109 protein-coding genes, 1 tRNA gene, 1 other RNA gene and 1 pseudogene (2 of these 112 only partly in view) are annotated in these 112,636 nt (G+C 58.0%); 61 read left to right on the forward strand and 51 right to left on the reverse strand.

Features of this window, described 5'->3' with window-relative positions; translation table 11 throughout:
* On the forward strand, positions 1 to 425 hold the 3' end of the coding sequence (parE, locus tag ACLH1I_RS17345) for a DNA topoisomerase IV subunit B (protein ID WP_004205235.1). The gene continues 1,471 nt to the left of window position 1, outside the view; only the last 425 of its 1,896 coding nucleotides appear in the window; its start codon lies off the left edge, out of view; its stop codon occupies positions 423 to 425.
* A 73-nt stretch (positions 426 to 498) separates the two neighbouring features.
* Here parE and ACLH1I_RS17350 read toward each other — a convergent pair whose 3' ends face one another.
* The 4 genes from ACLH1I_RS17350 to qseB form a co-directional block, all read right to left on the reverse strand.
* Positions 499 to 813: a putative quinol monooxygenase gene (locus ACLH1I_RS17350; protein WP_004205233.1), complete on the reverse strand. Its 315-nt coding sequence runs from the start codon at positions 811 to 813 to the stop codon at positions 499 to 501.
* Between the two features lie 81 nt (positions 814 to 894).
* A complete protein-coding gene (locus tag ACLH1I_RS17355; RefSeq protein WP_198079822.1) occupies positions 895 to 1,476 on the reverse strand; it encodes an NAD(P)H-dependent oxidoreductase in 582 nt (193 codons plus the stop codon).
* Between the two features lie 106 nt (positions 1,477 to 1,582).
* The gene (gene qseC / locus ACLH1I_RS17360) at positions 1,583 to 2,932 is read right to left on the reverse strand and encodes a quorum sensing histidine kinase QseC (protein ID WP_049115642.1); all 1,350 of its coding nucleotides are present in this window, start codon (positions 2,930 to 2,932) and stop codon (positions 1,583 to 1,585) included.
* A complete protein-coding gene (gene qseB, locus ACLH1I_RS17365) occupies positions 2,929 to 3,588 on the reverse strand; it encodes a quorum sensing response regulator transcription factor QseB (protein WP_023319162.1) in 660 nt (219 codons plus the stop codon). The genes qseC and qseB overlap by 4 nt, the downstream gene beginning before the upstream one ends.
* Positions 3,589 to 3,737: 149 nt before the next feature.
* Here qseB and ACLH1I_RS17370 point away from each other — a divergent pair, with 149 nt between their 5' ends.
* The 6 genes from ACLH1I_RS17370 (at position 3,738) to ACLH1I_RS17395 (ending at position 12,203) form a co-directional block, all read left to right on the forward strand.
* Complete coding sequence (locus ACLH1I_RS17370) at positions 3,738 to 4,145, forward strand: YgiW/YdeI family stress tolerance OB fold protein (RefSeq protein ID WP_023319161.1); 408 nt, start codon at positions 3,738 to 3,740, stop codon at positions 4,143 to 4,145.
* A gap of 77 nt (positions 4,146 to 4,222) precedes the next feature.
* A complete protein-coding gene (locus ACLH1I_RS17375) occupies positions 4,223 to 5,092 on the forward strand; it encodes a GyrI-like domain-containing protein (RefSeq protein WP_043520949.1) in 870 nt (289 codons plus the stop codon).
* Positions 5,093 to 5,212: 120 nt separating this feature from the next.
* Positions 5,213 to 7,471, forward strand: a complete 2,259-nt coding sequence (gene parC / locus ACLH1I_RS17380) for a DNA topoisomerase IV subunit A (protein ID WP_004205224.1) — start codon at positions 5,213 to 5,215, stop codon at positions 7,469 to 7,471.
* Positions 7,472 to 7,662: 191 nt separating this feature from the next.
* Entirely contained in the window at positions 7,663 to 8,400 is a 738-nt protein-coding gene (plsC, locus tag ACLH1I_RS17385; RefSeq protein WP_004205223.1) for a 1-acylglycerol-3-phosphate O-acyltransferase, read from the forward strand.
* Between the two features lie 83 nt (positions 8,401 to 8,483).
* Complete coding sequence (gene ftsP, locus ACLH1I_RS17390) at positions 8,484 to 9,896, forward strand: cell division protein FtsP (RefSeq protein ID WP_004205222.1); 1,413 nt, start codon at positions 8,484 to 8,486, stop codon at positions 9,894 to 9,896.
* A gap of 33 nt (positions 9,897 to 9,929) precedes the next feature.
* Positions 9,930 to 12,203, forward strand: coding sequence for a YgiQ family radical SAM protein (locus ACLH1I_RS17395; RefSeq protein ID WP_072140373.1), 2,274 nt, complete (start codon positions 9,930 to 9,932; stop codon positions 12,201 to 12,203).
* Between the two features lie 86 nt (positions 12,204 to 12,289).
* Here ACLH1I_RS17395 and dkgA read toward each other — a convergent pair whose 3' ends face one another.
* Together dkgA and yqhD are read right to left on the reverse strand one after the other, a co-directional pair.
* Positions 12,290 to 13,117 (reverse strand): 2,5-didehydrogluconate reductase DkgA, encoded by an 828-nt coding sequence (dkgA, locus tag ACLH1I_RS17400; RefSeq protein ID WP_048325746.1) that lies wholly within the window; start codon positions 13,115 to 13,117, stop codon positions 12,290 to 12,292.
* 144 nt (positions 13,118 to 13,261) lie between these two features.
* Positions 13,262 to 14,425 carry an alcohol dehydrogenase gene (yqhD, locus tag ACLH1I_RS17405; protein ID WP_023319157.1) on the reverse strand — a complete coding sequence of 388 codons (1,164 nt, stop codon included), beginning with the start codon at positions 14,423 to 14,425 and terminating at the stop codon, positions 13,262 to 13,264.
* 196 nt (positions 14,426 to 14,621) lie between these two features.
* Between yqhD and ACLH1I_RS17410 the strand changes: the two genes are divergently transcribed.
* Entirely contained in the window at positions 14,622 to 15,521 is a 900-nt protein-coding gene (locus ACLH1I_RS17410; protein ID WP_023319156.1) for an AraC family transcriptional regulator, read from the forward strand.
* 51 nt (positions 15,522 to 15,572) lie between these two features.
* Here ACLH1I_RS17410 and yghB read toward each other — a convergent pair whose 3' ends face one another.
* The gene (gene yghB / locus ACLH1I_RS17415) at positions 15,573 to 16,232 is read right to left on the reverse strand and encodes a DedA family general envelope maintenance protein YghB (protein WP_004205217.1); all 660 of its coding nucleotides are present in this window, start codon (positions 16,230 to 16,232) and stop codon (positions 15,573 to 15,575) included.
* 131 nt (positions 16,233 to 16,363) lie between these two features.
* A complete protein-coding gene (gene metC, locus ACLH1I_RS17420) occupies positions 16,364 to 17,551 on the reverse strand; it encodes a cystathionine beta-lyase (RefSeq protein ID WP_004205213.1) in 1,188 nt (395 codons plus the stop codon).
* A 250-nt stretch (positions 17,552 to 17,801) separates the two neighbouring features.
* On the opposite strand from metC, the gene exbB reads away from it, so the two are divergent.
* From exbB to ACLH1I_RS17455, 7 genes are all read left to right on the forward strand, one after another.
* Positions 17,802 to 18,533, forward strand: coding sequence for a tol-pal system-associated acyl-CoA thioesterase (gene exbB / locus ACLH1I_RS17425; protein ID WP_004174395.1), 732 nt, complete (start codon positions 17,802 to 17,804; stop codon positions 18,531 to 18,533).
* Positions 18,534 to 18,539: 6 nt separating this feature from the next.
* Complete coding sequence (exbD, locus tag ACLH1I_RS17430; RefSeq protein WP_002916785.1) at positions 18,540 to 18,965, forward strand: TonB system transport protein ExbD; 426 nt, start codon at positions 18,540 to 18,542, stop codon at positions 18,963 to 18,965.
* A 204-nt stretch (positions 18,966 to 19,169) separates the two neighbouring features.
* A complete protein-coding gene (locus tag ACLH1I_RS17435; RefSeq protein WP_049092246.1) occupies positions 19,170 to 20,588 on the forward strand; it encodes a glycoside-pentoside-hexuronide (GPH):cation symporter in 1,419 nt (472 codons plus the stop codon).
* Positions 20,589 to 20,601: 13 nt separating this feature from the next.
* Positions 20,602 to 22,125 carry a glycoside hydrolase 43 family protein gene (locus ACLH1I_RS17440; RefSeq protein WP_151628982.1) on the forward strand — a complete coding sequence of 508 codons (1,524 nt, stop codon included), beginning with the start codon at positions 20,602 to 20,604 and terminating at the stop codon, positions 22,123 to 22,125.
* A 106-nt stretch (positions 22,126 to 22,231) separates the two neighbouring features.
* Positions 22,232 to 22,726: a TIGR00645 family protein gene (locus ACLH1I_RS17445; protein ID WP_004105804.1), complete on the forward strand. Its 495-nt coding sequence runs from the start codon at positions 22,232 to 22,234 to the stop codon at positions 22,724 to 22,726.
* Between the two features lie 121 nt (positions 22,727 to 22,847).
* The gene (yghX, locus tag ACLH1I_RS17450; protein WP_043520944.1) at positions 22,848 to 23,735 is read left to right on the forward strand and encodes a YghX family hydrolase; all 888 of its coding nucleotides are present in this window, start codon (positions 22,848 to 22,850) and stop codon (positions 23,733 to 23,735) included.
* A gap of 78 nt (positions 23,736 to 23,813) precedes the next feature.
* Complete coding sequence (locus tag ACLH1I_RS17455) at positions 23,814 to 24,101, forward strand: DUF2623 family protein (RefSeq protein ID WP_004205207.1); 288 nt, start codon at positions 23,814 to 23,816, stop codon at positions 24,099 to 24,101.
* Between the two features lie 35 nt (positions 24,102 to 24,136).
* Here the strand turns inward: ACLH1I_RS17455 and yghU are convergent, their stop codons facing one another.
* Together yghU and ACLH1I_RS17465 are read right to left on the reverse strand one after the other, a co-directional pair.
* Positions 24,137 to 25,003, reverse strand: coding sequence for a glutathione-dependent disulfide-bond oxidoreductase (gene yghU / locus ACLH1I_RS17460; protein ID WP_002916742.1), 867 nt, complete (start codon positions 25,001 to 25,003; stop codon positions 24,137 to 24,139).
* Between the two features lie 47 nt (positions 25,004 to 25,050).
* Entirely contained in the window at positions 25,051 to 25,611 is a 561-nt protein-coding gene (locus tag ACLH1I_RS17465; RefSeq protein WP_004150918.1) for a DsbA family protein, read from the reverse strand.
* Between the two features lie 34 nt (positions 25,612 to 25,645).
* Here ACLH1I_RS17465 and ACLH1I_RS17470 point away from each other — a divergent pair, with 34 nt between their 5' ends.
* The 3 genes from ACLH1I_RS17470 (at position 25,646) to ACLH1I_RS17480 (ending at position 29,027) form a co-directional block, all read left to right on the forward strand.
* Positions 25,646 to 25,753, forward strand: coding sequence for a hypothetical protein (locus ACLH1I_RS17470; protein ID WP_032426103.1), 108 nt, complete (start codon positions 25,646 to 25,648; stop codon positions 25,751 to 25,753).
* A 76-nt stretch (positions 25,754 to 25,829) separates the two neighbouring features.
* Positions 25,830 to 27,695 carry a bifunctional glutathionylspermidine amidase/synthase gene (gene gss / locus ACLH1I_RS17475; protein WP_004205206.1) on the forward strand — a complete coding sequence of 622 codons (1,866 nt, stop codon included), beginning with the start codon at positions 25,830 to 25,832 and terminating at the stop codon, positions 27,693 to 27,695.
* Between the two features lie 150 nt (positions 27,696 to 27,845).
* On the forward strand, positions 27,846 to 29,027 hold the full coding sequence (locus tag ACLH1I_RS17480; RefSeq protein ID WP_004205205.1) for a PLP-dependent aminotransferase family protein: 1,182 nt from the start codon (positions 27,846 to 27,848) through the stop codon (positions 29,025 to 29,027).
* A 195-nt stretch (positions 29,028 to 29,222) separates the two neighbouring features.
* Here the strand turns inward: ACLH1I_RS17480 and ACLH1I_RS17485 are convergent, their stop codons facing one another.
* The 3 genes from ACLH1I_RS17485 to ACLH1I_RS17495 form a co-directional block, all read right to left on the reverse strand.
* Positions 29,223 to 29,411, reverse strand: a complete 189-nt coding sequence (locus tag ACLH1I_RS17485) for a hypothetical protein (protein ID WP_004205204.1) — start codon at positions 29,409 to 29,411, stop codon at positions 29,223 to 29,225.
* A 205-nt stretch (positions 29,412 to 29,616) separates the two neighbouring features.
* Positions 29,617 to 29,955, reverse strand: a complete 339-nt coding sequence (locus ACLH1I_RS17490) for a hypothetical protein (protein WP_025999196.1) — start codon at positions 29,953 to 29,955, stop codon at positions 29,617 to 29,619.
* A gap of 86 nt (positions 29,956 to 30,041) precedes the next feature.
* Positions 30,042 to 30,644 carry a short chain dehydrogenase gene (locus ACLH1I_RS17495; RefSeq protein WP_198079821.1) on the reverse strand — a complete coding sequence of 201 codons (603 nt, stop codon included), beginning with the start codon at positions 30,642 to 30,644 and terminating at the stop codon, positions 30,042 to 30,044.
* A gap of 97 nt (positions 30,645 to 30,741) precedes the next feature.
* On the opposite strand from ACLH1I_RS17495, the gene ACLH1I_RS17500 reads away from it, so the two are divergent.
* Positions 30,742 to 31,653 (forward strand): LysR family transcriptional regulator, encoded by a 912-nt coding sequence (locus tag ACLH1I_RS17500; RefSeq protein ID WP_032456620.1) that lies wholly within the window; start codon positions 30,742 to 30,744, stop codon positions 31,651 to 31,653.
* On the opposite strand, the gene ACLH1I_RS17505 is transcribed toward ACLH1I_RS17500, so the two are convergent.
* The 4 genes from ACLH1I_RS17505 to ACLH1I_RS17520 form a co-directional block, all read right to left on the reverse strand.
* The gene (locus ACLH1I_RS17505) at positions 31,654 to 32,802 is read right to left on the reverse strand and encodes a trans-sulfuration enzyme family protein (RefSeq protein WP_004205199.1); all 1,149 of its coding nucleotides are present in this window, start codon (positions 32,800 to 32,802) and stop codon (positions 31,654 to 31,656) included. It lies immediately after the preceding gene.
* Positions 32,803 to 32,812: 10 nt separating this feature from the next.
* Positions 32,813 to 34,189, reverse strand: a complete 1,377-nt coding sequence (locus ACLH1I_RS17510; protein ID WP_162544117.1) for a pyridoxal-phosphate dependent enzyme — start codon at positions 34,187 to 34,189, stop codon at positions 32,813 to 32,815.
* Between the two features lie 559 nt (positions 34,190 to 34,748).
* Positions 34,749 to 34,824: transfer RNA gene (locus ACLH1I_RS17515), tRNA-Phe, on the reverse strand.
* A gap of 105 nt (positions 34,825 to 34,929) precedes the next feature.
* Positions 34,930 to 35,643, reverse strand: a complete 714-nt coding sequence (locus tag ACLH1I_RS17520) for a DUF554 domain-containing protein (RefSeq protein ID WP_004205197.1) — start codon at positions 35,641 to 35,643, stop codon at positions 34,930 to 34,932.
* Between the two features lie 419 nt (positions 35,644 to 36,062).
* On the opposite strand from ACLH1I_RS17520, the gene ACLH1I_RS17525 reads away from it, so the two are divergent.
* On the forward strand, positions 36,063 to 38,201 hold the full coding sequence (locus ACLH1I_RS17525; protein WP_017899763.1) for an ornithine decarboxylase: 2,139 nt from the start codon (positions 36,063 to 36,065) through the stop codon (positions 38,199 to 38,201).
* 42 nt (positions 38,202 to 38,243) lie between these two features.
* On the opposite strand, the gene ACLH1I_RS17530 is transcribed toward ACLH1I_RS17525, so the two are convergent.
* From ACLH1I_RS17530 to mutY, 4 genes are all read right to left on the reverse strand, one after another.
* Complete coding sequence (locus tag ACLH1I_RS17530) at positions 38,244 to 39,497, reverse strand: nucleoside permease (RefSeq protein ID WP_023319141.1); 1,254 nt, start codon at positions 39,495 to 39,497, stop codon at positions 38,244 to 38,246.
* 190 nt (positions 39,498 to 39,687) lie between these two features.
* A complete protein-coding gene (gene mltC / locus ACLH1I_RS17535) occupies positions 39,688 to 40,770 on the reverse strand; it encodes a membrane-bound lytic murein transglycosylase MltC (protein ID WP_002916629.1) in 1,083 nt (360 codons plus the stop codon).
* Between the two features lie 48 nt (positions 40,771 to 40,818).
* On the reverse strand, positions 40,819 to 41,094 hold the full coding sequence (locus ACLH1I_RS17540) for an oxidative damage protection protein (RefSeq protein WP_004105744.1): 276 nt from the start codon (positions 41,092 to 41,094) through the stop codon (positions 40,819 to 40,821).
* Between the two features lie 27 nt (positions 41,095 to 41,121).
* Entirely contained in the window at positions 41,122 to 42,180 is a 1,059-nt protein-coding gene (gene mutY, locus ACLH1I_RS17545; RefSeq protein WP_048325734.1) for an A/G-specific adenine glycosylase, read from the reverse strand.
* Between the two features lie 136 nt (positions 42,181 to 42,316).
* Here mutY and trmB point away from each other — a divergent pair, with 136 nt between their 5' ends.
* The 3 genes from trmB to ACLH1I_RS17560 are packed head-to-tail and all read left to right on the forward strand — an operon-like array spanning position 42,317 to position 44,132.
* Positions 42,317 to 43,036, forward strand: coding sequence for a tRNA (guanosine(46)-N7)-methyltransferase TrmB (gene trmB / locus ACLH1I_RS17550; RefSeq protein ID WP_004205192.1), 720 nt, complete (start codon positions 42,317 to 42,319; stop codon positions 43,034 to 43,036).
* Positions 43,036 to 43,362: a YggL family protein gene (locus ACLH1I_RS17555; protein ID WP_002916620.1), complete on the forward strand. Its 327-nt coding sequence runs from the start codon at positions 43,036 to 43,038 to the stop codon at positions 43,360 to 43,362. Before trmB ends, ACLH1I_RS17555 begins: the two co-directional genes overlap by 1 nt.
* A 50-nt stretch (positions 43,363 to 43,412) precedes the next feature.
* Complete coding sequence (locus ACLH1I_RS17560) at positions 43,413 to 44,132, forward strand: DUF2884 domain-containing protein (protein WP_004205190.1); 720 nt, start codon at positions 43,413 to 43,415, stop codon at positions 44,130 to 44,132.
* A 47-nt stretch (positions 44,133 to 44,179) separates the two neighbouring features.
* On the opposite strand, the gene ACLH1I_RS17565 is transcribed toward ACLH1I_RS17560, so the two are convergent.
* The 8 genes and pseudogenes from ACLH1I_RS17565 to ACLH1I_RS17600 all read right to left on the reverse strand — a co-directional run bounded on the left by ACLH1I_RS17565 (position 44,180) and on the right by ACLH1I_RS17600 (position 50,639).
* On the reverse strand, positions 44,180 to 45,481 hold the full coding sequence (locus tag ACLH1I_RS17565) for a TRAP transporter large permease (protein WP_151628987.1): 1,302 nt from the start codon (positions 45,479 to 45,481) through the stop codon (positions 44,180 to 44,182).
* Positions 45,474 to 45,983, reverse strand: a complete 510-nt coding sequence (locus ACLH1I_RS17570; protein WP_004205188.1) for a TRAP transporter small permease — start codon at positions 45,981 to 45,983, stop codon at positions 45,474 to 45,476. Before ACLH1I_RS17570 ends, ACLH1I_RS17565 begins: the two co-directional genes overlap by 8 nt.
* A 46-nt stretch (positions 45,984 to 46,029) precedes the next feature.
* Positions 46,030 to 47,024: pseudogene (locus tag ACLH1I_RS17575) on the reverse strand (TRAP transporter substrate-binding protein).
* 304 nt (positions 47,025 to 47,328) lie between these two features.
* Positions 47,329 to 48,465 (reverse strand): radical SAM family heme chaperone HemW, encoded by a 1,137-nt coding sequence (gene hemW / locus ACLH1I_RS17580; RefSeq protein ID WP_062914444.1) that lies wholly within the window; start codon positions 48,463 to 48,465, stop codon positions 47,329 to 47,331.
* On the reverse strand, positions 48,458 to 49,051 hold the full coding sequence (locus tag ACLH1I_RS17585) for an XTP/dITP diphosphatase (protein WP_004205185.1): 594 nt from the start codon (positions 49,049 to 49,051) through the stop codon (positions 48,458 to 48,460). Before ACLH1I_RS17585 ends, hemW begins: the two co-directional genes overlap by 8 nt.
* Before the next feature lie 12 nt (positions 49,052 to 49,063).
* A complete protein-coding gene (gene yggU, locus ACLH1I_RS17590; protein WP_023319134.1) occupies positions 49,064 to 49,354 on the reverse strand; it encodes a DUF167 family protein YggU in 291 nt (96 codons plus the stop codon).
* Entirely contained in the window at positions 49,351 to 49,917 is a 567-nt protein-coding gene (locus ACLH1I_RS17595; RefSeq protein ID WP_004205182.1) for a YggT family protein, read from the reverse strand. The genes yggU and ACLH1I_RS17595 overlap by 4 nt, the downstream gene beginning before the upstream one ends.
* 20 nt (positions 49,918 to 49,937) lie before the next feature.
* Complete coding sequence (locus ACLH1I_RS17600) at positions 49,938 to 50,639, reverse strand: YggS family pyridoxal phosphate-dependent enzyme (protein ID WP_151628991.1); 702 nt, start codon at positions 50,637 to 50,639, stop codon at positions 49,938 to 49,940.
* Positions 50,640 to 50,655: 16 nt separating this feature from the next.
* Between ACLH1I_RS17600 and ACLH1I_RS17605 the strand changes: the two genes are divergently transcribed.
* Together ACLH1I_RS17605 and ACLH1I_RS17610 are read left to right on the forward strand one after the other, a co-directional pair.
* Complete coding sequence (locus ACLH1I_RS17605; protein ID WP_017899769.1) at positions 50,656 to 51,636, forward strand: type IV pilus twitching motility protein PilT; 981 nt, start codon at positions 50,656 to 50,658, stop codon at positions 51,634 to 51,636.
* Between the two features lie 349 nt (positions 51,637 to 51,985).
* Complete coding sequence (locus tag ACLH1I_RS17610; protein ID WP_004205179.1) at positions 51,986 to 52,639, forward strand: LuxR family transcriptional regulator; 654 nt, start codon at positions 51,986 to 51,988, stop codon at positions 52,637 to 52,639.
* Positions 52,640 to 52,691: 52 nt separating this feature from the next.
* Here ACLH1I_RS17610 and ruvX read toward each other — a convergent pair whose 3' ends face one another.
* The 8 genes from ruvX to metK form a co-directional block, all read right to left on the reverse strand.
* Positions 52,692 to 53,108 (reverse strand): Holliday junction resolvase RuvX, encoded by a 417-nt coding sequence (gene ruvX / locus ACLH1I_RS17615; RefSeq protein ID WP_004205178.1) that lies wholly within the window; start codon positions 53,106 to 53,108, stop codon positions 52,692 to 52,694.
* Positions 53,108 to 53,671, reverse strand: coding sequence for a YqgE/AlgH family protein (locus ACLH1I_RS17620; protein WP_002916603.1), 564 nt, complete (start codon positions 53,669 to 53,671; stop codon positions 53,108 to 53,110). Before ACLH1I_RS17620 ends, ruvX begins: the two co-directional genes overlap by 1 nt.
* Before the next feature lie 174 nt (positions 53,672 to 53,845).
* Positions 53,846 to 54,796 (reverse strand): glutathione synthase, encoded by a 951-nt coding sequence (gene gshB / locus ACLH1I_RS17625; protein WP_004205176.1) that lies wholly within the window; start codon positions 54,794 to 54,796, stop codon positions 53,846 to 53,848.
* A 20-nt stretch (positions 54,797 to 54,816) separates the two neighbouring features.
* Positions 54,817 to 55,548, reverse strand: a complete 732-nt coding sequence (gene rsmE, locus ACLH1I_RS17630; protein WP_017899770.1) for a 16S rRNA (uracil(1498)-N(3))-methyltransferase — start codon at positions 55,546 to 55,548, stop codon at positions 54,817 to 54,819.
* A 91-nt stretch (positions 55,549 to 55,639) separates the two neighbouring features.
* Positions 55,640 to 56,347 carry a deoxyribonuclease I gene (endA, locus tag ACLH1I_RS17635; protein WP_004205174.1) on the reverse strand — a complete coding sequence of 236 codons (708 nt, stop codon included), beginning with the start codon at positions 56,345 to 56,347 and terminating at the stop codon, positions 55,640 to 55,642.
* A gap of 94 nt (positions 56,348 to 56,441) precedes the next feature.
* Positions 56,442 to 56,942 carry a SprT family zinc-dependent metalloprotease gene (locus ACLH1I_RS17640; RefSeq protein WP_151628997.1) on the reverse strand — a complete coding sequence of 167 codons (501 nt, stop codon included), beginning with the start codon at positions 56,940 to 56,942 and terminating at the stop codon, positions 56,442 to 56,444.
* A 77-nt stretch (positions 56,943 to 57,019) separates the two neighbouring features.
* Complete coding sequence (locus ACLH1I_RS17645; RefSeq protein ID WP_004205171.1) at positions 57,020 to 58,414, reverse strand: sugar porter family MFS transporter; 1,395 nt, start codon at positions 58,412 to 58,414, stop codon at positions 57,020 to 57,022.
* Positions 58,415 to 58,794: 380 nt separating this feature from the next.
* Positions 58,795 to 59,949, reverse strand: coding sequence for a methionine adenosyltransferase (metK, locus tag ACLH1I_RS17650; protein ID WP_004205170.1), 1,155 nt, complete (start codon positions 59,947 to 59,949; stop codon positions 58,795 to 58,797).
* A gap of 701 nt (positions 59,950 to 60,650) precedes the next feature.
* Between metK and yqgB the strand changes: the two genes are divergently transcribed.
* The 3 genes from yqgB (at position 60,651) to speB (ending at position 63,921) form a co-directional block, all read left to right on the forward strand.
* The gene (gene yqgB / locus ACLH1I_RS17655; RefSeq protein WP_002916578.1) at positions 60,651 to 60,782 is read left to right on the forward strand and encodes an acid stress response protein YqgB; all 132 of its coding nucleotides are present in this window, start codon (positions 60,651 to 60,653) and stop codon (positions 60,780 to 60,782) included.
* 8 nt (positions 60,783 to 60,790) lie between these two features.
* A complete protein-coding gene (gene speA / locus ACLH1I_RS17660; protein WP_004205167.1) occupies positions 60,791 to 62,767 on the forward strand; it encodes a biosynthetic arginine decarboxylase in 1,977 nt (658 codons plus the stop codon).
* Positions 62,768 to 63,000: 233 nt separating this feature from the next.
* A complete protein-coding gene (speB, locus tag ACLH1I_RS17665; protein ID WP_004205166.1) occupies positions 63,001 to 63,921 on the forward strand; it encodes an agmatinase in 921 nt (306 codons plus the stop codon).
* 127 nt (positions 63,922 to 64,048) lie between these two features.
* Here speB and ACLH1I_RS17670 read toward each other — a convergent pair whose 3' ends face one another.
* Positions 64,049 to 65,269: an MFS transporter gene (locus ACLH1I_RS17670; protein ID WP_032456613.1), complete on the reverse strand. Its 1,221-nt coding sequence runs from the start codon at positions 65,267 to 65,269 to the stop codon at positions 64,049 to 64,051.
* A gap of 427 nt (positions 65,270 to 65,696) precedes the next feature.
* Between ACLH1I_RS17670 and ACLH1I_RS17675 the strand changes: the two genes are divergently transcribed.
* The 14 genes from ACLH1I_RS17675 to ACLH1I_RS17740 all read left to right on the forward strand — a co-directional run bounded on the left by ACLH1I_RS17675 (position 65,697) and on the right by ACLH1I_RS17740 (position 78,412).
* The gene (locus tag ACLH1I_RS17675) at positions 65,697 to 66,020 is read left to right on the forward strand and encodes a Rieske (2Fe-2S) protein (RefSeq protein WP_135683206.1); all 324 of its coding nucleotides are present in this window, start codon (positions 65,697 to 65,699) and stop codon (positions 66,018 to 66,020) included.
* Complete coding sequence (locus ACLH1I_RS17680) at positions 66,017 to 66,325, forward strand: recombinase-like helix-turn-helix domain-containing protein (protein WP_004144765.1); 309 nt, start codon at positions 66,017 to 66,019, stop codon at positions 66,323 to 66,325. The genes ACLH1I_RS17675 and ACLH1I_RS17680 overlap by 4 nt, the downstream gene beginning before the upstream one ends.
* A gap of 10 nt (positions 66,326 to 66,335) precedes the next feature.
* The gene (locus ACLH1I_RS17685; RefSeq protein WP_004205160.1) at positions 66,336 to 67,358 is read left to right on the forward strand and encodes an aromatic ring-hydroxylating oxygenase subunit alpha; all 1,023 of its coding nucleotides are present in this window, start codon (positions 66,336 to 66,338) and stop codon (positions 67,356 to 67,358) included.
* Positions 67,358 to 68,107, forward strand: a complete 750-nt coding sequence (locus ACLH1I_RS17690; RefSeq protein ID WP_049116098.1) for an SDR family oxidoreductase — start codon at positions 67,358 to 67,360, stop codon at positions 68,105 to 68,107. Before ACLH1I_RS17685 ends, ACLH1I_RS17690 begins: the two co-directional genes overlap by 1 nt.
* 13 nt (positions 68,108 to 68,120) lie before the next feature.
* Positions 68,121 to 68,909 (forward strand): IclR family transcriptional regulator, encoded by a 789-nt coding sequence (locus tag ACLH1I_RS17695; RefSeq protein ID WP_004205158.1) that lies wholly within the window; start codon positions 68,121 to 68,123, stop codon positions 68,907 to 68,909.
* A gap of 88 nt (positions 68,910 to 68,997) precedes the next feature.
* Positions 68,998 to 69,924 carry a VOC family protein gene (locus ACLH1I_RS17700; protein ID WP_064178210.1) on the forward strand — a complete coding sequence of 309 codons (927 nt, stop codon included), beginning with the start codon at positions 68,998 to 69,000 and terminating at the stop codon, positions 69,922 to 69,924.
* Positions 69,921 to 71,117, forward strand: a complete 1,197-nt coding sequence (locus ACLH1I_RS17705; RefSeq protein WP_198079819.1) for an NAD(P)/FAD-dependent oxidoreductase — start codon at positions 69,921 to 69,923, stop codon at positions 71,115 to 71,117. The genes ACLH1I_RS17700 and ACLH1I_RS17705 overlap by 4 nt, the downstream gene beginning before the upstream one ends.
* Before the next feature lie 26 nt (positions 71,118 to 71,143).
* Positions 71,144 to 72,400 (forward strand): MFS transporter, encoded by a 1,257-nt coding sequence (locus ACLH1I_RS17710; protein WP_004205154.1) that lies wholly within the window; start codon positions 71,144 to 71,146, stop codon positions 72,398 to 72,400.
* Positions 72,401 to 72,410: 10 nt separating this feature from the next.
* Positions 72,411 to 72,941 carry a cupin domain-containing protein gene (locus ACLH1I_RS17715; RefSeq protein ID WP_025999198.1) on the forward strand — a complete coding sequence of 177 codons (531 nt, stop codon included), beginning with the start codon at positions 72,411 to 72,413 and terminating at the stop codon, positions 72,939 to 72,941.
* Between the two features lie 9 nt (positions 72,942 to 72,950).
* Complete coding sequence (locus tag ACLH1I_RS17720; protein WP_064150872.1) at positions 72,951 to 73,721, forward strand: alpha/beta fold hydrolase; 771 nt, start codon at positions 72,951 to 72,953, stop codon at positions 73,719 to 73,721.
* Entirely contained in the window at positions 73,705 to 74,499 is a 795-nt protein-coding gene (locus ACLH1I_RS17725) for an SDR family oxidoreductase (RefSeq protein WP_017899777.1), read from the forward strand. Before ACLH1I_RS17720 ends, ACLH1I_RS17725 begins: the two co-directional genes overlap by 17 nt.
* 9 nt (positions 74,500 to 74,508) lie before the next feature.
* Positions 74,509 to 75,273 (forward strand): aspartate dehydrogenase, encoded by a 765-nt coding sequence (locus tag ACLH1I_RS17730; protein ID WP_017899778.1) that lies wholly within the window; start codon positions 74,509 to 74,511, stop codon positions 75,271 to 75,273.
* A gap of 15 nt (positions 75,274 to 75,288) precedes the next feature.
* Positions 75,289 to 76,758: an aldehyde dehydrogenase gene (locus tag ACLH1I_RS17735; RefSeq protein WP_151629003.1), complete on the forward strand. Its 1,470-nt coding sequence runs from the start codon at positions 75,289 to 75,291 to the stop codon at positions 76,756 to 76,758.
* 13 nt (positions 76,759 to 76,771) lie between these two features.
* Positions 76,772 to 78,412: a thiamine pyrophosphate-binding protein gene (locus tag ACLH1I_RS17740; protein WP_060656467.1), complete on the forward strand. Its 1,641-nt coding sequence runs from the start codon at positions 76,772 to 76,774 to the stop codon at positions 78,410 to 78,412.
* Positions 78,413 to 78,548: 136 nt separating this feature from the next.
* On the opposite strand, the gene ACLH1I_RS17745 is transcribed toward ACLH1I_RS17740, so the two are convergent.
* On the reverse strand, positions 78,549 to 79,817 hold the full coding sequence (locus ACLH1I_RS17745; RefSeq protein WP_004205146.1) for an OprD family outer membrane porin: 1,269 nt from the start codon (positions 79,815 to 79,817) through the stop codon (positions 78,549 to 78,551).
* Positions 79,818 to 80,194: 377 nt separating this feature from the next.
* The gene (locus ACLH1I_RS17750; protein ID WP_017899781.1) at positions 80,195 to 80,953 is read right to left on the reverse strand and encodes a M48 family metallopeptidase; all 759 of its coding nucleotides are present in this window, start codon (positions 80,951 to 80,953) and stop codon (positions 80,195 to 80,197) included.
* Positions 80,954 to 81,232: 279 nt separating this feature from the next.
* Here ACLH1I_RS17750 and tkt point away from each other — a divergent pair, with 279 nt between their 5' ends.
* The 7 genes from tkt to ACLH1I_RS17785 all read left to right on the forward strand — a co-directional run bounded on the left by tkt (position 81,233) and on the right by ACLH1I_RS17785 (position 89,711).
* Positions 81,233 to 83,224, forward strand: a complete 1,992-nt coding sequence (gene tkt, locus ACLH1I_RS17755) for a transketolase (protein ID WP_017899782.1) — start codon at positions 81,233 to 81,235, stop codon at positions 83,222 to 83,224.
* A 386-nt stretch (positions 83,225 to 83,610) separates the two neighbouring features.
* Positions 83,611 to 84,639, forward strand: coding sequence for an erythrose-4-phosphate dehydrogenase (gene epd / locus ACLH1I_RS17760; RefSeq protein ID WP_004205289.1), 1,029 nt, complete (start codon positions 83,611 to 83,613; stop codon positions 84,637 to 84,639).
* A gap of 39 nt (positions 84,640 to 84,678) precedes the next feature.
* A complete protein-coding gene (gene pgk / locus ACLH1I_RS17765) occupies positions 84,679 to 85,842 on the forward strand; it encodes a phosphoglycerate kinase (protein ID WP_004205291.1) in 1,164 nt (387 codons plus the stop codon).
* A gap of 97 nt (positions 85,843 to 85,939) precedes the next feature.
* Entirely contained in the window at positions 85,940 to 87,019 is a 1,080-nt protein-coding gene (gene fbaA, locus ACLH1I_RS17770; RefSeq protein ID WP_004205292.1) for a class II fructose-bisphosphate aldolase, read from the forward strand.
* Positions 87,020 to 87,209: 190 nt separating this feature from the next.
* Entirely contained in the window at positions 87,210 to 88,067 is an 858-nt protein-coding gene (locus ACLH1I_RS17775; protein ID WP_017899785.1) for a small-conductance mechanosensitive channel MscS, read from the forward strand.
* A gap of 151 nt (positions 88,068 to 88,218) precedes the next feature.
* Complete coding sequence (gene argO / locus ACLH1I_RS17780; RefSeq protein WP_004205294.1) at positions 88,219 to 88,854, forward strand: arginine exporter ArgO; 636 nt, start codon at positions 88,219 to 88,221, stop codon at positions 88,852 to 88,854.
* Positions 88,855 to 88,943: 89 nt separating this feature from the next.
* Positions 88,944 to 89,711 (forward strand): oxidative stress defense protein, encoded by a 768-nt coding sequence (locus ACLH1I_RS17785; protein ID WP_004205295.1) that lies wholly within the window; start codon positions 88,944 to 88,946, stop codon positions 89,709 to 89,711.
* Between the two features lie 54 nt (positions 89,712 to 89,765).
* Here the strand turns inward: ACLH1I_RS17785 and argP are convergent, their stop codons facing one another.
* Entirely contained in the window at positions 89,766 to 90,659 is an 894-nt protein-coding gene (argP, locus tag ACLH1I_RS17790; RefSeq protein ID WP_002916497.1) for a DNA-binding transcriptional regulator ArgP, read from the reverse strand.
* Between the two features lie 167 nt (positions 90,660 to 90,826).
* On the opposite strand from argP, the gene rpiA reads away from it, so the two are divergent.
* Positions 90,827 to 91,486 (forward strand): ribose-5-phosphate isomerase RpiA, encoded by a 660-nt coding sequence (gene rpiA / locus ACLH1I_RS17795; RefSeq protein WP_002916495.1) that lies wholly within the window; start codon positions 90,827 to 90,829, stop codon positions 91,484 to 91,486.
* A gap of 269 nt (positions 91,487 to 91,755) precedes the next feature.
* The gene (gene serA, locus ACLH1I_RS17800; protein WP_043520934.1) at positions 91,756 to 92,988 is read left to right on the forward strand and encodes a phosphoglycerate dehydrogenase; all 1,233 of its coding nucleotides are present in this window, start codon (positions 91,756 to 91,758) and stop codon (positions 92,986 to 92,988) included.
* Positions 92,989 to 93,071: 83 nt separating this feature from the next.
* Here the strand turns inward: serA and ACLH1I_RS17805 are convergent, their stop codons facing one another.
* The 3 genes from ACLH1I_RS17805 to zapA all read right to left on the reverse strand — a co-directional run bounded on the left by ACLH1I_RS17805 (position 93,072) and on the right by zapA (position 94,322).
* A complete protein-coding gene (locus ACLH1I_RS17805; RefSeq protein ID WP_064150867.1) occupies positions 93,072 to 93,668 on the reverse strand; it encodes a 5-formyltetrahydrofolate cyclo-ligase in 597 nt (198 codons plus the stop codon).
* A 99-nt stretch (positions 93,669 to 93,767) separates the two neighbouring features.
* Positions 93,768 to 93,951, reverse strand: a non-coding RNA gene (ssrS, locus tag ACLH1I_RS17810) — 6S RNA.
* A gap of 41 nt (positions 93,952 to 93,992) precedes the next feature.
* Positions 93,993 to 94,322, reverse strand: coding sequence for a cell division protein ZapA (gene zapA / locus ACLH1I_RS17815; RefSeq protein ID WP_004205298.1), 330 nt, complete (start codon positions 94,320 to 94,322; stop codon positions 93,993 to 93,995).
* A gap of 166 nt (positions 94,323 to 94,488) precedes the next feature.
* Here zapA and ACLH1I_RS17820 point away from each other — a divergent pair, with 166 nt between their 5' ends.
* The 8 genes from ACLH1I_RS17820 to ACLH1I_RS17855 all read left to right on the forward strand — a co-directional run bounded on the left by ACLH1I_RS17820 (position 94,489) and on the right by ACLH1I_RS17855 (position 104,551).
* Positions 94,489 to 95,067, forward strand: coding sequence for a YecA family protein (locus tag ACLH1I_RS17820; protein WP_087833531.1), 579 nt, complete (start codon positions 94,489 to 94,491; stop codon positions 95,065 to 95,067).
* 23 nt (positions 95,068 to 95,090) lie between these two features.
* Entirely contained in the window at positions 95,091 to 96,407 is a 1,317-nt protein-coding gene (pepP, locus tag ACLH1I_RS17825; RefSeq protein WP_004205299.1) for a Xaa-Pro aminopeptidase, read from the forward strand.
* The gene (gene ubiH, locus ACLH1I_RS17830) at positions 96,404 to 97,582 is read left to right on the forward strand and encodes a 2-octaprenyl-6-methoxyphenyl hydroxylase (RefSeq protein WP_198079818.1); all 1,179 of its coding nucleotides are present in this window, start codon (positions 96,404 to 96,406) and stop codon (positions 97,580 to 97,582) included. Before pepP ends, ubiH begins: the two co-directional genes overlap by 4 nt.
* 10 nt (positions 97,583 to 97,592) lie before the next feature.
* Complete coding sequence (gene ubiI, locus ACLH1I_RS17835; protein ID WP_032456601.1) at positions 97,593 to 98,795, forward strand: FAD-dependent 2-octaprenylphenol hydroxylase; 1,203 nt, start codon at positions 97,593 to 97,595, stop codon at positions 98,793 to 98,795.
* Between the two features lie 423 nt (positions 98,796 to 99,218).
* A complete protein-coding gene (gcvT, locus tag ACLH1I_RS17840; RefSeq protein WP_151629007.1) occupies positions 99,219 to 100,313 on the forward strand; it encodes a glycine cleavage system aminomethyltransferase GcvT in 1,095 nt (364 codons plus the stop codon).
* Positions 100,314 to 100,337: 24 nt separating this feature from the next.
* Positions 100,338 to 100,727 (forward strand): glycine cleavage system protein GcvH, encoded by a 390-nt coding sequence (gene gcvH / locus ACLH1I_RS17845; RefSeq protein WP_002916479.1) that lies wholly within the window; start codon positions 100,338 to 100,340, stop codon positions 100,725 to 100,727.
* Between the two features lie 145 nt (positions 100,728 to 100,872).
* Complete coding sequence (gcvP, locus tag ACLH1I_RS17850; protein WP_048295577.1) at positions 100,873 to 103,746, forward strand: aminomethyl-transferring glycine dehydrogenase; 2,874 nt, start codon at positions 100,873 to 100,875, stop codon at positions 103,744 to 103,746.
* A gap of 61 nt (positions 103,747 to 103,807) precedes the next feature.
* Positions 103,808 to 104,551, forward strand: a complete 744-nt coding sequence (locus ACLH1I_RS17855) for an SDR family oxidoreductase (RefSeq protein WP_043520930.1) — start codon at positions 103,808 to 103,810, stop codon at positions 104,549 to 104,551.
* 194 nt (positions 104,552 to 104,745) lie between these two features.
* On the opposite strand, the gene ACLH1I_RS17860 is transcribed toward ACLH1I_RS17855, so the two are convergent.
* The 6 genes from ACLH1I_RS17860 to ACLH1I_RS17885 all read right to left on the reverse strand — a co-directional run bounded on the left by ACLH1I_RS17860 (position 104,746) and on the right by ACLH1I_RS17885 (position 110,666).
* A complete protein-coding gene (locus ACLH1I_RS17860) occupies positions 104,746 to 105,249 on the reverse strand; it encodes a protein disulfide oxidoreductase (protein ID WP_004205308.1) in 504 nt (167 codons plus the stop codon).
* Positions 105,239 to 105,850 carry a DsbA family protein gene (locus tag ACLH1I_RS17865; RefSeq protein WP_017899795.1) on the reverse strand — a complete coding sequence of 204 codons (612 nt, stop codon included), beginning with the start codon at positions 105,848 to 105,850 and terminating at the stop codon, positions 105,239 to 105,241. Before ACLH1I_RS17865 ends, ACLH1I_RS17860 begins: the two co-directional genes overlap by 11 nt.
* Position 105,851: 1 nt before the next feature.
* Positions 105,852 to 107,852: a protein-disulfide reductase DsbD family protein gene (locus ACLH1I_RS17870; RefSeq protein ID WP_198079816.1), complete on the reverse strand. Its 2,001-nt coding sequence runs from the start codon at positions 107,850 to 107,852 to the stop codon at positions 105,852 to 105,854.
* Between the two features lie 49 nt (positions 107,853 to 107,901).
* The gene (locus ACLH1I_RS17875) at positions 107,902 to 108,261 is read right to left on the reverse strand and encodes a hypothetical protein (RefSeq protein ID WP_017899797.1); all 360 of its coding nucleotides are present in this window, start codon (positions 108,259 to 108,261) and stop codon (positions 107,902 to 107,904) included.
* A gap of 124 nt (positions 108,262 to 108,385) precedes the next feature.
* Entirely contained in the window at positions 108,386 to 109,819 is a 1,434-nt protein-coding gene (gene bglA / locus ACLH1I_RS17880) for a 6-phospho-beta-glucosidase BglA (protein ID WP_004205314.1), read from the reverse strand.
* A gap of 118 nt (positions 109,820 to 109,937) precedes the next feature.
* Positions 109,938 to 110,666 (reverse strand): MurR/RpiR family transcriptional regulator, encoded by a 729-nt coding sequence (locus ACLH1I_RS17885; RefSeq protein WP_004205316.1) that lies wholly within the window; start codon positions 110,664 to 110,666, stop codon positions 109,938 to 109,940.
* Positions 110,667 to 110,716: 50 nt separating this feature from the next.
* Between ACLH1I_RS17885 and yqfB the strand changes: the two genes are divergently transcribed.
* Both yqfB and trhA read left to right on the forward strand, forming a co-directional pair.
* The gene (gene yqfB, locus ACLH1I_RS17890) at positions 110,717 to 111,028 is read left to right on the forward strand and encodes a N(4)-acetylcytidine aminohydrolase (protein WP_004144734.1); all 312 of its coding nucleotides are present in this window, start codon (positions 110,717 to 110,719) and stop codon (positions 111,026 to 111,028) included.
* A gap of 162 nt (positions 111,029 to 111,190) precedes the next feature.
* Positions 111,191 to 111,850 carry a PAQR family membrane homeostasis protein TrhA gene (trhA, locus tag ACLH1I_RS17895; protein WP_004205319.1) on the forward strand — a complete coding sequence of 220 codons (660 nt, stop codon included), beginning with the start codon at positions 111,191 to 111,193 and terminating at the stop codon, positions 111,848 to 111,850.
* A 104-nt stretch (positions 111,851 to 111,954) separates the two neighbouring features.
* Here the strand turns inward: trhA and ygfZ are convergent, their stop codons facing one another.
* Positions 111,955 to 112,636: the 3' portion of a tRNA-modifying protein YgfZ gene (gene ygfZ / locus ACLH1I_RS17900; RefSeq protein WP_198079814.1), read on the reverse strand. It continues 302 nt past the right edge of the window; only the last 682 of its 984 coding nucleotides appear in the window; its start codon lies beyond the right edge, outside the window — the gene reads right to left on this strand; it ends in the stop codon at positions 111,955 to 111,957.

Here is a 112,636-nt window from a genome sequence, read left to right on the forward strand (position 1 = left end):
ATGCGGACTCCGATGGCCTGCACATTGCCACGCTGCTGTGCGCGCTGTTCGTGAGACACTTCCGTACTCTGGTGAAAGAGGGGCACGTCTACGTGGCGCTGCCGCCGCTGTACCGTATCGACCTCGGCAAAGAGGTTTACTACGCGCTAACGGAAGAAGAAAAAACCGGCGTGCTGGAGCAGCTGAAGCGCAAGAAAGGCAAGCCAAACGTCCAGCGCTTTAAAGGTCTCGGCGAGATGAACCCGATGCAGCTGCGGGAAACCACCCTAGACCCAAATACCCGCCGCCTGGTGCAGCTGGTGATCAGCGATGAGGATGAGCAGCAGACCACGGCGATGATGGATATGCTGTTGGCCAAGAAGCGTTCTGAAGACCGTCGCAACTGGCTGCAGGAGAAGGGCGATATGGCGGACCTGGAAGTGTAAGACCGCACGCTGCGCCAGACGTAAAAGGGAGCCTCAGGCTCCCTTTTCTTATTCCGTTTCAGCGTCGGCGGGCTTAGACGCCGGCCTGCAGGATACGGATGGTGGTCTCCAGCACATCGCCTTTGACCGCTTCCGACCAGGCTTTCATGTGCGGGGTCTGCAGGTGCGCTTCAAGATGCGCGACGCTTTCCCACTGCTCCACCATGACGATAGAGTCAGGAGCGGTGGTCTGGAAGCTGACGCCAGCGGCATGATCCACCATAGGCGCATAGCCGTGGCAGCCGGCTTCCTGCAAAACGGTCGGAATAATTTTCGCGAACTGATCGAGAACCGCCTGGCGGTGGTGCTGGCCCGGACGGGTACGGATTTCTGCAATCACTGTTAACATGGTTAACTCAACTCCTTCTGTGTGGATCTTGTCATACTCCAGGTTCCAATAACTCGAAATATGTAGAGCATAGACCCCTAGTTAACCAAAAATTTCCGCCAGATGCTTGCGATATTCTGCGATATACCGTGGGACATCAGGCATTTTTATCACGTCGTTGGCGATAAAGGTTGGCAGCGCCTCCATACCCAGGAACTGGTTGGCTTTATGGAACGGCAGGTAAACGCCGTCAACGCCAACGCCGTGGAAGAACTGCTCTTTGTCGGTGAAGGCCTCCATTGGCGCGTTCCAGGTCAGGGAGAGCATATATTTTTTCCCCTGCACCAGGCCGCCGGAGCCATATTTTTTGCTGGCGTCGGAGCGGGTACGGCCGTCGCTGGCGTACAGCGAACCGTGGCCTTCGGTAAAGACGTCATCTATATATTTTTTCACCGTCCACGGGGCGCCCATCCACCAGCCCGGCATCTGCCAGATCACCACATCGGCCCAGAGGAAATTCTGCACTTCGGCTTTTACGTCGTACTCGCTTTCGGCGCGAACGCTTTTAACATCGTGCCCGGCGTCGCGCAGATAACTCTCCGCGACCTCGGTCAGGGTGTCGTTCAGTTGGCCATTCGAGTGGGCGAATTTTTTTGCGCCATTGATAATCAGGATGTTGCTCATTAGTTGTCCTCAATCTTGAAAATTTGCCGACGATCTTACCCCGCGAAGCGGGGCAGTAAAATGAGCAAAATGTGCAAAGTCTTTTGCTAAATGAGCAATAATCCCGCTACCAGCCAACGCGGGCTTCGAAGCCCCCGTCGCGGGCGTTGGCAAACTCGACGCGCATGCCATGCAGCGAGGCGATGCGCCGGACGATAGACAAGCCCAGGCCGCTGCCCGGAGCATCCTGACCAGGCGGGCGGTAAAAACGTTCGCCGACGCGCGCCAGCGCCTGCGGGCTGATGCCGGGGCCGTTATCGCGGACCCGAAACTCGCGGGCGTTGAGGGTGATATCGACCTGGCTGCCGCGCGGGCTGTAGCGCACCGCGTTATCCAGCAGATTGCGCACCAGCAGGCTGAGGAGCAGCGGCTGGCCGGTGCGGGAGATGCCAGAGGCATTAAGATGCAGGCGCAGCTCAATCCCGGACTGCTGCGCCGGGTGGTACATCTCCATTACCGCCGACTGCAGCAGGTCGTCGAGGGCGACCGGCTGCAGGTCGTCCAGCTGGGCGAGCGAGTCCAGCCGCGACAGCGTCAGCAGCTGATCCACCAGACGGGTGGCGCGATCGATCCCCTGATGGAGCTGAGCCAGGGCTTTCTCCCGCCCTTGTGGATCGTCCAGAGAGAGCTGGGCGACTTCAGTCTGCACCTTCAGCGCCGCCAACGGGCTGCGCAGCTCGTGGGCGGCATCAGAGGTAAACCGACGCTCGCGCAGCATGACGTCGTGGGTGCGCTGGAACAGCTGATTCAGCGCTTCGACCAGTGGGCGGACTTCAGGGGGGATCTTCTCCACGCTGAGCGATTCCGCCGAGTCCGGCGCGCGCAGACGCAGCGTGCGCGCCAGATGTTTCAACGGCGCCAGTTCGCGGCTTAACAGCACGATGAGTAGCACGAACATCAGCGGCAGGGCGACCATCCACGGAGTGAGCTGCGAGGTGACAATGTCCATCGCCATTTCGCGGCGATAATCCCACTCCTGGCCGACGGCGATGCGGTGGCGGCCATCGGCGGTGGTTAACCACAGGAAGCGCCACTCGTCATCATCGCCGCGCAGGTAGCCATCGCTAAAGCCCTCACGCTGCGAGTGCCACTGTATATCCTCTCCGTTCTCGCCGTCGTTAAGCACCATTTTGCCGTCGCGGGTGAAGATGGCGAACGCCAGCGCATCGTCGTCGATATGCCCGTGGCGCACCTTTTTCTTTTCCCCGAGCGATACCGGCGGGGCGCGCAGTTCATCGAAATGCATGGCGCTCAGGCGGCGGGCGAACAGCAGCTGCTGGGTATCAAACAGCTTATCCAGCTTTTTACTGGTCTGCTGCCAGGCGATCACGCTGGCCACGCCCCAGGCGGCGGCGGTCAGCACGGCAAACAGCAGCGTCAGGCGCAGGCGCAGGCTCAGGCGGGCAAGTCGTTTCATGCGTCACCCAGGGTATAGCCGATGCCGTGGACGGTGCGGATAAATTCACTGCCGAGTTTGCGCCGCAGATGGTGGACGTGAACTTCCACGGCGTTGCTGGAGACCTCGTCGTCCCAGTTGTAGAGCTTTTCTTCAATAAGCTTACGCGGCAGCACGCGCCCGGCGTTACGCAGCAGCAGTTCCAGCAGGGCGAACTCCTTCGGCTTCAGCGTCAGGCTTTCGCCGTCGAGGCTGGCGGTTAAGCGGTTCGGGTCAAGGCGTACCTTGCCGTGGCGCAACTCGCTGCTGCTCTGGCCGTGGGCACGGCGGATCAATGCTTCGAGGCGGGCCGCTACCTCAATCAGGGCGAAAGGTTTGCACAGATAATCATCGGCGCCCAGGCGCAGCCCCTCCACCCGCTGGCTGAGCGCATCGCGGGCGGTGAGGATCAGCACCGGTTCATGGCGGCCTTTGTCGCGCCACTCGCGCAGAATATCGAGGCCATCAACGCCAGGAAGAGTGAGATCAAGAATTGCCGCGTCGTAGGGGGCGCTGTATAGGGCGTTTTTGCCCTCCAGCCCGGCGGTAAACCAGTCGATGCTGAAGCCCATTTTGCTTAGCCCGGCCTTGATGCCATCGCCGATTAACTTGTCATCTTCCACCAATAATATGCGCATGTTTCCCTCTGACGATCCTGATTCTTTGCGCAGTAAACCGCGTTGAAGCGGGTGATGTACAGCATTAAAATTTCTTTTTTCCCCTTAAGAAGTCGTTAAGTTTTGTCGGGCGTAATAGGAGCCATATCAACACGAAGGGAGAACACATCATGAAGAAAATTGCTGCGATGACCGCGATCGTTGCCCTGGTTTCCATGCCGGTGCTGGCTGCCGGACAGGGCGGGTATACCGGTCCTTCTGCGACCACGCCGGCAAGTTCAACCACCCAGGGCGGCGGCTTCACCGGCCCGAGCGGCGCGGTCACCACCGTCACCAATGTCAAATCGCTGCGGGACGATACCTGGGTGACCCTGCGCGGCAAAATCACCGAGCGCGTTTCCGACGATCTGTATAAGTTCCAGGATGCTACCGGAGTGATCAATGTCGATATCGACCACAAACGCTGGAACGGCGTCACCGTCGGCCCACAGGACACGGTAGAAATTCAGGGGGAAGTCGATAAGGACTGGAACTCGGTGGAAATCGACGTTAAACAGATCCGTAAAATCGCGCCATAAGTCTCCGTCGGATAAGCGCAAGATCGGTCAGGCATCGCTATCCTCGCTCTGTCAGAGTATGTCGCGAGGAGGAGACGATGAACGATATTAAGGCCAGCCCGGCGTATGTCGGGCGCTTTCAGCGCGTCTGTAGGTACATTGCGCACCATCTTGATGAGCCGCTGTCGCTGGAGATGCTGAGCGCGATAGCGCACAGTTCGCCTTACCATTTTCACCGGCAATTTAGCGCTTATACCGGCATTCCCTTGTACCGGTATATTCAGTGGTTGCGTCTGCGACGCGCCTGTTGGCGCCTGGCGTTCAACCCCCGCGATAAAGTCATCGATATTGCCCTTGATGCCGGATTTCAGAATGCGGAGTCGTTCAGTCGTGCCTTCCGTACCGCGTTTGACCAAAGCCCGACCCAGTTCCGTCAGCAACCGGACTGGGCCGAGTGGCATCGACGCGTACCGAAACATACGCTACAGGAGCAAACGTCGATGGACGTCAACATTATTTCGTTCCCCACCACCCGGATAGCCGTACTGCAACATCGCGGCAGCCCGGACCTTGTCAACGCCACCGCCGCGCGTTTTATCGCCTGGCGTAAAACGAGCGGATTATCGCCCATCGCCACCTGCGATACCTGGGGGATCGCCTGGGACGATCCGCAGACCACCCCGCAGGGGGAATTTCGTTTTGACATCTGCGGTACGGTCGCACGGCCGGTCGGTGAAAACGCCTTTGGCGTGATTAACGGCGAAATCCCCGGCGGACGCTGCGCCGTCGTGCGCCATCACGGCTCGCTGGACACGCTGGCGAACAGCGTTTGGTTTCTCTATCGCGACTGGTTACCCGCTTCAGGCGAGACGTTACGGGATTTTCCGGTGTACTTCCGTTACCTCAATTTTGTCCATGAGGTGGCTGAGCATGAGCTGCAAACCGATATTTATCTGCCGCTGGCCTGATTAAGGTGACGGAATCCTCAACCGATCTCACGGCCTGTGACTCAGGGCGTGAGATCGGGTATTATCGCGGGTAGTTTTGCCGTCCGAACGGTCGGTACCCAGATTGAGGATCCACGATTAATGAGCGATATGGCAGAGCGCCTTGCGCTGCATGAATTTACGGAAAATGCTTACCTGAACTACTCCATGTACGTGATCATGGACAGGGCATTACCGTTTATTGGCGATGGCTTAAAACCGGTCCAGCGTCGCATCGTCTATGCGATGTCCGAACTGGGGCTGAACGCCAGCGCCAAATTCAAAAAGTCCGCCCGCACCGTCGGCGACGTGCTGGGTAAATATCACCCGCACGGCGACAGCGCCTGCTATGAAGCGATGGTGCTGATGGCGCAACCCTTCTCCTATCGCTATCCGCTGGTGGATGGCCAGGGGAACTGGGGGGCGCCGGACGATCCGAAATCCTTCGCCGCCATGCGTTACACCGAATCCCGCCTGTCGAAGTATGCCGAGCTGCTGCTCAGCGAGCTGGGGCAGGGGACGGTCGACTGGGTGCCAAACTTTGACGGCACGCTGCAGGAGCCGAAAATGCTGCCGGCGCGCCTGCCAAACATCCTGCTCAACGGCACCACCGGCATCGCGGTGGGCATGGCGACCGATATTCCGCCGCACAACCTGCGTGAAGTAGCGAAAGCGGCGATTACGCTGATTGAGCAGCCGAAAACGACCCTCGACGAACTGCTGGATATTGTCCAGGGGCCGGATTTCCCGACCGAGGCGGAGATCATCACTTCGCGGGCGGAAATTCGCAAAATCTACCAGAACGGACGCGGCTCTGTGCGCATGCGCGCGGTGTGGAGCAAAGAGGACGGCGCGGTAGTGATCAGCGCGCTGCCGCACCAGGTCTCCGGCGCCAAAGTTCTGGAGCAAATTGCGGCGCAGATGCGCAATAAAAAGCTGCCGATGGTGGATGACCTGCGCGACGAATCGGACCACGAAAATCCGACCCGTCTGGTGATCGTCCCGCGCTCCAACCGGGTGGATATGGAGCAGGTGATGAACCATCTGTTCGCCACCACCGATCTGGAGAAGAGCTACCGCATCAACCTCAATATGATCGGTCTCGACGGCCGCCCGGCGGTAAAAAACCTGCTGGAGATCCTCAGCGAATGGCTGGTGTTCCGTCGTGATACCGTACGTCGCCGTCTGAACCACCGGTTAGAGAAGGTCCTTAAGCGCCTGCATATCCTCGAAGGTTTGCTGGTGGCGTTCCTTAATATCGATGAAGTCATTGAGATCATCCGCACGGAAGATGAGCCGAAGCCAGCTCTGATGTCGCGCTTTGCCATCAGCGAAACCCAGGCGGAAGCGATTCTGGAACTGAAGCTGCGCCATCTCGCCAAACTGGAAGAGATGAAGATCCGCGGCGAGCAGAACGAGCTGGAAAAAGAGCGCGATCAGCTGCAGGCGATTCTGGCCTCTGAACGTAAGATGAACAATCTGCTGAAGAAAGAGCTGCAGGCCGATGCCGATGCTTTCGGCGACGATCGCCGCTCGCCGCTTCACGAGCGTGAAGAAGCGAAAGCGATGAGCGAGCATGACATGCTGCCGTCTGAGCCGGTGACTATCGTTCTGTCGCAGATGGGCTGGGTGCGCAGCGCCAAAGGGCACGACATTGACGCCCAGGGCTTAAGCTATAAGGCGGGCGACAGCTGGAAAGCCTCGGCGAAGGGCAAGAGCAACCAGCCGGTGGTGTTTATCGATACCACCGGGCGCAGCTATGCCATTGATCCGATTACTCTGCCCTCGGCGCGTGGCCAGGGTGAGCCGCTGACCGGTAAGCTCACGCTGCCGCCGGGCGCGACCGTGGAACATATGCTGATGGAAGGCGACGATCAGAAACTGCTGATGGCCTCCGACGCCGGCTACGGTTTTGTCTGCACCTTTAACGATCTGGTGGCGCGCAACCGCGCCGGTAAAGCGTTGATCACCCTGCCTGACAACGCGCATGTGATGCCGCCGCTGGTCATTGAGGACGAGTCCGATATGCTGCTGGCCATCACCGCCGCCGGGCGGATGCTGATGTTCCCGGTCAGCGATCTGCCGCAGCTGTCGAAAGGCAAGGGCAACAAAATCATCAACATTCCCGCGGCGGAAGCCGCCGCCGGACAGGACGGTCTCGCACATCTGTTTGTCCTGCCGCCGCAGAGTACGCTGACCATTCACGTCGGCAAACGGAAGATCAAACTGCGTCCGGAAGAGCTGCAAAAAGTCACCGGCGAGCGCGGCCGCCGCGGTTCGCTGATGCGCGGGCTGCAGAAAATAGACCGTGTTGAAATTGACTCGCCGCGCCGCGCCGCGGCAGGCGATAGCGAAGAGTAAGCGCTTCTCCTCCCGTCTTTGACGGGAGGAGGCGAAAAAATGCCGCAAAATCGTTGTTTATTCAGGCGTTGCGATTAACAATGTCCATCATCAGGGACCCAGGAAGAACGGTCCCGGCCTGCGCAGAACTCGTGAGCCTGCCTTCTGCCAGCAGCGAATAATTCTAAGAGGTTTGGGTTTTAGAGGTAGCTATGCTATTCATTTTTCGAGTAATTTTCGTGGTCATTTATTGCATCGTGGTGTGCATACTTGGCTGTCTGTACTGCTTGTTCAGCCCGCGTAATCCAAAACACGTTGCCACTTTCGGCCATCTGTTTGGCCGCTTATCCCCGGTGTTTGGCCTCAAGGTGGAGCTGCGCAAACCTGCCGACGCGGAAAGCTATGGCAACGCGATCTACATCGCTAACCACCAGAACAACTATGATATGGTGACGGCGTCTAACATCGTGCAGGCCCCGACGGTTACCGTGGGGAAAAAGAGCCTGCTGTGGATCCCGTTCTTTGGCCAGCTGTACTGGCTGACCGGTAATCTGCTGATTGACCGTAATAATCGAACCAAAGCGCACGGCACCATTGCCGAGGTCGTTAACGCCTTTAAAAAGCGTAAAATTTCGTTCTGGATGTTCCCGGAAGGGACCCGCAGCCGCGGCCGCGGTCTGCTGCCGTTTAAAACCGGCGCCTTCCACGCGGCTATTGCCGCCGGCGTGCCGATTATTCCGGTGTGTGTCTCGAATACATCGAATAAAATAAAGCTCAATCGCTGGAACAACGGTCTGGTGATTGTGGAAATGCTGCCGCCGGTGGATACCAGCCAGTTCGGTAAAGACAACGTGCGCGCGCTGGCGACGCATTGCCGCGAGCTGATGGCCGCCAAAATCGCTGAGCTGGACAACGAAGTGGCCGAGCGCGAAGCGGCCGGCAAGCAATAAGACAGGAAACGCCGCCACCGCGCGCGTATTGCTGGCGGGAAACGAATTCCCTTTTTCATTTGTCAGTATGTCATGGAGTTAATATGTCACTCAGTCGGCGTCAGTTTATTAAGGCTTCCGGCGTAGCGCTGTGCGCTGGCGCCGCGCCGCTGAAGGCCCATGCCGCCGGCCAGCAGCCTGCGCTGCCGGTTCCGCCGCTGCTGGAATCCCGTCGCGGTCAGCCGCTGTTTCTGACGCTGCAGCGTTCGCACTGGTCGTTTACGCCAGGCACCCGCGCCCCCGTCTGGGGGATCAATGGCCGCTATATGGGGCCGACGATCCGCGTCTGGAGCGGAGACGACGTCAAGCTTATCTACAGCAACCGTCTGACAGAGAACGTCGCGATGACCATCCGCGGCCTGCAGGTGCCGGGCCCGCTGATCGGCGGCGCGGCGCGCATGATGTCGCCGAACGCCGACTGGGCGCCGGTGCTGCCGATCCGCCAGAGTGCGGCGACGCTGTGGTACCAGGCCAATACGCCGAACCGGATGGCGAAGCAGGTCTATAACGGTCTGGCCGGCATGTGGCTGGTGGAGGATGAGGTGAGCAAGAACCTGCCGATCCCTAACCACTATGGCGTCGATGACTTCCCGGTGATAATTCAGGATAAACGGCTGGATAACTTCGGCACGCCGGAATATAGCGAACCGGGCAGCGGCGGCTTCGTCGGCGACACGCTGCTGGTCAATGGCGTGCAGAGCCCCTATGTCGAAGTGTCGCGCGGCTGGGTGCGACTGCGCCTGCTGAACGCCTCCAACTCCCGGCGCTATCAGCTACAGATGAGCGATGGCCGACTGCTGCATGTCATTTCCGGCGACCAGGGGTTCCTGCCGGCGCCGGTTTCGCTCAAGCAGCTGTCGCTGGCGCCGGGGGAACGGCGTGAAATCCTGGTCGATATGACCAACGGCGATGAAGTGTCCATTACCTGCGGCGAAGCGGCGAGCATTGTCGACCGTATCCGCGGCTTTTTTGAACCGTCCAGCATTCTGGTCTCCACGCTGGTGCTGACCTTGCGCCCGACCGGGCTGCTGCCGCTGGTCACCGACAGTCTGCCGGTGCGTCTGCTGCCGACCGAGCTGCTCTCCGGTACGCCGATCCGCAGCCGGGATATCACCCTCGGCGACGATCCAGGGATTAACGGCCAGCTATGGGATCCGCAGCGTATTGATATTACGGCGCAGCAGGGGACCTGGGAGCGCTGGACAGTGCGCGCCGACCGCCCGCAGTCGTTCCATATTGAAGGGGTGATGTTCCAGATCCGTAACGTCAACGGTTCGACCCCTTTCCCGGAAGACCGCGGCTGGAAGGACACCGTGTGGGTCGACGGGCAGGTCGAACTGCTGGTCTACTACGCCCAGCCGTCGTGGCCGCACTTCCCGTTCCAGTATCTGAGCCAGACGCTGGAGCTGGCCGACCGCGGTTCGATTGGCCAGATGCTGGTGAATCCTGCGCCATAATCTCTTCGACCCTGGCCGGCATACGGTCAGGGTTTGAGAAAATCCTCCTTCATTTCCACTATCATTCCGGCTTATAATCCACGCCCTTTTGGTTATTTTTTTATCATTTTCCCCGGAAGCAATATGAGCGCAATATCCCTGATCCAACCGGATCGTGACCTTTTTTCCTGGCCGCAATACTGGGCTGCCTGTTTCGGCCCTGCGCCATTTTTACCGATGTCGCGTGAAGAGATGGATCAACTTGGCTGGGATAGCTGCGACATTATTCTGGTGACCGGCGACGCCTACGTCGACCACCCGAGCTTCGGGATGGCCATCTGCGGCCGTATGCTGGAAGCGCAGGGGTTCCGCGTGGGGATCATCTCCCAGCCGGACTGGAACACCAAAGACGACTTCATGCGTCTGGGCAAACCGAACCTGTTCTTCGGCGTGACCGCCGGCAACATGGACTCGATGATCAACCGCTACACCGCCGACCGTAAGCTGCGTCATGATGACGCTTACACCGCCGGCAACGTGGCGGGCAAGCGTCCGGACCGCGCCACCCTGGTCTACACCCAGCGCTGTAAAGAGGCGTGGAAAGATGTGCCCGTGATCCTCGGCGGCATCGAAGCCAGCCTGCGCCGTACCGCCCACTATGATTACTGGTCCGATACCGTGCGCCGCTCGGTGCTGGTGGACTCCAAGGCCGATATGCTGATGTTCGGCAACGGCGAGCGTCCGCTGGTGGAAGTGGCTCATCGCCTGGCGATGGGCGAAACCATCGATCAGATCCGCGATGTGCGCAATACCGCCATCATGGTGAAAGAGGCCCTCCCGGGCTGGAGCGGCGTTGACTCCACCCGTCTGGATACCCCGGGCAAAATCGACCCCATCCCGCACCCGTATGGTGAAGATCTGCCGTGTGCAGACAACAAACCGGTGGCCCCGAAAAAAGCCGAGGCTAAAGCCGTTGTCGTGCAGCCGCCGCGGCCAAAACCGTGGGAAAAGACCTATGTGCTGCTGCCCTCCTTCGAGAAGGTGAAAGGCGATAAGGTCCTGTACGCTCACGCCTCGCGCATTCTGCACCATGAAACCAACCCCGGCTGCGCCCGGGCGCTGATGCAAAAGCACGGCGAGCGCTACATCTGGATCAACCCGCCGGCAATCCCGCTCTCCACCGAAGAGATGGACAGCGTTTTCGCGCTGCCCTACAAGCGCGTGCCGCATCCTTCCTATGGCGATGCGCGCATCCCGGCGTATGAGATGATCCGCTTCTCTATCAACATCATGCGCGGCTGCTTCGGCGGCTGTTCGTTCTGCTCGATCACCGAGCACGAAGGACGCATTATCCAGAGCCGTTCTGAGGATTCGATCATCAATGAGATCGAAGCCATTCGCGACACGGTGCCGGGCTTTACCGGCGTGATCTCCGATCTCGGCGGACCCACCGCCAACATGTATATGCTGCGCTGCAAATCGCCACGAGCCGAGCAGACCTGTCGCCGTCTCTCCTGCGTCTACCCGGATATCTGCCCGCACATGGATACCAACCATGAGCCGACGATCAACCTTTACCGTCGCGCCCGCGAGCTGAAGGGCATCAAGAAGATCCTTATCGCCTCCGGGGTACGCTATGACATCGCGGTCGAAGATCCGCGCTATATTAAAGAGCTGGCGACCCACCACGTCGGCGGCTATCTGAAGATCGCGCCGGAGCATACCGAAGAGGGCCCGCTGTCGAAGATGATGAAGCCGGGAATGGGCAGCTACGACCGCTTTAAAGAGCTGTTCGACACCTATTCGAAGCAGGCGGGTAAAGAGCAGTATCTGATCCCGTACTTTATCTCCGCCCACCCGGGGACCCGTGATGAAGACATGGTGAACCTGGCGCTGTGGCTGAAGAAGCACCGCTTCCGTCTCGACCAGGTGCAGAACTTCTATCCGTCGCCGCTGGCGAACTCGACCACCATGTATTACACCGGCAAAAACCCGCTGGGCAAGATCGGCTATAAGAGTGAAGAGGTGGTGGTGCCGAAGGGCGATAAACAACGCCGTCTGCACAAAGCGCTGCTGCGCTACCACGATCCGGCCAACTGGCCGCTGATCCGTCAGGCGCTGGAGGCGATGGGCAAGAAACACCTGATTGGCTCTCGTCGCGACTGCCTGGTGCCGGCGCCGACCCTGGATGAGATGCGCGAAGCGCGTCGCCAGAACCGTCATACCCGCCCGGCGCTGACCAAGCACACGCCGATTGCGCATCAGCGTTCTAACGGTGGCGCAACGGCGAAAAAGCCCGTCAAACGGGGTAAAGTCGCCGGGCGTTAAGCCTGACTTTGCGCCCGGCTGCGTTTCGCTGGCCGGGTGGTTTCTCAAGCCGGGCACGCATCAGCGCAGCCCGGCTTTTTTACCTGTTATCCGCCGAACTGATCCGGGTCAGGACCCAGACGCTTGCCCTGATCCAGCTTCGCAATCTCACCCAGCTCCTCTTTATCCAGGCGAAAATCCCAGACGTTAAAGTTTTCAGCGATGCGCGACGGCGTGACGGATTTCGGGATCACCACCAGACCGCTGTCTAGATGCCAGCGGATGACAATCTGCGCCGGCGTTTTACCATATTTATCAGCCAGCTGATGGATGACTTTCTGATCGAAGACGCCCTTACCGCCCTGGGCCAGCGGGCTCCAGGATTCGGTCTGGATCTTGTGGGTGGCGTTCCAGGCGTGCAGCTGCCGCTGCTGAAGCAGCGGATGCAGCTCTATCTGGTTGATCACCGGCGCGACGCCGGTTTCATCAATCAGCTTCTGCAGATGCGGCACCTGGAAATTACACACGCCGATGCTCTTCGCCAGCCCCTGCTGCTGCAGCTCAATCAGCGCCTGCCAGGCCTCGACGTAATGGCCGATAGCCGGCACCGGCCAGTGGATTAAATAGAGATCCACATAGTCCAGTTTCAGCTTGCTGAGACTCTCTTTCAGCGCCTCGTGCGGCCGTTTTTGATCGTCGTTCCATAGCTTGGTGGTGATGAACAGCTCATTGCGATTGACGCCAGCGCTTTGCAGCGCGTTACCGACGCCAGCCTCATTTTGGTACGCGGCGGCGGTGTCAAAAGAGCGATAACCGACTTCCAGCGCCTTATGAATGGCGGAGACGACTTCCTCGTTGCCAGCTTTCCACACGCCGAGACCCAGCTGCGGCATCAGGTTGCCGTCGTGTAGTTTTATAACGGTTGGATGTGTCATGCCTTCCTCCTGTTAATGAACTCGGCGAAGCAGGATCCGCCGAGGGGTAGCATTAAGTCTGGACGAAATAGCTAAAAACGGTAGTAAAAACACCCCTCCCCGACGTTTGTTTAACGTAAGGAGAGGTGAATCAGGCGGGGTAACTTAGCGGGCAGCCTCGTAGATACGGCGGCTGACGTCAAGGGTGATATCCTGATGCTCGCCCAGTTTGGTCATGCCGTGCTCTTCCAGTTTCGCCAGCAGCGCCGGGATGGAGCTCCCGTCGAGACCGTAATCGGAAAGGCGGGTCGGCACGCCCATCTGCTCGAAGAACTGGCGCGTCGCGGCGATGGCGGCATCGATACGCTGGTCGTCGGAGCCCTCGGTGATATGCCACACGCGCTCAGCATATTGCAGCAGCTTGTCGCGCTTGGTATCGCGCTTCTCATTCCACAGCGCCGGCAGAACGATAGCCAGCGTCTGGGCGTGATCGAGACCATGCATCGCCGTCAGTTCGTGGCCAAGCATATGCGTTGCCCAGTCCTGCGGCACGCCAGCGCCGATCAGGCCGTTCAGCGCCTGGGTCGCGGCCCACATAATGTTGGCGCGCACGTTATAATTTTCCGGCTCCTGCAGCGCTTTCGGGCCATCCTCGATCAGGGTCAGGAGAATGCCTTCGGCGAAGCGGTCCTGAATTTTGCCGTCAACCGGGTAGGTGACGTACTGTTCGACGGTATGGACGAAGGCGTCAACCACGCCGTTGGCGACCTGGCGCGGCGGCAGGGTATAGGTGTAGACCGGGTCGAGGATCGCGAACTGCGGCTGAACGTGCGAAGACATAAACGCGCGTTTGTCACCGGTAGTTTTCCGCGAAATCACCGCCCCTTTGTTTGATTCAGAACCGGTCGCCGGCAGAGTGAGAACCGAGCCCATTGGAATGGCGCTGGCGATCTTACTGCCATAGGTTTCCAGAATTTCCCACGGATCAATGTTGGCGTCATAGTGGGCTGCTGCCGCGATAAATTTGGTGCCATCCAGCACCGAACCGCCGCCGACCGCCAGCAGGAAAGTGACCTTCTCTTCGCGGGCGAGCTTCACCGCATTCATCAGGGTTTCGTAAGACGGGTTCGGCTCGATGCCGCCAAATTCAAGGACGTCCAGGCCATTCAGGGCGGTCAGTACCTGATCCAGGACGCCCGTTTTTTTCACGCTGCCGCCGCCGTAGGTGATCAGTACGCGAGCTTCCGCCGGGATCTGTTCACGCAGCTTTTCAATCGCGCCTTTGCCAAACAGAATGCGGGTTGGGGTATGCAGGTCAAAATTATTCATTGCTTGGGTCCTCCAAAGAGTAAAACTGCCGACAGGGACGATACCGCTGCCCGATGACGGTTATTGTGGTCCTCGCGCCGTTGCCCCTCAATGCACATTTCTGCCTATGTCTTGCCTATTTCTCCATATGGCTGGAGAATCCGCGGCGACCTGCGCACAATATATAGGTGAAGAAACATCGGGAGAGACGGTGGCAATGCAACACGCAGAGATATGTCGGACACTGACAGAGAAGGTTAACCAGCTGAAAGATAAGCACGAAATGTTAAGTTCGCTGCTACCTGACGTTCGCCTGCTGTACGGGACGCAGCCGGGACCGCGGATGCCGGTGATGTACCAGCCGGGGATCGTTTTTCTCTTTTCTGGCCATAAAATTGGTTATATCAATGAGCGGACGTTTCGCTACGATACAAACGAATATCTACTGCTGACCGTACCGCTGCCCTTCGAGTGCGAAACCTTTGCCACCCCGGAGGTGCCCCTGGCCGGGATGCGCCTGAACGTCGATATCCTGCAGCTGCAGGAGCTGCTGATGGACATTGGCGAGGATCCGCTGTTTCAGCCCGCCGTTGCCTCCAGCGGGATAAACTCCGCAGTGCTTTCGGAGGACATCTTGTGCGCTGCTGAACGGCTGCTCGACGTGATGGAGCGGCCGTTGGACGCGCGGATCCTTGGCAAGCAGATCGTCCGTGAAATCCTCTACTATGTGCTGACGGGACCCTGCGGCGGCGCGCTGCTGGCGCTGGTCAGCCGGCAGACCCACTTCAGCCTGATTAGCCGCGTGCTCAAGCATATCGAGAGTCAGTACACCGAAAACCTCAGCGTCGATCGGCTGGCGGCCGAAGCGAATATGAGCGTGTCGGCGTTTCACCATAATTTTAAAGCGGTGACCAGCACTTCGCCGCTGCAGTATCTGAAAACCTACCGTTTGCACAAGGCGCGCATGCTGATGATCCATGACGGCATGAAGGCCAGTGCGGCGGCGATACAGGTGGGCTATGAAAGTCCTTCCCAGTTCAGCCGCGAGTTTAAGCGCTACTTCGGGATGACGCCCGGGGAAGACGCCGCGCGTATTCGTATGATGCAGGGGATGTAAGACCGGGGGAGGGAGCAGGCCGGGCGGGCGCAGCCCCCCCGGCAGTCAACGTCAGGCGCTGCAGTATTTCTTTTTGATCACCACGAACAGCGTGCCGAGCAGGCCAGCCAGCAGCAGGGCAATTGGCAGGATCATCAGACAGGTCATCACCTGATCTTCATGACGTTTCACGAACGGGATCATGCTCAGCGCATAGCCGAGGCCCGTGACCACGCCGACCCACAGCAGGGCGCTCAGCCAGTTGAAGAACTGGAAGCGGCGGTTCGGCAGACCGGAAATCCCCGCCATGGTTGGCAACAGGGTACGGACAAAGGCCAGAAAGCGGCCCGCGAGCAGCGCCAGCAGACCGTGGCGGTCAAACATGCAGGTGGCGCGCTGATGGTACTTATGCGGCAGGTGCGCCAGCCAGCCTTTCACCGTTTGCGTATTGCCCAGCCAGCGCCCCTGTACATAGCTCAGCCAGCAGCCGAGGCTGGCGGCGGCGGTCAGAATGGCGATAGTGGGCACAAAGTCCATGACGCCTTTAGCAATCAGCGCGCCGGCGAGCAGCAGCAGGCTGTCTCCAGGTAAAAAGGAGGCAGGCAGCAGCCCGTTTTCCAGAAACAGGGTCGCGAACATAACCAGATATACAACGCCCACAACATGAGGGTTCGCCAGAGCGGCAAAATCATGTTGCCACAGCGCGGCGACAATCTCTTGAATGACAACCATGGACTTTCCTAAGTGGTACCGTATTGTTGACTAGTGTACTCCTGAAGAGACCCGAGCACCTTGATCCCGGGCGCAACAAAAGCGGCCGCTCCGATAAAAAGCGTCCGCTATTGTTGCCACTGACTGTCACTTTACACGATACGCGCGAAGCCCGCTGCTAAATCCGCCTGCAGATCGTCAACATTTTCGAGACCAATGTGCAAACGGATCAGCGTGCCGCTGAAGTCGACTTCCGCATCCGGTCGGATGTGAGCGATTTGCTCCGGCTGATTGGCCAGAATCAGCGATTCAAAGCCGCCCCACGAGTAGGCCATGCTGAACAGGCTGAAGTTGTCGAGATACTCTGCCAGCTCAGCGTCGTTGAGACGCTTGTTGAGCACAAACGAGAACAGCCCGCTGCTGCCGGTAAAATCGCGTTTCCAGAACTCATGGCCTTTACTGCCGGGCAGGGCGGGGTGGTTGACCCGCGCCACCTGCGGATGCTGCGCCAGCCACTCGGCGATGCGCAGGCTGCTTTCATGATGCTGACGCAGGCGGACGCCCAGCGTGCGCAGGCCGCGGCTGGTCATATAGGCGGTATCGGCGTCCAGCATTTGCCCCATCAGATAGGCATTCTCACGCAGCTGCGGCCAGCAGCGCGCGTTCGCCACCGCGGTGCCGACCATGGCGTCGGAGTGGCCGATCAGGTATTTGGTGCCTGCCTGGATGGAAATATCAATGCCAAAATCCAGCGCTTTGAACAGGATCCCCGCCGCCCAGGTGTTATCGATCATGATAATCGCTTCCGGCGCGACCTGACGCACGGCGGCGACAATCGCTGGCACATCATGCACTTCCATGGTGATGGAGCCGGGCGATTCCAGGAACACCACGCGGGTCTCCGGCCGAATAAGTTGGGCAATATCAGCGCCGATTAAGGGATCGAACCAGCTGGTGGTGACGCCGAGTTTGGCGAGAATTTTGGTACAAAAGTCCTGGCTTGGCTCATAGGCGGTATTGGTCATCAGCACATGGTCGCCCTGCTCGACAAACGCCAGGATAGTGTTGGCTACCGCGGCGGCGCCGCAGGGGAAGAGGGCGCAGCCGGCGCCGCCTTCCAGCTCGCACATCGCTTCCTGCAGCGAGAAGTGGGTCAGGGTGCCGCGACGCCCGTAAAACAGCTCGCCGTTGGCCCGATTGCGAGTGGCGTGCTTTTTGGCCTCTACGGTGTCGAAAACCAGCGATGACGCGCGCTGGATCACGCTGTTCACTGAGCCCTGGGTGTACTTTTTGCTCCGCCCGGCGTTGACCAGCGCGGTATCAAGATGTTTATCAGCCATGTTGATGAACCTGTTTTTATACGTCTGGACGTCTAAACTAGCATGATTCTTCTTTTCTGTACCAGCGCGCTGCCGATACAGGCGAAAATTTTACCAGGCCCGCGGTTAGCCACTTTTTTACTGCGTAAGCGCAAGGAAAATAAACGTGATTTGCTGCACAGTGTAAATACTAATGAGAACCACTATCAATTCGATGTCGTTTTGATATTATTGAGGGCAGATTTTGTGATTATCGTCGTGGAGATAGAGCGTGGGTAATAATTTGATGCAGGCGGATCTCTCCGTTTGGGGTATGTATCATCATGCTGATATTGTCGTTAAGGTGGTGATGATTGGCCTGATTCTGGCGTCAGTCGTCACCTGGGCCATCTTCTTCGGCAAAGGGGCGGAAATCCTCGCCAGTAAGCGTCGCCTCAAACGCGAACAGCAGCAGCTGGCGGAAGCCCGCTCTCTCGATCAGGCCAGCGATATCGCCAGCGCCTTTGAGGCGAAAAGCCTCACCACCCAGCTTATCAATGAAGCGCAGAACGAACTCGAACTCTCCGCCGGCGCCGAAGACAATGAAGGCATCAAGGAACGAACCGGTTTCCGCCTTGAGCGCCGCGTCGCGGCCGTCGGTCGCCATATGGGGCGCGGCAACGGCTACCTGGCCACCATCGGCGCCATTTCGCCGTTCGTTGGCCTGTTCGGGACCGTCTGGGGCATCATGAACAGCTTTATCGGCATCGCTCAGACCCAGACCACCAACCTTGCGGTGGTGGCGCCGGGCATCGCGGAAGCGCTGCTGGCGACGGCCATCGGCCTGTTCGCCGCCATCCCGGCGGTGGTCATCTATAACATCTTCGCCCGCATGATCGGCAGCTATAAGGCCTCACTCGGTGACGTCGCCGCTCAGGTACTCCTGCTGCAAAGCCGCGACCTGGACCTCAGCGCCAGCGGCGTGAAGCCGGTGCGCAGCGCGCAGAAATTACGGGTAGGTTGATCGGCTATGGCGATGCGTCTTAATGAAAATCTGGACGATAACGGCGAAATGCATGAGATCAACGTGACGCCGTTTATCGACGTCATGCTGGTTCTGCTGATTATCTTTATGGTGGCCGCGCCGCTGGCGACGGTCGACGTGAAGGTGAATCTGCCGGCCTCCTCCAGCCAGCCGCAACCGCGACCGGAAAAACCTATCTACCTGTCGGTGAAGGCGGATAAGAGCATGTTCCTCGGCAACGACCCGGTGACCGAAGCGAATATGATTAACGCCCTGGATAGCCTGACCGCCGGCAAAAAAGATACCACCGTCTTCTTCCGCGCGGATAAAACCGTCGATTACGAGACGATGATGAAAGTGATGGATACCCTGCATCAGGCGGGATATCTCAAGATCGGGCTGGTGGGCGAAGAGACCGTCAAAGCGAAGTAACCTACCCCTTTCCACTTATCTCCTCAGGCTGGCCTTGCGCCAGCTTTTTAATAGGTGATGCAATAACTTGTAAGACCAATCTTATAGATGTGTGACAACTTTCTCAGTTAACAGAAAACATAAACCCGATGCGAAAAATGACAATAGGATAGTTTTTATCCTGCCTCTACAGTGAATACCACTTCATCTGAGAGGGGTTATATTGTGAATCACGATAATAAACTGTCATTTGCGGAGAAGCTGGGATATGGCATGGGAGATGCAGCCTGCGGTATCGTTTACTCTTCGGTAACCATGTTTTTGACATGGTTTTATACGGATATTTACGGGCTCTCAGCTGCCGCAGTCGGAGTGATGTTCCTGGTGACGCGGGTTCTGGATGCGATTACCGATCCGCTAACCGGCATTGTTGCAGACCGTGTAAAGACCCGCTGGGGCCATTTTCGCCCGTGGCTTATCTGGTTTGCCGTACCTTATGCCGTGCTGGCGGTAATGACCTTCACGACCCCGGAATTTGGCGCATCGGGTAAACTGGTTTATGCCTACCTGACCTACACCTTACTCATGCTGTGTTACACCTTTATCAATATTCCTTACTGCGCATTGGGCGGAGTCATTACGCGTGATGAGAAGGATCGCCTTTCAGCCCAGTCATATCGTTTTACGATCTCTTCTCTGGCCGGTCTGATGGTTTCTGTCGCAACCCTGTTCCTGGTGGATTTTTTCGGTAAAGAAAATAAGCAGTTTGGTTTTCAGGCGACAATGGGAATCATGGGCGCGATCGCTATTGTAATGCTGGCTTTTTGCTTTTTCTCTACCAAAGAACGCGTGGCTCCAGCTGTTGAACAGCAGGGGAGCATACGCGAAGATCTCCGTCAGCTGCTGGCGAATGACCAGTGGCGTATTGTGGCGATAATTACTTTTTTCTCCAGTATGGCCGGGGTTATGCGCAGCGCCGCCACGCTCTATTATGCAACCTACCTGATGTTAGGCGGCGTGGAGTCAGCGGCAGGAACGGCCATGAAATCAGCATTTGTTTCCACCAGCGTCGTTGGCACGATTATCGGCAGCATCGCCGCCGGATGGCTGGCCAAGCGCTATCGTGCGGTATCGCTGTTTAAAAATATCAACCTCCTGCTGGTCCTGGTTGGCGTCGTAATGTTCTTTGTGCCGCCGACCTGGCTGCCGGTGGTGTTCCCTTTATACTTCCTGGTCGGCTTCTTCCATCAGATGTACCAGCCGTTTAAATGGAACATGATGGCCAACGCTGCCGATTATGGCGAATGGAAGTTTGGCCGTCGCATCACGGGATTATCCTATTCCGGTAATCTGTTTGCTTTGAAAATGGGCATGGCGGTTGCTGGTGCCGCCGTAGGTTTTTCGCTTGGGCTATTTGGCTATCAGGCGGGCGTAACGGCGCAGACTCCGCTGGCGACAATGGGAATTGTGGGGCTGTTAACGCTCGGTCCATCACTATCTTACCTGCTCCTGTGGTGGCTGGCGCGTTTCTATAAGCTGGATGACAAAATGATGCAGACAATTCAGCGCGAGCTGTCCATGCGTCAGCAGCAGGGGCATTCAGAGAGGCATTTGCCGCTAAACGCCGTTCCGGAAAAGGCCTGAGGAGATGCGAAACATGACCCCTTCTGAATACCAGAATCCTATCTTATGCGCCGATTATTCCGACCCGGATATCGTGCGCGTAGGCGATGATTTCTTTATGGTCTCTTCCAGTTTTAACCATATGCCCGCTTTACCGATCCTGCATTCAACGGACCTGGTTAATTGGACTATCATCAACCACGTTATGGATGAACTGCCGCTACCTGGTTATGACCGGTATCAGCCGGGTAAGGGCGTATGGGCGCCGTCGATTCGCTGGCATGATGGCAAGCTGTGGGTCTGCTTCAGCACGCCAGATGAAGGTATTTTTATCTGCCATACCGAGGATCCATGGGGGGAATGGAGCGCTCCGCACTGCCTGCGCAAGGCCAGAGGTTGGATAGATCCCTGCCCGTTCTGGGACGACAATGGTCAGGCCTGGTTGGTACATGCCTTCGCCCATAGCCGCAGCGGCATCAAGCATAAATTGCAGTTGTTTGCGATGGCGCCGGACGCCAGCGAATTGCTGGGCGAAGGGCAGATTATCTATGACGGCTGCTGCGATTTACCTACCCTTGAGGGGCCAAAGGTTTATCAACGCGCCGGTTGGTACTACATCTTTGCTCCTGCGGGCGGGGTTGAAAATGGCTGGCAGACGGTACTGCGCGCGCGCCAGATGACGGGGCCTTGGGAAGCCAAAAACGTGCTTTTCCAGGGAAACACGTCGATAAATGGACCACATCAGGGCGGCTGGGTGGAGGGAGAGAAGGGCGAATGCTGGTTTGTTCATTTCCAGGACTTACATCTCTATGGCCGCGTGGTTCACCTCCAGCCGATGTACTGGGGCAACGATGGCTGGCCGCGTATCGGTGAGCAGGTTGGCAACTGCGGCGTCGGACAGCCGGTTTTACGTTGGCCGCGTCCTAAAGGGTTAACGCCTTCACCGGCATTGGCGCCGCAAACCAGCGACTATTTTGCGCAAGGCCAACCGGGTATACAGTGGCAGTGGCAGGCTAACCCCAGCCCTGAGTGGCTGTTGCCGGCGGAAGGCGAACTTCGATTACGCTGCGTCCCATTATCCGAAGTCGATGGACAGAGAGCGTTATACTGGGCGCCGCAGCTGTTGCTGCAGAAATTTCCGGCGCTAACTTTTAGCGCGAAAACAAGCGTAACGTTATATGCCGCTCAGGACGGTGATGCCGGAGGCCTGATCGTATACGGCGAACGCTACGCCGCTTTGCTGGTGGAGTTTGGGCAAGGGAGTTACCGGCTCGTGTGGCGACACGGTTGGATGAGCGATGCGGGCGTAGTGCGCGAAACTCGTCAGGTTCTTGCTGAGCTTAAGTGCGGCAAGTGTCAGCTGCAGGTTGCCGTAGGCGAAGGCGGCCTGTGTCAATTTTCCTGGCGAGCCGAGGAGGAGTGGCGGAAGGTTCCTCTTTGTTTTGCTGCCGGGAAGGGAAAATGGGTCGGTGCGAAATTTGGCCTGCTGGCTGCTTCAATGGTTGGCCTACAAAGCGAGGGCTACTCCGCTTTGCAGGACTTTGAGGTCATACTTTAAAGAAACCGTTTCTGGCCGCCTGCAGATGACGCGGGCGGCTGATGTTGCATAAGCGTTACCCTGTTGCGATATAATGGCGGCCGTTTATGTTAACTGACAGGATCTTATGGAACGCTTTCTGGAAAATGCTATGTACGCCTCGCGCTGGCTGCTGGCGCCGGTTTATTTTGGCCTCTCGCTCGGTCTGATTGCGCTGACCATCAAATTTTTTCAGGAGATCTTCCACATACTGCCGCATATTTTTAGCGTCAGTGAGTCGGATATGATTCTGACCCTGCTGTCGCTGGTGGATATGACCCTGGTGGGCGGTTTGCTGGTGATGGTGATGTTCTCTGGATATGAAAATTTTGTCTCGCAGCTGGATATTAACGAGGGTAAAGAAAAACTCAGTTGGCTGGGCAAAATGGACGCGACTTCGCTGAAAAATAAGGTTGCCGCCTCCATCGTGGCGATCTCCTCTATTCACCTGCTGCGGGTGTTTATGGATGCGAAAAACGTCCCGGACAATAAGCTGATGTGGTACGTGATTATCCACCTGACCTTCGTGCTGTCGGCCTTTGTGATGGGCTACCTCGATCGTCTGACCAAAGTGAAACACTAATCCCTTCTCTCCCGGCGGTGGCAGCTGCCGGGCTTTTTTCTCCCCGTTTCTGCTTTACTGCGCTGGCGTATGTCCGGGCTTCTGCTTTGCTTAAAAGGCGATAAACAACGGAGGCAGGGTGATGACGCGATTAACGGCCAAAGATTTCCCGCAGCAGCTGCTTGAGTATTATGACTACTATGCCCACGGTAAAATCAGCAAACGCGAGTTTCTCCAGCTGGCGGGGAAATATGCCGTCGGCGGGATGACCGCGCTGGCGCTGTTTAATCTGCTGAAGCCCGACTATGCCCTGGCAGAGCAGGTACCGTTCACTGACCCGGATATCCGCCCGGAGTATATTCATTATCCCTCTCCTGACGGCCACGGCGAAGTGCGGGCTTACCTGGTGACGCCGACGAAAATAGCCGATAAAGCGCCCGCCGTTGTGGTGGTACATGAGAACCGCGGCCTGAATCCCTATATTGAAGACGTCGCCCGGCGGGTAGCGAAAGCGGGGTATATCGCGCTGGCGCCGGATGGCCTGAGCTCCGTCGGCGGCTATCCGGGGAATGATGATGAAGGCCGCGCGCTCCAGCAGAAAGTCGATCCCGTGAAGCTGATGAATGATTTTTTTGCGGCGGTCGCGTTTATGGCGAAGCATCCGCAGGCGACGGGGAAGGTCGGTATCACCGGTTTTTGTTACGGCGGCGGCGTCAGCAACGCGGCGGCGGTCGCCATTCCGGAGCTGGCCTGCGCGGTGCCGTTTTACGGCCGCCAGCCGCCGCTGAAGGAGGTCGATAAAATTCAAGCGCCGCTGCTGCTGCACTATGCCGGCCTCGATAGCGGCATTAATGAAGGCTGGCCTGCCTATGAACAGGCGTTGAAGGAACACCATAAAGTCTACGAGGCCTATCTCTATCAGGGCGTGAATCACGGCTTTCATAATGATTCCACGCCGCGCTACGATCGGGCTGCGGCGGATCTGGCCTGGCAACGCACGCTGGCATGGTTTGATAAGTATTTACGCTAACGCAAACGTCATAAATAGCACTACCGCTCGCTCAAAAAAACGCTATGTAATTTATTATATAACGATTGGGAGAGCTTGATGGAAAATCATTTTGGCAAAGGCTTAATGGCGGGGCTACAGGCATCCTATGCTGATACCGCCGCGCATGCGGCGAATTTTTGCGCCGACTATAAACGCGGGTTTGTGCTTGGTTACTCGCACCGCATGTTTGAAAAAACCGGCGACCGCCAGCTCAGCGCGTGGGAGGCGGGGATCCTGACCCGTCGCTATGGCCTTGACAGAGATATGGTGATGGACTTCTTCAAAGAGAGTGGTTCCTCGACCGCGATGCGCTACTTTATGGCGGGCTATCGGCTGGAAAGCTAACAACCGGAGGCGGTTGCCTCCGGTGGGTCAGAGCGTTACGCCTGGCGCTTATCTTCCGTTTGGGTGTCAAAGTCGCGGGCGTCGTGGCGCTCATGCAGCTGCTCATTGAGCGGGCCGTTGGTGCGGTTCACGATGCGTCCCCGCTTGACCGCCGGGCGGTTGCCCACATCCTGCGCCCAGCGCAGCACGTTTTTATAGCTCCCGGCGTCGAGAAACTCCGCTGCGTTATAGACATTGCCCAGCACGACGTTGCCGTACCACGGCCAGACAGCCATATCGGCGATGGTGTACTCCTCGCCGGCTACATAGCGACCGCGGGCGAGCTGTTTGTCCAGCACGTCGAGCTGGCGTTTGGCTTCCATCGTAAAGCGGTCGATCGCGTACTCGATCTTCACCGGCGCATAGTTATAGAAGTGGCCGAAGCCGCCGCCGAGGAACGGCGCCGCGCCCTGCAGCCAGAACAGCCAGTTGAGGGTTTCGGTGCGACCGGCAGGATCTTTCGGCAGGAAGAAACCAAATTTTTCCGCCAGATAGAGAAGAATGTTGCCGGACTCAAATACCCGGGTCGGCGGCGTGGTGGAATGGTCGCTGAGGGCCGGGATCTTCGAGTTCGGGTTGATCTCGACAAAGCCGCTGGAAAACTGATCCCCTTCGCCAATGCGTATCAGCCAGGCGTCGTACTCCGCGCCGCTGACGCCTAACGCCAGCAGCTCCTCCAGCATGATCGTCACCTTCTGGCCGTTGGGCGTGCCGAGTGAGTATAGCTGGAGCGGATGGGTTCCCACCGGCAGGACGCGTTCATGCGTCGCGCCGGAAACGGGACGGTTGATGTTGGCGAACGCGCCGCCGCTGTTTTGCTTCCATTCCCACACTTTTGGTGGCTGGTAGTTTTGCTCTGACATGCTGGTTTGCCTTTTTCGTGGATGTACAAAAAGTGTAGCAGGTGACCTCAGGCCATAATCCGCGCGGCCCACACGCTGACATCATCGCCGCTGCCCAGATCCGGCTGCACCAGGCCATTGACCATAAAGGTCGGCGAGACATGGATGCCGTTCTGGCGGGCATATTTACTGTGCCATTTGATCACGTCCTGCAGCTCCGGGCGGGCAAAGGCGGCCCCCAGCAGCACGTGACTGTAGCGCTCAATGCGTTCAATGATTTGCTGCGGGGTGGCGTTCATGTTCGGCCCGCTGCAGTGATCGGTAAACTCAAACTCTTCCCGATGGTCTGCCACGGCCTGCATCACCTTATGCGCCTGCTCTCTGCCATGCGGCAGGGTGGACGCGGCGAGGATGCAGCGGACAATCACCCCGGAGAACAGATGCCACGGCTGCGATTGCAGCCGTATCTTGATGGTGACGTTATCGGCGCCGACCTCATCGAGCAGATCGTCGAGTTTATTAAACGCGCGGACAGAGTAGGGGCAGGTGGGCTCAAGGAACACCTCAAACGTCCGCGGGCCGTGTCCCCAGACCAGCGGTTGGGCATTCAGATGCGAGGGTGTGCTCATTGTCGACTCCTGATGTTGCGTTGTTTTTTGTTATATCACCGATAACGATATCACTTCTGCTTCCGGCTGCAGGGTTATTTTCCTTAACGGCACGATTAGCGAAACGAATGAGTGGTATCATCGTTACACCTCTGTCTGGTAAGTGCCTGCGGCAGGATAAGAAGAGGGAGTTTTGTTTCGCCAACTGCCCGGGCTGCATTAATTTGAGGTCAGGCTAAATGAGCAAAGGATCGACAAGCAGTGACGCCCCGTTTGGGACATTGTTAGGCTACGCGCCCGGCGGCGTAGCGATTTATTCATCGAATTACAGTAGCTTAAATCCACAGGATTATCCGGATGACGCGACGTTTCGCAGCTACATCGGCAATGAGTATATGGGGCATAAATGGCAGTGCGTGGAGTTTGCGCGCCGCTTTCTGTTCCTGACCTACGGGTTTGTCTTTACCGATGTGGGGATGGCCTATGAAATCTTCTCCCTGCGCTTTCTGCGCGAAGTGGTCAATGACAACATTCTCCCGCTTCAGGCCTTCGCCAACGGCTCCCGTCGTCCGCCGATCGCTGGTTCGCTGCTGATCTGGCAGAAGGGCGGCGAGTTCAAGCACACCGGCCATGTCGCGGTGATCACCCAGCTTGTCGGCAATAAGGTGCGTATCGCCGAGCAGAACGTCATTCACTCGCCGCTGCCGCAGGGCCAGCAGTGGACCCGCGAGCTGACCCTCGAGGTCAACGCCGGCCGGTACACCATCAAAGATACCTTTGCCGATACCGAAATTTTAGGCTGGATGATCCAGACCGCCGATACCGAACACAGCCTGCCGCAGCCGGTACTGCCGGGTGAGGCGATGGCGATCAAGGGCGCGCGGCTGCCGAACAACGGCCAGTTCCGCGGCAAATGGCTGAACGAGAAAGATCCGCTGCAGAAAGCCTACGTGGCGGCCAACGGCCATTTTATCAATCAGGATCCTTATCAGTATTTCACTATCAGCGAAAGCGCCGAACAGGAGCTGATTAAAGCCACCAACGAGCTGCACCTGATGTATCTGCACGCCACCGATAAGGTGATGAAGGATGATAACCTGCTGGCGCTGTTCGATATCCCGAAAATCCTCTGGCCGCGTCTGCGTCTCTCCTGGCAGCGCCGGCGTCATCATATGATCACCGGGCGCATGGATTTTTGCATGGACGAGCGCGGGCTGAAGGTATACGAGTACAATGCCGACTCCGCCTCCTGCCATACCGAAGGCGGGCTGATCCTCGAGCAGTGGTTGAAGCAGGGCTACTATGGCACTGGTCACAATCCGGCGGAAGGTCTGCTCGATGAGCTGGCGGGAGCGTGGAAACACAGCCGGGCGCGGCCTTTCGTGCACATCATGCAGGACAAGGATCTGGAAGAGAATTACCACGCGAAGTTTATCCAGCGTTCGCTGACCCAGGCCGGTTTCGAGAGCAAAATTCTCTTTGGCCTCGATGAGCTGCGCTGGGACGCTGCCGGCCAGCTGATTGATGCCGACGGGCGGCTGGTCAACTGCGTCTGGAAAACCTGGGCATGGGAAACCGCCATTGAGCAGGTGCGCGAAGTCAGCGCCGATGAGTACGCGGCGGTGCCGATTCGTACCGGGCATCCGCAGAATGAGGTGCGACTGATTGACGTCCTGCTGCGTCCTGAAGTATTGGTATTCGAACCCCTGTGGACGGTGATCCCGGGCAACAAAGCGATCCTGCCGGTGCTGTGGTCGCTGTTCCCGCATCATCGCTATCTGCTTGATACCGATTTTGTGGTTAACGACGAGCTGGCGAAAACCGGCTATGCCGTGAAGCCCATTTCCGGACGCTGCGGGAACAATATCGACCTGATCGGGCCTCAGGATGAGGTTCTGGATAAGACCAGCGGCCAGTTTGTCGATCGCAAGAATATCTACCAGCAGCTGTGGTGCCTGCCGAAAGTGGATGGCAAGTATATCCAGGTGTGCACCTTTACCGTCGGCGGTAACTACGGCGGTACCTGCCTGCGCGGCGATTCGTCGCTGGTGGTGAAAAAAGAGAGCGACATAGAGCCGCTGATCGTATTGAAAGACAAAGCGTGACGTGCTGACCCCGGATAGCGGCTCCTGCCCTGTCCGGGGAGAGCGCAGAGACACGAACAAGGATAGCCCGGACTGGTAAGCGCCGCCGGGGAACACCTGCAACAAAGCCAAGATAATTAACACAACAACAAGACAGAAAAGGAAAATAGTATGCACGATCGGCGTCTCGCCGCCCGCGCGGGTGAACTCAAGCCCTCCGCCGTCCGCGAACTTCTCAAGCACAGTAAACTGCCGGGCGTGATCTCGCTTGGCGGCGGCATTCCGGCCCCGGAACTGTTTGATACCGAAGGCCTGGAGCTGGCGGTGCAGAAGGTGATGAGCGAGCGTTTTCATGACGCATTTCAGTACGGTCTGACGGAAGGCTACCCGCCGCTGCGTCAGGCGGTGAGTGAAATCTGCCACTCCCGTGGCGTGACCTGTTCAGCCGCTCAGGTCTATATCACCTCCGGCTCCCAGCAATCGCTGGATATCGTTGCCCGCACGCTGCTCGATCCAGGCGATACTATCGTCGTTGAGCGACCCACCTATCTGGCGGCGCTGCAGGTGTTTCAGCTGGCGCAGGCCAATATTCTCAGCGTCGATACCGATGATGATGGGATGCTGGTGGAGCAGTTGGCCGACCTGCTGGAGACCACCCGCGTCAAAGCCGTCTACCTGGTGCCGACGTTCGGCAACCCCGGCGGTAAAACGCTGAGTGAGGCGCGTCGTCGCCGGCTGGTCGAGCTGGCGAAAAAATATGACTTCGTCATTCTGGAAGACGATCCCTACGGTGAAATTAGCTTTACTGACGCCGTGCGACGTCCGCTCTATCAGCACGCTGTTGAGCTGGGCTGTGAAGATCAAGTGGTTTACACCTCGACGTTTTCAAAGATCCTCGCGCCGGGGATGCGTATCGGCTGGATCGTCATGCCGGACTGGCTGGCGCAGCAGACGGTGATTGTGAAGCAGGCGGCGGATCTGCATACCAATATGCTGTCGCAGGTGATCACCGCGGAATACCTCAGTCTGAACCGGCTGGATAACCAGATTGCGTTGATTCGCGAAGACTATCGCAAGAAGTGCGTGGCGCTGGCCGATGCGCTGGAAAGCCGCCTTGGCGAGCACCTGGAATTCAGCCGCCCGCAGGGGGGGATGTTCCTGTGGGCGCGTTTCCGCTATCCGTTCGATACCATGGAATGGATGAAGAAAACGCTGGAAAACGGCGTGGTGTACGTTCCGGGAGAAGCGTTTTATCACGATAATCCGGATACCCGTACCCTGCGTCTTTCCTACTCAACGGTGTCGGAAGCCGGGCTGCTGACCGCCGTTGAGCGGCTGGCGGCCTCCCTGTAACGGCCCTGCTGTGCGCCGCTTAGCGGCGGCGCATCCTCTTCGCTTCAATAGCGAGAGGGAGTGACGCTAGCGTTCAGCGCTGGGATCACTCCGTATCGACGATGCGATCATCCAGCCAGACCAACATCAGCGCTGCGAGAAAAGCTACCGCAAAGGTACCAATAAACAACCACATAGATGTCCCTCACGGGTTAATTATTTTGCTGATTTTACCGGAGAACGATCGTTTCGGTCGGAGATGGAGATTTTTGTCCCAGCCGAATGGCTGGCGAGAGAGAAAAAGTCATCGGCATCAATATCGAAGTTAAGAATAATTTCCCTGTATTCCCCACCGTTAATTAACGCTTTGGCTTCTTTAACACTACTGGCAATAATGACAGGCATCAGTTTTATCTCATTTTGAAAACTGAGAAGCAAAATAAGAGTTAGTTCGTACCAGATCAACTACTTTTTATCGTATACGACTGCAGAAAAAAACGTCCTCCTGTGGCTCGGTGATAGAGGAGGATTTTGTGACAGCGATCGGCTCGTCAACAGCGGGATCTTATCGGGCGCTGTGACGGGCTGCGGTTTCGCCAGCCCGCCGGGATTATTTACCCTGCTGTTTTGCTCGTAATATCTCGCCACAGCGCTGCTGGTCCTGACGCAGCGCCTGCTGTTCCTGCGGGCTGAGCTGATGCCAGGTGTCCAGCATCCGCTGCCCCAGCGCCGGCAGGTAATGTGCTTTATGCAGCGCGTAGTCAGAATTCCCCCCCTCGACGATATTCTGCATATCGTGGAGGAACTGGCGGCTGTCGTCATGATCGATCACGCAAAATACCGCCCGGTAGTAAGCTTCGTCTTCCTCGGTGTAATGCGGAGTGAACCACCAGACCAGCAGCACGGTAAGCGCCAGCAGCGGGATAATAAAGAGTAATTTTTTCAACATCAGTTTTTCGGCCGGAGACAATCAGCCGTCAATGTACCTGCAACAACGTCAGGATGTAAGCGCCGGCCCCGGCGGGCCGGCACTGGCTAGTAGCCGACCGGGTAGATGCGGCCGGTTTGCACCCCTTCAATGCTGCGGCGATAGGCCTGTGCTACGGCGGCGGCGGGAATGCTGGCAAAGCCCGGGAAAAAGTCGCCGTAGGCCGCCAGCGACTCGCTGAGCACGGTGGGGCTGATGAGATTGATGCGGATCCCGCGCGGCAGTTCGCAGGCGGCGGCCCGTACAAAGCCTTCCAGACCGGCGTTGACCGTCGTGGCATTGACGCCCTGAGCAATCGGCTCCTGCGCGACAATGCCGCTGACCAGGGTAATCGACCCGCCGTCGCGCAGGAAATGCTGGCCGATCAGCGCCAGGCGAATTTGCCCCAGCAGTTTGTCCTGCAGACCGAGGTTGAACTGGCTGTCGGTCATGGTGCTTAACGGCCCAAAGTGCAGATTACCGGTGGTGGAGACGATGGCGTCTACTTCGCCGGTCTGCGCAAACAGCGCCTCGACGCTCTCCTGCGAGGTGATATCCACCTGATAATCTCCCCGGGTGCGGCCAACGCGGATAACGTCATGTCTCTGACTCAGTTCTTCGCTGACCGCGCGACCGATGGTGCCGCTGGCACCGATAACGATAATTTTCATGGCAGACTCCTGATGAGGTGAGAGGCTATTCTTTAATAAAACGGATATCGGATAAACTGGCTAAAAGTTAGAACATTACTAACCAGAGGTTAGCAATATGGATAAGCTGCGAGGGATGGAGACGTTTATTGCCGTGGTGGAGTGCGGCAGCTTTACCGGGGCGGCGTCGCGCCTGGGGCTGTCGGCGGTGATGGTCGGGAAATATATCGCCCAGCTGGAAACCCAGCTGGCGACGCGCCTGCTGGAGCGTAACACCCGACGCCAGAGCCTCACCGACGCCGGGCGGGTCTATTTTGACGAAGCGAAACGGGTGATGGAGCAGGTCTCCATCGCCGAAAGCGCGGTCGAGCGGCTGCGGCTGGCGCCCGCCGGCACCCTGCGGGTGAGCGCGCCCACCTCGTTCGGCGCCAGCGTGATTGCGCCCCTGACCGCCACCTTTCTGCAAGCCTGGCCAGCGGTCCGGGTGGAACTGGATCTGACCAACCGGATGGTCGATCTGGTGGATGAGGGGTTCGACCTGGCGATCCGCATTGGCGAGATCCATCAGGAGGATCTGGTGGCCCGCTATCTGGCGCCCTATCGGATGGTGATCTGCGCCGCACCGGCTTATCTGGCGCGTTACGGAACGCCCGGGAGGCCGGAAGATCTCGCCGATCATCTCTGCCTGTCCCATACGGTCTGGACCGCCCGCAACGAGTGGCGGCTGCCGGGCATGGAGGGGGAAGTGCGCTGGAAGCGCGATGCGGTTTTGCGCTGCAACGATGGCTATGCGCTGCGCCAGGCGGCGATCGCCGGGGCTGGGCTGCTGATGCAGCCGGAGGTGCTGCTGGCCGATGCGCTGGCCAGCGGCAGCCTGGTGCGGGTGCTGGAGGCGTGGACCCCACAGCCGCGGCCCGTGCATCTGCTCTGGCGCCAGGATCGCCGGCCCCTGCCGAAGCTGACGCAGTTTATCGCCCACCTTCAGCAGGGAATGCCTGACGCGCTGGCGACGACCTGCGCGTCGGAATAATCACTCCTCCCGAAGCGCCTGCTGCCAGTCGGCAATCAGATCGTGAGGATCTTCGATCCCGACCGACAGGCGGATCAGCTGCGGCGTGATGCCGTTCGCCAGGCGCTTCTCCAGCGGGATCGAGGCATGGGTCATGCTGAAGGGCTGGCTCACCAGGCTCTCGACGCCGCCCAGACTCTCCGCAAGGGTGAACCAGCGCAGCTTGCTGATGATGCGTTCGGCGTAACCGTCATCGCCTTTCACCACTACCGAAATCATGCCGCCGGGCAGGGCCATTTGCCGGCGCGCCAGCTGATGGTGCGGGTGCGAGGCCAGCCAGGGGAACCAGACTCGCTCTACCTCCGGCTGCTGTTCCAGCCATTCGGCGAGCTGCAGCGCGTTCGCGCTGTGGCGCTCCATCCGCAGCGCCAGGGTGCGGATGCCGCGTAGCGTCAGGAAGCTGCTGAACGGGTCGAGTACGCCGCCTACCGCATTCTGCAGGTAGCCAAGCTTCTCCGCGAGCGCGGCGTTATCGCCGACCACCGCCAGGCCGGCGACGACATCGGAATGGCCATTGAGGTACTTAGTCGCGGAGTGGACCACAATATCAAACCCGTGCTCCAGCGGGCGATGGATCGCCGGCGAGGCGAAAGTGTTATCGGCGACGCTGATCAGGTTATGGCGGCGCGCGATAGCGGCGATAGCGCTGAGATCCGCCAGCTTCAGCAGCGGGTTGGTGGGCGTTTCCACCCAGATCATGCGCGTATCGGGGCGGATCGCCGCTTCAATTCCCGCCAGGTCGTCGGGTTTCACCCAGCTCACCTGCAGACCAGCGCTACGGCGGCGTACGTTTTCCAGCAGGCGGTAAGTGCCGCCATACACATCATCGACCGCCACCAGGTGACTGTCCTTATCCAGCAGCTCCAGCACGGTGGCGATGGCGGCCAGCCCGGAGGCGAACGCGTAGCCGCGCGTACCGTTTTCCAGGTCGGCGATCGCCGTCTCCAGCGCATGGCGGGTAGGATTCCCGCTGCGGGAATATTCATAGCCAGTATGCTGCCCCGGCGCCGGCTGAGCGAAAGTGGAGGTGGCATAAATAGGCGGCATCACTGCGCCGTGGCTGTCGGTGAAGGTTCCGCTATGTACGCTCAGGGTGTGGATAGATGACATAAAAAATTCCTTATTGTGCTACTTGGTTACGCCAGGCGGTCAGTACATCGCTGCGGGTGACCAGGCCAAGAAAACGCGCGTTGTCAGCGATCACCGCCACCAGACCGCGATCGAGAATGGCCTGCAGTTCGCTCTCTGGCGCACGCTTATCGAGAGTTTCAACATGGCGGCTCATCGCTTCGCTGACCGGCAGGGAGAAGCGTTGGCGATCGCCCTGTACGTGGCGGATCAAATCCCACTCATCGACGATGCCGACCACGCGGCCATCCTCCAGAACCGGCAGCTGGGAGATGTCATACAGCCGCATGCGGGTAAAGACCGCGGCCAGGGTGTCGTCCGGCGCGGCCGTGACGGTAGCGCCTTCGTCATGGCGCAGGGCGATAAAATCACTGAGATCGCCCTGTTCGGGGCGGGCGATCAGCCCTTGCTGGCGCATCCAGTCGTCGTTGAACATTTTTGACAGGTATTTATTGCCGCTATCGCAGGCGAAGGTCACCACCCGCTTCGGACGGCTTTGCGCCCGGCAGTAGCGCAGCGCGGCGCTGAGCAGGGTGCCGGTGGAGGATCCGGCCAGCACACCCTCGACCTGCAGCAGCTGGCGCGCGGTGTGGAACGCTTCGCGGTCGCTGACGCGATAGGCGGTATGCACCCCCTCCAGCCTGGCCAGCGGCGGGATGAAATCTTCTCCAATCCCTTCGACCAGCCAGGATCCCGTTTCGCCGTAGCGTCCGGTATCAACCTGATCGGCAAGGATCGAGCCCGTCGGATCGGCGAGGATAAATTCCGTTTTCGGCGAGTGTTCTGCAAACCAGGCCTGAAGCCCGCCCAGCGTGCCGCCAGAGCCAACGCCGACGACGATGGCGTCGATGTCGCCCTCCAGCTGCTGATAAAGCTCCGGCGCGGTGGAGGTCGCGTGCGCCAGCGGATTAGCGTCGTTGTTAAACTGGTCGATATAAAAAGCCCCCGGCGTTTCATCGGCAAGGCGGCGGGCATAATCCTGGTAATAGGCCGGATGACCTTTATTGACGTCGGAACGGGTGAGCAGCACCGTCGCGCCCAGCGCCCGCAGGTGAAAGATTTTCTCGCGGCTCATTTTGTCCGGCACCACCAGGATCAGGCGGTAATTTTTCTGCGCCGCGATCAGCGCCAGGCCGAGGCCGGTATTGCCGGCAGTGGCTTCGATAATTGTCCCGCCGGGCGCCAGTTTGCCCTGGCGCTCGGCTTCGTTAATCATCGACAGCGCAACCCTATCTTTAATTGATCCGCCCGGGTTCTGATTTTCCAGTTTTAAAAACAGACTGCATGGCCCGGTATCCAGTTTGTGCAACTGGAGCAGGGGAGTATGACCGATCAGGTCGCTCACGGAATGAAACAGTGACATAACCATTTACCCACTCGTTTAAGATATTTTTGCATGGTAGGTCTGTGAAATCGGTAATTTAAAGAACATTTATCTGTCATTTAGCGCAAAATGGAATATAAGATGCTGTTCAGCCATCCGGAGGGAAAGCAGGGTAGCCGCCTGGGCGGATCGATTGCCAGAAAAGGGCGTTTTTAGCCGCTTTTAACGACAGAATGGCGATTTGAATCAGCGGGTTATCTGATATTTGAAAATGTATTTGCGAAAAGATTCTATGGGGAGAGGCGGTCTGCGCTGGCCGTTAAGTGGCAGCTGGCTCACCAGGAGAAAAGTGCAGCAGAGAATCACGGGTTAGCGTTGTTCGATGAAGAGTTCGGCTACAGAAGAGCAAAAACCCGCCTTGTGGGCGGGTTCTTTAAATAGTGGTGCCCGGACTCGGACTAACGCCGCAGGCGTTGAACAGCGCGCGTGTCGCGCTGGCCCCGAAGGGGGGAGCCGCTGTGCGGCGAATAATCGAACGCAGTTCGATGGAGAGTCCGGCTACAGAAAAGCAAAAACCCAGCCATAGGCTGGGTTCTTTAAATAGTGGTGCCCGGACTCGGAATCGAACCAAGGACACGGGGATTTTCAATCCCCTGCTCTACCGACTGAGCTATCCGGGCAACGGGGCGCATTAAACCGTAATCGCCGCGCCTCGTCAACGAAATTTATCTGTTTTGCAGCAGACTGAACAATCTATCACCACATTGCGCTAAAAGCACGCGTCTTCAGGCAAAAAACAGCGTCCAGGCCGCTGAGATCGGCATCGCCAGCACCAGCGCAGGCAGCATATTCACCACGGCAAACATTTTTATTCCGCAGATGCGCAGCCCGGTGGCCACCAGCAGCATACCGCCGACGGCGCTGAAATCCGCCAGCATCATCGGCGTGGTGAGCGGCATAATGATCGCCGCGCAGGCCGCGAGGGTCAGCTGGATAAGTAGCATCGGTACGCTGATGGCGGCGACGGCAATGCCCAGGGTACAAGCGAAAATGGTGGCGGTGAAAAAATCGAGAAACGCTTTGGCAATCAGAATGCTGGCGTCGCCGGTCATCCCTTCGCGCATGGCGCCGAAGACGCCGGTGCCGCTGGCGCAGAACAGGACGATAATCGCCACATAGCTCTGAATATAGGAGTCATGAGCCGAGGCTTTTTTCTTACCCTTCGGCGTCAGCAACTGCTGGAGCTGACTGACCAGCGTATTAATCCCTTTTTCCATATTACAAATTTCGCCGAGCAGCGTTCCCACCAGGGTCGACAGCACCATCACCGGCAGATTGGCGCATTTGATCACCAGTAAAATGCCGATGCCTAATGACGCCAGACCAAAAATTGAGGTCATGGATGTGCGGATCCGTTCCGGCAACCGCTGGCTGAGTAAGGCGCCTAACACGCCGCCGACCAGCACCGCGCTGGCATTAATAAAAGGTCCTGTAACCACGCTGACTCCTGTTAAATATCCCTGATAACCGAATGATTATGACGTTAACCCGCCGTGAAAGCTTGTGTATCCGTGATATAAGTGCATACGGTTTTCATCTTGCGCCTGTCGGGGAAAGGTGCCATGATTGCGCGAATTTTCTCCTCCCTGATATGAGGCCGCCGATGACGACACTGCCATTACCTCGCCAGCGACGCCGCGCACAGATGCGTGGGCTGCCTCATCTTGCTACGCTTACCCCTCTGTTCACCATGCGGTGAAGGACACGTATGCTCACTGTAGGGCAACAGTAAGATCGGACGCGTCTGCTTTTACTGATGTCCGGCGGTCGGAGCTGAATCCGTCAGACCCGGACACATCGTTGGGCAAGGTTTCCCTTGCCTGAGATTTTTACACTCCCGATACGGGCATTTGCGCTTATGAAATCCATGCACATTGCCGCCAGCTGCGAGCTGGTCACCCGCTTGTCCACCCACCGTCGCGTTGTGGCGCTGGACAGTACCGATTTTACCGATGTGGCGGCAGTCGTCATCACCGCGGCGGACAGTCGCAGCGGCATCCTCGCCCTCCTCAGGCGTAGCGGATTTAACCTGCCGGTCTACCTGCTGAGCGAGACGGCGGTCGATAAGCCGGAGGGGGTACAGGCGGTGATCGCCGGTAAAGATCAGGAGTGGCTGGAGCTGGAAGCGGCGGCCTGCGATTATGAAGCGCGTCTGCTGCCGCCGTTTTTCAATACGCTGACCCAGTACGTCGAAATGGATAACAGCACCTTTGCCTGTCCGGGACACCAGCACGGGGCCTTTTTCAAAAAGCATCCCGCAGGCCGCCAGTTCTATGACTTTTTTGGCGAAAACGTCTTTCGCGCCGATATGTGTAACGCCGACGTAAAATTAGGCGATCTGCTGATCCACGAAGGGTCGGCCAAGCACGCGCAGAAGTTCGCCGCGAAGGTCTTTAATGCGGATAAAACCTACTTCGTCCTTAACGGCACCTCGGCGGCCAACAAAGTCGTGACCAACGCGCTGTTGACCCGCGGCGATCTGGTGCTGTTCGATCGCAACAACCACAAGTCAAACCATCACGGGGCGCTGATTCAGGCTGGAGCGACGCCTGTCTATCTTGAAGCCGCGCGCAATCCGTTCGGCTTTATCGGCGGTATTGACGAGCGCTGCTTTGATGAGCGCTACCTGCGGGATCTCATCCGTGAAGCGGCGCCAGAGAAAGCCACGGCCTCTCGCCCGTTTCGTCTGGCGGTGATCCAGCTCGGAACCTATGACGGCACGGTCTATAACGCCCGCCAGGTGGTCGATAAAATCGGCCACCTCTGCGATTACATCCTGTTCGACTCGGCGTGGGTGGGCTATGAGCAGTTTATCCCGATGATGGCCGACTGTTCGCCGCTGCTGCTGGAGCTGACCCCGGACGATCCGGGCATTTTTGTCACCCAGTCCGTTCACAAGCAGCAGGCCGGTTTCTCGCAGACGTCGCAGATCCATAAAAAGGATAACCATCTGCGCGGCCAGGCGCGCTTCTGTCCGCACAAGCGGCTGAATAACGCCTTTATGCTGCATGCCTCTACCAGCCCGTTTTATCCGCTGTTCGCCGCACTGGACGTCAACGCCAAAATCCACGAAGGCGAGAGCGGCCGCCGCCTGTGGGCCGAATGCGTGGCGCTGGGCATCGAGGCGCGCAAAGCGATCATCGCCAATTGCAAGATGATCCAGCCTTTTATTCCGCCGATAGTGGCGGGGCGCCCGTGGCAGGATCACCCGACTGAGGCGATCGCCCGGGAGCGCCGTTTCTTCAGCTTCGAACCGGGCGCGCGCTGGCATGGCTTCGAGGGCTATGCCGACGACCAGTATTTTGTCGACCCGTGCAAGCTGTTGTTGACCACCCCGGGCATCGACGCGGAGAGTGGGGAGTACAGTGAGTTCGGCATCCCGGCGACCATTCTGGCGCATTACCTGCGGGAAAACGGCATCGTGCCGGAGAAGTGCGATCTCAACTCGATTCTGTTCCTGCTGACGCCGGCGGAAAGCGCCGAAAAAATGGCGCAGCTGGTGGCGATGCTGGGGCAGTTTGAACAGCATATTGAAGCGGATACGCCGCTGGCCGATGTGTTGCCGACCATCTATAACAAATACCCGGTGCGTTATCGCGACTATACCCTGCGCGAACTGTGCCAGGAGATGCACGATCTGTACGTCAGCTTTGACGTGAAGAGCCTGCAAAAAGAGATGTTCCGTAAACGGAGCTTCCCGCGGGTGGTGATGAATCCCCAGGATGCCAACCGCGAATTTATCCGCGGCGACGTGGAGCTGGTGCGTCTGAGCGAGGCGGAGGGCCGCGTCGCGGCGGAAGGGGCGCTGCCGTATCCGCCGGGGGTATTATGCGTGGTGCCCGGTGAGGTCTGGGGTGGCGCTGTACTGCGCTATTTCCTTGCGCTGGAAGAGGGGGTTAATATGCTGCCGGGCTTCTCGCCGGAGCTGCAGGGGGTATATAGTGAGACGGATTCGGACGGCATTAAGCGGCTGTATGGCTACGTGCTGAAGGGATAAAAAACGCCCCGCTGAACCGGCGGGGCGTTTTGCTTTTGACGATCACGCGCTCTGCTGCGCGGCGGTCGGTTGTCTGACGTGTTTGTATTTGAACAGCGCCACGAAGGCAAAAGCCAGCACCAGCGAATAGCCGGCGAAAATCAGCCACACGCTCTGCCAGTTAGTGATCCCTTCGACGGTAAAGTGCTCCACCACTTTGCCGCTCACCATGCCACCGAGAATACAGCCGAAGCCGTTGGTCATCATCAGGAACATGCCCTGGGCGCTGGCGCGGATTTCCGGACGCACCTCTTTCTCCACGAACACTGAACCAGAGATGTTGAAGAAGTCGAAAGCGCAGCCGTAGACGATCATCGACAGCACCAGTAGCACGGTGCCGAACGGTGTCGGATCGCCGAAGGCGAACAGGCCGAAGCGCAGCATCCACGCCACGATACTGATAAGCATCACGTTCTTAATGCCGTAGCGGCTGAGGAAGAACGGAATGGTCAGGATAAACAGCGTCTCGGAGATCTGCGATATCGACATCAGCACCGAGGCGTGTTCGACGATAAAGCTGCCGGCAAACAGCGGATCTTTATCGAAGCTGTGCAGGAAGGTATTACCGAACATGTTGGTGATTTGCAGCTCGGCGCCTAGCATCATCGAGAAGATAAAGAAGATTGCCATGCGCTTGTTTTTAAACAGCGCAAAAGCGTTAAGCCCCAGCATCTCCGTCCAGCTTTGATTACGCTGGGCGTTAGCCACCGGGATCGTCGGCAGCGTCAGGGTGAACAGCGTCAGCAGGACCGACAGCGTCGCGCCAATGTACAGCTGCATATGGCTCAGTTCAAAGCCGGAGAAGCTGACGCCCCACATGGCGAAGATAAAGCCGATGGTGCCCCAGATCCGGATCGGCGGGAAATCGGTGACGATATCCAGCCCCGCCGACTGCAGGCGGTAGTAAGAGATGGTGTTAATCAGCCCCAGCGTCGGCATATAGGCCAGCGAGTTGAGGAGGATCACAAGGAACATCTCGCCCGGCGTGGTGACCTGCGCCGCCAGATACAGCGTCAGCGCGCCCACCAGGTGGCAAGCGGCATACACCCATTTGGCGCTGATCCACTTATCGGCGACGATGCCGAGCAGCGTCGGCATCAACACCGCGGCGATACCGAGCGAGCTATATACTGCGCCGATAGCCGCGCCATCAAACTTCAGCGTGACAAACATGTATGAGCCAAGCGTGGTGAGCCAGCTCCCCCAAAGGCAGAACTGCAGGAACGACAGTATTTTGAGCTGCAGCTTAAGATTCATGTAGTTATCCTCACGAATGTGGGCTTGTTATGTTTTTAAAATAACATTAATCCCGTTATTTTGATGCGATTCTATCATTCACCAGCTGAAGGCTTCTGTTAACTGCCGCAGAAAACCGAAAGATATTCCACAGTATGGCGCAGAAAAAAAGCGGCCTCAGCGCGTGGCTGAGGCCGGTGTCAGGAGGGGGTTATTTACGGCGGTAGCTTTTCTGCGCCGTGTTAACTTTATACAGATAGCGGCGCGATTCCGCCGACGGATGACGGGTGGTCAGCGTCTGGTAGACGTCACCTGGCGCCATGCTGTTGATGATATTGGCCGCCTGGACTTTATCGCTGGAGAAGACCCGCAGCACGCTGCCGGCGCCGCCGTTATAGGCGGTGATCACCGCGTAGCGACGCGAGGTGGGGTTATCGATGCCAGCAAGGTAGACATTGTTCAGCATCGCCAGGTAGGCAGTACCGGTGTCAATGTTATTCGCCGGGTCGAACAGATAGCTACGGCTTGGCAGGCCCGATTTACCCTGGGAACGGAAGACGTCTCTTCCGGCGCTGTGCTGGACTACCTGCATCAGCCCCATGGCGTCGGCATGGCTGACCGCATAAGGGTTAAAGGAGGATTCGGTCTGCATAATCGCGAGGATCAGCGACTCATCAACCCCGTACTTACGCGAGGCCTGACGCACCATGCCGAGGTATTTATGCGCACGTTTGTCGAGGTGGTTCGGCACCAGGTTGATGGTGATGCTGTAGACCACGCGCAGGCCGTTGTTGCGGCTCTTCAGGCGGGTTTGCAGCAGATAGTCGGCAAAGCGCGCGGCGCGCCACTCCCAACGAATCGATGCCCCGGTGTTATCCACCACCTGGCCATAGAGGAACGGCTCTTTGGAGATCTGAATGTCATCGACATCGGAATAGAGGTCGATGGAGTTGGGGTCATCGCCCATCAGCAGGGTTTTGACGATCGCCTGGCGCAGTCGTCCGCGCGGATCGGTGCCGGCGATGGTCTCGACGGTGATCGTCCCTTCATCGAAGTTGATGTGGCTGCGGGTTTGATACTGGTCGGTGTATTTGACGTAGTCCTTCGGCCCGGCGAGCAGGACTTCGTTGTACCCCCAAATGTTCTCGATGTTGTGGGCAAACTGGCCCATCAGGATATCAAAACCGTTGGTATCCTTGACCCAGGCCTCGTTGTATTCGGCGCCTTTTTTATTGGAGCTGGAACACGAAACGAGCAACGGCGCAATCAGCGCGAGCGCTAAGTATTTTTTCATCATTCCGGGCGTGCGTGTTGTGTTTGTTTTTAAAAGGCCGCAGGGCCCTTACTGTTTTTCCGGCGGCGTATAGCCTTCGATGTGCACATCTTTCCCTTCAAACAGGAACTGCACCATTTCCTGCTCCAGCAGCTTGCGGTGCTCCGGGTTCATCATGCTGAGCTTTTTCTCGTTGATCAGCATGGTCTGCTTGTGCTGCCACTGCGCCCAGGCTTCTTTGGAGATTTCGTTGTAAATGCGCTTCCCGAGTTCGCCCGGATACAGCTGAAAATCCTGGCCGTCCGCTTCACGCTGCAGGAAGGTACAAAAAATAGTTCTGCTCATAATCAATCCTCTTTGATAGCCGAAAATTTATACCGGCGTTCCGGCTTTTAACTGTTGCAACAAGCGCTCCACGGGGGCCGCCAGACCAACCGACGGCGGCTGCGCTAAGTTATACCAGAGTGCGTTGCCTTCATCCATGTATGCGCCAGATGAGTGCACTGTAAGCCACATCGGCACAATATCCAGGTGGAAATGGCTGAAAGTGTGGCGAAAAGCGGTGAGCTGCGTCAGATTATCGGCCTTAATCTGGCGCTGTGCCAGCCACTCGCGCAGGCCCGCTTCGTCGGCAAACTGCGGAAAACAGAACAATCCGCCCCACAGACCCACCGGCGGACGTTGGGCGAGAAACACCTCGTCACCGTGCTGCATCAGCAGAAAATAGCCGGTGCGTTCCGGAATGGTCTGCTTCGGTTTTTTGCCCGGATATTCTGCCCATGAATGATTGGCGTAGGCCACGCAGCCGTTGCTCAGCGGGCACAGTTCGCACTTCGGCTTCGAGCGGGTGCAAACCATCGCCCCGAGATCCATCATCGCCTGGTTAAAACGCTCCACGCCCTTCGCCGGCGTGACCGCTTCGCTGATCTCCCACAGCCGTTTTTCCACCTCTTTTTTCCCCGGCCAGCCGCTGACAGCATAGCAGCGGGCGAGCACGCGCTTCACGTTGCCGTCGAGAATCGGATAATGCTGACCGAGCGAAAGCGATAAAATGGCCCCCGCCGTTGAGCGCCCGACGCCGGGAAGCGCCGCCACTTCGTCAAAGGTCTGCGGGAATTCGCCGCCGTGCTGCGTCGCCACCTGCTGCGCCGCTTTGTGTAAGTTGCGCGCCCGCGCGTAATAACCCAGTCCGGTCCACAGATGCAGCACTTCATCCAGCGGCGCGTTGGCGAGATCGACCACCGTAGGGAAACGCGCCATAAAGCGTTCAAAATAGGGGATAACCGTGGTCACCTGGGTTTGTTGCAACATCACTTCGGAGAGCCATACTTTGTAGGGCGTCTTGGCGATTTGCCAGGGCAGGGTTTTACGCCCGTATTTGTCGTACCAGTCCAGGACCTGGGCTGAAAATTGCGTGGCGAGAAAAGTCAAAGCTACGGCTCCGGGATCGCGATTACAGGGGGGCAGATTGCAGCATAAGGGCGAGTGGCTGTAAACCCTTGCATCCGCCGGGTAACTTTGGATAATGCCCGTTTTCCGAACACATTCACAAGCAGACCAAACTTTTATGAAAAACGACGTCATTTCTCCGGAATTCGATGAAAACGGTCGCCCGCTGCGCCGTATTCGTAGCTTCGTCCGTCGCCAGGGCCGCCTGACGAAAGGGCAGCAGCATGCGCTGGATAACATTTGGCCGGTGATGGGCGTTGAATTCAACGATGCGCCGCTCGATTTCGCCGCCCTGTTTGGCCGCGAAGCGCCGGTCACCCTCGAAATTGGCTTCGGGATGGGCGCATCGCTGGTGGCGATGGCAAAAGCCAAACCGGAACAGAATTTCCTCGGCATCGAAGTGCACTCCCCGGGCGTCGGCGCCTGTCTGGCCTCGGCCGAAGAAGAAGGTGTGCAAAACCTGCGCGTGATGTGTCACGATGCGGTGGAAGTGCTGCACACTATGATTCCGGATAACTCGCTGAATATGGTGCAGCTGTTTTTCCCTGACCCGTGGCATAAAGCGCGCCATAATAAACGTCGTATCGTACAGCCGCCTTTCGCCGAGCTGGTGAAAAGTAAACTGAAGCTCGGCGGCGTCTTCCATATGGCGACCGACTGGGAAGCCTATGCCGTCCATATGCTGGAAGTGATGTCCTCGCTGGAAGGATATCGTAACCAGTCGGCAAGCAACGATTACGTACCGCGCCCGGAATCGCGCCCGGTAACCAAATTTGAACAGCGTGGCCATCGTCTCGGCCACGGCGTATGGGACTTAATGTTCGAGAGGGTGAAATAATGGCCAAGAATCGTAGCCGTCGTCTGCGGAAAAAAATGCATATCGACGAGTTTCAGGAGTTAGGCTTCTCCGTCGCCTGGCGTTTCCCGGAAGGGACCAGTGAAGAGCAGATCGACCAGACGGTCAACGATCTGATCGAAGAGGTGATTGAGCCGAACAAGCTGGCCTTTGACGGCAGCGGCTATCTCTCCTGGGAGGGGCTGATCTGCATGCAGGAGATCGGTAAATGCACCGAAGAGCATCAGGCCATCGTGCGCAAATGGCTGGAAGCGCGTAAGTTAGAGGATGTGCGCACCAGCGAACTTTTTGACGTCTGGTGGGACTAAGTTTGACAAGGGTCGGCAACTGCCGGCCCGTTTTGTCTTAAGGGAGTTTTATGATGCGTAAAACGCTGCTGGCGGTGGCGCTCTCCGTCACCGCTTTGTCTGCCCATGCGGACTACCAGTGTAGCGTCACGCCGCGTGACGATGTGATCCTCACCCCTCAGCAGGTACAGGTGAAAGGGGAAAACGGCAATCTGGTGATCAAACCGGACGGCAACCTGACCTTTAACGGCAAGGCTTATGCGCTCAGCGCCGCCCAGCGCGAACAGGCGCAGGATTACCAGGCCAGTCTGCGTAGCAGCCTGCCGTGGATTGACGAAGGCGCGCGTTCGCGAGTCGAAAAAGGCCGCAAGGCGCTGGATAAAATCATTACCGAACAGGTCGGCGCCAATAGCAGTATGCACGGTCGTCTGACCAAGCTGGACGCGCAGCTGAAAGAACAGATGAACCGCATCATTGAGCGCCGCAGCGATGGCCTGACCTTCCACTATAAAGCCATCGACCAGGTGCGCGCCGACGGCCAGCAGCTGGTAAATCAGGCGATGGGCGGCATTTTGCAGGACAGCATTAACGAGATGGGGGCGAAAGCGGTGCTCAAAGGCGGCGGCAACCCGCTGCAGGGCATTCTCGGTAGCCTCGGCGGTCTGCAAACCGCTATCCAGGATGAGTGGAAAAACCAGGAGGCCGATTTCCAGCAGTTTGGTAAAGACGTCTGCAGCCGGGTGGTCTCCCTTGAGGACAGCCGCAAAGCGCTGGTTGGCTCGTTAAAATAGCTTGATTTCGCTACCTGCGCCCGCAGGTAGCGACGACGCTCAGGCGATCACATCAGCCCCAGCAGCTGTGGAATAAACAGCGAGATCGGCGGGATATAAACAATCATCATCAGCGCGATCAGCAGGGCGGCGTAGAACGGCAGCAACGGTTTGATGAGCTGCTGAATTTTCACCCCTGAAATGGAGCAGCCGACAAACAGCGCGCTGCCAACCGGCGGGGTCAGCAGGCCGATGCACAGGTTAGCGACCATCATGATGCCGAAATGAACCGGGTTCATGCCCAAATCCTCAGCAATGGGCAGAAATATCGGCGTGAAAATCAGCACCGCTGGGGTCATATCCATAAAAATGCCGACGATTAGCAGCACAATGTTAATCAGCAGCAGGATCACCACTGAGTTTTCCGACACCCCCATTAGCGCATCGCTTATCATGTAGGGAATATCGGCATTGGTCATCGCCCACGACATGCCGACCGAAAAGCCAATCAGCAGCAGAACGATAGATGTCGTCACCACCGACTCCAGAATCAGCTGCGGCAGATCGCGCCATTTGACTTCACGATAGATCAGCACCGAGAGAATAAAGGTGTAGACCACGGCGATGGCGGACGCCTCAGTGGCGGTGAAAATACCGCCGAGGATCCCGCCCATCACAATAATGACCAGCAGCAGGCTGGGTAGGGCGTCGAAAAAAGCCTTTGCCGCCTGGGCACAGGTCGGCCGTTCGGAAACCGGATAGCCGCGGCGTTTAGCGATGCAGCCGCAGACCAGCATGATGGACAGACCCATCAGAATGCCCGGCAGATAACCGGCCATAAACAGCGAGGCGACCGAGACGCCGCCGGCTGTCAGGGAAAAAACGATCAGCACGTTTGACGGCGGAATAAGCAGACCCGTGATGCAGGATGAGACGTTTACCGCTGTGGAAATGGTCGGATCGTAGCCTTTTTGCCTCTGAATGGGATTCAGCGTCCCGCCTACCGCCGCGGCGGCCGCGACGGCTGAACCGGAAATCGAGCCGAACATCATATTGGCCAGCACGTTAACGTGCCCCAGCGATCCGGGCACTCGCCCAACCATCACCTGCGCCAGATTGATTAAGCGTATTGCAATCCCGCCGCTGTTCATCAGGGTTCCGGCAAAGATAAAAAAGGGGATGGCCAGCAGCGCGAAGTTATCAAGCCCGTTCGCCAGGCGTTGAGACACGGTTATCACCGCGATATCCCAGGGAAACATCAGCAGCATCGAGCCAACGGTAGCGATACCGATGGCGAAGGAGATGGGAACGCCGATAAAAACCAGAATAAAGAAAACGCCAAACAGCGTCAGTGCAATAGCGCTATCCATGAGTTGCTCCTTCTTCTGCATGTTTCATGTTTTTCAGGCCGTTATTGATAAAACACAATGCGTAAAACATCATCATGATGCCGGTGAGCGGCAGGATCAGATACACGTAGCCCATGGGGATCTGCATCGCGGCTGAGACCTGGGCGGTCGACAGCGTTTTTGCAATCAGTTTTACGCCGCCGGTCACAATCACTGCGCCGGCAAACAGCAGGATCAGCAGGTTAATAATGACGCTGAACAGCGCCTGCCTGCGGGGAGAGAGCGTCATGGTGAGTAAATCAATCGCCAGGTGACGCTGGGCGCCGACGGTGTAGGCCGCGCCCAGTAGCCCGACCCAGATCATTAAGAAGCGCGCCAGCTCATCGGTCAGGGTGCTTGGCTGGTTAAGCACGTAGCGGCTGAATACCTGCCAGACGACGCAGACAACCAGCGCAATCATAACAGCGACAGAGAAGGCGGCGATGGTGCGGTCCACCGCCAGCTTGATGCGGTTAAGTATCATCGTTGATTTCCTGGTGAAGACGGGCCAGCGGCTGGCCCGTTAATGGTTATTCCGCGGCAGCTTCAAATTTGGCCAGCAGGGCGGCCTGTACAGGATCTTTTTTAAAGTCATCGAATAGCGGCTGCACGGCTGCACGGCGGCGCGGAACGGCGCTTTATCCACTTTGATAATTTCGCCCCCCATAGCTTTGGCCTGCGCGCGGGTATCGGCGTCGATTTTCCGCCACAGCTGTTGCTGATAAACCTCTGACGCTTTCGCCGCTTTGATCAGGATTTGTTGCTGATCCTGCGTCAGCTTGTCCCAGGTTTTACTGGAGATAACGAGGAAATCAGGGATGGAGGCATGCTCATCTTCAGAGAATACTTTCGCGATTTCGATATGGCGCGTCTGCACCCAGGAGGGAACGTTATTCTCCGCGCCGTCCACCACCCCCTGCTGCATGGCGGTATAAACTTCACCAAAGGAGATGGGGGTTGGGGAACCGCCCATTAATTCGACCATTTTTAACGTTGTCGGACTGGCCTGAACGCGGATCTTCAGTCCTTTTAAATCTTCCGGCCTGGTGATGGGCTTTTTTGCATAAAAACTTCGCGTCCCGGCGACATAAGCGGAAAGGGCAAAAAATCCTTTCTCTTTCGTCGAGTTCATTATTTCTTTACCCACCTCGCCGAAGACCACGTTATTGAAGTGGTTCTGGTCGTTAAACAAGAATGGTAAATTATATATGGCGTAAATATTATCGAAAGATTCCAGATCGCTGGCGGAACCTTTGGTCATATCCAGCGCGCCATTTTGTAATAACTCCATGGTCTCGCGAGCGCTGCCCATCTGACTACTGGGGTAAATGCGAATCTTCATCTTACCGTCAGAAAGCTGGTTTACCTCTTTGGACATCTCCTCAAACGCCTGATGCACCACATGGCTGCGCTCAAGGTTATGCGCCAGTTTTAATGTTATTTTTTCAGCCGCGACGGCACCTGCAGAGAGTAGGGCCAGTAAAGCTATACCTACCAGAGAACGAGAAAAAGGATATTTTTTCATGAGTTGGCTCCATGCACTTGGGGTAATGGGTCAATATCTTAAGCATCATGCTTTATTTCTGTATGACATATTATCTTTGTTGTCGTACATCTTTAAGCTGCCTGACTCACACTTTCTGGCAATGAGGTAATGAAATAACCGATCTTATTGAAGGATTGATATTTGGTTTGTATTAATTAATGCAAATTAATTTGAGAGTGGAATATTTAATAACAATGGAACAGATATAATGAGGTATATATGGCGGAGGAATCGAGTGATTCCCATTCCCGCCATATTGCTGCCGGGAATGGGATAACGATATTTATTCGCTGAGGAATAGTTCGAGAAGAGAATTTAAAAACAGCTTTCCATGCTCGGTAATCTGCCAGTTCTGCGCGTCTTCCTGCAGATAGCCGTGGGCTATCGCCGCGTCCAGCTGCGGACGGATCGCCGCTTCATCAAGACCGGTATAACGGCGGAATTCCGCGCGCGGCGCGGCCTCCAGCAGGCGAAAACGGTTCATAAAGAACTCAAACGGTTTATCCGCCTCTTCCACATCATGCTGGCGTTCGAGGTAGCGGCCTTCCATATAGCCGCGCGGGTGGCGGGTTTTGGCGGTACGCAGGATGCGCCCGTCCGGGAAGGTTATCTTGCCGTGCGCGCCGCAGCCGATGCCGAGATAGTCGCCAAAGCGCCAGTAGTTGAGATTGTGCTGACACTGATAGCCCGCTTTGGCGTAAGCGGAAGTCTCGTACTGCTGGTAGCCGGCGGCGCTCAGCAGCTGATGTCCCTGCTCAAAAATATCCCATAGCGCGTCGTCATCCGGCAGCACCGGCGGCCGGGAACCGAACAAGGTGTTCGGCTCAATGGTCAGCTGGTACCACGAGAGATGCGGCGGGTTGAGAGCAATGGCCTGACGCAGATCGTCCAGCGCCTCCTCCAGCGACTGGTCCGGCAAACCGTGCATCAGGTCGAGATTGAAACTGCGCAAGCCCAGGCCGCTGGCGAGGCGTGCCGCGCGTTTGGCCTCTTCCGGGCCGTGGATCCGCCCCAGCCGCTGCAGCTTTGGTTCGCTAAAGCTTTGTACGCCGATAGAGATGCGATTCACCCCGGCGCGCTGGTAATCAACGAAGCGATCGGCCTCCACGGTGCCCGGGTTGGCTTCCATGGTGATTTCCGCCCCGGCGGCCAGCGGCAGGCAGGCGCGGACGCCATCGAGCAGGGTTTGCATGGCCGGGCCTGACAGCAGGCTCGGCGTACCGCCGCCGATAAAAATGGTGCCTATTTCCCGTCCCTGGGCATACTGCACATCGGCCCGCAGATCGTTCAGCAGATGCTGGACGTAGTCATCGTGCGGCACCTCGCCTTTCAGTGCATGCGAATTAAAGTCGCAGTACGGGCATTTCTGCACGCACCAGGGAATATGAATATAGAGACTCAGCGGTGGCAAATTAGCCATTACGTAATGCATCCAGTAACAGTTTAAGCGCCTGCCCGCGATGGGAAATGGCGCTCTTTTCTTCACGGCTCAGTTCGGCCGCGGTTTTTCCCTCTGACGGGACGAAGAAAATCGGATCGTAGCCGAAGCCGCCATGACCTGCGGCTTCCCGGGCGATCACCCCAGGCCAGCTGCCGTGGCACACCAGCGGCGTGGGATCTTCGGCATGGCGTAGATAGACCAGTACGCAGTGGAACTGCGCCTGGCGCTGGTCGTCCGGCACGTCCTGCAGGGCGTCGAGCAGTTTCTCAAGATTCTGCTGGTCGCTGGCGTCGACGCCGGCATAGCGGGCGGAGTAGATGCCTGGCGCGCCGCCAAGGGCATCCACGGCCAGACCGGAATCGTCGGCGATAGCCGGCAGGCCGGTGATCTGCGCCGCATGACGCGCTTTCAGAATCGCGTTTTCAATGAAGGTCAGACCGGTCTCTTCCGCAGACTCGACGCCGAGCTCGGTCTGAGCGACGATATCGAGACCAAAATCTTCCAGCAGCGAGGCCAGTTCGCGCACTTTACCGGCGTTGCCGGTAGCGAGGACGACTTTTTGCATGATGAATCCTGTTTATTCAGTTAGCGCCGCGACCGCAGTCGGGATCTGTTGTGGGGCGATGATTTTAACTTGCTTATGGCGGCCCAGCTCGCCTTTTTCAATCAGTACCTGGCTTTTGGCGACGCGGAACTGTTTGGCGAGAAATTTCACCAGATGGGCATTGGCCTGGCCATCAACGGGCGGGGCGGTAATGGCGACTTTGAGCTCGTCGCCATGTACGCCCACGATGCTGTCACGGCTGGCCTTCGGCTGAATATACAGCCTCAGCACCAGCCCGTCAGCGCAGCGTTCAACGGCACTCATAGCGCCATCCACAGCCCCGGCAGCAGTACGTTACCGGTAGCCTGCAGCACCTCGGCGACCCCCATATTGATCACGTACAGCAGCAGCACCAGCACCATCGGTGAGAAATCGATACCGCCCATCGACGGCAGCAGGTTGCGGATTGGACGCAGCAGCGGGTCCGCCAGCTGCATCAGCACATACTCCACCGGGCTGCGTCCCTGGCTGACCCAGCTCATGATCGCCATCAGCAGCAGCACCCAGAAGATCAGCGAGCCGATGGTTTTCAGCAGAATAAGCAGGGCGGAGATCCAGATGATCGGCTGGAAGGTGATCACCATAAACAGGACGATCGCTTTGATGACGCAGAGGATGAATGCCACCAGCAGCGAGGCGCTGTCAATCGGCCCCATTGCCGGGATGATCCGGCGCAGCGGTCCGACAATCGGCTGCGTGGCCTTTACCACAAACTGCGAAAACGGGTTGTAAAAGTCGCAGCGCGCCCACTGCATCCAGACGCGTAACAACACGACCATTGTGTAAAGCTCAATGACCGTTGAAAGCAGGAAAGTCAACGTCTTCATGGCGTTCCTCAGATTCCTTATTATTTGCTGTAGTCGCGCGCACCAAAAATGGCCGTGCCGATGCGCACCATCGTGCTTCCCGCCGCGATAGCGGCTTCCATATCGTCCGACATTCCCAGAGACAACGTATCGACCGTGGGGTACCGCGTTTTTAACCGCGCAAATGCTACCGCCATTTGCTGGGCGACGGCAAACTGCCTTACATATTCTGACTCAGGCGCGGGGATCGCCATCAGGCCGCGCAGCTCCAGATGAGGTAACTCAGCGATCTCCGCGGCTAAGGCATCGAGCGCTTCCAGCGGGATGCCGGATTTACTCTGCTCATCGCTGATGTTGATTTGAATCAGCACCTTCAGCGGCGGCAAATGCGCCGGGCGCTGCTCGTTCAGGCGGGTGGCGATTTTCAACCGATCGACGGTGTGGCACCAGTCAAAATGTTCGGCCACCAGCCGGCTTTTGTTGGACTGCAAGGGACCAATAAAGTGCCACTGCAGTCCACTGACGCCTGCCTGCTGGAAATGGTTAATCTTCTCCACGCCCTCCTGGACGTAGTTTTCACCAAATGCCCGCTGGCCTGCCGCGATGGCTTCTTCGATCGCGCTCGCAGGTTTCGTTTTACTCACTGCAAGCAATGTCACTTCTTCTGGCGCACGCCCGCAACGGGCGGCGGCACCGGAGATTTTGTTCCGGACCTGTGCCAGGTTATGCGCAATATCGTTCATATTCCGAGGATGAGTTATGAAGCTGGAAGAAATCGTAGCCCTTAGTGTAAAGCATAATGTCTCCGATCTACACCTGTGCAATTCCGCCGCACCGCGCTGGCGGCGGCAGGGTAAGCTGGAGCCCGCGCCCTTTCCCGCACCGGATATTGCGGATTTACTCAACGACTGGCTCGATGCCGCACAGTTACAGCACTGGCAGGAGCACGGCCAGATAGACTTTGCGCTGACTCTGGCCTGTGGTTCACGGTTACGCGCCAGCGCTTTCGCCCATACGCGCGGAATATCGCTGGTGCTGCGCCTGCTGCCCAGCCAGTGTCCGCGCCTGGAGGCGCTGGGCGCGCCGCCTGCGCTAAGCGAGCTGCTGGCGGAAGAGAGTGGTTTGCTGCTGGTCACCGGGGCGACGGGCAGCGGCAAGTCGACCACCCTGGCGGCGATGGTCGGCCACCTCAACCAGCATCTTGATGGCCATATTCTGACGCTGGAGGATCCGGTGGAGTTTATTCATCACAGCGAGCGGTGCCTGATTCAGCAGCGGGAGATTGGCCGGCACTGTCCTTCGTTCTCCGCGGCGCTTCGGGTGGCGCTGCGCCAGGATCCGGATGTGATCCTGCTCGGCGAGCTACGCGACAGCGAAACCATTCGTCTGGCGTTAACTGCGGCGGAGACCGGGCATCTGGTGATGGCGACATTACACACCCGCGGCGCGGCGCCGGCGGTGGAGAGATTGATCGATGTCTTTCCGGCAGAGGAGAAAGATCAGGTTCGTAGCCAGCTGGCCGGAAGCCTGTGCGCGGTGCTGGCGCAAAAATTATTACCCGCACGTCAGGGCGGCAGAGTTGCGCTATACGAGCTTCTGGTTAATACGCCGGCGGTAGGGAATTTGATCCGCGAAGGAAAAGTGCATCAGCTGCCCGGTGTAATGCAGACCGGGATGCAGGCCGGAATGTTGACATTTACCCAAAGTTTTCAGCAACGTGTGGCCGCAGGCGAGCTGTAAGGGGAGTGTGAAGCGAGTTGGGTGGTTGAAATGGTGTGTTAACTAAATGTTTAAAAGCTGTTTCTGGATATTATTTGATAATACAAATAAACCTTGGGAATAAATTCAAATAAGATATTCAGTTGAGATATGTCGGCAGTGAATACGCATTTCCAGGAAAAAAGTTTGATTACCTTTTGACAGCTTTGAGTCATTCGATTTATGCTGTTTACGGGAATAGGATGATTCTCATGGAATAACGTTTCAATTTGTAAATTGCCAATGCTATTTATAAATTCACGGCTGATTGTATATTTTTTTTATTCATTTAACCACCATGACGGTGGATAGCTGCTAAGGAGAGTTTTAAGTGATTAATTTAAATGGAAATTCATCATCTTCTCGTCAGGTAACCTTTATTACCCACCCGTCTATTCAAAGCAAAGCCTTTGCCAGCTATCTGAGTGAAACCCTGATGGCACCGGTGGTTTTACAAAATATTAATAAACCGCTGGCGCAGCGTCTGGCAAAAGATTCTGTAATATTATTTGATATTGCAGTGTCAAATAAGAAATTAAACGGGGTATGGCGGGATATTATTCGCTTGCAGGCAGATAACCCTCGTTTGTTGATTATTAATAGCGCACAAAAGTATGAGTTATACGAAATGGCGCAGTGGCCGGCTTTATATGGCGTGTTCCGCCATGACGATGATGAATCGCGCTTAATTGAGGGCGTCAAGGCCGTGCTGAACGGCGAACAGACGGCTGAATTGAGCGTGATGCACCCGGCGATGTACGCTGCGGACCATGCATCGGCGCCGGTTGAGAACTCGCCGCTGACCGAACGAGAATGCGAGATCCTCAACGAACTGCGCTGCGGCGCGACCAACCTCGATATTGCCCGCGCGCTGTTTATCAGTGAGAACACGGTGCGGACGCACCTGTATAACGTGTTCCGTAAGCTGAGCGTTAAGAATCGCACCCAGGCGGTGAGCTGGGCTAACGAACATCTGCGCCACTAGGCGGGGAGAGCTGCGCCGTCTGCGGTTCGCCGGCGGCGCAGAAGAGCAGGGCTTAAAAGCTCTGCTCGAAGTAGCTTTCCAGAATGACCACCGCAGAGGCCGAATCGACGCTGCCTTTATTCAGCGCCCGATAGCCGCCATGTTCGAACAGGCCCGCCCGGGCCTCAACCGTACTCAGACGTTCATCGTGGAGAAGGATCGCGACGCCAAAGCGGCCATGAATTTTATTGGCGAAATTACGCGCGCGCGCGGTCAGCGGTTGCTCAGTGCCGTCCATATTCAGCGGCAGGCCGACGATTACCGCCTCAGGCTGCCACTCCTTAAGCAATTTTTCGATGATATTCCAGTCCGGTTTACCGTCCTGCGCCTTCAGCGCCGGCAGTGGCCGGGCGGTTGCGGTGATCCGTTGCCCTACCGCCACACCGATGCTTTTGGTCCCGAAATCAAAGCCGAGAAAGGTACCGCTCATTATGCATGCCCCGCGACGCCTGGCATCGTCACGATGTCGATGCCAATCAGTTTAGCCGCCTCGCGCCAGCGATCGGCGATGGGCGTACGGAAGAGAATATTCTGGTCAGCCGGGGCGGTAAGCCAGGCATTATCTAGAATCTCCTGCTCCAGCTGCCCTTTCTCCCACGAGGAGTAGCCCAGGGCAACCAGCACGTTGCCCGGTTGCCGGTCGGTGCCTAAGGTTTCGAGGACATCCCGCGAGGTGGTGATCACCGTGTTATCCGAGATACGGATGCTTGAGGAAAAGTCAGAGGGCGGGGTATGTAAAATAAAGCCGCGGTCTTCCGCCAGCGGGCCGCCCAGCATCACCGGTTTATCCAGGCGGATCTCCGGATTACGCGGCTCCGGGACAATTTTGAGCTTCTCAAGGATCCCTTCCACCTGCAGATTTTCCAGCGGCTTATTGATAATAATGCCCATGGCACCCTCGTCGTTATACTCGCAGATATAGACCACGGAGCGGCGGAAAATGGGGTCCTGAAGCGCAGGCATGGCAATCAGAAAGTGATGCTGTAAATTCATTGTCAGAGGTTCTGTTCCTGGTTCAAAAAGCAACACCCAGTATGCGGGCAAAGTAGAATGGTGTCGATGCACTTTATCTGGCAGGCGCCCGAGCGGCGCCTGGCTGGAAGGGTTTCACCAGCGCGGCAATCCGCGCTCGCTGTGCCCTGAGCGGACGTTCGTCCGCCGTAGTGCTTATCGGGCGAGACGTCTTTCGATAGCGTCCATCAGCATGCCGGTGATCGAAATATCCGGGAAGGCGGCCTCGATCTCACGGACGCAGGTGGGGCTGGTGACGTTAATTTCCGTCAGACGGTCGCCAATGATATCCAGGCCAACGAAAATCAGGCCTTTAGCCTTCAGCGTCGGGCCGACGCGGCGGGCGATATCCCAGTCGCTTTCGGTTAGCGGGCGGGCTTCGCCGCGGCCGCCGGCGGCCAGATTGCCACGAGTCTCGCCGCCCTGCGGAATGCGCGCCAGGCAGTAAGGTACCGGCTCGCCATCCACCACCAGCACGCGCTTGTCGCCATCTTTAATGGCCGGCAGATAGTTCTGCGCCATGCAGTAGCGGCTGCCCAGCTCGGTCAGCGTCTCGGCGATCACGCCGAGGTTCGGATCGCCGGCTTTGACGCGGAAAATAGAGGCGCCGCCCATGCCGTCGAGCGGCTTCATGATGATATCGCCGTGTTTTTCCCAGAAGGCTTTAAGCTGGGCTTTATTACGGGTGACCAGCGTTTCCGGGGTCAGTTCGGAGAACCAGGCGGTGAACAGCTTCTCGTTACAGTCGCGCAGGCTCTGCGGCTTGTTGACGATAAGCGTGCCTTTCTCTTCCGCTCGCTCCAGAATATAGGTCGCATAAATAAATTCGGTATCGAACGGCGGATCCTTACGCATCAGAATGACGTCAAGATCCGCCAGCGGCAGATCCTGCTCGCCGGTAAAGTCATACCATTTGTCGTAGTTCTGTTCGACGCTCAGTGTGCGCGTCCGGGCGCGGGCCTCGCCGTTGATCAAATAAAGGTCGTTCATCTCCATGTAATGGAGTTCATAGCCGCGACGCTGCGCCTCCAGCAACATAGCGAAGCTGGTGTCTTTCTTGATGTTGATGGTTGCGATGGGATCCATCACGATGCCGAGCTTGATCATGGTTCTTCTCCGTTAACGCCTCAACCTAAGTCGCCAAAACGCACCTGCAGGGCAGTAATGGCGGTGAGCGCAGTAGTCTCTGTACGCAGAACGCGCGGTCCCAACAGGATATCAGTAAACTGGTATTTCGCGGTCATTGCTATCTCTTCAGCCGACAGCCCGCCTTCCGGGCCAATCAGCAGACGGACTCGTTCAACCGGCAGCGGCAGCGTGTTAATGCTGGCGCTGGCGCGCGGGTGCAGGTTGAGCTTCAGCCCGCTGTCCTGCTCGGCGCACCACTCCTCCAGCTGCATCGCCGGACGAATTTCCGGTACCACGTTACGACCGCTCTGTTCGCAGGCGGCAATAGCGATTTTCTGCCACTGCTGGATCTTTTTCTGCAAACGTTCGGCGTCCAGTTTAACGCCGCAGCGCTCGGAAAACAGTGGCGTTATGAGGCTTACTCCGAGTTCGATCGATTTCTGGATGGTGAATTCCATTTTTTCGCCGCGGGACATCACCTGGCCTAAATGGATATGCAGCGGCGATTCCCGATCGTCGGGTTCGCCACTGAGGACTTCAACCGTGACGTTTTTTTTACCGGCCTCGGTAATGACGGCGTCAAACACCTGGTTACTGCCGTCGAATAGCTGAAGGTGCTGACCGGCGGTCATGCGCAGAACGCGGCCGACGTGGTTGGCCGCGTCATCGCTCAGCGCGATCAGGCTGCCGACAATGAGGGGTTCTGGATGATGGATGCGAGGAATGCGCATGCTTGATATTCCGTTCTTTGCGCAGATGCCAGCTTCCCGCCATTAGGCGGGAAGCACAGGGCTGCAAATTAACAATTGCCGCTAGTGTAGGTTAGCTCTTTTGCGCCTGGCAAGCCTGCTGGACATAAGGATTATGGTTGCCCTGCACTTTCGCGATGCGCTCATCGCGTTCACACTCCCAGGCGGTGACCGGATACTGTTTGTTCCAGGCGGTAAACAGCTGAGTTTGCTGGCGGGAAAGATTTAACTGGTAGCGGTCGCGCATATAGAAGTAGGTGCGGGCGATGGCGCCGCGGGCGCGGGCAGGGGGCTCAGCGATTTTATCTTTAAAATCGACCTTCATGGTGCACTGGCCGTACTGGCCTTCACCGCCGTTCCACTGGCTGTACATAAAGTTGCCGCGATCGCCATTCACTTCTCCCACCGCCGGCTGCAGATTGTGCATGTCGCTTTCCATCTTGCGATACTCAGGATCTTTGGCGCAGTTTTTACGGCCACCCTCCTGCCAGCACTGGCGCTGATGGCCGAACTGCCACGCCGGCACCACGTGTTCCCATTCAACCCGGCTGGCGCGGTTCTCATTTTTACGCACTTTATAGCCACAAGATTCCAGATCGATAACGCCTTTTTTACCCTGCCAGGCAATTTTACAGCCGCAGTAAAAGTCGCCGGGAACGTCGGCGTTTACTTTGACGCCAGCGGCCTTGGCCTGGGAAAAACTGGTAATTTCTGCGGCCGCAAGCGGGCCACTCACTGCCGTGCTCAATACTGCAACGGCTAAAACATGCATACGGGACATCGTTCACTCCGTGTCAAAACGAGCCCGCAACGTAGCGAATGAGGGTGCCGGATGCAATCAGTCAGATCAGAAAGTTTCTAATTAATTCCAATGGTTATTCTTCAGCCACCAGCAGATCGCCGCAGCGCACGCAGCGGTAAGTGGCTTCGCCGCGCACCACCCGGTTATGGCGACGGATGGTGAGCTGATGCTGCTGGCAGCGGCAGCGGTAGGGGAAGGTATTCTGGCGGACCGAATCGAGTTCAAAGCGATGGGTGCGACGTGCGGGAACGCCCAGCACGCCCTCCATCATCCATTTCCACTCTTTACCGTGCGGGGCTACCCGGCCAAAGTGTTGCCACACCAGCAGGTGCGCCAGCTCATGGGGCACCACTTCATCGATAAACGCCTGCTGATTTTCCAGCAGCAGCACCGGATTTAAACGAATTTCGTTTTTCTCCAGCCAGGCGGTGCCGGCGGAGGTACCGCGCTGCTGGTAGACCAACGTCGGCTCTGCGTAGCGGCGTTCCAGCTTGAGGTTCGCTTTGGCGAGATGCTCCCGCAGGCTGCGCATCACGGCCTGCTGAATAGCGATGGGAATACGGGGTGTTTTCATAGCGCCAGAGGATAGTGCGGCGGAGGGGGGAGAGCAAGCGGAAGCTTCCTCCCGAAAGGGGAGGAAGCTCAGACGGATTAATCGCGGGCGCCGATCTCGCGCAGCGGACGACCCTGCATCAGGTTGCGTTCGATATGTTCCAGCGAGACGTTTTTGGTTTCCGGGATCAGCCACAGCGTCAGCAGAATAAACAGCACGTTCAGACCGCCGTAGACCCAGAAGGTGTTGGCGCTGCCCAGCGAATTGAGCATGGTCAGGAAGGTGGCGCCGACAATCATGTTGGCAATCCAGTTGGTCGCCGTTGAGCAGGTGATACCGAAGTCGCGGCCTTTCAGCGGCTGGATTTCAGAACACAGTACCCAAATCAGCGGGCCGGCGCTCATGGCGAAACCGACGATAAACATCAGCAGCATCAGGACGGCGATGTACTGGGCGGTTGAGGAGTGAATACCGATGTGCATCATGCTGCCCAGGACGCCCATTCCCGCTGCCATGACGATAAAGCCAAGGATCAGCGTCGGTTTACGGCCCCAGCGGTCGACCAGACCGATGGCGATAAAGGTGGCCAGCACGTTAGTCAGACCGACAATGACCGTCCCCCACATCTGCTCGGTGGTGTTGGCGTAGCCTGCCAGCTCAAAGATCTTCGGCGCGTAGTACATGATGACGTTCATCCCGGTGAACTGCTGCATTACCTGCAGCAGAATGCCGAGGAACACCGCGCGGCGGAAGTTGCTGTTGTCTTTAAACAGCGACCAGCCGGACTGTTTTACCTTCAGGCTTTCGCGGATTTCGTCCAGCTCGCGTTTCGCTTCGGCGCTGGTATCGCGCAGGCGCAGCAGCACGCGCTCGGCATCGACAAAGCGGCGTTTGGCGGCGAACCAGCGCGGGCTGTCCGGCAGGAAGATAACGCCGATCAGCAGCAATACCGCCGGAATAATGATCACGCCGAGCATCCAGCGCCATGCGCCGCTGTAGCTAAAGGCGGTGTCGGAGAGGTAAGCGCCAAGGATCCCGATGGTGATCATCAGCTGGTACATGGAAATCATACTGCCGCGAATTTTCTCCGGAGCGATTTCCGATAGATACAGCGGCGCGGTGTATGAGGCGACGCCTACCGCCAGGCCCAGCAGCACGCGGGAAACCAGCAGGATCTCGACGTTTGGCGCGGCGGCGGAGAACAGAGAGCCGGCGACAAAGAGGATGGCGCCGATCATCAGGCTCTTTTTACGGCCCAGTTTGAAGGAGAGCCAGCCGCTGCCGACCGCACCGACGGCGGCGCCGAACATCATGGAGCTGACCACCCACTCCTGAGTGTGGGCGGAAATCTGGAACTCATTGGCAATAAAGGGTAAGGCACCCGCAATAACACCGATATCAAGGCCAAACAGCAGGCCAGCCAGCGCGGCGAGGAAACAGACGAAGAACGTCATGGTCTTGTTTGAACGCCCTTGTTTTTTGTTGTCAGGCATAACGCCCTCCAGTTGAGTTATTGATTCTGTCGATGGTTAGCGTAGGACACTCGTCGGTAAAAAAACGTGATTATAATCACGGCTGTGTAATCGTTTCCACAAAGGTAAAGAAACGTAATGCATTAAATGCTTTTTAAATCAGCAATATAAACAAGGATAGTCGACAATTTGAAAAACGGTAATCAGAGTTAACCGAAACAATATGTAACATTGTGAAAAATACGCCGATGAGATGACGCACGCAGGCAGCAATCGACCATTACCATAATGTAATCGCTTTCATTGAGATGTTGCGCTACGTTGAAGCAAGGTACGGCAGGGAAGGTCAGGGAATAAAAAGGCCAGCGCGAGGCTGGCCTTAAAGAGAGGAAGCGGAGAGATTATTTCAGACCGGCCGCTTCGCGCAGCAGGGCCGCTTTGTCGGTTTTTTCCCAAGGGAAATGTTCGCGACCAAAGTGACCGTAGGCAGCGGTTTCTTTGTAGATCGGGTGCAGCAGATCCAGCATCTGAATCAGGCCGTACGGACGCAGGTCGAAGAACTCGCGCACCAGCAGGGTCAGCTGTTCAGAAGGCACTTTTTCAGTACCAAAGGTTTCCACCATGATGGACGTCGGCTCTGCAACGCCGATGGCGTAGGAAACCTGAATTTCGCAACGGTCAGCCAGGCCTGCGGCAACGATGTTTTTCGCTACATAGCGAGCCGCATAGGCTGCAGAACGGTCAACTTTAGACGGATCCTTACCGGAGAACGCGCCGCCGCCGTGACGAGCCATGCCGCCGTAGGTATCGACGATGATCTTACGACCGGTCAGACCGCAATCGCCCATCGGGCCGCCAATGACGAAACGGCCGGTCGGGTTGATGAAGAATTTGGTGGACGCGCTCAGCCATTCGGTCGGCAGAATCGGTTTGATGATCTCTTCCATCACCGCTTCCTGCAGCGATTTCTGGTCGATATCTTCGGCGTGCTGCGTGGACAGCACCACCGCGTCGATGCCGACGATTTTGCCGTCGTCATACTGGAAGGTCACCTGGCTTTTCGCATCCGGACGCAGCCACGGCAGGGTGCCGTTTTTACGTACTTCAGCCTGGCGCTGCACCAGACGGTGAGCGTAGGTCACCGGCGCCGGCATCAGCACGTCGGTTTCGTTGGTGGCGTAGCCAAACATCAGCCCCTGGTCGCCTGCGCCCTGTTCCAGCGGATCGGCACGGTCAACGCCCTGGTTGATGTCTGGAGACTGTTTACCAATGGCGCTCAGTACGGCACACGAGTTGGCGTCAAAGCCCATATCGGAATGCACGTAGCCAATTTCGCGGACGGTGTTGCGGGTGATCTCTTCGATGTCAACCCATGCGCTGGTGGTGATTTCGCCGCCTACCAGCACCATGCCAGTTTTGACATAGGTTTCACATGCGACACGCGCTTTCGGATCCTGCTCGAGGATCGCATCCAGCACGGCATCGGAGATTTGGTCAGCAATTTTGTCAGGATGCCCTTCTGATACGGACTCAGACGTAAAAAGGTGTTTTGCCATATTTTATTTCACCTGTGGACGATTCGGATAGCTCATACTGTTGTGTAATGTGGCTTTGGTGGATAATCAGCGCAAAGCCGCGCAGGTAGCGACACGAGCAGTCTGAGTGTTAATCAGTATAGACGGATTAACTTCTGGACGGCCATTTTAGGTCAAATCTTGAGCCTATTTCCAGCCTTTTTTGATGGCGGTCGCATTTATCGAAAAACTCGCCTGGCAAAATTTCCTGACAACCGCGCAAACGGGCACATTTTTATTTTGCTTTTTACCCCGCTTCTCGGTATAAAACGCCGCGCGCGGCTCATTAAAAAAGCGCACGGGGCATGGCCCTGTGGTGCCACTTCCAGCCGGGTTAAGCAGTCTGTATTTACAGAATCTCGCAACGGCATAGCGCTTGTTGCCCGGTATGTATAGCTTTGGCTTGTCGCCGACCCTGTCGCAGGGCGGTGTGGAGGTGATACCAGATAATGAACCAACGTTTTTCGCTTGTTTCGTCGCGTCGTTCTGTCGCGCGTCAGCACTCCGCAACCTGCATCTCTCTCATGCAAACCAGCCGATGTTCACCCCATCTCGGCGCTTCTCAGGATTCCAGGGCCGGTCGGCCGTCAGAAAACTGAACAAGGGCGCTCTTGCCAGGCAAGAGTTTTCTCGTGGTTTCTCCGGACTGTCATACTCTGTTCGGCTACGTGTTTTACGATGATATGAATAAGAAACCGGTCGCGCAGTCGCAAAACCAGCAGATAGTGCTGGGCTTTAGGACTGTTCATGGGTTGTTATCGCATCTTTGGACTGCGATAGTAGTTAACTGTCTTACACTTATTATTAAAAATTGAGGTTCGCTATGTCTGACGACATGTCTATGGTTTCGCCTTCGTCAGCAGGCGAACACGGTGTACTACGTTCCATGCAGGAGGTAGCGATGAGCTCCCAGGAAGCCAGCAAGATGCTGCGTACTTATAATATTGCCTGGTGGGGCAATAACTATTATGACGTCAACGAACTGGGCCACATCAGCGTTTGCCCGGATCCGGACGTCCCGGAAGCGCGCGTTGATCTCGCTGAATTAGTCAAAGCGCGCGAAGCGCAAGGGCAGCGCTTGCCGGCGCTGTTCTGCTTCCCGCAGATCCTGCAGCACCGCCTGCGTTCAATCAACGCCGCGTTCAAGCGCGCGCGCGAATCCTACGGCTATAACGGCGATTACTTCCTGGTCTACCCGATCAAGGTGAACCAGCATCGTCGCGTCATCGAATCGCTGATCCATTCCGGCGAGCCGCTGGGTCTGGAAGCCGGTTCGAAAGCGGAACTGATGGCCGTGCTGGCGCACGCCGGGATGACCCGCAGCGTCATCGTCTGTAACGGTTATAAAGACCGCGAATACATCCGTCTGGCGCTGGTGGGCGAGAAGATGGGCCACAAGGTCTATCTGGTCATCGAGAAGATGTCGGAAATTGCCATCGTGCTGGAAGAAGCCGAGCGCCTGAACGTGGTGCCGCGCCTTGGCGTGCGTGCGCGTCTGGCCTCGCAGGGGTCCGGTAAATGGCAGTCCTCCGGCGGTGAGAAGTCTAAGTTCGGTCTCGCGGCGACCCAGGTTCTGCAGCTGGTGGAGATCCTGCGTGCCGCAGGACACCTCGACAGCCTGCAACTGCTGCACTTCCATCTCGGCTCGCAGATGGCCAACATTCGCGATATCGCCACCGGCGTGCGTGAATCGGCGCGTTTCTACGTCGAGTTGCATAAGCTGGGCGTTAATATCCAGTGCTTCGACGTTGGCGGTGGCCTGGGTGTGGATTACGAAGGAACCCGCTCGCAGTCCGACTGCTCGGTGAACTACGGCCTGAACGAATACGCTAACAATATTATCTGGGCCATCGGCGACGCCTGCGAAGAGAACGGCCTGCCGCACCCGACGGTAATCACCGAGTCCGGCCGCGCGGTGACCGCGCACCACACCGTGCTGGTTTCCAATATCATCGGCGTGGAGCGCAACGAATACACCGAGGCGACCCCGCCGGCGGAAGACGCCGCGCGTCCGCTGCAGAGCATGTGGGAAACCTGGCTGGAGATGCACGAAACCGGCAATCGCCGCTCGCTGCGCGAATGGCTGCACGACAGCCAGATGGACCTGCACGATATCCATATCGGCTACTCCTCCGGCACTTTCAACCTGCAGGAGCGCGCCTGGGCAGAACAGCTGTATCTGAACATGTGTCATGAAGTGCAGAAGCAACTCGACCCGAGCAACCGCGCTCATCGTCCGATTATCGATGAGCTGCAGGAGCGCATGGCGGATAAAATCTACGTCAACTTCTCGCTGTTCCAGTCGATGCCGGATGCGTGGGGGATCGATCAGCTTTTCCCGGTGATGCCGCTGGAAGGGCTGAACAAGTCGCCGGAACGCCGCGCGGTGCTGCTGGACATCACTTGCGACTCTGACGGCGCCATCGATCACTACGTGGACGGCGACGGGATCGCCACCACCATGCCGATGCCGGAATATGACCCGGAGAACCCGCCGATGCTGGGCTTCTTTATGGTTGGTGCCTATCAGGAAATCCTTGGCAACATGCACAACCTGTTCGGCGATACCGAGGCGGTGGACGTGTTTGTCTTCCCTGACGGCAGCGTTGAGGTTGAGCTGTCCGACGAGGGCGATACCGTGGCGGATATGCTGCAGTACGTGCAGCTGGATCCAAACACGCTGCTGACCCAGTTCCGCGATCAGGTGAAAAACACCGGCCTGGACGACGCGCTGCAGCAGCAATTCCTCGAAGAGTTCGAGGCGGGTCTGTACGGGTACACTTATCTGGAAGACGAGTAGCCGCTGATGCCCGGTGGCGCTGCGCTGACCGGGCCTGCGTATGTCGGCCGCATAAGGCGAAGCCGTCATCCGGCAGACGGCGATACTCACTTGAACCCGTATGCATTACCGGCGATAATTCACGCCAATAAGCGATTTATCTATCAAACCCTTCCTCGTCGGGCCTAACGACGCGGAGGGGTTTTTTTATACTTATTTTTTACGTTCCACGACTGTGAAAAGAGGTCATATCCATGAGCACTTTAGGTCATCAATACGATAACTCCCTGGTATCCAATGCCTTTGGCTTCCTGCGTTTACCAATGAATTTCATGCCTTACGACAGCGATGCTGACTGGGTCATCACCGGCGTACCGTTCGATATGGCGACCTCCGGGCGCGCGGGCGGCCGTCATGGCCCGGCGGCGATCCGTCAGGTGTCCACCAATCTCGCCTGGGAGCACAATCGTTTTCCGTGGAACTTCGACATGCGTGAACGCCTGAACGTGGTTGACTGCGGGGATCTGGTGTACGCCTTCGGCGACGCGCGCGAAATGAGCGAGAAGCTGCAGGCCCACGCCGAGAAGCTGCTGGCGGCCGGCAAGCGCATGCTCTCCTTTGGCGGCGACCACTTTGTTACGCTGCCGCTGCTGCGCGCCCACGCCAAACACTTCGGTAAAATGGCGCTGGTGCACTTCGATGCCCACACCGATACCTACGCCAACGGCTGCGAGTTCGACCACGGCACCATGTTCTACACCGCGCCGAACGAAGGGCTTATCGATCCCAACCACTCCGTACAGATCGGTATTCGCACCGAATTCGATAAAGATAACGGTTTCACCGTGCTTGATGCGGGCCAGGTTAACGACCGCAGTGTCGATGACGTGATTGCCCAGGTGAAGCAGATCGTTGGCGATATGCCGGTGTACCTGACCTTTGATATCGACTGCCTGGATCCGGCGTTTGCGCCAGGAACCGGTACCCCGGTGATCGGCGGGCTGACTTCCGACCGCGCGATCAAGCTGGTGCGCGGCCTGAAGGATCTGAACATCGTCGGGATGGACGTGGTGGAAGTCGCCCCGGCCTACGATCAGTCCGAAATCACCGCCCTGGCGGCGGCGACTCTGGCGCTGGAGATGCTGTACATCCAGGCGGCGAAGAAGGGCGAATAAATCTGTTCCCGTCATATTTCAAGTTGCATAGGCGTGGGCAATAACTCGGCCCATCCCTGGGCCTCGTCCTTACAGGGCCAGCGCAAGCGCTGTTCAAAACGGCTAGCCGTTTTGTCCTGCAACTTATTTAGGGTATAGACGCGTTTACTGCTGCTGCGCGACGCATACGCAGCAGCAGTGCGCCGCCGGCGCACAGCGTAATCAGCTGCGATGCCACCAGTACGGAAAAACCTGAACTGACCGATCCCACTGATTTCATTACCACTCCCATCAGCAGCGGAATAAACGCCGCGCAGATGTTGCCAATGCCGTTAATGATGCCATAGGCGCTGCCTACCGCTTCGCGCGGGGCGTGATGCTGAACCACCGCGGGGATCGCTGCCCCCTGTAATCCCCAGAACACGTTCGCCGCCAGCATAAACAGCGCCAGCATCGCCGGCTGTTCGCTGAGGATTAGCGCCAGCACGGAACCGGCGGTGAGTAGACCGCCAATAATAAACAACAGCGGCGCCTGCTCCGGGCGCATTTTGTCGAGGAGCACGCCGCCAAGGAACTTTGAGCCCAGGCTTAACAGAAAGGGGACAGCCGCCAGCAGGCCGGTGGCCTGTAGCGAGAAATGATGCTCATCGCGCAGCCAGGCTGGCAGCCAGGCGCTACTCCCCCACAGATAGCTGAGGGTGGCAATTTCTATCAGCAGGATCCAGCCAAGCAGCGGCGTACGCCAGGCGAGGGCAAAAGTTTGGCTAAAGCCAGACTTCGCGCGCTGTGAGGTTACTTGTGGCGCGGGGAGAAACCGCCAGATTAACCCGCCGCCGAGCAGGAGATTCATCAGCGCCAGCGCATAGAAGGAGCCGATCCAGCCAACGTGCGCCATCAGCCAGGTGACCAGTGGGAAGCCTACCGCTAGCCCCAACGATACGCCAAGGGCGGTTACCGCATTCGGTTTGCCGATTTCATCGGCGGCAAAGTTGTCGTTGATAAAGCGTGTTTTCAGTGAAAACAGCGGTCCCTCCGCCACGCCAAGCACGATGCGCGCGATCAACATTCCCACCAGTGAACCGAGTAATGGGGAAATGGCGCACACCAGCGCCCATATAACAATGCTGATTAACAGCCCCTGACGATAATGCCATCTACTTTCTATAACTGGTGTTAATAATAATGCCGAAAACCCATAACCCAGAAGAAAGCATGTCATTAGCATGCCTTGTAACATTCTGTTTTCATTTAACTGGAAATGGGCAGCGAATTCCGGGTTAAGGATCATCACCGAGATATTTACCCGATCGACGTAGGAAATAATTATTAACAAAAGTAATGCTATTACCCCTTGCCATCTTGCCGCCATTCGTTGTCTCCACGCTTAATTTAATGATTGCCAGTTATTATTTTTTAACGCCAGAAATAGTTACGTGAGTAAAATGGTTCACCTGTGAAACTCATTGTTTTTAAATGATTAAATAAAGGTTTGTTTCATGGGTGAAACACCATGGTTTCCGCTGCTGCCCATTTTTAATGATCGATTTGAAAAGAAGTCAATAGTCGTATGTGAAATTTAAATCGGAATTTTTATTTATAATGGATCACCGCTTTAAATATCATCATTTCATCTGAATGCAGTTTTTCGTGATCAATTGCACACTTAGCTAATTTAAAAGCCATTCATTAACAAGTTCGTCACATTAACGCTTGACGAAACATTCGCCGCTTTTATATTGGTCGTATTAAATAAGAAACACAGTTTCATATATGAAACAACGGCCTGGAGGATTGCGATGAGCTGGATAGGCGTATGTGACGCGGAGCAAGTACAAGAAGATTTTCCATATAGCGTCAATATCGACGGTAAGGAGATCGGTATTTATCTGATTGATGGCGAATATTACGCGCTGGAAGACGTTTGCCCTCATGCCTATGCGCTCCTGAGCCAGGGCTTTGTCGAAGATGGCAAGGTGGAATGCCCGCTGCATGAGGCGGTATTCGACGTCAAAACCGGCCAGTGCCTGCATGGCCCCGGCGGTCGCAACCTTAATCGTTACCCGGTGCGGGTATACGACAATCAGATCCAGATTACCTTTATCGAGGAGAACGTGGCATGAGCGAATCCCTGGACTTCAACCCGGCGCTACCGGAAAGCCGCCAGTTTACGCCACCGGCGGAAGGCGGAAACGGCAATATCCATAAGCCTGGCGACTATCACAATCTGATCTGGCAAACCCGCAGCCGGGTGCCGGAAAACTGGGAACTGCAGCTTATCGCCACTCTGGAAACGCTGTTCGAGCAGGGCGCGGAAAGCCTCGGTGAGCTGGTGAACGGCCTCAATGGCGTCAGGATGCATGACCAGCAGGGCGAACCATGGAGCGAAAGCAGTTTCCAGGCATTCTTACAGGTCAACGGTTACTGAGGATACAGCGATGACGACAACGGTACAAAACTATCTTGATAAAGGGTTGCGCGGTTTGTGGTATCCGGTGCTGGCGAGCTGGGAAGTGCAGTCTGCGCCGGTAGGCATTACCCGTCTCGGCGAGCAGATCGTAGTCTGGCGGAATAAAGATGGCCAGGTGCAGGCCCTGGAAGACCGCTGCCCGCATCGCGGCGCGCGCCTGTCGATGGGCTGGAACTTAGGCGATCGTATCGCCTGCTGGTATCACGGCGTGGAAGTCGCCGGCAACGGCGAAGTCAAAGACGTCCCGGCGGTTGACCGCTGCCCGCTGGTCGGCCAGCAGTGCGTGCGCAGCTACAACGTGCAGGAAGCGCACGGGGCAATCTTCCTGTGGTTCGGCGTCACCGCCGACCAGCAGCCTGATGAACTGAGCTTCCCGGAGGAGCTGGCCGACCACAAAAAATACAGTCACTTCCTGTGCACCGCGGCGTGGAAATGCAACTACCAGTACGCGCTGGAAAACGTGATGGACCCGATGCACGGTACCTATCTGCACTCGTCATCGCACTCGATGGCGGAAGGCGATCGCAAAGCCGATATGGTGCTGCAGCCGACGAAAACCGGCTTTATCTTCGAGAAAAAAGGGCAGAGCGGCGTCAACTTTGACTGGGTTGAACTGGGCAACAGCGGCGCCTACTGGATGCGCCTGTCTATTCCGTACAAAAAGCGTTTCGGGCCGGGCGGCCACTTCTGGATCGTCGGCATGGTGGTTCCGGAAGATAACGACAACTGCCGCGTCTTCTTCTGGCGCATCCGCGGCGTTCAAGGTTGGCAGCGCGATCTGTGGCGCTTTATGTACCGCAACCGTCTGGAAAAACTGCACTGGGAAGTACTGGAGCAGGATCGCGTGGTGCTGGAGAGCCTGGCGCCGAACGCCCGCGATCATGAATACCTTTATCAACATGACGTCGGTTTGTCCCGCCTGCGCCGCATGATGCAGAAAGCGGCGAAAGAGCAGTTAGCGCTCCGCGAAGCGCAGCAGGGTGCCGCCTGATGAACGGCCTGCTAAACGGTAAACGTATTGTCGTCACCGGCGCGGCGCGCGGCCTGGGCTACCACTTTGCCGAAGCCTGCGCCGCGCAGGGCGCGACGGTGGTGATGTGCGACATCCTGCAGGGGGAGCTGGCGGAAAGCGCTCATCGCCTGCAGCAGAAGGGCTATCAGATCGAATCCCACGCCATCGATCTTGCCAGTCAAGCATCGATCGAGCAGGTCTTCAGCGCCATCGGCGCGCAGGGGCCTGTCGATGGCTTAGTCAATAACGCGGCGATGGCCACCGGCGTCGGCGGTAAAAATATGATCGATTACGATCCGGACCTGTGGGATCGGGTGATGACGGTCAATGTCAAAGGCACCTGGCTGGTGACCCGCGAGGCGGTACCGCTGTTGCGCGGAGGGTCGGCGATCGTCAACGTCGCTTCGGATACCGCGCTGTGGGGCGCGCCGCGGCTGATGGCCTATGTCGCCAGTAAGGGCGCGGTGATTGCGATGACCCGCTCCATGGCCCGCGAGTTGGGTGAAAAGCGGATCCGTATCAACGCCATCGCGCCGGGACTGACCCGCGTTGAGGCCACGGAATACGTTCCCGCCGAGCGTCATCAGCTGTATGAGAACGGCCGCGCGCTCAGCGGCGCGCAGCAGCCGGAAGATGTCACCGGTAGCGTGGTCTGGCTGCTGAGCGATCTTTCGCGCTTTATCACTGGCCAGCTGATCCCGGTCAACGGCGGTTTTGTCTTTAACTAACAAGTGAGGCGGTATGGCGAACGATCAGGAAGTGAAGTACCTGGTACCGGGTCTGGAGCGTGGTTTACAACTGCTGCTGGCGTTTGGCGAACAGCATCGCGATCTGACCTTTGCCGAGCTGCATCGGCTGGTGGATATGCCGAAAGCGACCGCCTATCGCGTGGTGCAGACGCTGGAATATATGGGCTTTCTCGAGCGTAACGCCCGCACCAATACCTTTTCGCTGGGCATGAACGTACTGCGTCTGGGCTTTGAATATATCGCCTCCCTGGATGTCGCTCAGGTGGGTCAGCCGGTCATCGAGCAACTGCGCGATATCAGCCAGTGCAGCAGCCATCTGGCGATCCGCGACGGCCGCGACATTATCTACATCGCCCGCGTCAGCGCCGCCGGTTCGCGCATCAACCAGGTCAGCGTCGGAACGCGGCTACCGGTGCACTGCACCTCGCTTGGTCGCATGCTGCTGACCGATGTTTCCCGCAGCGAGTTTGAACAATTGTTCCCGGATGAACGGCTGCCGGGCAATACGCCGGGCCAGTTGCATGACCGCGAAGCGCTGTGGCAGATGGTGCAGCAGGATAAAGCTCGCGGCTACGTGATTGGCGAATCGTTCTACCGCCACGGCATCTCATCGATTGTCTATCCGGTCTTTGACCGCAGCGGCCGGGTGGCGGCGGTCGTCAGCATTCTGGTGCCGTCGGACGAGATCCCGCAAAGCGATCGCGAGCGGTTGCAGAACGACGTCAGTATGGCGGCGGACAAAATTTCCGGCTTCCTCGGATATTTGTCACAGGCAAGTTAAATCAACAACTTAACAGCAGGCGCTTGATTGCGTCGGGCATGTCTTACGCCCAAATTCGGGCGACTGAACGGTAAAGAGGCGACGAATAATGAGTATTACCGGAATTGAAAAGCTGGAATTTGGCGTAGACGACCTGAACCACTGTGCCAAATTTATGCGCGATTTTGGCCTGACCGCCGACGCCAGCGGCCGCGCGTTTGCCACCCTTAGCGGCGCGCGGGTCGAACTTAACCCAACCGATGCCGCTGACTTACCGCCAGCTTTTGAGGCGGGCAACACCCTGCGTCGCATGACCTGGGGCGTTGCGGATCGGGCGACGCTGGATGCGCTGCGCCCGAAGCTGGAACGTCAGCCCGGTTTCCGTGAAATCGATGGCGCGCTGGAGTGTCGTGACCCTAACGGTATGACGCTGCGGGTGCAGGTTAGCCAGCAAACAGCGGTGGAACTGAACGTCGAGCCGATTAACCAGTGGGGCGATGTGCGTCGCATCGACACTCCGAGCCCGGTGTACGACCGCGCGCAGCCCATTAATGTCGGCCACGTGGTGTTCTTCGTGGAAGAACTGGCGGCGGTGGAAAGTTTCTATCGCGAAGTACTCGGCTTTCAGGTGTCAGACCGCTACATCAATCGCGCGGTGTTCCTGCGCTGCGGCGTGCGCGGTGGACACCATAACCTCTTCTTATTGCAGTTGCCCAACCGAAAACGCGGGCTAAACCACGTCGCGTTTACCGTACGGGATATTCATGAAGTGATCGGCGGCGGCATTGCGATGAATAAAAACGCGTGGAGTACTTTTATCGGCCCTGGCCGCCATCCGGTCTCCTCGGCCTACTTCTGGTATGTCAACAGCCCGACCGGCGGCGCTTTTGAGTACTACACCAACGATGATTATCTGACGGAAAACTGGCAGCCGCGCGAGCTGGAGCATTCACTCGTGTCCTTTACCGAATGGGCAGTGGAAGGCGGTATCGATCACGATACCCGTCGCCAGCAGAAAAAACCGGAGGCGGTATGACGGCGCGGATTGCCATTATCGGCGGCGGCCAGGCTGGCGGCTGGGCGGCGAAAACGCTGCGTGATGAAGGGTTTAGCGGCGAGATTTGCGTGGTTGCCGAAGAGCAATGGGATTTTTACGAGCGCCCGCCGTTGTCGAAGGCGGCGTTGCTGGAGGCCGAACCGGCGCTGCCGCGGTTATTTAGCGCCGAGGCGCAGCAGGCGCTGAACCTACGCTGGTATCGCCCGCTGCGTGCGGATTCGATCGATCGGCAAAATAAAACCGTGGCGCTGAGCAACGGCGAAACGCTGGCATATGACCAACTGCTGATCGCTACCGGCGGCCGGGCGCGACTGCCGTCCGAGGGCTGGGCGCAGCATCCGCAGGTTTATACCCTGCGCCACTGGCAGGACGCGCAGCGTCTGAAGCAGCGGCTGGCATCGGCAACGCGGCTGGCGATCGTCGGCGGCGGCTGGATTGGCCTCGAAATCGCCGCCTCGGCGCGCAAAAGCGACGTGGCCGTAACCCTTTACGAGCAGCAGCCGGCGCTGTGCATGCGCTCGGTCAGTATGGAGGTCTCGCAGGCGCTGGCGCAACTACATCGCCAGCAGGGCGTTGAGATTCGCGGCGGCTGCGGCGCGCTGGAGCTGGAAGAGGATAACGGCCTGCCGACTCTGCACTGCGACGGCCAGCGGGAAACCTTCGATGCGGTAGTGGTGGGGATCGGCGTCGATCTGAATCTCGAACTGGCGCGCGATGCCGGGCTCACTGTCGATCGCGGGATTGTCGTTAATGCCCAGGGGCGCAGTAACGATCCGGCGATTTTCGCCGCTGGCGATGTCGCTCAGCACCATCAGTACGGCCTGTGCATTCAGTCGTGGGCCTTTGCGCAAAATCAGGCCATCGCAACGGCGAAAGCGATGCTCGATCCGCAGGCCAGCGGCTACGACGAGGCGCCCTGGCTGTGGTCGGATCAATACGATCGCAATATCCAGATCCTCGGGATCCCGCAGGCGGGCAGCCGCACCATTGTGCGTGACGAGCCGCAGGGCGCGATCTACTTCTCCCTGAATGCCGATGGACGCTTAACTCAGCTGGTGGCCTTCAATAATGCACGTATCGTGAAGCTGGCGAAGCGCTGGATGGCGGCGGGAAGGGATCTCTCTAACGTCCCGCTCGCTGACCCGACTTTCTCGCTGATGTCATTGCGATAAGTAACGCGAACCCTTAAGGGGGAGAAATGACCACATTAGAGACCAACGCCGCGCCTGCAGAGGCGAGCGGCGAGGGCGTCCGCACGCCTGAAAAAGCAGTTCGTTGGGCCATTCCGCTGTCCCTGCTGGCCTGCGTGCTGCTGGCTTTTTTCGACAAAATCAGTATCGCCGCGCTGTTTTCCGATAGTCACTTCCAGCAGGCGATGGGCATCGATTTCGACACCACCCGGCTGGGCATTCTGATGAGCGCCTTTTTGCTGAGTTACGGCTTCTCGTCAGTGTTATTAAGCGGCCTTGGCGACCGGATTGCGCCGCTGCGTCTGCTGACTGGAATGATGGTGGTGTGGTGCATCCTGATGGTGATCATGGGTTTCACCCACAACTACGCGCTGATGGTGATGCTACGCGTCCTGTTGGGCATCGCCGAAGGGCCGCTGTTCCCGCTGGCGTTTGCCGTGGTGCGCCACACCTTCCCGCAGCGGCTACAGGCCCGCGCCACCATGCTGTGGCTGCTCGGCACGCCGGTTGGCGCAGCGTTGGGATTCCCGCTGTCAATTTGGCTACTTAATACTTTCGGCTGGCAGAGCACATTTTTCGTGATGGCGATGCTGACGGTACCGGTGCTGATTTTTGTGCGCATCGGGCTGCGCGGCGTGCAACTGGAGGCGAGAGCGAGCAGCGATAAAACCTCGCAGGAAGCGCGCCGCAGCGCGCGTCGCGAGCTCTTTGTGAGTCCGCATTTTTGGATGATCTGCATCTTCAACATCGCCTTTCTCGCCTATCTGTGGGGGATCAACGGCTGGCTGCCGGGCTACCTGATTAAAGGTAAAGGCATTCATCTGGAACACGCCGGCTGGCTGTCGTCGATGCCGTTTATCGCCATGTTGCTAGGCGAAATTATCGGCGCCTGGCTGTCCGACCGCGTCGATAGGCGCGCCGCCGCCTGCTTTATTTCCCTGGCAGGCGCGGGTATTGGCCTGGCGGCAGTGATGCATTTCACCACGCCGCTGCCGGTAATCGCGGCGATGAGCTTTAGCACCTTTATGTGGGGCACCGGCGCGCCGAACATTTTCGCCCTACTGGCTAAAGCGACCCATCCACGGGTCAGCGCCACGGCGGGGGGGATTTTCAACGGGCTGGGAAACTTTGCCGGGGCGCTATCGCCGGCGGTGATGGGCGCGCTTATCGCCTTCACCCATAGCATGGATTCCGGCCTGATTTTTCTGGCAGTGATGGCGGCGGTGGGCTGCGCCCTGTTACTGCCGCTGCTGAGACGTTACTGAGGATAAAACGATGACTGATTCAACCGTAACTGCAAAACAGAGTTTGAAACCTGACCATTTGACGATGGAAGAGTGGGTGGAGTCGCGTATCGCGCGCTTCGAAGGCCGTAAATACGACTGGAATGCGCTGAAATTCCAGGCCGATTTCGACCCCAAATATCGCCGCGCGCAGATGCGCTACATCGGCACCGGCGCCACCGGCGTCGCCAGCGATACCAACACCGTTCCGGCGGAGCACTTCACCTTTTCCACCATGGTGTTGCCGTCCAAATGTGAAGGCCCGCTGCATCTGCATGATGACGTAGAAGAGGTGTTCTTCATGCTCAAAGGGCAGATCACCCTGATGATTCAGGATGGCGACAACTATACCGAAACGGTACTGCGCGAACGCGATCTGATCTCGGTGCCGCCTGGAATTTACCGCGGTTTGTTTAACCACGGCGAAGAGGAGGCGCTGATGTGCGTGATGCTGGGCACGCCGAAACCGCATGTTCCGACTTATCCGGAAGATCATCCGCTGTCAAAAGTGAAGCGTAACTAAGGAGCGATGATGACGGGTTTTCGTGAACAAGGATGCGGGGTACCGCTGACGCTGCTGCACGGCATCAGTTCCGGCGCAGCCTCCTGGCATAAACAGATGGCGCTGCCCGGCTACCGCGTCCTGGCCTGGGATATGCCCGGTTATGGCGAAAGCCCGATGCTTGCGGCGGCGCCGGCGGATGCTGGCGATTACGCTGACGCGCTGGCGCTGATGCTGGACCGTGCCGGGGTAGAACAAACCGTACTGGTCGGCCATTCGCTGGGCGCGTTGGTGGCGGCTGCCTTCGCCGCGAAATATCCGCAGCGGGTGCTTTATCTGGTGCTGGCCGACGTCGCGCAGGGCTACGGTCAGGCGGAGGTCGCACAGCGGGAAAACGTCTGGCTAGGGCGTCAGCAGCAGATAGCGCAAGGCGGCGAGGCGATGGCCCAGGGGCGAGCGGCAAAACTTCTGCGCCCTGGCGCGCGCGAAGCTGATGTGGCGACGGTGGCGGCGGGGATGCGCAGGCTACGCCGCGACGGTTATCTCGCCGCGGCCTGGATGCTGGCTCATGACGACATTCACCGTTGGCTCGCCGACTATCGCGGTCGTCTCTCCGTGTGGTGTGGCGAGCAGGATGCCATTACCCAACCGGAGTTAGTGCAGGGAGTGGCGCTGCGTTACGGCGCTCCTTACATCGCTATCCCGCAGGCTGGGCATGCCTGCTATCTCGATAACGAAATCTTTTTTAATCAACAGCTTTTACGCATAGGGGAAGAGGTGCGCGATGAATGCACAAATTGAAGGACGCGTCGCGGTAGTCACCGGCGGTTCGTCAGGAATCGGCTTTGAAACGCTGCGCCTGTTGCTAGGCGAAGGGGCGAAGGTCGCCTTTTGCGGCCGCAACCCGGATCGTCTGGCCAGCGCCTATGCAGCACTGCAAAACGAATATCCAGAAGGCGAGGTGTTCTCCTGGCGCTGTGACGTACTGAACGAAGCGGAAGTTGAGGCGTTCGCCGCCGCGGTCGCCGCGCGTTTCGGCGGCGTCGATATGCTGATTAATAACGCCGGTCAGGGCTATGTCGCCCACTTCGCCGATACGCCACGCGAGGCCTGGCTGCACGAAGCCGAACTGAAACTGTTCGGCGTGATTAACCCGGTAAAGGCCTTTCAGTCGCTGCTTGAGGCGTCGGATATCGCCTCGATTACCTGTGTGAACTCGCTGCTGGCGTTACAGCCGGAAGAGCACATGATCGCCACCTCTGCCGCCCGCGCCGCGCTGCTCAATATGACGCTGACTCTGTCGAAAGAGCTGGTGGATAAAGGCATTCGAGTGAATTCCATTCTGCTGGGGATGGTGGAGTCCGGGCAGTGGCAGCGCCGTTTTGAGAGCCGAAGCGATAAGAGCCAGAGTTGGCAGCAGTGGACCGCCGATATCGCCCGTAAGCGGGGGATCCCGATGGCGCGTCTCGGTAAGCCGCAGGAGCCAGCGCAAGCGCTGCTATTCCTCGCTTCGCCGCTGGCCTCCTTTACCACCGGCGCGGCGCTGGACGTTTCCGGCGGTTTCTGTCGCCATCTGTAAGGAAAGATGATGAAAAAGGTCATGTTAATTGGCTATGGCGCGATGGCCCAGGCGGTGATTGAACGCCTGCCGCCGCAGGTGAGGGTGGAGTGGATCGTGGCGCGCGAATCGCATCACGCAGCGATCTGCCTGCAGTTTGGTCAAACGGTGACGCCGCTTACCGATCCGCTGCAATGCGGTGGGACGCCGGATCTGGTGCTGGAATGCGCCAGTCAGCAGGCGGTCGCGCAGTACGGCGAAGCGGTGCTGGCGCGCGGCTGGCATCTGGCGGTGATCTCGACCGGTGCGTTGGCGGACAGCGAACTGGAACAGCGTTTACGCCAGGCGGGTGGCAAGCTGACGCTGCTGGCTGGCGCGGTGGCCGGAATAGATGGCCTGGCGGCGGCGAAAGAGGGGGGGCTTGAACGAGTGACCTATCGGTCGCGTAAAAGCCCGGCCAGTTGGCGCGGTAGCTATGCTGAACAGCTTATCGACCTCAGCGCGGTCAATGAAGCGCAGATTTTCTTTGAGGGCAGCGCCCGCGAGGCGGCGCGGTTATTCCCTGCGAATGCCAACGTGGCGGCAACCATCGCGCTGGGCGGTATCGGCCTTGACGCGACCCGGGTACAGCTGATGGTCGATCCGGCTACGCAACGCAACACCCATACGCTACACGCCGAAGGATTGTTCGGCGAGTTTCACCTGGAGCTGAGCGGCCTGCCGCTCGCCAGCAATCCGAAAACATCGACCCTCGCGGCACTGAGCGCGGTACGCGCCTGCCGTGAACTGGCATAACGCAGAGAGGCTGAGATGGACGAATTAGACATTTTTATCGGCGGCCAGTGGCGTCGCGGCGGCGGCAATTTGATGCACAGCCAGTTTCCGGCGGATGGCGCTATTAACGCGGCGCTGCATGCGGCAAGCCTCGATGATCTGCAGGAGGCGATCGACTGTGCCGACCGCGCCTGGCGGGAGCCAACGTGGCGGGCGATGCTGCCGCATCAGCGGGCGAAGATCCTGCATAAGGTCGCGGAACTGATAGAGGTGCAACTTGATGAGTTAAGCCAAAAGCAGAGCCGCGATAACGGTAAGCCGCTGGCGGAGGCGCGGGGACTGGTGATGAGCGCGGCGGGGACGGTGCGCTATTTTGCCGCCGCCTGTGAACTGCTGGAGGGCGAGCTGCCGACGCCGCGGCAGGCGGATCTATTGACCCTGAGCCGCTATGAGCCGCTGGGCGTGGTGGCGGCGATCACCCCGTGGAACTCGCCGATCGCCAGCGAAATGCAGAAGGTGGCCCCGGCGATCGCCGCCGGAAATGCGGTGATCCTCAAACCGGCGGAAGCCACGCCGCTGATGGCGCTGGAGCTGGCGAAGATCTTTGAGCAGGCCGGTTTACCCGCCGGACTGCTGAGCGTGCTGCCGGGTAAAGGATCGATTATCGGCGATGCGCTGGCCCGCCATCCTAAGGTGCGCAAAATTTCCTTTACCGGCGGCACCACCACCGGACGTCACCTGGCGCATGTGGCGGCGGAAAAACTGATCCCGGCGTCGCTGGAGCTGGGCGGCAAATCACCGACCATCGTGCTGGAAGATGCCGATATCGAACAGGCGGCGCGGGGCATCTGCTACGGCATTTTCAGCTCCGGCGGCCAGGCCTGTATTGCCGGCTCGCGGCTGTTTGTTCATGACAGAGTGTACCCGCAATTAATGGCCCGCCTGCTGGAGTTAACCCAAGGGCTGCGGGTTGGTCACCCGTTCAACGCTGGCACCCACGTCGGGCCGCTGATCAACGATAAACACCGCCAGAGCGTGCAGGAGTACGTCGAGCTGGCGAAACGCGAAGGCGGCAGGGTGCTATGCGGCGGCGAGATCCCGGCGGATCCGGCACTGGCGGCAGGCAGCTATTTCCTGCCGACCATCATTGAAGGGCTGAACAATCAGGCCCGCGTTTGCCAGGAAGAGATCTTCGGGCCGGTACTGGTGGCGATGCGTTTTCGCGATGAAGCGGCGTTAATCCGTGAGGCCAATGATTCGGTCTTTGGGCTGGCGGCGGGGATCTGGACGCGCGATACCGGCCGCGCGCTGCGTCTGAGCGAGCAGCTGGAAGCCGGTACGGTGTGGATCAACACCTACAAAGTTTTCTCCATTTCGACCCCGTTTGGGGGCTTTAAAGAGAGCGGTCTGGGCCGCGAAAAAGGGATCCAGGGGCTGAAGGCCTGGATGCAGCAAAAGAGCATTTATCTGGCGACGGGTAATAGCGTCAACCACTGGTGCGACTGAGAAAGGGTGAGCAATGAGCGAAATGATAACCGTCGGCGATGCCATCGCCAGAACGCTGGAGCAGTATCACGTTGAAGCCATTTATGGCGTCATTTCTATCCATAACCTGCCGATCGCCGATGCCGTCGGCCAGCGGGAAAAAATCCGCTTTGTTCCGGCGCGAGGTGAAGCGGGCTCGGTGACCATGGCTGACGCCCACGGCCGTTTTTCAGGGCTCGGCGTGGCGCTGACCAGTACCGGCGCGGGGGCGGGTAATGCGGTCGGCGCGCTGGTTGAGGCGATGAACGCCGGTACGCCGCTGCTGCACCTGACCGGACAGGTCGAAAAAGCCTGGCTGGACGCCGACACCGGTTTTATTCACGAAACCCGCGATCAGTTGACCTTTCTGAAAGCCAGTTCGAAGCGCGCTTACCGCATTAGCAACGCCAACCAGGCGGTGGCTATCCTGCATAAGGCGATTCAGGAGGCGCAGACGCCGCCGTGCGGCCCGGTCTCGGTGGAGATCCCAATCGACATTCAGAGCGCCAAAATACCGCTTTCACTGCTGACCGCGCCGCTGAAACGCGCTCCGGCGGTTGAGCCGGAACCGGCGATGGTCGATGCGCTGTGGGCGCAGCTTAAGCAGGCGAAGCGGCCCTTGCTGTGGCTTGGCGGCGGCGCGTTAGAGAGCGGCGAGGCAGTGAAGACGCTGGCGGATGCCGGGGTGACGGTGATCTCCAGCACCCACGGCCGCGGCATTCTGGCAGACAGCCATCGCGCCAGCCTGCGCGCGTTTCATAATTCTCCCTCGGTTGAAGCGCTGATTTCACAATGTGATTTCACACTTGTGGCCGGTTCCCGGCTGCGCAGCAACGAAACGCGCTCGTGGACGCTGGCGCTGCCCACGCCGAGGGTGCAGATTGATATCGACCCGGCGGCGGCCAGCCGTAACTACCTGATGGACAACACGCTGGTGGCGGACTGCCGCGCTTTATTAGACGCGCTGGCGAAGCGGGTACAGGGCCGGATGTGGGGCGATGCGCATTGGGATAGCCAACTTAAAGAGGCGGTAGAGGCGGCGGAGCAGGGGCTGCGCGACCAGTGCGGCGCTTACGCTAAATTGAATGACGCGATTGCGCAGGCGCTGCCCGATGACGGCATTCTGGTGCGCGATATTACCGTTTCCGGCAGCCTGTGGGGCAGCCGTCTGTTCCGCGCTCACGGTCCGCTGATGAATATCCATTCTCTGGCCGGAGCCATCGGTATGGGGCTGCCGATGGCGGTGGGCACCGCGATTGCCAATCCGCAACGGAAAGTGGTCGGCCTGGTCGGCGACGGTGGCCTGAGCCTCAACCTTGGCGAACTGGCGACCCTGGCGCAGGAGAAGGCCAACGTGACGCTGTTGATTATGAACGACGGCGGCTACGGCGTGATGCGCGGTATTCAGGATAAGTACTTTGGCGGTCGCCAGTATTACAACGAGCTGCACACGCCGGACTTTACCCTGCTGGCGCAGGCGATGGGTCTGCAGGCGTGGAGCGTGGATCGGGCTGAGGATTTTCAGGCGGTGATGACCGAGGCGCTGGCGATGCCGGGGCCATCGGTGGTGGAAGTGAAGATGGGCCAGATTGGCGCGCTGCGCTTTGCCGGTCCGCCGCAGAAGACGCTGTATTAATGATAACCCAGTGACCCCAACCCTCTCCCTTCCGGGGAGAGGGTACCGTACGGCACAGGGGGTTAATCAAGGCGCCGGACGGTTGCTCCTGCGCGCCGGGAGAGGGCCGACCCGCAGGAGAGGGTTCATGACGTGCTTAAAACACGTTAAACGGATATTCGACGTAGAACCGCACTTCATTGCCGCTGACGTTATAGTCGCTGGCGTTGCTGGAAACCCGCAGTACCGAATACCGGAGTCTGAATTTCAAATCTTTCGCCGCCCCGTTTTGCACCTGGTATTGAACCTGATTGAACCATTCGTGTTCTTTGCCGTTGCTGGTCTCTGACGTTTTAATGTTATCCCCGCGCACGTAGGCGGTGGTCCAGGTCAGCCCCGGTAGCCCCAGCCCGGCAAAATCCAGTCCGTACGATGCCTGCCAGGAACGTTCATCTTCCCCGTTAAAATCAGACCAGTAGGAGTTGGCCAGCCAGATGGTGTTCCCGCCATCGCCGACGCCGCCCTGGTTCTGGTAGCCGCCATAGTGGTAGCCGGTGCTGCCGCTGCTTTGCTGGTAAGCGACTTTAAAGGTATGAATATCCCAGATATAGCTGGCGGCCAGACTCCAGATGTTGTTACTGCGTCCGGTGTCATTGGCATCGGCATATTCTTGATCCAGACGTGAGTGATAGCCGTTGAAATCGAGAATCAGCTGCTGGCTGGCGGCGAACGGCTGCTTAAAGTTGAGGCCAAGATACTGTTTGTTCAGCACGTCCTCGACATGCGACGCGTACAGCGCGCCGCTGAGCTGGTCGTTGAACCGGTAGCTTGCCCCGCCGAAGGTGAGGCTTTTCAGACCGCTGTTGTGGCTGTCGTCACTTTTACGCTGCTGATCGGTCAGGTAGCCGGCGTTAATGTCCAGACCGTCGATTTCGCGTGAGGTCAGCATGGTGCCGGTATAGCTCTCGTAGAGCAGGCGCGAGTCGTCGGCGTAGACGATGGGCAGCATTGGGCGCTGGCTGCCGTAGCTGAGCACGGTATTCGAAAAGCGCATTTTGCCGGTGGCGCCGAATTTCGCGAGGTCGGATTTTGCCCGGCCGTCGTCATCCTGGGCGAAAAAGTCGATGCCGCCCGCGCCGCTACGGCCGCGGCCGCCGTCGAGGCGCACGGCGTACTGCGCAATGCCGTCAACGCCGAAGCCGACCGGCCCCTGGGTAAAGCCGGATGCGAAGGTGGCGATAATTCCCTGGCCCCATTCGGCTTTATCCGGCAGCCCATCGCGATAATCGCGTTTGATATAAGCGTTACGTAAAAAGAGATCCAGATGACTGTCGTCAATAAAGCCCTGGCTGGTCGATTGTTGGCTGGCGAAAGCCGGTGCGGCGGCAATAATGCCAAGTGCGATGAATGGTAATTCTTTTTTCACTGAGGGCACTTCTCTGTCTGTCGATATATTCAAGGGAATCACTGCAATCGCGATATTCTCCTGAAATAATGTCGAAAGCAATCATTGTGTGAGCAATGGTATCGGCAGGAAACAAGCGGTGTGGCGCGCGCTGGCTGCGTTTGGCGAAGAGGGGTGGACTATTTAATATTTGGTCGAACCCGGTTCTGAAAGGCGGATTGCGTACGCCGTTTTTCATTTGCCAAATAATATATTGCTGAGTAACAGCATATAAAATAATTGGCTGCGACGAGGTGCAATCATAATTAACGGTTTGTGCGCTTAAGTTATCAATTGATGCGGCTAAATATTTTTACTGGTAGATAAAAAAGGGAGGCAGACATGCCTCCCGCTGGCGGTTATTTAATCCCGTCGGCCTTCATGCGATCGCGAATATGCTGCGCGCGGGCTTCCGATGCCGGGTGATCGTCAAACATGGAGCTCTGACGGCCGGCTTCCAGCTTGGCCAGTTTTTCGAAGCTGGTGGCCAGTCCCGACGGATTGATGCCGCGCTTACGCAGCAGGTCGTAAGAGTAGTCGTCCGCTTCTGATTCCTGGCGCTGGGAGAACTGCGAGTTCACCAGTTTTTCACCCAGATCGCCGAGCTGCGACTGGGACAGGCTGCCGACGATGCCGCCGGCGGAGGCCGCCGCCGCGCGCACGGCGTTGGTGCCCAGGGCAACCTGCATCCCTTTCTTCACGTGGCCCAGCGCGACGTGGCCCATTTCGTGGCCGATCACCGCCTCGACTTCATTATCGTTCATCAGATCCATCAGCCCGCTGTAGACGCGGATGCAGCCGTTGGCCATGGCGAAGGCGTTGACATCCTTGGTCTCATAGACCTTGTAGTTCACGGGCTGACCATTGATGTTATCGCCCAGCGCAGCCGCGATTTTGTTCAGCCGCTGGCTGTATTCACTGCTGGCCGGGGCGATTTTCGCTTTGGCGTCCATCTCTTTACAGGCCTGGTCGCTTAAGGTTTTCACCTGCGCGTCGCTGAGGGAGTATGCCTGGAAGGCTTCGGCCCCTGAGCTGAGCAGACCGTTGGAGTCCATGTTCTGACATCCGGTGAGCGTTGCTGCGATCCCAAGAGCAAGTACGGTTGAGCGAATTTTCATTTTTTATCTTCCACAATCTTATGGTTGTTTATCCGACAATACGGCGACGGCAGGGAACCGTATTCTGCGTAAATTATAAAGAGTATCGCAGGATACGGGCGAGCGGATTCCGGCGTAGCACAACCTGTTCCAGAGATTTCTTAAAGGGCAAAAGGATGCTCCATGTACATGACTTGTCGCTTGGGTTACATTGTTCACACTTTTTTCCGGCGTAGCCCAAAACGCGCTCTCGTCAAGTCGTTAAGGGCATGGCCTTCAACAGTCCGAACTGGAGTCAAAATGTCCTCACGTAAAGAGCTTGCTAACGCTATTCGTGCGCTGAGCATGGACGCTGTACAGAAAGCCAAATCCGGCCACCCGGGTGCCCCGATGGGTATGGCTGACATTGCCGAAGTGCTGTGGCGTGATTTCCTGAACCATAACCCGAACAATCCGGCCTGGGCTGACCGTGACCGTTTTGTACTGTCCAATGGCCATGGTTCGATGCTGATTTACAGCCTGCTGCACCTCACTGGCTACGATCTGCCGATTGAAGAGCTGAAAAACTTCCGCCAGCTGCACTCTAAAACGCCGGGCCACCCGGAAGTCGGCTACACCGCGGGCGTGGAAACCACTACCGGTCCGCTGGGCCAGGGTATCGCTAACGCGGTCGGGATGGCTATCGCCGAGAAAACTCTGGCGGCGCAGTTCAACCGTCCGGGGCACGACATCGTCGACCACTACACCTACGCTTTCATGGGCGATGGCTGCATGATGGAAGGCATTTCTCACGAAGTGTGCTCCCTGGCCGGTACCCTGAAGCTGGGCAAACTGGTGGCCTTCTATGATGACAACGGCATCTCCATCGACGGCCACGTTGAAGGCTGGTTCACCGACGATACCGCCAAACGCTTTGAAGCCTACGGCTGGCACGTGGTGCGCGGCGTTGACGGTCACGACGCTGACGCCATCAAACGCGCGGTAGAAGAAGCGCGCGCGGTTACCGACAAACCGTCCCTGCTGATGTGCAAAACCATCATCGGTTTCGGTTCGCCGAACAAAGCCGGTACCCACGACTCCCACGGCGCGCCGCTGGGCGACGCCGAAATCGCCCTGACCCGCGAAGCGCTGGGCTGGAAACACGCGCCGTTTGACATCCCGTCTGACATCTATGCGCAGTGGGATGCCAAAGAAGCTGGCCAGGCGAAAGAAGCGGCCTGGAATGAGAAGTTCGCTGCCTACGCCAAAGCTTTCCCGCAGGAAGCCGCCGAATTCACCCGTCGTATGAAAGGCGAGATGCCGTCTGACTTCGACGCGAAAGCCAACGAGTTCATCGCGAAGCTGCAGGCCAACCCGGCGAAAATCGCCAGCCGTAAAGCCTCTCAGAACGCCATCGAAGCGTTCGGTCCGCTGCTGCCGGAATTCCTCGGTGGCTCCGCTGACCTGGCGCCGTCCAACCTGACCCTGTGGTCTGGTTCTAAGCCGATCAACGAAGATACTGCCGGTAACTACATTCACTACGGCGTGCGTGAGTTCGGTATGACCGCTATCGCCAACGGTATCGCGCTGCACGGCGGTTTCCTGCCGTACACCTCCACCTTCCTGATGTTCGTGGAATATGCGCGTAACGCGGTACGTATGGCGGCGCTGATGAAGCAGCGTCAGGTGATGGTCTACACCCATGACTCCATCGGTCTGGGCGAAGATGGCCCGACTCACCAGCCGGTAGAGCAGGTGGCTTCCCTGCGCGTGACCCCGAACATGTCCACCTGGCGTCCGTGTGACCAGGTGGAATCCGCGATTGCGTGGAAATATGGCGTTGAGCGTCAGGACGGCCCGACCGCGCTGATCCTGTCCCGTCAGAACCTGGCGCAGCAGGAGCGTACCGCAGAGCAGCTGGCGAACGTGGCCCGCGGCGGTTACGTGCTGAAAGATTGCGCCGGCCAGCCGGAGCTGATCTTCATCGCCACCGGTTCGGAAGTTGAGCTGGCGGTTGCCGCGTGGGACAAACTGACCGCCGAAGGCGTGAAGGCGCGCGTGGTCTCCATGCCGTCCACCGACGCGTTCGACAAGCAGGATGCGGCTTATCGTGAATCCGTACTGCCGAAAGCCGTGACCGCGCGCGTTGCTGTGGAAGCGGGTATCGCTGACTACTGGTTCAAATATGTTGGCCTGAACGGCGCTATCGTTGGCATGACCACCTTCGGTGAGTCTGCGCCGGCTGAGCAGCTGTTCGAAGAGTTCGGCTTCACCGTCGACAATGTGGTCGCTAAAGCGAAAGCGCTGCTGTAATCGCTGGTACGGTGCGGGCTAATGCCCTCACCCCAACCCTCTCCCACAGGAGAGGGGGCAAGCACCAAAAACGGTAACCCAAGGGTTACCGTTTTTGCTTTTACCTCGTCACCCGGCTTTTTTGTATCTGCTATTCCTGAACCATGTAATACGGTTGTAAATTATTCCAGCAAAAATGTGATGTGAGTCATATAGCTGGTTTATTGCGCTGGACAAACATTCCTTTTATTCCTCGTTTGGCTTATTCTAGCTGAAGCGTTTCAGTCGTTTAAATGTTCGACAATTAATCAATCAGTCGCAGTTTGCAGCTGGTAAGGTTTCCCTCAGAGCGTAGCTGGATTACTCTGTCAGCCACCTCATCACAGGGACAGCCTTGCAGGAGATCTATGACCATTCGCATCGCGATTAATGGCTTCGGTCGTATTGGACGCAATGTGGTTCGTGCGCTATATGAATCCGGGCGCCGTGCGGAAATCACCGTGGTGGCAATCAATGAGCTGGCGGATGCTGCGGGCATCGCGCATTTGTTGAAATATGACACCAGCCATGGCCGTTTCGCCTGGGATGTTCGTCAGGAGCGCGAGCAGCTGTTTGTTGGCGATGATGCCATCCGTCTGCTGCACGAGCCGACCATTGCGGCGCTGCCTTGGCGCGAGCTGGCGGTAGACGTGGTGCTCGACTGCACCGGCGTTTACGGAAGCCGTGAGCACGGTGAGGCGCACCTGCAGGCGGGGGCGAAGAAAGTGCTCTTCTCCCATCCCGGCGGCAACGACCTCGACGCGACGGTGGTGTACGGCGTCAATCAGGATGAACTCCGCGCCGAGCACCGTATTGTCTCCAACGCCTCCTGTACCACCAACTGCATTATTCCGATCATTAAACTGTTAGATGATGCCTATGGCATCGAGTCCGGCACCGTCACCACCATTCACTCGGCGATGCATGACCAGCAGGTGATTGACGCCTATCATCCGGATCTCCGGCGTACCCGCGCGGCCAGCCAGTCGATCATTCCGGTGGATACCAAACTGGCGGCAGGGATAACCCGTATTTTCCCGCAGTTTAACGACCGTTTTGAAGCGATTGCCGTGCGGGTGCCGACGATAAACGTGACGGCAATTGACCTGAGCGTGACGGTTAAAAAACCGGTAAAAGCATGTGAAGTCAACCAGTTGCTGCAAAAAGCAGCACAAGGTGCATTTCATGGTATAGTTGACTATACGGAATTACCGTTGGTCTCGACAGATTTTAACCACGATCCGCACAGTGCTATTGTTGATGGCACGCAAACCCGGGTCAGTGGCGCGCATCTGATCAAAACGCTGGTCTGGTGCGATAACGAATGGGGCTTTGCTAACCGAATGCTCGACACGACGTTAGCGATGGCGGCTATTGGTTTCAGGTTCGACGCGTAAACGTCGACAAAACTTTATGAATCAACGAGAGGATTCACCATGTCTGTAATTAAGATGACCGATCTGGATCTGGCTGGTAAACGCGTTTTTATCCGTGCGGATCTGAACGTACCAGTTAAAGACGGGAAAGTAACCAGCGACGCGCGTATCCGTGCATCTCTGCCGACCATCGAACTGGCGCTGAAGCAGGGCGCGAAAGTGATGGTAACCTCCCACCTGGGTCGTCCGACCGAAGGCGAGTACAACGAAGAATTCTCTCTGCTGCCGGTTGTTAATTACCTGAAAGACAAACTGTCCAACCCGGTACGTCTGGTTAAAGACTACCTGGACGGCGTTGAAGTGGCTGCCGGCGAGCTGGTGGTGCTGGAAAACGTTCGCTTTAACAAAGGCGAGAAAAAAGACGACGAAGCGCTGTCTAAAAAATACGCCGCGCTGTGCGACGTGTTCGTGATGGACGCCTTCGGTACCGCGCACCGCGCGCAGGCTTCCACCCACGGTATCGGCAAATTTGCTGACGTGGCGTGCGCAGGCCCGCTGCTGGCCGCTGAACTGGATGCGCTGGGTAAAGCGCTGAAAGAGCCGGCTCGTCCGATGGTCGCTATCGTCGGTGGTTCTAAAGTATCCACTAAGCTGACCGTGCTGGATTCCCTGTCTAAAATCGCTGACCAGCTGATCGTCGGCGGCGGTATCGCTAACACCTTCGTTGCCGCCCAGGGCCACAACGTCGGCAAATCCCTGTACGAAGCGGACCTGGTTGATGAAGCCAAGCGCCTGCTGAGCACCTGCGATATCCCGGTTCCGACTGACGTTCGCGTCGCGACCGAGTTCTCCGAAACCGCAACGGCGACTCTGAAATCTGTTAACGACATCAAAGATGATGAGCAGATTCTGGACCTTGGCGACGTTTCCGCACAGAAACTGGCTGAAATTCTGAAGAACGCCAAAACCATTCTGTGGAACGGCCCGGTTGGCGTATTCGAATTCCCGAACTTCCGTAAAGGGACTGAAATCGTGGCTAACGCTATCGCGGACAGCGAAGGTTTCTCCATCGCCGGCGGCGGTGACACCCTGGCAGCGATCGACCTGTTCGGTATCGCTGACAAAATTTCCTACATCTCCACTGGCGGCGGCGCGTTCCTTGAATTCGTCGAAGGCAAAGTCCTGCCGGCAGTAGCGATGCTCGAAGAGCGCGCTAAGCAGTAATTCAGTTCAGGCGGGGAAACCCGCCTGTTTTTCAGCGCGCTTAAGGGCTCGCGAACCTTCTTCAACGGTCGAAGATACAGATACAGGACTAAGTAACATGTCTAAAATTTTTGATTTCGTAAAACCGGGCGTCATCACTGGCGACGACGTTCAGAAAGTGTTCCAGGTAGCGAAAGAAAACAACTTTGCACTGCCGGCGGTAAACTGCGTAGGGACTGACTCCATCAACGCCGTTCTGGAAGCTGCTGCGAAAGTACGCTCTCCGGTTATCGTTCAGTTCTCTAACGGCGGCGCAGCGTTCATCGCAGGTAAAGGCGTGAAAACTGACGTTCCTCAGGGTGCTGCTATCCTCGGCGCTATCTCTGGCGCGCACCACGTGCACCAGATGGCTGAGCACTACGGCGTGCCGGTTATCCTGCACACTGACCACTGCGCGAAGAAACTGCTGCCGTGGATCGACGGCCTGCTGGACGCGGGTGAAAAACACTTCGCCGCTACCGGCAAACCGCTGTTCTCTTCTCACATGATCGACCTGTCTGAAGAGTCCCTGCACGAAAACATCGAAATCTGCTCTAAATACCTGGCGCGCATGGCCAAAATGGACATGACCCTGGAAATCGAACTGGGTTGCACCGGTGGCGAAGAAGACGGCGTGGACAACAGCCACATGGACGCTTCCGCCCTGTACACCCAGCCGGAAGACGTGGATTACGCTTACACCGAGCTGAGCAAAATCAGCCCGCGCTTCACCATCGCCGCTTCCTTCGGTAACGTACACGGCGTGTACAAACCGGGTAACGTCGTTCTGACCCCGACTATCCTGCGCGATTCTCAGGAATATGTTTCCAAGAAACACAACCTGCCGCACAACAGCCTGAACTTCGTCTTCCACGGCGGTTCCGGTTCTTCCGCTCAGGAAATCAAAGACTCCGTCAGCTACGGCGTAGTGAAAATGAACATCGATACCGACACCCAGTGGGCAACCTGGGACGGTATCCTGCAGTACTACAAAGCGAACGAAGCTTACCTGCAGGGCCAGCTGGGCAACCCGAAAGGCGAAGACCAGCCGAACAAGAAATACTACGACCCGCGCGTATGGCTGCGTGCTGCACAGACTTCCATGGTGACTCGTCTGGAGCAGGCATTTAAAGAGCTGAACGCGATCGACGTTCTGTAAGAAAAATCTGTTTCTTACCCCGAAGCCCGCAGCAATGCGGGCTTTTTTATTAACTTAACAACAGGATAGCTCAGCAGAAAACTGTGATCCATTTGGCAAAACGTGCACTTATTGTTTACCCTATAACCTGACTGCCCTGTCGCAGGCTGAGTTATTTACTTCCCCCTGGGGGATTCATAAGGAATGTTAAATGGAAGATTTGAACGTTGTCGATAGCATCAACCACGCCGGGACGTGGCTGGCACGCAACCAGGAGCTGCTGCTGAGCTATGCCGTCAACATCGTCGCGGCTATCGCTATCCTGATCGTCGGGATGATCGTGGCGCGCGTCGTCTCTAATACCGTCAACCGCCTGATGCTGGCGCGTAAAATTGACGCCACCGTTGCCGATTTCCTCTCCGCGCTGGTGCGCTATGCGGTTATCGCCTTTACGCTGATTGCCGCCCTGGGACGCGTGGGCGTGCAGACCGCCTCGGTCATTGCGGTGCTGGGCGCCGCGGGTTTAGCCGTCGGTCTGGCGCTGCAGGGATCACTGTCTAACCTCGCGGCTGGCGTACTGCTGGTGATGTTCCGCCCTTTCCGCGCCGGCGAGTATGTCGACCTTGGTGGTGTAGCGGGTACGGTGCTTAACGTACAGATTTTCTCCACTACCCTGCGTACCGCCGACGGTAAAGTGGTGGTGGTGCCGAACGGCAAAATCATCGCCGGCAACATCATTAACTTCTCCCGTGAACCGGCGCGCCGCAATGAGTTTATTATCGGCGTCTCTTACGATGCCGATATCGACAAGGTGAAGCAGCTCCTGACCTCGATTATCGAATCTGACGATCGTATTCTGCGCGATCGGGAAATGACGGTTCGCCTGAACGAACTCGGCGCCTCGTCGGTGAACTTTGTGGTGCGCGTATGGAGCAAAAGCAGCGATCTGCAAAACGTCTACTGGGATATCCTCGAGCGCATCAAGCGTGAATTTGACGCCAACGGCATCAGCTTCCCTTATCCGCAGATGGATGTTCATGTGGTGCGTCTGCCGGAAAAAGCCGAGTAAACCGCCACTCAGTGACTCAGGCCGGCGATGCCGGCCTTTTTTAATGGCTCATCATTAGCTTTGCTTATTAATGATTAATACTTTCAATTTCCGCTAATAATTTATTCGCGTTATAGTCAGCGCCACTCTCGAACACAGCGGAAAAATCCTCATGTTTACCTATTACTTTCAGGGCCTTGCCCTGGGAGCGGCAATGATTTTGCCGCTTGGCCCCCAAAATGCTTTCGTGATGAACCAGGGGATCCGTCGTCAGTATCACCTGATGATTGCCTTGCTGTGCGCCGTCAGCGACTTGCTGCTGATCTGCGCCGGCATTTTTGGCGGCAGCGCGCTGCTGATGCAGTCCCCCTGGCTACTGGCGCTCGTGACCTGGGGCGGCGTGGCCTTTTTACTGTGGTACGGCTTTGGCGCATTGAAAACAGCGTTCAGCCAGAATCTTGAGCTCGCCAGCGCCGAGGTGATGCAGCAGGGGCGCTGGAAAATCATTATCACTATGCTGGCGGTCACCTGGCTGAATCCGCACGTTTATCTGGATACCTTTGTGGTGTTGGGCAGCCTGGGAGGCCAGCTGGCGATGGAGCCGAAGCGCTGGTTTGCGCTGGGAACCATTAGCGCCTCTTTCCTGTGGTTCTTTGGTCTGGCACTGTTGGCCGCCTGGCTGGCGCCGCGGCTGCGTACCGCCAGAGCCCAGCGGATCATCAACATTGTGGTCGGCGCCGTCATGTGGTTTATTGCGTTTCAGCTGGCAAAAGAGGGCGTCGGCCATATCCAGGCGTTGCTCAACTAAGCGTTGTCCGATGGACTTTCCCGCTGTACGCGCTAAGCTTGCTGGCATGCGTCCCGTAAGGGCGATTTAAGTAACATGGAGAAACGACAGTGAAGTTAAAAGTCTTAGCCCTGGCGGCAACACTCGGATTTAGCACGATGGCGGCACAGGCCAGCGAATTGCCGGACGGTCCGCATATTGTGACTTCAGGCACAGCAAGCGTTGCTGCGGTTCCGGATATCGCCACCCTGGCGATCGAAGTGAACGTGGCGGCAAAAGATGCCGCATCGGCAAAAAAACAGGCTGACGATCGCGTTGCGCAATACCTCTCTTTCCTCGAAAAGAGCGGCATTGCGAAAAAAGACATCAACTCGGCGAATCTGCGCACCCAACCTGATTACGACTATCAGAACGGGAAAAGCATTCTCAAAGGCTATCGCGCGGTGCGCACTGTCGAAGTGACCTTGCGCCAGCTGGATAAACTCAACGGTCTGCTGGACGGCGCCCTGAAAGCCGGTCTGAACGAAATTCGCTCCGTCTCGCTGGGCGTTGCGCAACCGGACGCCTACAAAGATAAAGCGCGTAAAGCGGCGATCGACGACGCCGTGCATCAGGCGCAGGAGCTGGCCGCAGGTTTCCACAGCAAGCTGGGTCCGGTGTACAGCGTGCGCTACCACGTCTCTAATTATCAGCCGAGCCCGATGGTTCGCATGATGAAGGCCGCTGACGCTGCGCCGGTTTCCGCCCAGGAAACCTACGAGCAGGCCACCATCCAGTTTGACGACCAGGTCGACGTCGTGTTTGAACTGCAGCCGGCGCAGGCCGCGGCCCCGGCCACGCCGGCGAAACCGGCTGAAGCGCCGAAACCGGCCCAGTAAGCGATAGAAACAAAAAAGCCACTTCAGCGAAGTGGCTTTTTTTATGCCCGCAGCTTAATCCTGACGCAGCACCTTGTGGCCGTAATCGATGAGCGCATCGGTCACCCGGCGCATCATGCGGCTTTCCGGGGCAAAGCGGTGCCAGTAAAGCATACGGCGCTGAAACAGGCCGGGAGTGAGGTCGATAAGCTCGCCGCTGTTGAGCTCTTTTTCGATCTGCAGATGGGGGATCATGCAGCAGGTGGTGCCCTGGCGCGCCAGCTGGACGAAGGCTTCCGACGAGTTGACGATATGGCAGGGGACGCTACCCGGCGGCAGGTCGAAGTTTTGCTGCAGAAATGCCTGATGCATATCATCCAGATGATCGAAAGCGACGACCGGCGCTTTCAGCAGCGCCGAGCGCGTTACGCCGTTGGGGAAATAGCGTTGCGCAAACTCTTTTGAGGCGACAAACAGGTAATCGAGCGCGCCGAGCTGATCCACCAGGCAGCTTGGCAGCGCCTGCGGCTGGATACTTACCGCGCCGACCACTTCGCCACGGCGCAGGCGTTCCTGGGTGCGGGTTTCATCTTCCACCTGCAGGTTGAGACGAATAGGGGAGTCCGACAGCACATTAGCCAGCGCCGGCAGCAGCCAGGTCGCCAGACTGTCGGCGTTCACCGCCAGCGACAGCAGCAGCGGCGTGGAGCCAGTCTGCTCGTCCCCCAGCCACTCTTCCTCCAGCAGTTCAACCTGGCGCAACAGCGCCAGCAATTTTTGCCCTTGCTCGGTTGGGCGCGGCGGCACGGTACGTACCAGCAGCGGCTGGCCGAACATATTTTCCAGTTGCTTAATACGCTGTGAGACGGCGGACTGGGTAATACATAGCTTCTGCGCGGCGCGCTCAAATCCTCGTTCTCTAATCACCGCGTCCAGCGCTTGTAGTGTCCTGTAGTCCGGTCGTTTCATTATTCTGGCGTGCCCCCATAACTAATCGTTATCTCGCACTATGACATAAATTTTTATTTGATACAGACGAAATTGGTCTGCTCTGTTGTGTGATCTGCATCGCAGGGACATTTCCACTGTCGATGTTCTATAATGCGCCACAGGCATTCACATCTCGGACCATAATTATGACGCAGGATGAACTGAAAAAAGCGGTAGGTTGGGCGGCGCTGCAATACGTACAGCCAGGGACCATTGTGGGCGTAGGCACCGGCTCGACGGCGGCCCATTTTATTGACGCGCTGGGCACCATGAAGGGGCAAATCGAAGGGGCGGTTTCCAGCTCCGATGCCTCCACCGAGAAGCTGAAAAGCCTCGGGATCACCGTCTTCGATCTCAACAGCGTCGATCGCCTGGGGATCTACGTTGACGGCGCGGATGAGATCAACGGCCACATGCAGATGATCAAAGGCGGCGGCGCGGCGCTGACCCGTGAGAAGATCATCGCCTCGGTAGCGGATAAATTTATCTGCATCGCCGATGCCTCCAAGCAGGTCGATATTCTGGGTAAATTCCCGCTGCCGGTTGAGGTCATTCCGATGGCGCGCAGCGCCGTGGCGCGCCAGCTGGTCAAGTTGGGCGGCCGTCCGGAATACCGTCAGGGCGTGGTGACCGATAACGGCAACGTGATCCTTGACGTGCACGGCCTGGAAATTCTCGATGCTATCGCGCTGGAAAACGCGATTAACGGCATTCCTGGCGTCGTGACCGTGGGGCTGTTCGCCAACCGCGGCGCCGACGTGGCGCTGATCGGCACCGCTGACGGTGTGAAAACCATCGTAAAATAGTCTGTCCGCAGGGAGCCAACCGGCTCCCTCGCAAATATTTTTTCACCTGGCGCAATTTAGTGACTTCTGTCACATTTGTGCAACCATTCTGATTAACGCGCTACCGTTCATTATCTTTCTGGTGTTTTGTCCTGCCATTTCCTTCTGAATGACATTTCTTCAGGACAGCGACGCAAACGTTCATATTGCCGCGATAGTTTTTTTTGATATGTTGCTGAGACGAACTTTCGTTCAGCACGACATCAGTTAAGACAAAACAGGACGGGGAAATGGCTAAGGTATCACTGGAAAAAGACAAGATTAAATTTCTGCTGGTTGAAGGTGTGCATCAAAAGGCAATCGATAGCCTTCGCGCGGCAGGTTACACCAACATTGAATTTCATAAAGGCGCGCTGGATTCCGAACAGCTGAAAGCGTCGATCCGTGATGCCCATTTCATCGGCCTGCGTTCCCGTACCCACCTGACTGAAGAGATTTTCGCCGCGGCGGAAAAACTGGTTGCCGTCGGCTGCTTCTGCATCGGTACCAACCAGGTCGATCTGGACGCCGCCGCGAAACGCGGTATTCCGGTGTTTAACGCGCCATTCTCCAATACCCGTTCGGTGGCCGAGCTGGTGATCGGTGAGCTGCTGCTGCTGCTGCGCGGCGTGCCGGAAGCCAACGCCAAGGCGCATCGCGGCGTATGGAATAAGCTGGCGGTGGGGAGCTTTGAAGCGCGCGGCAAGAAACTGGGGATTATCGGTTACGGCCACATCGGCACCCAGCTCGGCATTCTGGCGGAATCGCTGGGGATGCATGTCTTCTTCTATGATATTGAAAACAAACTGCCGCTGGGCAACGCCACTCAGGTACAGCATCTCTCCGACCTGCTGAACATGAGTGATGTGGTTAGCCTGCACGTGCCGGAAAACGCCTCCACCAAAAATATGATGGGCGCGGAAGAGCTGGCGCTGATGAAGCCGGGCGCGCTGCTGATCAACGCCTCCCGTGGTACCGTGGTGGATATTCCGGCGCTATGCGATGCGCTGGCGAGTAAGCATCTGGCCGGGGCGGCGATCGACGTCTTCCCGACCGAACCCGCGACCAACAGCGACCCCTTCACTTCGCCGCTGTGCGAGTTTGATAACGTGATCCTGACGCCGCATATCGGTGGCTCCACTCAGGAAGCGCAGGAGAACATCGGTCTGGAAGTGGCCGGCAAGCTGGCGAAGTACTCTGACAACGGGTCTACCCTGTCGGCGGTCAACTTCCCGGAAGTTTCTCTGCCGCTGCACGGTGGACGCCGTCTGCTGCACATCCATGAGAACCGGCCGGGCGTCCTGACCGCCATCAACCAGATCTTCGCCGCGCAGAGCATCAATATTGCCGCCCAGTATCTGCAAACGTCGCCGCAGATGGGTTACGTGGTTATTGATATCGAAGCGGAAGAAGATGTTGCCCAGCAGGCGCTGCAGGCGATGAAAGCGATCCCGGGGACTATCCGCGCCCGTCTGCTGTTCTAACCATTTTTGCCTCTCGGGCAGGTCGCGTGCCTGCCCGTTTTTTTGTTAACACCTTCCAGGCAGAAATTCTTCTCCCCACGTACCTACCAACACCAGGTTTTGCCCGGGGTGATCACCGCCGGCAGCGGAATATCCCACTTTTCGCTCGGCAGGGTGTCCACCTGCTGGCAGTCGTGCGCGTAGCCCACCGGCTGCAGGCGATACTGCTGCCAGTTTTGCAGCGTCCGGTCGTAAAAACCGCCACCCATCCCCAGCCGTTGTCCGCCGGCATCGAAGGCCACCAGCGGTGTGACCAGCACATCGAGATCAGCGAGCGGCAGCACGTCGCGCACGTCGAGCTTCGGTTCACGGATCTTCAGGCGATTCACTATCAGTTCGCTCTGCGGATGGTAATGTAAAAACAACAGGTTACCGGGGCTAAACGGATGCAGCACCGGGAGATACACCCGCTTGCCGGCCCGCCAGAGCTGGTCAATCAGCGGTTGGGTGTCCAGCTCGCCGTCAAAGGAGAGAAACAGCGCCACGGTGTGGGCGAGAACCACCGGCGGCCAGGCCATCATTCGCTCTGCGGCCTGCAGGGCAAACTGCCGCTGTTGCTCAGGGCTGAGCGCGCGTCGACGCTCGCGGATCTGCTGGCGAATATGCTGGCGGGAAAGCAGGGTATCGGGCTGTAGGGTCATGCAGGTCTCATGGCGAGCAGGCGAAACAATAGAAAGCAGTGTAATACAGTGCGGCGTCAGCCGAAAACAGGTGTGGGGGAATAATGCGAAGTGAGGAAGGGAATCTCCGAGATGCCGCCGCAGGCTGTAACCCTTGAACCCTTGGTTCAAGGTGAATGTGTCGTCACGGTTTTAAGGCTTCTCGGACGGACCGAGCATGCTCACCAACCGTGGAGCGCCACATTCTTGTGGTATGAAATATCGGCTCAGGGGACTGGCCCGCTTGCAAACATCTCAGAGAAATTTTGTTCCTGGAGTTACTCTAACACAGTTAACTGCAAAGTGTTATTCAAACTTCGACCCTGGTCTTTCGCTTATGCGACCTTGCTCAAGCAATGCTTGCTCGATGGTCTGCTGAAGCATGCGAATGCGCTGCTCCATGCTGGAAGCGTAGTCGCGGGTCTTCGCTTTTTCCTGAGTCAACTCATAGCTGATGTTCAACGCGGCGATGAAGACCAGCTGCTCAGTATTTGTGACTCTAGTGCGTTCTTTTAAATCTTGCAACCGCTGATTAAGGTCTTCAGCTGCCTGATTCAGGGCATCCCTTTGTTCAGGCGGGCAATTCACTCGCAGTGAACGGCCGAAAATTTGGAGATCTACGGGTTGTGCAGACATGCCACCTTCCTGCTGATTGACTGCGCTGCCTTCACACCCTGACCCGGGTCTGCGAAGGGGCGACACTATAGCTACCCTGGTGCGAAGATACAAGCCCTATTCTGGTTCACCAGGGTCCAAAGTGGTAGCATACCATGAATATTCCTCCCAACGATGACGAATGCGCATGTCTATACAGAACGAAATGCCTGGTTACAACGATGTAGACCAGTTACTGAACCAACAAGGGGTAGGGCTTACCCCGGCCGAGATGCACGGTTTGATCAGCGGATTGCTGTGCGGTGGCAACACGGACAGCAGCTGGCAGCCGCTGGTGCACGACCTGACCAACGAAGGTCTCGCCTTCGGCCATGAGCTGGCCCAGGCGCTGCGTAGCATGCATTCCGCCATCAGCGACTCACTGGATGACGACGGCTTCCTCTTTCAACTGTATCTGCCGGAAGGCGATGCGGTGAGCGTCTTTGATCGCGCCGACGCTCTCGCCGGCTGGGTCAACCACTTCCTTCTTGGCCTTGGCGTGAGCCAGCCGAAGCTGGATAAAGTGAAAGACGAAACCGGGGAAGCGATTGACGATCTGCGTAATATTGCCCAGCTGGGCTACGACGAAGACGAAGATCAGGAAGAGCTGGAGATGTCTCTGGAGGAGATTATCGAGTATGTCCGCGTTGCCGCACTGCTGTGCCACGACACCTTTGCGCGTCAGCAGCCAACCGCACCGGAAGTCCGCAAACCGACATTACACTAACTAAAATTCGTTCAGGGGGCGTCATGACTCAGCAGGAATTTCTCTCGCGTCGCCAGGCGCTGTTGGCGCAGATGCAGCCAGGCAGCGCGGCGCTGATTTTCGCCGCACCGGAAGCGGTACGCAGTGCAGATTCGGAATATCCCTACCGGCAGAACAGCGATTTTTGGTACTTCACCGGCTTCAACGAACCGGAAGCGCTGCTGGTGTTGATTAAAAGCGATGAAACCCACAACCATAGCGTGCTGTTCAACCGGGTTCGCGATCTGACCGCTGAGATCTGGTTCGGTCGCCGTCTGGGCCAGGAGGCCGCGCCGGCGAAGCTTGGCGTTGACCGGGCGCTGGCGTTCAGCGAAATCAACCAGCAGCTGTATCAGCTGCTCAACGGTCTGGACGCTATCTATTTCGCCCAGGGCGAATATGCCTATGCCGATGAGATTGTGTTCAACGCCCTCGAAAAACTACGCAAAGGCTCGCGCCAGAACCTGCAGGCGCCGAACTCGGTCATCGACTGGCGGCCCATTGTGCATGAGATGCGCCTGTTCAAATCGGCGGAAGAGCTGGCCGTGATGCGCCGCGCCGGTGAAATTAGCGCTCTGGCCCATACCCGGGCGATGGAAAAATGCCGCCCAGGCATGTTCGAGTATCAGCTGGAAGGCGAAATTCTTCATGAATTCAATCGCCACGGCGCGCGTTTCCCCTCCTATAACACCATCGTTGGCGGCGGCGAAAACGGCTGCATTCTGCACTACACCGAAAATGAATCTGAACTGCGCGACGGCGATCTGGTGTTGATTGACGCCGGCTGCGAGTATCGCGGCTACGCCGGCGACATTACCCGCACCTTCCCGGTGAACGGCAAATTCAGCCAGCCGCAGCGCGAAATCTACGATATCGTGCTGGAATCGCTGGAGACCGCGCTGGAACTCTACCGCCCGGGCACCTCAATCTGCCAGGTGAATCAGGAAGTGGTGCGCATCATGATCACCGGCCTGGTGCGGCTCGGGATCCTCAAAGGCGAGGTTGACGAGCTGATCGCCAACAACGCCCACCGCCCGTACTTTATGCACGGTCTGAGCCACTGGCTGGGGCTGGATGTACACGATGTCGGCCACTACGACACCGACCGTTCGCGCGTCCTGGAGCCGGGGATGGTGCTGACCGTCGAACCGGGGCTGTATATCGCCGCCGACGCCGACGTGCCGGCGCAGTACCGCGGCATCGGCATCCGTATTGAAGATGACATCGTGATCACTGAAGACGGGAACGAAAATCTCACCGCCGGCGTGGTGAAGAAGGCGGATGAGATCGAGGCGCTGATGGCGGCGGCGCGCCAGTCATGAGCGTGCTGATTGTCGGCGGCGGGATGACCGGCGCGACGCTCGCCCTGGCCATCTCCCGTATGACCGGCGGCGCGCTGCCGGTCCATCTGATTGAGGCGCAGGATCCCCAGTCGGCTCGCCATCCCGGCTTCGACGACCGGGCGATCGCCCTGGCCGCCGGCACCTGCCAGCAACTGGCGCGCATCGGCGTCTGGCAACGTCTCGCCGAGCGGGCGACGCCTATCCAGCGGGTACACGTCAGCGACCGCGGCCATGCTGGTTTTGTGAATCTGGCGGCGGCGGATTATAGCCTGTCGGCGCTGGGTCAGGTGGTTGAACTCCACGATGTCGGCCAGCGACTGTTTAGCCTGCTGCGCGAGGCACCGGGCGTGACGCTACATTGCCCGGCGAAAGTGGAAGCGGTCAGCCGTCGCCAGGAGAGCGTCAGCCTTACCCTTGAGGGGGGCGAAACGATCAGCGGTAAGCTGCTGGTGGCGGCGGACGGTTCGCGTTCGTCGCTGGGCGCCCGCTGCGGCATCAGCTGGCAACAGCAGCCCTATGAGCAACTGGCGATTATCGCCAACGTGAGCACCGCGCTGCCCCACGAAGGCCGCGCGTTCGAACGTTTTACCGAGCATGGCCCGCTGGCGATGCTGCCGATGTCGCAAGGGCGCTGCTCGCTGGTGTGGTGTCATCCGCAGTCGCGCCGCGATGAGGTGCTGAGCTGGTCTGACGAACGTTTTTGTCAGGAGCTGCAGCAGGCGTTCGGCTGGCGGCTGGGGCGCATTACTCACGCCGGGAAGCGCAGCGTCTATCCGCTGGCTCTCACCACCGCCAGCCGCGCGGTGTCGCACCGCCTGGCGCTGGTCGGCAACGCGGCGCAGACGCTGCACCCGATTGCCGGGCAGGGCTTTAATCTCGGCCTGCGCGATGTGATGAGCCTGGCGGAGTTGCTCGCTGACGCCCATCTCAGCGGCGAAGATGTCGGCCATTATCCGCTGCTGTGTCGCTATCAGGCGCGCAGGGCAGGGGATAAAGCCACCACCATCGGCGTGACCGATGGGCTGGTGCATCTGTTTGCCAACCGTTGGGCGCCGCTGGTGGTGGGGCGCAATGTCGGTCTGATGGCCATGGAATTATTTACCCCGGCGCGCGATGCGCTGGCGCAGCGTACCCTCGGTTGGGTTCCCCGTTAAGGAGTAGAACGTGCAAAGTGTTGATGTTGCCATTGTTGGCGGTGGAATGGTGGGGCTGGCGGTAGCCTGCGGTTTACAGGGCAGCGGCCTGCGCGTCGCGGTGCTGGAGAAAGCGGAGCCGCAGCCGCTGGCCGCCGATGCGCCGCCGGCGCTGCGCGTGTCGGCAATTAACGCCGCCAGCGAAAAGCTACTGACCCGCATCGGCGTCTGGTCAGAGATCGTCGCCCAGCGCGCCAGCTGCTATCACGGCATGGAAGTGTGGGACAAAGACAGCTTCGGCCGCATTAGCTTTGATGACCAGAGCATGGGCTTCAGCCATCTGGGCCACATTATTGAAAACGCTGTGGTGCATTATGCGCTGTGGCAGAAGGCGCAGCGTTGCGCTGACGTTACCCTGCTGGCGCCTGCGCAACTGCAGCAGGTGGCGTGGGGCGAGAATGAAGCCTTTCTCAGCCTGCAGGACGGCAGCATGCTCACCGCGCGGCTGGTGATCGGCGCCGATGGTGCCAATTCATGGCTGCGCAATAAAGCCGATATTCCGCTGACCTTCTGGGATTACCATCATCATGCGCTGGTGGCGACCATCCGTACCGCTGAGCCGCATCAGGCGGTGGCCCGCCAGGCGTTCCATGGCAACGGGATCCTCGCCTTCCTGCCGCTCTGCGATCCGCATCTGTGCTCGATCGTCTGGTCGCTGTCGCCGGCGGAGGCGCAGCGGATGCAGGAGGCTGATGAAGCCACCTTTAATCAGGCGTTGAATATCGCCTTCGATAATGGCCTTGGCCTCTGCCAGCTGGAAAGCGCACGTGAAGTCTTCCCGCTGACCGGCCGCTATGCCCGCCAGTTCGCCGCCCACCGCCTGGCGCTGGTCGGCGATGCCGCGCATACCATCCACCCGCTGGCCGGGCAGGGCGTCAATCTCGGCTTTATGGATGCCGCCGAGCTTATTGACGAACTGAAGCGCCTGCACGCCCAGGGCAAGGATATCGGCCAGCATCTTTATCTGCGCCGCTACGAGCGTAGCCGCAAGCACAGCGCCGCGCTGATGCTGGCGGGCATGCAGGGCTTCCGCGACATGTTTTCCGGTAGCCATCCGGCGAAGAAATTCATCCGCGACATGGGGCTGAAACTGGCCGATACGCTGCCGGGCGTGAAACCGCAGCTGATTCGCCAGGCGATGGGCCTCAACGATCTGCCTGCCTGGTTACGTTAACCGCGTCACACTTCTTTCACCCGGCCTGCGCGCCGGGTTTTCCCCCTCATTTGAAATATTCTAATTTCACCTCTTTTTTCGCATTAGATTTATTAATGCGTCCTTTTTTTTGTTAAAGAAATTAGGACGATAAAATCGCACAAAACACCATCATTCCCTAATCAGTGCCGCCTTAATGTTAATTTTATGTGGCATAAATCGCTTTTTTCCAGTCAATAACTCTGTAGGCTTTTCGGCGGATTTTAGTCATAAGCTAATGTGATGCCCTGAATGAGCTTATGGTTTAGTGCCGGGTTCGGTGGTAAGTTCAGGCAAAAGAGAACGTTTGCGTCGGCGTTCGTCAGCGATGCCGACACCCGATTTCGTGGCGAAAAATCGCCGACAATCTTGTGGCTGGTTCCGTTTTTATTCGATGAGGAAAAGATGGCTCAACAGACTCCGTTGTATGAACAACACACGCTGTGCGGCGCGCGCATGGTGGATTTCCATGGCTGGATGATGCCGCTGCATTACGGATCCCAGATTGATGAGCACCATGCGGTGCGCGGCGACGCAGGCATGTTCGATGTGTCGCATATGACCATCGTTGATTTCCACGGCAGCCGGACCAGAGAGTTCTTGCGCTATTTGCTGGCCAACGACGTGGCGAAGCTCACCACCCCAGGCAAAGCGCTCTACACCGGCATGCTGACCGCCTCCGCCGGCGTCATCGACGACCTGATTGTCTATTTCCTCTCTGAAGATTATTTCCGCCTCGTTGTTAACTCCGCCACCCGCGAAAAAGACCTCGCCTGGATTTCCGAACAAGCTGAACCCTACGGCCTCGAAATCATCGTCCGCGACGATCTGTCGCTGATCGCGGTCCAGGGTCCGCAGGCGAAAGCGAAGGCGGCGACAATGTTTACCGACGCGCAGCGTCAGGCCGTGGAAGGTATGAAGCCGTTCTTCGGCGTGCAGGCCGGCGAGCTGTTTATCGCCACCACAGGCTATACCGGCGAAGCGGGCTATGAAATCGCCATGCCGAACGAGCAGGCGGCGGATTTCTGGCGCGGTCTGCTGGACGCTGGCGTTAAGCCATGCGGTCTCGGCGCGCGCGATACCCTGCGCCTGGAGGCCGGAATGAACCTGTATGGCCAGGAGATGGACGAAGGCGTCTCTCCGCTGGCGGCGAATATGGGCTGGACTATCGCCTGGGAACCGGCGGATCGTAACTTTATCGGTCGCGAAGCGCTGGAGATGCAGCGTGAAAAGGGCACCGAACAGCTGGTTGGCCTGGTGATGACTGAGAAAGGCGTCCTGCGCGGCGGCCTGCCGGTGCGCTTTACCGATAGCGACGGTAACCAAAAAGAAGGCATTATCACCAGCGGCACCTTCTCGCCGACGCTGGGCTACAGCATCGCGCTGGCTCGCGTGCCGGCCGGGATTGGCGACACCGCGGTGGTGCAAATTCGTAACCGTGAAATGCCGGTAAAAGTGACTAAACCTGGTTTTGTACGCAATGGCAAAGCCATTGTGTGATTTCCCTTTTTTGGAGATGAATTGATGAGCAACGTACCAGCAGAACTGAAATACAGCAAAGAACACGAATGGCTGCGTAAAGAAGCGGACGGCACCTATACCGTCGGGATCACCGAGCATGCGCAGGAGCTGCTGGGCGATATGGTATTCGTTGATCTGCCGGAAGTGGGCGCCACCGTCGAAGCGGGCGCCGATTGCGCGGTTGCCGAATCCGTGAAAGCGGCTTCCGATATTTATGCCCCGATTAGCGGTGAAATCGTTGCCGTTAACGAAGAGCTGAACGACTCGCCGGAACTGGTCAACAGCGACCCGTACACCGACGGCTGGATCTTCAAGATCAAAGCCAGCGACGAAGCGCAGGTTGCCGCGCTGCTGGATGCCGCCGCGTATGAAGCTCTGTTAGAAGACGAATAAATACGCGTCATCCTTCACGCTGCAGGGGCGTTGGCTTCCTGCCGCGCGAATGATTTTGCGTATTCCGGCCCGGTAAGCATCAGCGCTTGCCGGGCAAACCAGTCAGACAATCACGATTCACCGCACGTTTCAGGAACCATCGCTCATGACTCAGACTTTAAGTCAGCTTGAAAACCGCGACGCCTTTATTGAACGTCACATTGGCCCGGACGCTCAGCAGCAGCAAGAGATGCTGAAGACCGTCGGCGCGGATTCGCTTAACGCCCTGATCGGCCAGATTGTGCCGCAGGATATCCAGCTGGCGACCCCACCGCAGGTGGGCGACGCGACAACCGAATTCGCCGCGCTGGCAGAGCTGAAGGCGATCGCCGGTCGCAACAAGCGCTTCAAGTCTTACATCGGCATGGGCTACACCGCCGTGCAGCTGCCGCCGGTTATTCAGCGCAACATGCTGGAAAATCCGGGCTGGTATACCGCCTATACCCCTTACCAGCCGGAAGTCTCCCAGGGCCGCCTGGAATCGCTGCTCAACTTCCAGCAGGTCACTCTCGATCTCACCGGGCTGGATATCGCTTCCGCTTCGCTGCTCGATGAAGCGACCGCCGCCGCCGAAGCGATGGCGATGGCCAAACGCGTCAGCAAACTGAAAAACGCCAACCGCTTCTTCGTTGCCGCCGATGTCCATCCGCAAACCCTGGACGTGGTGCGCACCCGTGCGGAAACCTTCGGCTTCGACGTGATCGTCGATGACGCCGACAAAGTGCTCGATCACCAGGATGTCTTCGGTGTGCTGCTGCAGCAGGTGGGCACCACCGGCGAAATCCACGATTACAGCAAACTAATCGCCGAGCTGAAAGCGCGCAAAGTGATAGTCAGCGTCGCCGCCGACTTTATGGCGCTGGTGCTGCTGACGGCGCCGGGCAAGCAGGGCGCGGATATCGTCTTCGGCTCCGCCCAACGCTTCGGCGTGCCGATGGGCTACGGCGGCCCACACGCGGCCTTCTTCGCAGCGAAAGATGAATTCAAACGCTCCATGCCGGGCCGGATTATCGGCGTATCGAAAGATGCGGCGGGTAACACCGCGCTGCGCATGGCGATGCAGACTCGCGAACAGCACATCCGCCGCGAGAAAGCGAACTCCAACATTTGTACCTCGCAGGTGCTGCTGGCCAACATCGCCAGCTTGTACGCGGTTTTCCACGGCCCGGCGGGTCTGAAACGTATCGCAGGCCGCATTCATCGCCTGACCGACATTCTGGCCGACGGCCTGCAGAAGAAAGGGCTGAAGCTGCGCCATGCGCACTACTTCGACACCCTGTGCGTGGAAGTGGCGGATAAAGCCGCGGTGCTGGCGCGTGCCGAAGCCCTGCAGATTAACCTGCGCAGCGATATTCACGGCGCGGTGGGCATTACGCTCGACGAAGCAACCACCCGCGAAGACGTGCTCAACCTGTTCCGCGCCATCGTCGGCGACGATCATGGTCTGGACATCGATACCCTGGATAAAGACGTGGCGCTGGACAGCCGTTCCATCCCGGCGGCGATGCTGCGCGACGATGCGATCCTCACCCATCCGGTGTTCAACCGCTACCACAGCGAGACCGAGATGATGCGCTACATGCACGCCCTGGAGCGTAAAGATCTGGCGCTGAACCAGGCGATGATCCCGCTGGGTTCCTGCACCATGAAGCTGAACGCCGCGGCGGAGATGATCCCGATCACCTGGCCGGAATTCGCTGAGCTGCACCCGTTCTGCCCGGTCGAGCAGGCGGAAGGGTATCACCAGATGATCGCCCAGCTCTCCGACTGGCTGGTGAAACTGACCGGCTATGACGCCGTCTGCATGCAGCCGAACTCCGGCGCGCAGGGCGAATATGCTGGCCTGCTGGCGATTCGCCACTATCACGAGAGCCGCAACGAAGGCCATCGCGATATCTGCCTGATCCCAAGCTCCGCGCACGGCACCAACCCGGCTTCCGCGCAGATGGCGGGTATGCAGGTGGTGGTGGTTGCGTGCGACAAAAACGGCAATATCGATCTCGCTGACCTGCGTGAAAAAGCAGAGCAGGCGGGGGCGAATCTCTCCTGCATCATGGTCACCTATCCGTCGACCCACGGCGTATATGAAGAGACCATTCGCGAAGTGTGCGAGATCGTGCACCAGTTCGGCGGCCAGGTTTACCTTGACGGCGCTAACATGAACGCCCAGGTCGGGATCACCTCTCCGGGCTATATCGGCGCCGACGTTTCGCACCTCAACCTGCATAAAACGTTCTGCATTCCGCACGGCGGCGGCGGCCCGGGTATGGGCCCAATCGGCGTGAAAGCGCACCTGGCGCCGTTCGTGCCGGGTCACAGCGTGGTGCAGATTGAAGGGATGTTGACCCGTCAGGGCGCGGTTTCCGCCGCGCCGTTCGGCAGCGCGTCCATCCTGCCGATCAGCTGGATGTATATTCGCATGATGGGCGCGGAAGGGCTGAAGCAGGCGAGCCAGAACGCGATCCTTAACGCCAACTACATCGCTACCCGTCTGAAAGACGCCTACCCGGTGCTCTACACCGGTCGCGATGGTCGCGTGGCGCACGAATGTATTCTCGATATTCGTCCGCTGAAAGAAGAGACCGGCATTAGCGAACTGGATATCGCCAAGCGTCTGATCGACTTTGGCTTCCATGCGCCAACCATGTCCTTCCCGGTAGCGGGTACGCTGATGGTTGAGCCGACGGAATCGGAAAGCAAAGTGGAGCTGGACCGCTTTATCGACGCGATGCTGGCGATCCGCGCGGAAATCGACCGCGTCAAAGCCGGTGAATGGCCGCTGGAAGACAACCCGCTGGTGAACGCACCGCACACCCAGGGCGAGCTGGTGGGCGAGTGGAACCATCCGTACAGCCGCGAGCTGGCGGTATTCCCGGCGGGTCTGCACAACAAATACTGGCCGACGGTGAAGCGTCTGGACGATGTGTACGGCGACCGCAACCTGTTCTGCTCCTGCGTACCGATGAGCGAATACCAGTAAGTTTGCGTATTATCTATACTTTTAAAGGCGCTGCGGCGCCTTTATTTTTTGGAGGGAAGGTATGGGAATCGCTCTGATAAGCGGCGCGAGCCGCGGAATAGGCCGGGCGACGGCGCTGCTGCTGGCGCAGGAAGGGTATACCGTGGCGGTCAATTACCATCACAACATTAATGCCGCCACCGAGGTGGTGAATACCATTTTGGCGTCTGGCGGCAAAGCCACGGCGCTGCGGGCGGACATCAGCGATGAAGCGCAGGTGATGGCGATGTTTGAGGCGATTGACCGCATGGGCGAGCCGCTGACGGCGCTGGTCAACAACGCCGGGATCCTCTTTACCCAGTGTACGGTGGAGAGCCTGAGCGCCGAGCGTATTAACCGCGTGCTGGCGACCAACGTCACCGGCTATTTCCTCTGCTGCCGCGAGGCGGTCAAGCGCATGGCGCATCGGCATGGCGGTAAGGGCGGGGCGATAGTTAACGTGTCGTCGGCGGCCTCGCGCCTTGGCGCGCCGGGAGAGTACGTTGACTATGCCGCGTCGAAAGGGGCGGTGGATACCCTGACCACCGGGCTGGCGCTGGAGGTGGCGGCGCAGGGGATCCGGGTCAACGGCGTCCGTCCGGGGCTGATTTATACCGAAATGCACGCCTCCGGGGGGGAACCGGGGCGCGTGGATCGAGTGAAAGGTTCGCTACCGATGCAGCGCGGCGGCCAGCCGGAAGAGGTCGCTCAGGCCATTGCCTGGCTGCTGAGCGACAAAGCGTCGTATGTGACGGGTAGCTTCCTTGAACTGGCGGGCGGGAAATAACCCGTAGATGTCTATTGCCCGGCGGCGCTGCGCTTGCCGGCCCTACGGGGTCAAAGCCGAATGGTAGGCCGGGTAAGGCGTAGCCGCCACCCGGCATAAAAACCGCTAAAGCCCGACGGTCTAACAGGAGGCCGGCCACAGCCTCAGTACCCGTAGCCCGGCTAAGCGCAGCGCGAGCCGGGTAACCCGGCGGCCTACCAGGAGGCCAGCCACAGCCGCAGGCGCATTCCCCAACTGCTGGTCCAGCCGGTGGTAACCGACTTCACCTCGCCTCGATAAATCACCACCAGCGTTGGCGTCACCCGAATATCCCACTGCCGCGCCAGCTGGCCGCTCGGGTCATTTACCGTCGGCAGCGTCAGTTTCTTTCTGGCAAGCCACGTCTCCAGCGCGGCGTTATCGCCGGAGCGCAGGGCCACCGTCAGCACATTGCCGCCGTCGGCGGCAAGCGATGCCACCGACGGCGTGGTGTAGCGACAAACTCCGCACCAGGTGGCCCAAACGTACAGCAGCAGCGGCTTTTGCTGGCTCATGGCGTTCAGATCCACCGTCCTGCCGTCGAGGGCGTGCAGCGATGTGGCGCTGACGTTTTGCGGCAGCGCGGGCTGGCGAAAATAATCCACCGCCAGGCTCACCGCCGCGCCAATCAGCAGCCACACCGCCAGCTCGCGCAGCCAGCGCCTGATTTTACTGGCCACGGGCTTTCGCCAGCTGCTCTTTCACCAGCCCCTCCAGCTCATCAGCAGGGATCGCGCCGGCCACCATCTGATCGCCGATGATGGTCGCCGGGGTGCCCTGAATATTCAGCACCTGCGACAAAATCAGGTTCATCTTCAGCGAATCCATGGTCTTGTCATCGATATTTACACTATCGGTGGCGGTTTTCTTCTGCGCCGCGGCGATGCTGGCGTCATCGTGATAGCCTTTTTTCGCCATCAGCCGCTGATGCAGCGCCCAGAACTTATCGGGCTGCTGGCGCCAGGTCGATAGCGCCGCTTTGGCGGCATTGACCGAACTTTGCCCCTTGAACGGCAGCAGCTTAACGATCAGCTGAATGTCCGGGTTATCGTGGACGATTTTTTCCAGCAGCGGATCAAACTGTTTGCAGTAAGGGCAGTTGTAATCGGTAAACGAGACGATCGTCAGTTTTGGCGCTTTCGCGCCGGTGCGCGGGCTGTTCGGATCGTTAAACAGCAGCTGCGCCAGCTGGTCATTAGCGTTTGCTTGTGGTTCTTCCGCCGGGGCGGCGAAGCTGAAGGCGGATATGCACAGCAGCAATAAGGCGGTGATAGCTCTCATGTTATTTTCCTTGGGCGACGGACAGGGTGGCGAGAAGGTGTTCGCGATCTAACAGCGCAGGCAGGATCTCTCCCTGCGGCGATCCCGGTCCGTAAATCTGGTTAAACGGCACAGCGGCGCTGCCGCGAGTGGTTAAAAACTGACTAATCGTGGCGGAGGGGCGGCTCCAGTCGCCGCGCAGGGCGACCACGTCCGGCGCTAACAGCGCCTGCTGGACGTCATCGCGCAGCAGCACGTTGTATTTATTGGCTTTACAGGTCACGCACCAGTCGGCGGTGACATCAATAAACACCCGCTTATGTTCCGCCAGGGCGCTGGCGATAGCCTGCTCGCTGAGCGGCTGCCAGTTAACCCGGTCGCGGCGCGGGCCCTCGCCGTCAGATCGGGAGACTAAGGCGACGGCGCCCGCCACCACGATGGCCAGGGCGCCCGCGCGCAGCGCCGTCCGCCAGCGGTAGCGCCAGGCGGTGGCCACTAGCAGGGCGATGGACAGAATTACCAGCAGGGTAAGCACCGGCGTACGGCCGATGTGGATCGTCAGCAGGCTGACCAGCCATAGCGCTGAACCAAGCATCATTAGCCCCAGCAGTACGCGCAGATGATTCATCCAGCGGCCGGGACGTGGCAGTCGTTGCGCCAGCCCCGGCCAGGCAACGATCAGCAGCCACGGCAGGCTCATGCCGATCCCCATGGCGAAGAAAATGCCCCACAGCAGCGGCAGAGGCGCCACCAGCGCCACCGACACGGCGGTGCCAAGGAACGGCGCGGTGCAGGGGGTCGCCAGCAGGGTGGCGAAGGTGCCCTGCCAGAAATGGCCCATTAAGCCGTTGCCGCCGCGGGTGGCGAGGAAGGTACTGGCGCTGGAGGAGAGGCGGATTTCGAACAGCCCCAGCAGACTGGCGCTGAACAGGATCATCACCAGCGCCATGGCGCCGATAAACCACGGGCTCTGGAACTGGATCCCCCAGCCGAGCGCCTGATTACCCAGGCGTAGCGCGGTCATCATCAGCGCCAGCGCCAGGAACGAGACGACGATCCCGCACGCCGAGGCGAGGAACTGTCGGCGTACCGCGCCGCGTTCGCGATGTTCGGTTTGCACCAGCGAGCCGAGCTTCATGGCCAGCACTGGCAGCACGCAAGGCATCACATTGAGGATAAGCCCCCCGGCCAACGCCATCAGCAGCACCCAGCCTAACGTCAGCTCCGGCGCGGCGCTGATGGCGATCTGGCTTTCCTGCGCCTGGCCGCTATCCGCCAGCACCAGCGACAAGGTTTTACCGCGCAGATCCGGTGCCGCTTCGCCCCAGCTATCGGTGACCGGTATGGTGGCGGTCAGCGTATCGCCGCGGCTGGTAAAGCTCGGCTTGCCGAAATCGACATCCTCCATGCTGTCGATAAACAGCGCTGGCTGCTGCCAGCCGGCATCGCGGCGAGCGGTCACCGTCAGTTTGCCGCTGACGTAGCTGGCGGTCAGCTGCGAAGTCAGACCATCGCCCAGCGGCAGCGTGCCCATCGCGCGGGTGAAATCGTAGCCAAAACCCTCCCCTGGCGGGGCCGTCATATCCAGCGAAAAGGGATAGTCAGTAAGAATGCAGACATTGCTGCAGGTGGATAACGTCAGTACGCCGCTGAGCGTCGGTGGTATCTTCCCGCGCAGCGTCATCGGGAAGCTGACGTCACCGTGATAGCCCTGAGTGGAAATGCCCGCGACGTCGAAGCGCTGCGGCGTCGGCCAGCGCCAGTCAACCTCCAGCGGCGTGTGCCAGGCGATAGCCGGCGCGATGCCGCCTTCCCCCGGCGAGCGCCAGTAGGTTTTCCAGCCCTTTTCCAGCGCCACGTCTAAAAGCAGGCGGGTATCGCCATTGCTCTCGGTTTGCGCCCGCAGGCGGACGCTGGCGTGTTGATTGTCGGCGGCGCGTAGCCAGCCGCTGTCGGCGGCCTGACTGACGGGCAGCCATAGCCAAAGCAGGCAGACCAGTAGTCGCCTGAATAACATAGACATAAATTTGCTCCATAAATGATGAATTAACCTGAACTGTCAGGAAAATCAGTCACTCACGGAAGACGCATAATCGCAGATGCACCCGCAATCGGGGCGGGGAGATAACGCGGGGAGGCCACTGGCGCTCGATACGCGGCGGGATCGCCGCCAGCACCGCCAGCAGCAGGGTGATAGCCAACAGCGCCCCTTCAAACAGCATCGGCGGGACGGCCATCAGCGACTTGGCGCTGAGTTCGCACGGCGTGACCGGCGCGTCGGCTTTATCCTGGGTTTGCTGTAGTGACGGGCTGTCGGCGGTGAGGTTCATGACCAGCGCGTGCATCCCGGCCATTCGCTGGGCGGTGCAGACCAGCACCACCAGACAGGCCAGGAGGACAAAAAGAATGGCTTTACGTTGTCGCTTAATCATGAGCGCCTCAAATATTCACGAGGCCTATCTTATCGGGCGAACGCGTTTTGGCAATGGTAAAGCTGTAAAGAAGTGTCTGGCAGATAAGCGATTTGCCCTCTCCCGGCCGGGAGAGGGCGGTCAATTACAGATTCTCGCCGTTGCTGGCGATGACTTCTTTGTACCAGTTAAAGCTCTTCTTGCGCGAGCGGGACATGTCGCCGGTGCCGTCGTCGTGTTTGTTGACGTAGATGAAGCCGTAGCGTTTGCTGTACTGCCCGGTAGTGAAGGAGACGCAGTCGATGCAGCCCCATGGGGTATAGCCCATCAGATCGACGCCGTCATAAGTGACCGCTTTGATCATCTCTTCGATGTGGGCGCGCAGATAGTCGATGCGGTAGTCATCGTTGATGCTGCCGTCGGCTTCGACTTTATCGTAGGCGCCAAAGCCGTTCTCGACGATAAACAGCGGCTTCTGGTAGCGCTCATACAGTTCACACAGGGAATAGCGCAGACCGACCGGGTCAATCTGCCAGCCCCAGTCGGAGGCTTTGACGTGCGGGTTCGGCACGCTGCCTTCGAAGCCGGAAATGGCGTCGCCGGTGCCGCCTTCGGCTTTCACCGCGTTGGTCATGTAGTAGCTGAAGCCGAGGTAAGCGCAAGTGCCTTCGCGCAGGATCTGCGCATCGCCATCTTCCATCTTGATGTTGAAGCCGCGGCGCTCCCACTCATTCAGCACATAGCTCGGGTAGTAACCGCGCAGTTGGACGTCGGTAAAGACGTAGCGCTCGCGCATCGACTCCTGGGCAAACATGACATCTTCCGGTTTGCAGGAGTAAGGGTAGAGGGCGACCATCGCCAGCATGCAGCCGACCTGCATGTCCGGGTTGATGCGCCGCGCCGCTTTCACCGCCAGCGCGCTGGCGACGAACTGATGGTGCAGCACCTGGTACATGGTCTCTTCCGGATTGTCATGCTCGGTATAGACCACCCCGGAGCAGCAGTAGCCGAACAGCGGCGCGCGCCAGTTGCGCTGGTTGTTGATCTCGTTGAAGGTCATCCAGTATTTCACTTTGTGCTTATAGCGCTCGAAAACCACTTCGGCAAAGCGCACAAAGAAATCGACCACTTTGCGGTTGGTCCAGCCGCCGTACTGCTGCACCAGGTGCAGGGGCATCTCGAAGTGGGAGAGGGTGATCACCGGCTCGATGTTGTATTTCAGCAGCTCGTCGAACATGTCGTCGTAGAACTTCAGTCCCTCTTCATTCGGCTGGGTTTCGTCACCCTGCGGGAAGATGCGGGTCCAGGCGATGGAGGTGCGGAAGCATTTGAAGCCCATCTCGGCGAACAGTTTGATGTCTTCTTTGTAGCGGCCGTAGAAATCGACCGCTTGGTGGTTGGGGTAATATTTGCCGGCTTCCACCTGGTGGGTGATTTCACGCGGCACGCCGTGCGCCCCGCCGGTCAGCACGTCGCAGATGCTGGGGCCTTTGCCGCCCTGATCCCAGCCGCCTTCAACCTGATGCGCGGCAACCGCGCCGCCCCATAAAAAATCTTTCGGAAGGGTTAATTTTTTCATCCTGGCTAATCTCTCTAATAACTATTGCGCTCGAGTCTAGCAAAGTGAAATTGAATGTCACGATATAACAAATTTCTCCAAAGGTAATATGTTACATCAAAAAAACAGGCTGTTATTTTTAGCTGATTTTGCGCGCTAATTTACGCCCGAGCGATTCGAGAATATAGATCACTGGAATTTGCGTGGTAATATCGTAGACGCCGCCAATGCGGGTCTGCGGGACGTGCCAGGAGAGATTGAAATCGGCCAGTTTGGCCAGCCGCGAATGCTCGTGACTGGTAATCGACATCACCTTGCAATGATGCAGGCTGAACTGGCTGGCGAAACGCAGGATCTCTTCTGTTTCGCCGGAGACGGAAAGCACGATCGCCAGCGCGTTGCGGGCCATATCGTTGGTTACCGGAAAATAGGGGTCGTCAATATGGTTGCTGAATTTACCGACGTTGGAGAAGAAACGGGCGCCATATTTCGCCAGCGCGCCCGAGGTGCCGGCGCCGACAAAAATAATACGTTCTGAGGCGAGAATAATATCGACGGCCTGGTCTAGTAATCCATCGAACTCGTCATTATTAACGCTTTTAAAAAAGCTCATGATTTCGCTGGCGCCGATATTTGCCTGTTGAGGCTCGTTCTGCTCAAGATATAATTTAAAACGTACGCGAAATTCAGAGTAGCCCTCGCACTGCAGTTTGCGGCAGAAGCGCAACACGGTGGTGGTGGAGACGCCGGCGGCTTCGGCCAGTTCGCGGATGGTCATGTACATCACTTTGTCGCGATTCTTTATGACGTAGTGGTAGACCATCATCTCAAGATTATTGAGACTGGCGACAGCGGCGTGGGAGAACATACTCACAGTGGCGAACTCACAATTCATAATGACCAGGACGGAATTATATCATGCAGGCCAATGACATTACCTTTTTTCAGCGTTTTCAGGACGACATCCTCGCCGGGCGCAAAACTATCACCATTCGCGATGCGGCGGAGTCGCACTTTAAGCCCGGCGATGTGCTGCGCGTCGGGCGCTATGAAGACGACGGCTATTTTTGCACCATCGCCGTGACCGCGACCTCGACAGTGACCCTCGATACGCTGACCGAACAGCATGCTCAACAGGAGAATATGACCCTGGGGCAGCTGCGGCAGGTCATCAGCGACATCTATCCTGGCGAGAGCCAGTTTTATGTCATTGAATTCAAAACGCTTTAAGGTAAGCAGGAACAGCTGTGAGTTGAAATAAAAATTTAACCTTTTGATTTTAATGTATTTACAAATATACATCTTTTTATTTTAGCTAACAGGTGTTCACTGGAATCATTCTCAGTTACCCTAAGTGAGCAATGAAAGCGTTCTTGTTTTCAGGAGTCCAATATGGTGCGCAAACCATTAATCACTCAGGGATATTCTCTGGCAGAGGAAGTTGCCAACAGCATCAGCCACGGGATCGGGCTGGTGTTCGGTATCGTCGGGCTCGTGCTATTGCTGGTGCAGGCGGTGGACACCAACGCCAGCGCGACGGCGATCACCAGCTACAGCCTGTACGGCGGCAGCATGATTATGCTGTTCCTCGCCTCCACGCTCTATCACGCGATCCCGCATCAGCGGGCGAAACAGTGGCTGAAGAAATTCGACCACTGCGCTATCTACTTGTTAATCGCCGGGACCTATACGCCGTTTTTGCTGGTGGGGCTGAACTCGCCGCTGGCGAAGGGGCTGATGATCGTCATCTGGAGCCTGGCGCTGCTGGGGATCCTGTTTAAGCTGACCATCGCGCACCGCTTTAAAATTCTGTCGCTGGTGACCTATCTGACCATGGGCTGGCTGTCGCTTATTGTGGTCTATCAGCTGGCGGTGAAGCTGGCGGTGGGTGGCGTAACGCTGCTGGCGGTTGGCGGGGTGGTGTACTCACTGGGGGTCATCTTCTACGTCTGCAAACGTATTCCCTATAACCACGCTATCTGGCACGGCTTCGTGCTCGGCGGCAGCGTGTGTCACTTCCTGGCGATCTATCTTTACATCGGCCAGTCCTGATAAACATCCCACGGTGGCGCTGCGCTTACCGTGGCTACGATATTCTGCGGCCGGGTAGCCCGGCTAAGGCGAAAGCGCCGCAAGCCGGGAGTCATAACGCTTAATTACACGTCTTCCAGCGAATAGGGCAGCGGTTCGATGCGTAGGCTTCCGGCATCGTCGCGCACGCGGAAGATGCTGTCCGGCTCCATATCGTTATTCATCACCACCTGCACCAGCAACTGGCCATCATCCAGCTGAACCGCCGCAAGCACCGTACCGGTGCGGCGCCAGTTGTCGCCCATCTTCAGCTCCAGGTCTTCCCCGGCTTCCGGCACCCGGCTGGCGGTACCTGACAGCGTCCACAGCGCGCGCTTATTGGCGCCGCGGAATTTCGCCCGCGCCACCATCTCCTGACCTGTGTAGCAGCCTTTTTTGAAGCTGATGCCGCCCAGCGCCTGCAGGTTGGTGGCCTGCGGAATGAACTGCCCGCTGTTGGCGCTGTCGATAACCGGCAGACCGGCTTCAATATTCAGCGCCAGCCACTGCTGGCTGTTGTTGAGCTGCGCTTCGCCGCGCAACGCGTCGGTGACGTGGTTGGCGGTGTCGACATCGGTCACCAGCAGGAAGCGCTCGCCCGGGTGTTCAAACCACAGCAGGCTGGTGGCGCCTTCGCTGACCACCGGAGTGGCGGCGTCGGGCAGAGCGGCGAACAGCGGCGCCAGCGCGGCGCGCGCCTGGAAGCCGGCCACCCCCAGCAGAACCAGATCGTCGTTGGCGGCGATGGTGACTTTGGAGAAGACGGCA

The sequence above is a fragment of the Klebsiella sp. 1SOBk10mer genome, from assembly GCF_046602535.1.
Taxonomy (GTDB): domain Bacteria; phylum Pseudomonadota; class Gammaproteobacteria; order Enterobacterales; family Enterobacteriaceae; genus Klebsiella; species Klebsiella quasipneumoniae.

Excerpts from the sequence above, each read along its gene's own strand:
- ACLH1I_RS17350 (WP_004205233.1), bottom strand. The coding sequence starts at position 813 with ATGTTAACAGTGATTGCAGAAATCCGTACCCGTCCGGGCCAGCACCAC.
- ACLH1I_RS17355 (WP_198079822.1), bottom strand. The coding sequence starts at position 1,476 with ATGAGCAACATCCTGATTATCAATGGCGCAAAAAAATTCGCCCACTCG.
- qseC (WP_049115642.1), bottom strand. The coding sequence starts at position 2,932 with ATGAAACGACTTGCCCGCCTGAGCCTGCGCCTGCGCCTGACGCTGCTG.
- qseB (WP_023319162.1), bottom strand. The coding sequence starts at position 3,588 with ATGCGCATATTATTGGTGGAAGATGACAAGTTAATCGGCGATGGCATC.
- ACLH1I_RS17370 (WP_023319161.1), top strand. The coding sequence starts at position 3,738 with ATGAAGAAAATTGCTGCGATGACCGCGATCGTTGCCCTGGTTTCCATG.
- ACLH1I_RS17375 (WP_043520949.1), top strand. The coding sequence starts at position 4,223 with ATGAACGATATTAAGGCCAGCCCGGCGTATGTCGGGCGCTTTCAGCGC.
- parC (WP_004205224.1), top strand. The coding sequence starts at position 5,213 with ATGAGCGATATGGCAGAGCGCCTTGCGCTGCATGAATTTACGGAAAAT.
- plsC (WP_004205223.1), top strand. The coding sequence starts at position 7,663 with ATGCTATTCATTTTTCGAGTAATTTTCGTGGTCATTTATTGCATCGTG.
- ftsP (WP_004205222.1), top strand. The coding sequence starts at position 8,484 with ATGTCACTCAGTCGGCGTCAGTTTATTAAGGCTTCCGGCGTAGCGCTG.
- dkgA (WP_048325746.1), bottom strand. The coding sequence starts at position 13,117 with ATGACACATCCAACCGTTATAAAACTACACGACGGCAACCTGATGCCG.
- yqhD (WP_023319157.1), bottom strand. The coding sequence starts at position 14,425 with ATGAATAATTTTGACCTGCATACCCCAACCCGCATTCTGTTTGGCAAA.
- ACLH1I_RS17410 (WP_023319156.1), top strand. The coding sequence starts at position 14,622 with ATGCAACACGCAGAGATATGTCGGACACTGACAGAGAAGGTTAACCAG.
- yghB (WP_004205217.1), bottom strand. The coding sequence starts at position 16,232 with ATGGTTGTCATTCAAGAGATTGTCGCCGCGCTGTGGCAACATGATTTT.
- metC (WP_004205213.1), bottom strand. The coding sequence starts at position 17,551 with ATGGCTGATAAACATCTTGATACCGCGCTGGTCAACGCCGGGCGGAGC.
- exbD (WP_002916785.1), top strand. The coding sequence starts at position 18,540 with ATGGCGATGCGTCTTAATGAAAATCTGGACGATAACGGCGAAATGCAT.
- ACLH1I_RS17440 (WP_151628982.1), top strand. The coding sequence starts at position 20,602 with ATGACCCCTTCTGAATACCAGAATCCTATCTTATGCGCCGATTATTCC.
- ACLH1I_RS17445 (WP_004105804.1), top strand. The coding sequence starts at position 22,232 with ATGGAACGCTTTCTGGAAAATGCTATGTACGCCTCGCGCTGGCTGCTG.
- yghX (WP_043520944.1), top strand. The coding sequence starts at position 22,848 with ATGACGCGATTAACGGCCAAAGATTTCCCGCAGCAGCTGCTTGAGTAT.
- ACLH1I_RS17455 (WP_004205207.1), top strand. The coding sequence starts at position 23,814 with ATGGAAAATCATTTTGGCAAAGGCTTAATGGCGGGGCTACAGGCATCC.
- yghU (WP_002916742.1), bottom strand. The coding sequence starts at position 25,003 with ATGTCAGAGCAAAACTACCAGCCACCAAAAGTGTGGGAATGGAAGCAA.
- ACLH1I_RS17465 (WP_004150918.1), bottom strand. The coding sequence starts at position 25,611 with ATGAGCACACCCTCGCATCTGAATGCCCAACCGCTGGTCTGGGGACAC.
- gss (WP_004205206.1), top strand. The coding sequence starts at position 25,830 with ATGAGCAAAGGATCGACAAGCAGTGACGCCCCGTTTGGGACATTGTTA.
- ACLH1I_RS17480 (WP_004205205.1), top strand. The coding sequence starts at position 27,846 with ATGCACGATCGGCGTCTCGCCGCCCGCGCGGGTGAACTCAAGCCCTCC.
- ACLH1I_RS17485 (WP_004205204.1), bottom strand. The coding sequence starts at position 29,411 with ATGCCTGTCATTATTGCCAGTAGTGTTAAAGAAGCCAAAGCGTTAATT.
- ACLH1I_RS17490 (WP_025999196.1), bottom strand. The coding sequence starts at position 29,955 with ATGTTGAAAAAATTACTCTTTATTATCCCGCTGCTGGCGCTTACCGTG.
- ACLH1I_RS17495 (WP_198079821.1), bottom strand. The coding sequence starts at position 30,644 with ATGAAAATTATCGTTATCGGTGCCAGCGGCACCATCGGTCGCGCGGTC.
- ACLH1I_RS17500 (WP_032456620.1), top strand. The coding sequence starts at position 30,742 with ATGGATAAGCTGCGAGGGATGGAGACGTTTATTGCCGTGGTGGAGTGC.
- ACLH1I_RS17505 (WP_004205199.1), bottom strand. The coding sequence starts at position 32,802 with ATGTCATCTATCCACACCCTGAGCGTACATAGCGGAACCTTCACCGAC.
- ACLH1I_RS17510 (WP_162544117.1), bottom strand. The coding sequence starts at position 34,189 with ATGGTTATGTCACTGTTTCATTCCGTGAGCGACCTGATCGGTCATACT.
- ACLH1I_RS17525 (WP_017899763.1), top strand. The coding sequence starts at position 36,063 with ATGAAATCCATGCACATTGCCGCCAGCTGCGAGCTGGTCACCCGCTTG.
- ACLH1I_RS17530 (WP_023319141.1), bottom strand. The coding sequence starts at position 39,497 with ATGAATCTTAAGCTGCAGCTCAAAATACTGTCGTTCCTGCAGTTCTGC.
- mltC (WP_002916629.1), bottom strand. The coding sequence starts at position 40,770 with ATGAAAAAATACTTAGCGCTCGCGCTGATTGCGCCGTTGCTCGTTTCG.
- ACLH1I_RS17540 (WP_004105744.1), bottom strand. The coding sequence starts at position 41,094 with ATGAGCAGAACTATTTTTTGTACCTTCCTGCAGCGTGAAGCGGACGGC.
- trmB (WP_004205192.1), top strand. The coding sequence starts at position 42,317 with ATGAAAAACGACGTCATTTCTCCGGAATTCGATGAAAACGGTCGCCCG.
- ACLH1I_RS17555 (WP_002916620.1), top strand. The coding sequence starts at position 43,036 with ATGGCCAAGAATCGTAGCCGTCGTCTGCGGAAAAAAATGCATATCGAC.
- ACLH1I_RS17560 (WP_004205190.1), top strand. The coding sequence starts at position 43,413 with ATGATGCGTAAAACGCTGCTGGCGGTGGCGCTCTCCGTCACCGCTTTG.
- ACLH1I_RS17565 (WP_151628987.1), bottom strand. The coding sequence starts at position 45,481 with ATGGATAGCGCTATTGCACTGACGCTGTTTGGCGTTTTCTTTATTCTG.
- ACLH1I_RS17570 (WP_004205188.1), bottom strand. The coding sequence starts at position 45,983 with ATGATACTTAACCGCATCAAGCTGGCGGTGGACCGCACCATCGCCGCC.
- hemW (WP_062914444.1), bottom strand. The coding sequence starts at position 48,465 with ATGGCTAATTTGCCACCGCTGAGTCTCTATATTCATATTCCCTGGTGC.
- ACLH1I_RS17585 (WP_004205185.1), bottom strand. The coding sequence starts at position 49,051 with ATGCAAAAAGTCGTCCTCGCTACCGGCAACGCCGGTAAAGTGCGCGAA.
- yggU (WP_023319134.1), bottom strand. The coding sequence starts at position 49,354 with ATGAGTGCCGTTGAACGCTGCGCTGACGGGCTGGTGCTGAGGCTGTAT.
- ACLH1I_RS17595 (WP_004205182.1), bottom strand. The coding sequence starts at position 49,917 with ATGAAGACGTTGACTTTCCTGCTTTCAACGGTCATTGAGCTTTACACA.
- ACLH1I_RS17600 (WP_151628991.1), bottom strand. The coding sequence starts at position 50,639 with ATGAACGATATTGCGCATAACCTGGCACAGGTCCGGAACAAAATCTCC.
- ACLH1I_RS17605 (WP_017899769.1), top strand. The coding sequence starts at position 50,656 with ATGAAGCTGGAAGAAATCGTAGCCCTTAGTGTAAAGCATAATGTCTCC.
- ruvX (WP_004205178.1), bottom strand. The coding sequence starts at position 53,108 with ATGAGCGGTACCTTTCTCGGCTTTGATTTCGGGACCAAAAGCATCGGT.
- ACLH1I_RS17620 (WP_002916603.1), bottom strand. The coding sequence starts at position 53,671 with ATGAATTTACAGCATCACTTTCTGATTGCCATGCCTGCGCTTCAGGAC.
- gshB (WP_004205176.1), bottom strand. The coding sequence starts at position 54,796 with ATGATCAAGCTCGGCATCGTGATGGATCCCATCGCAACCATCAACATC.
- rsmE (WP_017899770.1), bottom strand. The coding sequence starts at position 55,548 with ATGCGCATTCCTCGCATCCATCATCCAGAACCCCTCATTGTCGGCAGC.
- endA (WP_004205174.1), bottom strand. The coding sequence starts at position 56,347 with ATGTCCCGTATGCATGTTTTAGCCGTTGCAGTATTGAGCACGGCAGTG.
- ACLH1I_RS17640 (WP_151628997.1), bottom strand. The coding sequence starts at position 56,942 with ATGAAAACACCCCGTATTCCCATCGCTATTCAGCAGGCCGTGATGCGC.
- ACLH1I_RS17645 (WP_004205171.1), bottom strand. The coding sequence starts at position 58,414 with ATGCCTGACAACAAAAAACAAGGGCGTTCAAACAAGACCATGACGTTC.
- metK (WP_004205170.1), bottom strand. The coding sequence starts at position 59,949 with ATGGCAAAACACCTTTTTACGTCTGAGTCCGTATCAGAAGGGCATCCT.
- yqgB (WP_002916578.1), top strand. The coding sequence starts at position 60,651 with ATGAATAAGAAACCGGTCGCGCAGTCGCAAAACCAGCAGATAGTGCTG.
- speA (WP_004205167.1), top strand. The coding sequence starts at position 60,791 with ATGTCTGACGACATGTCTATGGTTTCGCCTTCGTCAGCAGGCGAACAC.
- speB (WP_004205166.1), top strand. The coding sequence starts at position 63,001 with ATGAGCACTTTAGGTCATCAATACGATAACTCCCTGGTATCCAATGCC.
- ACLH1I_RS17670 (WP_032456613.1), bottom strand. The coding sequence starts at position 65,269 with ATGGCGGCAAGATGGCAAGGGGTAATAGCATTACTTTTGTTAATAATT.
- ACLH1I_RS17675 (WP_135683206.1), top strand. The coding sequence starts at position 65,697 with ATGAGCTGGATAGGCGTATGTGACGCGGAGCAAGTACAAGAAGATTTT.
- ACLH1I_RS17680 (WP_004144765.1), top strand. The coding sequence starts at position 66,017 with ATGAGCGAATCCCTGGACTTCAACCCGGCGCTACCGGAAAGCCGCCAG.
- ACLH1I_RS17685 (WP_004205160.1), top strand. The coding sequence starts at position 66,336 with ATGACGACAACGGTACAAAACTATCTTGATAAAGGGTTGCGCGGTTTG.
- ACLH1I_RS17690 (WP_049116098.1), top strand. The coding sequence starts at position 67,358 with ATGAACGGCCTGCTAAACGGTAAACGTATTGTCGTCACCGGCGCGGCG.
- ACLH1I_RS17695 (WP_004205158.1), top strand. The coding sequence starts at position 68,121 with ATGGCGAACGATCAGGAAGTGAAGTACCTGGTACCGGGTCTGGAGCGT.
- ACLH1I_RS17700 (WP_064178210.1), top strand. The coding sequence starts at position 68,998 with ATGAGTATTACCGGAATTGAAAAGCTGGAATTTGGCGTAGACGACCTG.
- ACLH1I_RS17705 (WP_198079819.1), top strand. The coding sequence starts at position 69,921 with ATGACGGCGCGGATTGCCATTATCGGCGGCGGCCAGGCTGGCGGCTGG.
- ACLH1I_RS17710 (WP_004205154.1), top strand. The coding sequence starts at position 71,144 with ATGACCACATTAGAGACCAACGCCGCGCCTGCAGAGGCGAGCGGCGAG.
- ACLH1I_RS17715 (WP_025999198.1), top strand. The coding sequence starts at position 72,411 with ATGACTGATTCAACCGTAACTGCAAAACAGAGTTTGAAACCTGACCAT.
- ACLH1I_RS17720 (WP_064150872.1), top strand. The coding sequence starts at position 72,951 with ATGACGGGTTTTCGTGAACAAGGATGCGGGGTACCGCTGACGCTGCTG.
- ACLH1I_RS17725 (WP_017899777.1), top strand. The coding sequence starts at position 73,705 with ATGAATGCACAAATTGAAGGACGCGTCGCGGTAGTCACCGGCGGTTCG.
- ACLH1I_RS17730 (WP_017899778.1), top strand. The coding sequence starts at position 74,509 with ATGAAAAAGGTCATGTTAATTGGCTATGGCGCGATGGCCCAGGCGGTG.
- ACLH1I_RS17735 (WP_151629003.1), top strand. The coding sequence starts at position 75,289 with ATGGACGAATTAGACATTTTTATCGGCGGCCAGTGGCGTCGCGGCGGC.
- ACLH1I_RS17740 (WP_060656467.1), top strand. The coding sequence starts at position 76,772 with ATGAGCGAAATGATAACCGTCGGCGATGCCATCGCCAGAACGCTGGAG.
- ACLH1I_RS17750 (WP_017899781.1), bottom strand. The coding sequence starts at position 80,953 with ATGAAAATTCGCTCAACCGTACTTGCTCTTGGGATCGCAGCAACGCTC.
- tkt (WP_017899782.1), top strand. The coding sequence starts at position 81,233 with ATGTCCTCACGTAAAGAGCTTGCTAACGCTATTCGTGCGCTGAGCATG.
- epd (WP_004205289.1), top strand. The coding sequence starts at position 83,611 with ATGACCATTCGCATCGCGATTAATGGCTTCGGTCGTATTGGACGCAAT.
- pgk (WP_004205291.1), top strand. The coding sequence starts at position 84,679 with ATGTCTGTAATTAAGATGACCGATCTGGATCTGGCTGGTAAACGCGTT.
- fbaA (WP_004205292.1), top strand. The coding sequence starts at position 85,940 with ATGTCTAAAATTTTTGATTTCGTAAAACCGGGCGTCATCACTGGCGAC.
- ACLH1I_RS17775 (WP_017899785.1), top strand. The coding sequence starts at position 87,210 with ATGGAAGATTTGAACGTTGTCGATAGCATCAACCACGCCGGGACGTGG.
- argO (WP_004205294.1), top strand. The coding sequence starts at position 88,219 with ATGTTTACCTATTACTTTCAGGGCCTTGCCCTGGGAGCGGCAATGATT.
- argP (WP_002916497.1), bottom strand. The coding sequence starts at position 90,659 with ATGAAACGACCGGACTACAGGACACTACAAGCGCTGGACGCGGTGATT.
- rpiA (WP_002916495.1), top strand. The coding sequence starts at position 90,827 with ATGACGCAGGATGAACTGAAAAAAGCGGTAGGTTGGGCGGCGCTGCAA.
- serA (WP_043520934.1), top strand. The coding sequence starts at position 91,756 with ATGGCTAAGGTATCACTGGAAAAAGACAAGATTAAATTTCTGCTGGTT.
- ACLH1I_RS17805 (WP_064150867.1), bottom strand. The coding sequence starts at position 93,668 with ATGACCCTACAGCCCGATACCCTGCTTTCCCGCCAGCATATTCGCCAG.
- zapA (WP_004205298.1), bottom strand. The coding sequence starts at position 94,322 with ATGTCTGCACAACCCGTAGATCTCCAAATTTTCGGCCGTTCACTGCGA.
- ACLH1I_RS17820 (WP_087833531.1), top strand. The coding sequence starts at position 94,489 with ATGTCTATACAGAACGAAATGCCTGGTTACAACGATGTAGACCAGTTA.
- pepP (WP_004205299.1), top strand. The coding sequence starts at position 95,091 with ATGACTCAGCAGGAATTTCTCTCGCGTCGCCAGGCGCTGTTGGCGCAG.
- ubiH (WP_198079818.1), top strand. The coding sequence starts at position 96,404 with ATGAGCGTGCTGATTGTCGGCGGCGGGATGACCGGCGCGACGCTCGCC.
- gcvT (WP_151629007.1), top strand. The coding sequence starts at position 99,219 with ATGGCTCAACAGACTCCGTTGTATGAACAACACACGCTGTGCGGCGCG.
- gcvH (WP_002916479.1), top strand. The coding sequence starts at position 100,338 with ATGAGCAACGTACCAGCAGAACTGAAATACAGCAAAGAACACGAATGG.
- gcvP (WP_048295577.1), top strand. The coding sequence starts at position 100,873 with ATGACTCAGACTTTAAGTCAGCTTGAAAACCGCGACGCCTTTATTGAA.
- ACLH1I_RS17855 (WP_043520930.1), top strand. The coding sequence starts at position 103,808 with ATGGGAATCGCTCTGATAAGCGGCGCGAGCCGCGGAATAGGCCGGGCG.
- ACLH1I_RS17865 (WP_017899795.1), bottom strand. The coding sequence starts at position 105,850 with ATGAGAGCTATCACCGCCTTATTGCTGCTGTGCATATCCGCCTTCAGC.
- ACLH1I_RS17870 (WP_198079816.1), bottom strand. The coding sequence starts at position 107,852 with ATGTCTATGTTATTCAGGCGACTACTGGTCTGCCTGCTTTGGCTATGG.
- ACLH1I_RS17875 (WP_017899797.1), bottom strand. The coding sequence starts at position 108,261 with ATGATTAAGCGACAACGTAAAGCCATTCTTTTTGTCCTCCTGGCCTGT.
- bglA (WP_004205314.1), bottom strand. The coding sequence starts at position 109,819 with ATGAAAAAATTAACCCTTCCGAAAGATTTTTTATGGGGCGGCGCGGTT.
- ACLH1I_RS17885 (WP_004205316.1), bottom strand. The coding sequence starts at position 110,666 with ATGTTCTCCCACGCCGCTGTCGCCAGTCTCAATAATCTTGAGATGATG.
- yqfB (WP_004144734.1), top strand. The coding sequence starts at position 110,717 with ATGCAGGCCAATGACATTACCTTTTTTCAGCGTTTTCAGGACGACATC.
- trhA (WP_004205319.1), top strand. The coding sequence starts at position 111,191 with ATGGTGCGCAAACCATTAATCACTCAGGGATATTCTCTGGCAGAGGAA.